This is a genomic window from Paenibacillus sp. HB172176, assembly GCF_011947265.1.
GTDB lineage: Bacteria > Bacillota > Bacilli > Paenibacillales > Paenibacillaceae > Pristimantibacillus.
Map to the genome: position 1 here is coordinate 1 of NZ_JAATHD010000008.1, position 115,343 is coordinate 115,343.

A 115,343-nucleotide genomic window follows, 5' to 3' on the forward strand; every position below is an offset into this window, starting at 1 on the left:
AGTCTTGACGAATTTGAGAACATGGAAACCACATGCCATGCAATAGCAGTTATTTTCATACATTGGGGTGACGGAGCGGCGTCATGAATGTTTTATCGCCAAATGAATTTTCAGTTTAAGTATCCCGAAAACTTATAAATTCTGGCGCTATTGTGATGAGAAGAAACGCGTCGTCCTAATAAGAGGACGACGCGTTTCTCGCAACATACAGAGAAAGTCTGAGCAAATTTATATACTCTCCTATAATAATTCTATTTATTGAATCGAAGGAGCCTAACGAAGACTCATAACGTTAGACGCCTGAATCTCAGGCCTACGTGAATCTAACGAAGAGTGGTATCGTTATTTCATCCGAACGAGCATGATTGCTGCCCGAAACCATGAAATAAGACGATAGATCTTCGTTAGATTTGAATCGGATCCCTTTTTATGCTCATAACGCTATCAAGTTTCGTTAGAGCTCCGTTTGTCTCCGCTTGTCTTCGCCTGTCTCCACGCCTGTCGCCTGTCGCTCGTCTCCACATCTGTCTCCATCAAAGCCACATTTTATCGCTTTTTGAGTGCTTTCTGTAATGTTCGAACTGCGGCTTTGCTGAGCAAAGCAAATTCAGCTTATCGGCGCTTGACGAATTATGCCAGCGATACAGCGAATTCCGCGGCATCAACCGTATGCTTCAGCAGCGTGGCGATCGTCACCGGACCGACCCCGGCGGGAACGGGCGTAATGGCGAAAGCTCTGCGGATACAGGCGTCGTAGTCCACATCGCCGATATTTCCTTCGTTATAGCCGGCATCCAGCACTACGGCTCCCTCCTTGATCCAATCGCCTTGCACGAAGCTCGGTTTCCCCACCGCCGCGACGACGATATCGGCCAGCCTGACGATATCCGGCAGATTCTCCGTTCGCGAATGACAGGTTGTAACCGTGGCGTTACGATTCAGCAGCATCGCCGACACCGGCTTGCCCAGAATAGGGCTTCTTCCGATCACTACCGCATGCTTGCCCTCGATGGGCAGCTTGTAAGCATCCAGAATCGCCAGGATCGCCGCCGGCGTGCAGGAGGGAAATCTTGCCGTTCCGAACGCCGTTCGCGCATAACCAAGCGTAGTGACACCGTCCACATCCTTGTCGATCGCAATCGCGTCAAAGGCCGCTCTCTCGTCAATGGCATGCGGAACGGGATGCTGCAGCAGAATGCCGTGCACGGCCGGATCCGCATTCAGCCTGTTAATCTCGGCAATGAGCTCGCCGGTTGTCGTCGATGCGGGCAATGCCACGCGAAGCGACTCAATGCCAAGCCTCTTGCACGCGTTGCCCTTCATTCGCACATAAGTCGCGGAAGCCGGATCATCTCCAACCAGTATAGTCGCAAGACAAGGGACGATCCCCTCCTCCGCCAGCCGCGCTATCCGGGGCTCAAGCGCTTCCTTCATGCTCCCGGATACCTTCTTGCCATCCAGAATCAACTTCTCTTCCTGCATGTTCATCAGCTCCTTTTTGGAATGAAAAAAGAGGCAAGGCGAACTTCGCGAGTTCCCTTCCCTCTGCCCAGGCGTACGGCTGTATGAATATGTGCTCCCTCGTGGTCATCCACGCTCCGCCAGTTACACATACGTTAATTATATCAACGGAGGAAACGCTTGTGAACATTTATTACGCAAGCTTCTCTCCACTTGACTCTCTTACATCTGCCGAGGCGCTTCGATTCCGATTAACCGCAGCCCGTTCTCCAGCGTAATAGCGGCAGCCTGCACAAGAGCAAGCCGTGCCCTTTGCAGCGCCTTGTCCTCGGAGAGCACCTTCGACGCATGGTAGAAATGATTGAAGGCTTGCGCCAGATCGACCGCATATCTGGCGATCATGGACGGCTCCAGCTTGCGCATGGCTTGCTCGACGCGCTCCTCGAAGAGATACAGCGCTTTGACCACGCGCATTTCTTCCTCGGTGGACAAGAGGGACGCATCGAAGGCGGCCAATTCCTCTGGATGAGCCGCTTCTCCCGCTTTGCCAAGCACGCTGCACGCCCTTGCATGCGTATATTGCACGTAGGGTCCCGTCTCTCCCTCGAAGCTCAGCGCATTCTCCCAGTTGAAGTCGATATCCTTGATCCGATTATTGCTAAGATCATTGAAGATGACCGCGCCGACCCCAACCTGACGCGCAACCTCCTCCTTGTTCGGCAGATGGGGATTTCTCTCTTCGATAATCTCCCTGATTTTGCCGATCGTCTGGGTCAGCAGCTCCTCGAGCTTGATCACGTTGCCCTTCCGCGTCGACAAGCCCTTCCCTTCAATGCTGACGCGGCCGAATGCCACATGTGAAAGCTCGTCCGCCCACTCGTAACCCATCAGCTCCACAACCTTGAACCATTGTTTAAAATGAAGATTTTGCGCATAGTCGGTCACATAGATGACTTTGTCGAATTGATAATGCCGCTTCCGGTACAGAGCCGCCGCCACGTCCCGCGTATGATAGAGTGAGCTGCCGTCCTGCTTCAGCATCAGAGCGGGAGGCATGTCATAGGCATCCAGCCGGACAAGCCATGCGCCCTCGTCCTGCTCCAGCAGCCCTTTCGAGCGAAGCTCCTCTATCGCCTCGGGCAGCTTGTCGTTATAGAAGCTCTCACCAGCATAGGAGTCGAAGGAGACCTTCAGTAGCTCGTAAATCTTCTGAAACTCCGCAAGGCTGATATCGACGAACCATCTCCATAGCTTGAGAGCCTCAGGGTCCCCTTGCTCCAGCTTCGCGAACCAGGCGCGGGCTTCCTGCTCCAGAGCAGGCTCCTTCTCCGCCGCCTCATGAAAGGCTACATACAAGCGAAGCAATTCATCGATGCCGCGCTCCGTAATTGCGGCTGCTTCGCCCCAGCGCTTGTAAGCGACGATCAGCTTGCCGAATTGCGTGCCCCAATCGCCCAGATGATTCACGCCTACGCAGCGATAGCCCAGAAAGCTGTGAATGCGGTTGAGCGCGTGGCCGATTACCGTGGATCTCAGATGCGCGACATGGAACGGCTTGGCGATATTGGGAGAGGAATAATCGATTACGACCGTCTTCCCTTCGCCGATCCGCTGCGAGCCATACTGTTCGCCAGCCTTTAGAACCTCTTGAACCACCTCTTCGGCAAAGCGGGCTCGATGGAAATATAAATTCAAATAGCCGGATTGGGATTCCGCTCTCGCAAGCTCATCGTCCGCCAGGGCTTCCTTTAACTCATCGGCAATCAGCCCAGGCGCCTTCTTAAGCTGCTTGCTCAGTCTGAAGCAGGGCAACGCCAGATCCCCAAGCTTCGCATCCTGGGGATATTCCATAAGCGCGGCAATGTCTTCGGCGGGCATTCCGAGTCTGTTTGCTATTTTGGCCGCGTAATAAGCTTTATACTGAATCATCTTCTTCCCCTTCTCTCCACGAAACAAAAATACAGCTCCGCCTCTCCTTAAGAGACGAGAACTGTATCCCGCTCGTTCCGTTAACTGTCTGAATCCATTAAAGAAGTTATACAGAATTCGCGGCGAATTGTCAAACTATTGGGCCACTTCATCTATTCCGACATTCCAGCGTTTCCTTTAGCGCCTCCGTCCAACATCGCAGCCTGGCGTTTGAAATGATCCTCGAGCACAAGGCAAGCCATCGCCTCGATTACGGGAACAATTCGCGGACAGATGCACGGATCATGCCTCCCAATCGTCTGTATGCTTCGCTCCTCGCCGGCAACGGAAATCGTCTGCTGCTCCACCGAGATCGAGGAGGTCGGCTTGACCGCAACACGGAAAATAATTTCCTGACCCGTGCTGATGCCTCCCGTGATGCCTCCTCCGTGGTTGCTGAGAAAGCCTTCCTTGCTCATGCCGTCGTTATGCTCGCTGCCGAGCATCGCAGCAGCCGCGAAGCCTTCGCCGAATTCAATGCCCTTCACCGCGCCGATCGACAGCATCGCCTTCGCAAGCTCCGCGTCCAGCTTATCGAATACCGGCTCGCCAAGACCCGCCGGAGCCCCGCTGATGCGGCATTCCACAATGCCGCCGCAGCTATCTCCCGCTTCGGCCAAGCTTTCAATTCTCTTCACCATCTCGGCCGCGGCCTCCGAATCGCAGGCTCGGACCGGATTTTGCTCGATAACGGTCTTGTCGAAGACGCGACAAGCAATGCCTCCCACAGCCCATGTATAGGCCGTTACCTCCACGCCCCGGCGTTCAAGCAGCTTTCTCGCCACCGCGCCTCCCGCCACTCGCCCCGCCGTCTCTCTGCCAGAGGCTCTGCCGCTGCCCCGATGATCCCGAATGCCGTATTTCTGCAAGTAGGTGTAATCGGCATGCCCCGGCCGGAACGCATGCTGAATATCGCTGTACGCCTCCGGCCTCATATCCTGATTATGCAGCATAATGAACAGCGGCGTGCCTGTCGTCTTGCCCTCGAACAGCCCGGACAGGATATGAATCGTATCCGATTCCTTCCGCGGCGTCGTAACGGAGGATTGTCCCGGCTTCCTGCGGTTCATCTGCGCTTGCACATAGGCTTCGTCAAGCTCCACGCCCGGCGTTACGCCGTCGACAATAACGCCCACCGCTTCGCCGTGCGATTCTCCGAAGGTCGTAATTCGGAAGGTCTCTCCGAATGTATTTCCTGCCATTTGCTTCCCCTCCTATGTCTCGTAAATCATCTAATCCTCTTCAACCAATTCATCCTCGTAAACCATCGTAAAGCCCAGCTCTCGCAACCGTTCGAAATAATCCGGACATGTCTTGGACACGCAGCCTGGATCAATCAGACGGATGCCGGACACTCTTGCAGATAAAAGCGACAACGCCATCGCCATTCGATGATCATCATGCGTGTCGAGCGAGGCAGCCTGCGGCGTGCCGGGATATACCGTCACCCCGTCCTGATGCTCATCCGCCCGGATGCCTAGCTTCGTCAATTCCGCGCATATGGCCGCGATCCGGTCGCATTCATGCATGCGGATATGAGCCGCATCCGTTAAGGTAATCGGCGCATCCGCGAACACGGCCATCACGGCAACCGTAAGCAATTGATCCGAGCATGCCCGCATGCTGTGAACGAAGCCTCCCTTGAGCTTGCCCGTTCCCCGCACCTCGACGAAGGAGTCGCCGCGAACGACTGTGCAGCCCATCCTCTCCAAAATAGCAAGAAGTTCCTTATCCGGCTGTCTCGTGCTTCCGATAGCAAGGCCGTCGATTGTTATTCGGCCGTTCGTCAAAGCCGCCAATGCCCAGAAATAGCCGCAGGTCGAAATGTCCGGCTCTAGTTGAAGCCTCCGGCCTTGATAGCTGCCCTGCGGAACTTCGATCCCGGCAATCGCGTTTCCCTGAATAGAAAGCTTGGGAACGATGCCGAAGGCTTCCATCATGTCGATGGTCATTCTGACATATTCCTGCTGCACGAGCTCATCCTCCAGCCGGATCGTTAGCGGCTTCTTGGCATAAGGAGCCGCCATAAGCAGTCCGCTCAGAAACTGGCTGGACGTCGAGCCGGGTATACTTACCTCTCCGCCTCGTAAACCGTTAGCCGTGAGCTTGAAAGGCAGGCTATTCGGGAGACCCGAATAGTCGAAGGTCGCTCCAAGGCTTGATAGTGCGCCCAACAGCGGCGCCATCGGCCGCTCCTGCAGACGCATGCTTCCTGATATCAACCATTCACCTTCTCCGGCAGCCAGTGAAGGAGGCAGGAATCTGGCTGCTGTTCCGGCCGCTCCCACATAAAACGAGCCCTTGCGATTCGGCCATCTGCCTCCGCAGCCTTCAAGCTGTACGGAATCGCCGTCGAGCTTTATTGGGATGCCAAGCCTGGTCAGACAATCGATGCACCAGTACGAATCATCGCTTCGCAGAATGCCGTCGAGTTTTGTGATTCCTTCGGCCATGGCAGCCATGATCAACGCGCGATTGGTCAAGCTTTTGCTGCCGGGAATTCGTATCGCATGATGGAACGGCTTTGCGCGGTCGTATTCGATTGCGACTGCTTTTCGTTGCCGGGAAGCCCATGGCGAGCGTGCTTGTTTATCCGGAATGGATGGTTTGAAATGCAACTCTGTCACCTCATCTCATTGAATGTAGCGTATATTCACATTATAATGAGGAGGATGGAATAAGTGAAATCATGATTTCAGATAACTGTCATAGAGGTGGTCTATATCAAAAACATTCATTTGGAATGGTACCGCATCTTTCTGCATACCGCTCAAGAGCGAAATTTGACAAAGGCCGCGCAAAAGCTGCATATTACGCAGCCCTCCGTCAGCTATGCCATTAAGCAAATTGAGGAAGCGCTGGGCGTCGTATTGTTTCAAAGGCTGTCCAAAGGAGTGGAGCTGACGGACGAGGGCCGCTCGCTGCTCGCCTATGTCGAGCAGTCCTTCGCGCTGCTTCATGCCGCCGAGAGGCATGCGGAGGATCTGAAGTCCTTGACGGACGGGGAGCTGCGCATTGGCGCAAGCGATTCGCTCATTAAGCATTTGCTGCTGCCTTACTTGAATCGCTATCATCAGCAGTATCCCGGCATTCGAATCCGGCTTTCGCATGGCAAGACGCCCGATCTGACCGCTCGTCTCAAGGAAGGCCTGATTGATTGCGCCATCATTCATCTGCCAGTCGAAGAGCCGCAGTTAATCGTGAAAGCACTCGTCAGTCTGCAGGATTGCTTCGTTGTCGGAGAAGCGTTGCGCCGGGCTGGCGACTCTCCTCTGTCAGCGGGCGAGCTGAACAAGCTGCCGCTGTTGCTCCTCTCTGCGGGAAGCAGCACGCGGCAGTTCGTCGAGCGATGGATGGCCGGTCATGGCCTGGAGGTGAAGCCGGATATGGAGCTGGGGAGCGTTGAGTTGCTTGCGGAGTTTGCCGAGCTTGGCTATGGCGCGGCGTTCATCACCCGCTCCTTCGTGGAAGAGAAGGTCAGGGACGGCAAGCTGTTCGAGCTTCGTCTGCAGGATGAGCTGCCTCCGCGAAGCATCGGCTATGCCGTTCGTAAGGAGCGGAAGCTCTCGCTTGCGGCCGAGCAATTCGTGGCTATGCTGGGCGAGCCGGGCAGGGGTTAGCGCTCCAACTTAAAGCAACCTCAACTTCATCCATCTTTAGCAACTGCAGCAATTTCGACAACTTCAACTTCATCCATCTTTAGCAACTACAGCAACTTCGGCATCTTCAACAATTTCAACATCTTCAGCATTTGCAGCATGTGGTCGACCGACCCCCGTCATGCAGCAAAGCACCGAGTGCTGGGAGCTGCACGAGGTGCGTAAATTCGGCATCTCCAGCAATTTCAAGTACTTCAACTGCTCCATCTGCTTCAGCAATTTCAGTAGCTTCCGTCGCAACTCGACGGTTCTATTTGAATCTACTGGAATTTCTCCTGTTTATTTTTTGTTTTTGGAGATGATTATCGTATATGCTGGAAAACCTCCAGCATAAATTTCGGTTTTCGCCCCATTGGCCTGTACTTGAAGGAATAAGCTGGAGAAATTCCAGTACAAGTCGAAATTCATGCTTTAGTAGCAACATATAGGGTAGAAAATCCCGTTTCATCCTGATGGAGGGATTGATGGCTGCCTATTCGCCACCAATAGTCTCTTGACAAAAACGATGTATATCCGGAGTTAGAAAACTTCTCAAAAAAAGATCAACGAATCCTGTCACAGATTCACACCATTCTCCATCTTAGATTATGAAAGACTAAATGGCGAAGGAAGGTATGGTGGATGAAACAATTTGATGTGGCAGTCCTTGGTGGAGGGATTGCAGGCTTGGTGGCAGCAATTGAGTTGGCTCGGGCGGGTAAGTCTGTTGTCCTTATGGAGAAGGCGAGCCAGCTTGGTGGTCGGGCAATATCTGTCAAGAAAAACGGGGCCAGTTTCAATCTTGGCCCTCATGCCATTGTCAAGGGAGGGGCAGCGGATGAAATCTTTCAAGCTTTAGGGATAAGAATTGAAGGGGGATCTCCCTCGGCAAACCTATCAGTTCTATGGAACAATAAGGTCACCCCTATGCTTAAATTTATTTTCTCTCAAAACTTGAGCTGGTCAGGTAAAATGGAGTTGTTAAAGTTTTTTGCCAAGTTTGTAAAAATCGATGCCGATTCAGTGCCGGTTATCAGTCTGAGGAGTTGGATTGAACAAGAGCTTCACGATCCGATGGTTCGTCATATCGTCTACGCAATGCTCAGGGTAGGATCGTTCACACAAGACCCGGATCACCAATTGGCCGGTCCCGTCCTAGGTCATGTAGCTCGCACATCTAGAATCAATAGCATCGTCTATGTACAGGGAGGCTGGCAAACCATCGTTGATCAGCTTTACGCACAGGCAGATCGGGCAGGCGTCTCCATGATGACAGGAACAAACGTAACCGAAATTGAGCATGATGGGGCTGTTCGTAAAATAAGGTTTGCTGACGGCAAGGAGATGGACATCACGCATGTGATTTCCGCCACCCCGCCTGCAGTAACCTCTCGGCTCTTGGGAGATGCGGGATGCAAATCAGTTTTGCGTTGGAAAGAACAGGCTCGTGTAATCGTGGCGGCTTGTTTGGATCTTTCTTTGAAGCGGCTTCCAGTACCAAATCGATTTGCAGTTTTGGGTGTGGATCAACCCGTATACTTCAGTAATCAATCGAAATTTACTCGATTAAGCGAAGCTGGCACTCCGGTGGTGAGCATTATTAAATATAATGGCACTGGTGGAACGGATGCAAAAGCCGACGAACGATTCCTCGAACAGATGATGGACTTGATCCAACCAGGCTGGAAGAAGGAAGTTCTCGCAAGGCAGTATCTCCCCAATATGGTTGTAGCCCACGACTATATGCACGCAGGCAGGGAAGATCGATTTCCGGGTCCAGCCGTACCTGAAATTGCAGGGCTTTATGTGGCGGGAGAGTGGGCCAGCCACGGAGAGCTGCTGTCCGATGCTGCGGCGGCAAGCGGAAGACGTGCGGCGCGGTGTGTGTTAAAGGATATGGAGGAGGCGGGCCGCAAGTCTGACAGGGAATCCATTGTAGTGTGAGTAACAGGAAGAAAGCAGGTGTCATTCATCTTGGAAAACATCGAAACAGAACAATTATATTCCGAGTACAAACCACTGTTGTTCTCCCTTGCTTACCGTATGCTGGGCAGTGTTATGGATGCGGAAGATATTGTCCAGGAAACCTTTTTGACAGTATATAAATCTGGTTTAGACCACATTCAAAATATGAAAGCATACATGTGCAAAATCGTAACGAACCGCTGTCTCGAACTGCTTCGTTCTACGAGCAAACAGCGGGGAGTCTATATCGGAACCTGGCTTCCTGAACCGCTCGTGACAGATGCGAGTGATGAAACGGATCCGATGCAATCCTACTTGCAGAAGGAAGCGATATCGACCGCTTACTTGCTGTTGTTGCAGCAATTATCTTATGTGGAGCGGGCCGTATTCTTGCTGCGCGAGGCAATGCAATACGATTATGAAGAAATTGCCGACATCGTCGGCAAGAGCAGTGCTAACTGTCGGCAAATATTTCATCGAGCTAGACGCAGTCTTAGTGTAAAGCATGATCCGGATCATTTGGAACACTCAGATCGTGAGCAAACCGCCAGCTTGGTAGAGCAATTCATGTCTGCTCTTACTTCAGGTGACGCAGCGCAAATCATGAAATGCCTATCGACTGACGCAGTACTCTTCACAGATGGGGGCGGCAAAGTAAAAGTGCTGCCGCAGCCCCTTCATGGACATCTACGAATTTCCAGCATTATGGCGGTTTATTTCAAAAAATTCCCTTGGAGCTTTACTTACCGTAACACTCTCGTAAATGGCCTGCCTGGAATCGTCGTATATATAGATGAAAAAAAGTTGACTGTCATTTCATTCAAGGTTCTGGTCGGCAAAATCGTTAATCTCTACATTGTTGCAAATCCTGATAAATTGACACATGTGCATTAGTGAGCATGAATGCCTTGACACAGAAACAGAAGGTATCATTTATTATACGAATCAAACTTGAAAATGGAGGACAGCCTTATGAACCTCGCACTGTGGATCGCAACCGGATTGCTCGCCGTAGTCGCTTTGGCCGGCGGTATCATCAAGACATCCATCCCCAAGTGGAAACTGGCCGAGCAATATGGCGGAGGGTGGGTTAAAAACGTTAGCGTCGGGTTCGTCAAGACGATTGGAGTACTCGAAATTCTGGCTGCGGCAGGCCTGATTCTTCCCGCCGTAGTCGACACTGCGCCGATCCTAGTTCCAGTGACTGCTGTCTGCTGGATGGTGGTGATGATTGGCGCGATTATCACCCACCTCCGCCTCGGCGAAGGCAAACTAGTAGCGGTGAACCTGATCTATCTCGCGCTGGCAGCATTCATAGCGTGGGGCCGCTTCGGACCCGAGTCCTTCATCCTCTGACCGATCTCAAAGCAAGATACTCTGTGACGCTCTCAGTCTGCTCTCCGCCGGCACGATGAGAACAGATGAAGACGCCGTCTTGCAATACACTGTCCTTTGCAGAACGGCCTGGCTTCCTTGTCGATGCATGTATGCAACATCCTTATCAAAATAACCGCATCAGCGTTCATTTTGTTGCACATTCGCAGCATTGCTCCATGCTACTCTTCTATGGTCAAAAAGCCGCCCCGCAAGCAGCAATATCTGCTCGAAGGGCGGCTTTCGTCCGTAATGGACACTTCATCTTATTCATCTTATTCAACTTTGCTCAATAAGCTCGATCCATTCATTGAACTCCGTTTGAAGCTTCGAATATTCGACAGACAGCTTCCGATGCACATCGAGCAAATCCGCATGCTCCTCGGATAAGCGGGACGAGATTCTTGTCGCTTCGTCGCGCTCATGCTGCAAATTGTTCATTTGCTCTCTCCACTGCGTCTCATCGACCGTTGTCGCCGCAGCTTCTTGCAGCGCCAGCTCCATCTTCTCGCGAAGACTTGCTTCCAGCTCTTCATGCTCGGCCTGCATTCGGCGATACTGTAGAGCCTCTTCTTCCGCTTCGAGCAATGCATTCTTCAGCTCTTGCAGCTCGTTCTCCAGCTTCTCCTGCGCTTGTAGCAACTCTTGAAGCTGCCCGACGGCAATTCGTTCGCGGGCAGCCGTCCATTCGAATTGCTGCGACAATTCGTATTCTTCATCCTTTTGGGCTTGAAGACGCTTCTCCAACTCCTGCTCCTTCGCATGCCCCTCTTCGAGCTGCGCTTCAAGCTCGGCAGTTTTCTCCTGCGCCTCTGCCAATTGAGCCGCGAAGCCAGATTCCTTCGCTTCGCTATCATTCAACAAGAATGTCAGCTCGCCTTCCCGCTGCGAGGAAGCTTCGAGCTTCTCTTGCAGCTCACGTTCCTTCGCTCGCCGCTCATCCAGTTCGCTGACGAGCTCTAGCTCCTTCGACTGGAGCGAATCCAGCCTCTCCTCCAGCTCTTGCTCCTTGAACCTGTACGAATCCAACTGCTTCACTAATTCCCGCTCACTCGATTGCAGCTCGTCCAACTGCTCCACTAGCTGCCGCTCTCTCGCCTGAAGTTCATCCAGTTGCTTCACTTGCTCTTGCTCTCGGGCGGTCTGATTCGCCAGTTGCTTCTTCCAAGCTTCTTCTTCAGCAAGCTGCGCTTCAACCTGCTCGGTCAGCTCCAACTGCGCCATCAATTGCTCCTCTAGCAAATGCTCAAGCTCCAGCACCTTCGACTGTCTGGTCTCAAGCTGCTTCGACAGCTCTTGCGCGGATGAGCGCTCGGAATCTAGCTCCTTTGAAAGCTCTCGTGCGGATGAACGCTCAGACTCTAGCTCCTTTGAAAGCTCTCGTGCGGATGAACGCTCAGACTCTAGCTCCTTGGACAGCTCGCGCAAGGATAAACGCTCGGAATCCAGCTGCTCCGACAAGCTCTTCGAGCTTGCTTGCTCAGCGTCTAGCTGCTCCAGAAGCTCTTCGGCTGTTGTCCGCTCGGCTTCAAGCTGTCTGGTCAGCTCCTGAGCTCTTGTCTGCTCGGCTTCAAGCCGCTCCAACAGCTCCAGAGACGTTGCCTGCTCGGAGGCCAGCTTCTCCGATAGCTCCCTGACGTTTGTCCGTTCAGCTTCAAGCTGTCGTTCAAGCTCCTGGCCGCCTTTTTCGAGTCTGATTCGTTGCTCCTGCCACTCTTTCTCTTGTCCGCGAAGCTTCTCCAGTTCTTCCGTCAATTCGAGCTCTGTCATCAGCCCGTCTTCCACTTGCTTCTCAAGCTCTTGCTCCTTAGCCCTTTGACTGGAGAGCTGCTCCGTCAGCTCGCGCACCTTCGACCGCAGAGCTTCAAGCTGCTTCGCAAGCTCCTGACCATTTGACCGCTGAGACTCTAGTTGCCTGACCCGTTCTTCCTCTTCAAGCTTCCGCTGCTCCAGCATCTCCCGCAGCTCGTTCTCCAGGCCGGTTTGAAGCTCCAGTCTCTGCTCCAGCTCGCTTTCCTTGACCAACTGATGCTCCAGCAGTTCGGATAATTCGCCTTCCTTGACCGTCATGGACGCAAGCTTTTCTTTAAGCTCCCGTTCATTCGCAGCCAGCAGCTCCAACTGATCCGCATAGCTTTGCTCAGCCCGCTTTGCCGCATCCATCCGGGCTTGAAGCGACTGCAGTCGCGCATTCAACTCCTCCTGAATCTTCTTATGCTCATGAGCGAGCAGATGCTTGCTCTCCTCCATTGCCGCTTCTTGCTTCTTCAGCTCTTCCGTATGTTCATCATTTAACGACTTGACGACAACAGCATGCTCCTCATTCAACTGATTCAGCTCAAAATAATGCTCATCCAGCTTGCCCTTCATCTCCTCGGCATGGGCTGCTCGCAATTTCTCCAGCTCTGCCGCATGCTCGGCGGCTTGCTTCTGCATCGACTCCTGATAAGTCGTCTTCCGCCTGTTCAGATCATCAGACAGCTCCTTGGCGAATTGCTGCGCCTCCTCCAGCTTCCCGCCATAATCCATATTCTCTTGCTGCAGCTGCGACAATTCATTACGCAACGACTCGTCCTGCTCAAGCGCTTGCAGAATCTGTTCATCCGCAGCCGCCAGTCGCAGCTCCATCGCTTCCTTATCGGCCTGCTGCTGATTTCTTGACTCTTCCAGCTGCGACAACAGCTTCGTCCGTTCCTCCAGCCAGCCGTTCCGGCGTCGTTCGAGATCGGCCCGCCCCGCTTCCTCAAGCTTTTTGAGCTCAGCTTGCCAATACGCTTCCCGCTCTCCGAGCTGAGATTTGCTCTTCTCCTCAAGCTCCGCCTTCATAGCGGCGAGTTCCTGCTCCTTGGCGCTCGACAGCTCCTCCAACGCTTTCCCGCTCTCCAGCCGCAACGCTTCAAGCTGCCGCTCCTGCTCCTGCGTAAGATTCGAAATCGCTTGCTCTTTCTCCGTCTTAAGCCGGCTCTCGATTTGTTCCTTCTCCGTGGTTAAGCTAGCGACCACACGCTCCATCTGCTCGGTTAGTTCGGCAACCTCTTGCTCCTTCTCTCCGATCAGATTGGCAACGGCCTGTTCCCTCTCTTCCACAAGCTCGGCAACTGCCAGCTCCTTCTCTTCCGTCAACCTCGCCGCGATTTGATTCTTCTCGCGAGTAAGCACATCCGCAATCTGATTTTTCTCCGTGGTCAGCTTCTCTACCGCCTGCTTCTTCTCCTCCTGAAGCGCGGCAATGACAGCATCCTTCTCGCTGCCCTGCGCGGCGAGCGCCGCTTCCATCTTGGCCGTGAGACTCTCCCTGAACCTAGCCAGGTCCTCCTCATGCTTCCGCTTCGAATCGGCCAAGCTTTGCGCGTGGGCAGCGCTCGCCTCGGCAGCGGCCGCTTGCTCCGCCTGCTTCTGCTCGTCCAATAACGCCAGCAATTCCGCAAGCTCCTTCTCGGATGCCGCCTTCAGCTCCTCCATCCTTTGCCGGGACGCTTGATGATTTTGCTCGAGCTCGGACTTCAGCTTCTCCGTCCGCTGCTCCTCCTGCTCCAGCTTGCTTTTGATCAGGATGAGCTTCGCTTCTTCCTCGAGCAGTCGCGAATTCTCGCGCCGCAGCCCGAATACCTCCTCCGTCACCTGCATCGCGCAGAGCACGGCAACCTTATGATAATCCAGCTGTGGATAGCTCTTCGCCAGCTTCTTCATGCTTTCATCGAGCGAGCTTGCCACTTTCTTCATATATTCTACATTTGAATCGCCTTTTAGCTTGTATTGAACCCCATATATATCAACAGTTACCACAACTTGTTCAGCGTCCATGAAGTGTTATCCTCCCATCGTTTCCATGTCGATTCCTACTTTTTCCCTATAGAAAAAGCTGCATCGACGTTCACAAGGAACTAATTCGATGCGGCTTAGGAGGTTTCCTGCTTATTTGCGCAATTCCGCGCCAAAAGAATGTTCTAATTTTTGCACCACGGCAGCATGCAGCGAAGTGACCTCTTCATCGGTCAATGTACGCTCCCCATGGCGGTACACGAACGACATCGCAATGCTCTTCTTGCCTGCCTCCATCCGGTCTCCCGTATACACGTCGAATACCTGCAGCGATTCGAGAAGCTCACCGGCTGTGCTTCTTGCAGCATCAGTTAAGCTTGCTGCCGCGACCTCGCTGTCCACGACAACCGCCAGATCCCGTTCGATCGCCGGATATTTCGGAAGCACGCGGTATTCGATATCGAAATCCGCTGCCTCGTAGCATTCATCCAGCTCGACTTCAATGACATACGTATCTCCGAGATCCGATTCCAGCTGAAGCGTCGGATGAAGCTGACCGACATAACCGATTACTTTAGGCCCATCGACGCCTCCAATCGATACTGCAGCCGTTCTTCCCGGATGGAAATGCTCGGGCTGAGCGGGAGCATAGGATATTTTCGAAGTAAGACCCAGCACCGCGAACACATTCTCCAGAATTCCTTTCGCATCGTAAAAATCATACGCCTCAGCCTTCACATTCCACCCAGCCTCCAGCCTGTTGCCGGTCAGCAGCACCGCGAAGCGATGCTTCTCCTGCGGCAATTGCGTCAAAGTCTCCTCATGCGTATGGAACACGCTGCCAATCTCGAACAATCCCGCGGAAGGCGACTTCCGATTGCGGTTATAGACAGCCGCTTCGAGCAGCTGCGCGACAAGCGAAGTGCGAAGCACGCTGCGGTCCTCGCTCATCGGCATCGCCAGGCGAACAGCCTTCAAGCTGGATGACAGCTCTTTGAACAACGCCGTTCTGGCAGGACTTGTGAAGGAGTAGCTGATTACCTCATGCAGTCCCCAATCCGTCAGCCGCTTGCGCAGCTCGCGGCGAATCGCCTGCGGCTTCGTGAGCGCGCCGGGAATCACCTCGCCATGAATATGCGTCGTAGGGATATTGTCGTAGCCATGCAGACGCGCCACCTCTTCGATCAGATCGACCGCGCGCGTAATATCGCCTCTGCGAGTCGGCACATCGACTTGGAACAGATCTTCTCCCGCTACGGAATAGGGAAACTTCAATCTTTCGAAAATCGTCCGGACTTCCACTCTCGACAGCTCCGTGCCCAGATAATCGTTGATTTTCTGCAGCGATACCGAAACCTGCTTCGCCTCGGGAGCATCGGATTGAACCTCGACGATACCGTCCGTTACCAAGCCTTCAGCCAGCTCCGCAATAAGAGCGGCTGCGCGATTGAGCGCCGGAATGACGTTCGATGGATCCACTTCCTTCTCGAAGCGGATGCTCGATTCCGAGCGCAGTCCAAGCTGTCTGGAAGTTTTGCGAACCGTTCCCCCGTCAAAGCGAGCCGATTCCAGCAAAATATTCACCGTACCCGCCGTCACCTCCGTGCTCGCTCCGCCCATCACGCCGGCCAGCGCGATCGGCTCGCTGCCGTCGGTAATGACGAGCATATGCGGCTCGAGGCGACGCTCCTGATCGTCAAGCGTCATCATCGTTTCGCCGTCCTTCGCCATGCGAACGGCGATTTTGCCGCTGCCGACCCGGTCGGCGTCGAACGCATGAAGCGGCTGTCCGAATTCCAGCATCACGAAATTCGTTACATCGACCACATTGTTAATCGGTCTGATGCCCGCCGCCATCAATCGATTCTGCAGCCATTGCGGCGAAGGGCCGATCTTCACGTCTTTAATATAGCGCGCCGAATAATGCGGACAGGCTTCCTTCGCTTCCACCTCGACGGCGACCAAATCAGCCGTTTTTACCGATGCTCCGTTTACGTCCAGATCCGGCAGCTTCACCTCGCGGCCGGTCAACGCGCCTATCTCGTAGGCAACGCCGAGCATACTCAGGCAGTCGGAACGATTCGGCGTCAAATCCAGCTCAAGCACCTCATCGTTAATAGCAAGCACATCGCCGATTGGCGTGCCGATCTTCGTCGATGATGGCAACACCAGAATGCCTTCCTGCTGCTCCTTCGACAGCAGCTTGTCGTTCAAGCCAAGCTCCTTCGCCGAGCAGATCATGCCTTGCGACTCCACGCCGCGCAGCTTCGCGCGCTTAATCTTGAAGTCGCCGGGCAATACCGCGCCGATCACCGCAACAGGGACAAGCTGTCCCGCATCGACGTTCTTCGCGCCGCATACGATTTGCAGCTCCTCGCCCGTGCCGACATCGACCTTGCATACGTTCAGCTTATCCGCGTCGGGATGCTTCTCCTTCGATACGACATGACCAACGACGACGCCAGTCACACCCTTGTTCCTAGACTCCACGCCGTCGATTTCGATGCCGCCGCGCGTCATTTTCTCAGCGAGCTCTTCGCCTGTCAATCCGTTCAAATCGATATATTCGTTCAACCATGCATAGGATACCTTCATCTCACATCTTCCCTTCTCTCTTGAATCACATTCTCGCGAACTGGCCCAGGAACCTTAGATCATTCGTGTAGAAATGGCGGATATCGTCAATGCCGTATTTCAGCAAAGCGATTCGCTCGACGCCCATGCCGAATGCGAAGCCGCTCACTTCCTCCGGATCGTAGCCTCCCATCTCCAGCACGCTCGGATGCACCATGCCGCAGCCGAGAATTTCCAGCCAGCCGGTGCCCTTGCACATCCGGCAGCCATGGCCGCCGCATTGCACGCAGGTCACGTCCACCTCGGCGCTCGGCTCCGTGAACGGGAAGAAGCTTGGACGCAAACGGATCTGCGCCTGCGCGCCGAACATCTGCTGAACGAAATGCAGAAGCGTGCCTTTCAGATCGCTCATGCGAATGCCTTTGCCGATAACGAGACCCTCGATCTGATTGAACTGGAAGCTATGAGTCGCATCGTCGTCGTCGCGGCGATACACCTTGCCCGGGCAGATGACCTTGACCGGCGTTGCGCCGCCCTTCGCCTGCATCGTGCGAACCTGCACCGGAGAAGTATGCGTGCGCATCAGAATCTCGTCCGTAATATAGAAGGAATCCTGCATATCGCGGGCAGGATGGTTTTTCGGCAGATTAAGCGCCTCGAAATTGAAATAATCCGTCTCCACCTCGGGCCCCTCTGCAATCGAGAAGCCCAGTCCAAGGAACACATCCTCAATCTCCTGCGCCGTCTTGTTCAGCGGATGCACTGCCGCTCTCGGCAGCGCTCGGCCCGGCAGCGTCACATCGATCGTTTCCTTGCGAAGCCTGTTATTCGTCTCCTCCTGCTGGAACGCTTCCTGCTTTTCATTAATGACGCCTTCAATTGCGGACCGCACCGCGTTCGCTACTTCTCCGATAACGGGACGCTCCTCCGCGCTAAGTCCTCCCATGCCGCGCAAGATTTCCGTTAGAGCGCCCTTCTTGCCCAAATACTTCACTCGCAGCTCGCCAAGCGCAGCCGCCGACTCCACCGTCTGCAGCTCTTGCAGCGCGCTGACGCGAAGCTCCTCCAGCCTTTCTTTCATCGATATCGCCTCCTGAATGTGTGAACCTGTTCCTGCCTTTTGCACCACTTGCTAACAAAGCAGCCTGCTGCAAATGCAACCTGCAACAAAGCAGCCTACTGCAGATGCAACATGCCGCAAAAGCAACCTGCAACAAAAAAAGGCCCCTCCTCCCCGAAGGGACGGAAGAACCGTGTTACCACCCTAATTCGAAATGACCGATTGCATGCTGCGCGCCTCCCAGGATGTAAACCATTCTGTCGATAGGCGAGCCTGCTCCTTCGGCATTTCCTCTAGCACCCGATAACGGCGGAAACCGTAACTCCCTACTTCAGCCGCAGAACCGGAGTTCAGCGTGTTCAGGAGCATGCTCCGGAGCGAACTTCGGCAGCCTGATTTCACAAGAACGCTCTCAATCTTCGGCGTCCTCTCCCTGTCTGAAGGCACTGCTTACTCTTCTCCATCTCGGCATTTCATTATGCAAAACATTAATCTTTATTATATGCAAATGGCTCTGCGGTTGCAACAGCTCGATTGGATTAAATCACTATCTGGCTCGTTTGCTTGGCTTTTGATGTTCGCGATATGGAGAAATAGAATGTGATCGAATGAGCAGCGAGATCGGATGAGCTTCGAATGGCATATAATGGAATCAAACGGCCTGTCAAATTCGTTTCTAACGAAAACTGGTAACGCTATTTGCGACTTTCGACACTTTCCGGAAATCTAACGAAAATCTGTAACCTTATTTAGCATTTCCGATTCCTTTCGACTCCCTTTTTGGAGCAATAGCGATATAGATCTTCGTTAAATTTCAGAAATGGCTGAGGTCGGCAAAATAACGTTATGAATCTTCCTTACAGCCTTTCCACCTCAGTCTAAGCTAGCTTGTGAACCCTATTGGATTAGGAAGAACTCGTTAAAATAAGCCTATTAGCACTCTTTTATACGAACATATATTCTGGTATAATTATCCTTGCAGCACGTTGGCTATAAGGGCGGTCGGCTAATCTCCCGGAAGGGAGGTGATGCCTGTGGAGGTGTACCAAGCAATGACGCTGATGATTTCATTCGCGACGCTGGTTGTGTTGATCCTTTCATTCCACAAAAAGAAATAGACCGCCCTGTAGGAAGGTTAACGGTCTAATTCTATAGCCTATTTCCTAAGCCACCGCCCTTAAAAGCGGCAGTTGCACTGGAGTCGTGTTAGCGCACGGCTCCTTTCAATATCCTAATCATAACACGCTTCAATTATTCCCGCAATCCGCTAGAAGTCAATCTACTGTAAATCATGATTACAAATCTTAGAGGCGCTCTCGACACTAAATGCAGTCATAATAACAAAAGAACGATAGATGCGAATAACTTTAAGTTCAATTTACACGTATAATATATACGTGTTATCATTAGAATAGAGAGGATGATAATGTGAAGAACATCACTTCCCGCGAACTTATTAGATTAATTGAAAAAATGGTTGGAAATTAGTTGCCGTTGTGGGAAGTCATCATCAGTACAAACATCCAATCAAACCGGGAAAAGTCACCATCCCGCATCCAAAGAGGGAATTAGCACCAAAGACGATTAAAACCATACTTAAACAGGCAGGACTTTAATAAGGAGACTTATTTTAAGGAGGCAATAGTAAATGGCTAAATATATATTTCCAGCAATCTTCGACCCGAACGAGAATGGGGGCTATACAATCACGTTCCCTGACCTTCCAGGCTGTATTACCGAAGGGAGTGATTTGGAAGAAGCCGTTCTCATGGCAGCTGAGGCTATGGCACTGCACCTATACGGTATGGAGCGTGACGGAGATGCCATTCCATTACCATCAAAGCCAAATGAAGTATCAATGGAGGATACAGAGACCGGCGCGTTCGTGTCGCTTATCCAGTCCAGAACTGAACCCATTCGAGATGAATTGCAAAATCGAGCCGTAAAAAAGACCCTGACTATTCCGCAATGGCTAAACGACGAGGCCGAAGGAGCCGGACTTAATTTTTCTCAGACATTGCAATTTGCCTTGAAAGAAAAACTTGGTATAACTGAGAAACGGCCTTAAGAGCCGCTTTTCATTCTTAATAGGACAAATTGGGAAAGAGAGGAAAGTAGATTGATTGAGGATGCGTTTTAGGGGATAGAAGCCCGCTCGCGATTTAAATCAGCGGGCTTCTCTTTTACTTTAATCGATTAAGCACTACTGCCAATTCTTCTCGTGTCACCTTGTTACCGGGCTTGAACTTTTCATCGGGATAGCCCTCCATCCAACCTTTATCTGCAACTGCCTTAATCGCAGCCTCCGACCAGCGACCAGCCTCCACATCGCTAAAGGGCGTCTTCTTCTCTGATATAGGTGCCATCGCAATTCTCACCCTCTCTACAAACTGATGCCAACCTGTCCAACTGCCGTTGTCATACATTAATCGAGGACAATTCTTCCGATAGCCATCAGCTCGCGGCCAATCATAATGTCGACGCAGCCGCTCTACTCCCCAGCCGCGCTCCTGGAGCATGCTGGCAACCAGCTCGACAGCACGCTCAAGAGTATGCTGATAATCTCCGCTTTCACAGATTTCGATATGAATGGAAGTTCGATTGCCTTCCCCATTCGTTCCATCACCCGCGGCCCAAGCATTCTCATCCAGGGGCAAGCACTCAATCGTTTCTTTGTCATCCAACACAATATGATAGCTCGCCGTCACTTCGTTGGTTGGATTGGTAAGCCAGTTACGTTCATTTCGGGCTGTGCTAGTCGGGTTGCCCGTATTGTGAATGGTCAAAGTTGTTGCCTTCAATGCATGACCGGCACGGCGGTTATGCGGCGTACTTGTCGGAATATGATCAACAATATACGTCGGCAATAGCTTATCGGGATCGAATTGAATGGCAATCGCATGATGCACAACCTTTTCTTGATAATCAAGACTCATGTCCGCAACATGAAATTGCCGCTTTTTGTTGGCCTTGTCAATCTCCAGCGCGTCCAGCAGTTGACGGTTATTGGTAGCGAAGGTAGCCGATTCGCCTCCGTCCAGGTTAACGGTGGTCTCGTAACCGTATTTTGTCGCCATGATTCCAGCTTCTTTCGTGGTTAACCCCTTGTCATATGCGCCTCGACCGTCCACGGTAATCATGCCAAGAGTGCCATCAGATTTGATGCCTACAATCATTCGCGATTTCGTTTCAAGCTCGTTTGAAGGTGTTTTCTCAGCAGCATGCGGCGGATCAATCGACTTTCCATCTTCACTTAGCGTTGGCACACCGCAGACAGCCATCTTGACACCATCTGGCCTCGTCTGACGACCTATCCCAAACCGTCCATTCTTGTAATAGAAATGTGGCCTTCCCTCCGTCATGCCGAGCACATCTTGATAGATTTCTTCACCATCGCGATAAGTCAAGCCAAGCAGATCGCCGTTTTCCTCATTAAAATGCGAAGCATTAAAACAGAGCCAATTGCCGCCATGTTGCGAAACCAGTTCGGATAGGATTTGGCTCACCGTCTTGCCTTTCTCTGTAACAAGCTCGACGCGCTGAATCGAATCAAGCGGCACATCCACCACTCGAATATCGGTCCAACCTTCGGACTTCGAATAAGGGCCGCTGCGCGCATACGTCAACGGCCCTTCCTCTACCAGGTTATTAGTGATTCGAATTCTCTTATGATTGATCATTGTTTGCCGCTGCCCTTCACATGCGAATTATAATCGAGAACCGCTTTTTCAATTGCTGCTTTTATACTGTTACTATTGATCTTGATGCCTATCTCTTCGACATGTTGAAGCACATACGCATAAGCAGCTTCCAGCTTCTGCGGACCGCCTGCTTGCTCGTATATTGACTCCGCAAAGGCCATTCCCTCTCCGGCCAGCTTTGTTAGAATTTCACGTTGCTGTACGCTTGTCTTCGTGGTCAGCCATGTCTCAATCTTGCTTTTGAGTACAGCAAGCAGTCCTAAAATCGCTGTTACCAGCAGTCCAACTAGAGCTGTCACAATAGCATCTATAAAAGGTTGCAGATTCTCCATCATCCAGTCCCCTCCAATTTATCAATGCGCTTATGCGCCGACTTAATCGATTCATCCATACGAATTGCCATCTCCGCCAAAGCATCATATCGTTGGGCGTGAATGTCCATCTTGACTCGCATGTCATCAATGCCACGCTTGAGATAAGCCATATCCGCCTGCAGCGTAGCATCCTTTGTTGCTTCGGAAACCGTATCCTGCTTAATCGTTCTAGCACGCCCCGCCCACCCAACCGCAATCCCGCTTACAGTCCCACCGATCGCTATGAGCGTCGGAACCATTTCTGTATCCATGAAATCACCTCATTCTTCAATAGAAAAGGCTCCGCTTATGCGGAGCCCTCAGCCGGAGCAATGTCCGGACGCTTCGTATAAATCTCAGCAAGCACAGGGTTGCTATTATCTTGCGACATGCCATAACCAGCGACAATGTCTATAATCTCTCGCTCGCCGTAATATTAGCATGTGATGCATGAATTTGCGATAATTCTGATTTGATAAATTGGCTTTGCCATCCCTATACACCTCCTCCTGTGAATAGATCAGCGAGGGAGAGTTCTGCGTCCGCGAGACGCTGCTATTGAATCGCAAGTTGCTCTGATAAAGTCTGTTGATAGACAAGTGCCGCTTCCGACTCCTCTCCTTTACTCATATGCGTTCCATACTATATTAGAAAAATTCCCTGTGACCAATGCATAAGCAGAATTGTTCAACAACCAAACCTTTGTGTTGGATGCTGTTGGTGAAACAGATGTTTTTAATATTTCGGTATGCGCTCTACCGTTTGTTCCACTACCATCCCAATCGTTGTAATGATTTGTCGTACCATTTATTAACGCTAACCAATCATAAATATATCTGAACGAGACGCAAATAAGGGATGGAACAAATGAAAGTCCTGTTATTTCCACATATGCTGTTTTCCCACCTGTTTCTAAAGTTACAGGCAATGTCGTACCACTAGCGAACTTCTTACCTCGTACAAGTGCACCCTGTAATCCGAACAAATTAATATCTTCTGGTATATTGGCAGCGATAAAGTCAGCATCCGTCAGCGTCACATAATCATTCGATCCATCCCGATAGCCTGCTGAAGCTCGAAGCCTCAACGTTGTGTCGCTAACGGCGCTGGAGACTGCTGCGGTGTCGCCGGATCGGTCGGGCATGGAGCCAGTGACAAGCGAACCGTTCACATACGCTTTTCGCCCACTCAAAATTTGAGAAGCAGAAGCTGGTACTGAACCCTCGGTCGTGTCCACAACCTCAGATTTACCTGCAACGCCAAATATACTAGCTCCTGCCTTAATATTGCCCGTGACAAGATCAGCATCACCCGTTACAGTCCCGGAACCATTGTGGTAACCCGCCGCGATTGTCTGAGCAGCTGCGCCGGGAGTAATAGATACCGCTCCACGATTCGGCATTGAACCAACCTGTCCTGGGCCCGAATCATTACTGAAGGTTTTGGTTGCGAGTACGTCTGCTGCAGTCGCATTCCCGCTGCTCAGTTCAATATCCCCGATATTGTCAGCCATTGTTGCAAAGGTGTCTGTCGCCTCCGTATCTACTCCTTTGTCAGTAATCGCGGAGGCGATCAAGGCTTTACCGTCACTGACAGAGGACTTTAAACTGTTAATTTCAGCTTGAACCGTTGTTCCTCCTGTAGCAGATATCGCACTTGCAGCATGAGCACCAGAAGATGCAGCGACATGCGCATCAAACTCCGTTTTGGTCGCTTGCTTGGCATTGTCCACATTATTTAAGCCCACATCAGCCTTAGCCAAGGTGACAGCCCCAGTCTTGCCCGCAACACTGGTAACGGTGTTCACCTGAGCCCCCGTCGCGATCCCGTTGAGCTTCACTTTATCCGCCGCCGACATCCGGCCCGCTTCTGTCGCGCTGGCAAGCTTCGCCACTTCAGTATCCAAAACATCCGCATTATCGTTAAAATCATCGATATTGACGTTATCCTCGTTCCCAGGCTTCTTCAAATTCAAATTAGGTGTTAATTCCATCTTTTATCCTCCTTCGTATATGCGTAGTTGACTCCACGTTTTGGCGCTGGCCTCCTGCCAGGTCAGCTCCGATACCATATCCCAAGTCGTATAGGTGAAAAGGAATGAATACGACAAATGCGCGGGCTTGATCTGATCCAGCATGGCAATAAATCCCGCCATATTGGCCGGAACGCCAAGCACCCCGATAAACCGAATGACAAAGCGATACTCACCGGGGTATTCCAGCACATCGACCTCACCGCCGCTGAAGGAGGCGGCCACGCCGATCAGCATTTGCCTGGTCACTGTGCCGTGACCGCGCAGCTTGGCCAGCACGATTTCTCGCCGCCATTCATAAGACATGGAGGGATCGGTCGTTAATCCGAATTCCCGCTCCCATTGCGTCAGCCCCCAAGTCGCCGTCGACACGTAAAACTGATCCGCAAGATCGGCTGCCGCCGACAATGTGAGGCCAAGCTCCTCCGCAAGCGTCGTCTGCAGCTCGACCATATCGCGTATGCTGTGCCAATAGGATGGCAAATAGCCCATCAAGTCAGGCGGCGTCGCATCAGGCGTTATTCCATTGTCGGCAGAATCGCCAAATAAAAGCGCGCCGTACAGACCGTCTCCATAAGCCATCAAGCATCACCTCGCAATTGGCCCCAAGTGACGCTGGGAGACAGCTTGCTTGCCGCCAGATCATACGCAGCCTTGACCGCGCTCGGCGTAGCCGCCTGCGCCGTACTGCTGCTGTCAATCGCACCATTTAGCTGCACAATGCCTGCCGCGCTTGTACTCGCAGACGGTAGCCGCGCGACTGCAACGGTGCCCGAGATAATGTCTGCGCCGCTATGCTGATGAGCAGCGGGAGCAAACGATGCCGGCTTCCCCGTGACACCAGCCCATGGCACGCTGTCAGCCGCTTCAGCCTGATCGACCTTGCCGTTATCATTGGCATCATAAACGCTCTTCAGCATATCCCCGCCGCCTACATTGGCTAATCGGGAATTGATGGCCTGTGCTGTCCGCAGGGGCGTCATATATTTGGCTGAGCTCGTTCCCGTCTCGGCCTCGGCCTGTGTGGCAACCGCATAGTTGTCAAGATTACCCAGACCAACATCGCTTTTCGAAATCGTGACGGCTCCCGTTCTCCCTGCAACGCTTGAAACAGCATTCACTTGAGCGCCTTCCGCAATACCGTCCAGCTTCCCTTTATCTCCTGCCGACATAAGTCCGTCTGCAGAATCCGTAGCAGGATCCGCTGACGCCTTCCCATTCCAGGCAGCCTTCTCTGCATCGGTTACAAAGCGATTGCCAGCATCCTGAGCAATAATGGACGGCGGATGATTGACCGGATGCGTATAAAGATTAGCGCCCGCCTCGATTCCGGCCAGCTTCGTTTTCTCAGTCGTTGAATAATCTTCCGTTGACAGCTCTTTGCCCGCAATCTTGTCCACCTTGCCGGCTAGCTGCGTAGTCATCGTTGCCGCGAAATCGGGTTCGTTATTCAGCGCAACCGCAATCTCCTGCAAGGTATCCAGCGCCTCCGGCGCCGTTCCGATAATCTCGTTGATTCGTTGATCGGTCTCCATCTTCGTGTACGTGCTGAATTTATCCGATTTCAACAGCAGCTGCGAATCAACGTAGGTCTGTTGGGCTTTGCCGGATTCTACTTCAGCCATTTGTCCGGTTAATGCCGTTACAGCCGTATCATTCTCCAGCTTGTAGCGATCCACCTCAGTCTGCGCAGCGGTAACGGCTTCCTGCAGCAGGTTGATATCCCCGGCATCCACCTGGTCGCCAGGCGTCTGATAGGTCACATACACCTTCGCGGCATTAGTGAAAACACGAATGCTTCGTCGCCAAGGCGCAGCGGCAGGAATCGAGACGGTAAAGCTTGTCACTTCATCGCCGGTCAAATTCGGTCCTGTGTAGACGCTCACGGTGCTATTAGCAATGTTGTCATGCGCAAGCACGCCTTCATACTTGCCATCCGTAATCAGCAGCTCTTCCTGTACCGTATACGCCGATCCGTCAGCCCGCTTGTTCAGCTTCGCGGGAAATACATCGATTTCATCCGGATACGGCATGGCCTACACCTCCAATTCCACGCTGGCCAGCGCCGGGATCTCTTCATCATCGAGCGCCACATTGCCCGTCCCGCCGTTCAGCGTCAAGCCCGAATAGTCAAGTACGCCGGGAACCGAAAGCAGCAAGACGCCAACCCCGGCAATGCTGACATAAGATGCTGAGAATGCGATTGAGCGAAAATACTTCGACAACGCCGCTTCGAAAGCATCGCTCACCGCCTGAAGCGTATAGCCGGCCGCCAAGACGACCATGGCAGCGACATTAATTGAGGCGGCTGTCGCGGATACTACCGTCACTTCTGCGCCAATCGGACGAACCGTCTCCATATAGTTTGCGGTCTCCGTCACCAATGTAGCGCTGGCAGGCTCCTTGTCGCTGTCCACGATAACGACCTTCACTGTTCCGGGACCACTCCATAGCGGATACACCTTAGCTCCGCCGACGCCTGCGACGCTCATTGCCCAATCGCGATAATCCGCCGCATTGCCGCCGCTGGACGGATTGCGCACGCGATGCAGATAGCGGGCCCGGAGAGAATCATCCGATTCGGTATCTTCTCCCGGCACCAGCACATCCGCCACCTCCGCTCGCACAAGCCCCGCCACATAATCAATAGGCAGTATCGCGCCAAAATAACGATTACCCGCCGTGCCGGCCGTTTCGCATTGAAGCAGAAACTCACCGTCAGTCAGCTTTTCAACTACCGCATAATTTAAATCCTCGGCGCTATAGCGACTGCCGATCGGCACATCCAGCGGCGTATTGTCATTGCCGTAGAACAGTCCTTTGCGCTGCGCCGGCGCAGCGGGCTGGCGGGATATTCCATAATCATTCGTGCGCAAATCCAGGTAATCTCCGCTGCTCGTCGTACCGAAAGCGAGCGTCAACTGCGCATCGAGCGTAATATATAATTGCGCCAGCTCCGCCGCAGCAGGCGCGCACGCATCATAGATGACGCTGCCCTCCCGCTTGTCAATGCTGTACGGCACCCGATCCAGCATCCGGTTCAAGATAAAGTCATAGGTCATATTTTCATACAAAGGCGTTCACCTCCCGTTCATAATCAATGGCGCCCAGCTCGGTCAGCACGGTAAAAGAAATAAGCGCCCTGTCGGCAGCATTCACAATTTGCAAGTCCGAAATGTCTCCAATGCGATCATCCTGCGTCAACGCTTCCCGAATAACCCGTGCCGCTTCGGAGCGCAGGAAGAGCGGGCTCATGCCGATCAATCGACTGAGCTCATTGCCGTAATTGAAGCTGTAGATCAAATACGAATAACGCTGCGTCTGAAGGATCTGATCGATCGTCTGCTTGATGGCTTCCATGCCGTCCAGCTTGCCGACGACTCTCCCTCGTTCGAAATCCAATTTCCATGTCAGCGAAGGCTGCCGCTCATCGGCAACCGACGCCTTGCCAAGCACGCCCCCTGCAGGAATCATTGGCTCACCACCTTGTCTGCTACAACATATTTATGCCCGCCCTGCATGCGAAGCAGGATAACCTTGTCGTCAACCTGCAAGCCTTCCCGAACAACATACTCGGCGCCGCCTAACGTCACCTTCCATTCCCTGGTTGCTTCCGTCAGAATCAAAAAATCCGCTGTCAGATTAAAACGTTGATCAACGTTAACCTTGAGCGGATTTACAGAGGTTACGACTCCGAATAAAACGATAACGGGATTTGTTGCGTCTACTGCGTCTTTGGCCGCCTGTTTAATGACCGGCAACAAGCTCATATAATCACCTTCAGTTCTAGCTGCATTGTATGATCACTCCCGCTAAATCGATGGGTGCAGTCCTCCACGATAAACGGCTGCTTAATGTCGTATTCCTCAATCGTAACGGGAACATAGCATCCGGCTCTGACGTTGATATCGCCAAGCGCATTCAGCTTCAGCGTTCGGGACTCCCGGTTTTTAATCGTTGACAATTGGGTGAGCATTTCATTGATTTGAGCCGTATTCATATTCTCATTTACGGATTGATAGAGCTGAAGCGTGCCCCATTTCGCCATATTGACGCTGTCCTTCGCAATAAACACCTCGCGTTTGCCCGTATCCTTATTGTCCTTGTAGAGCTTGAAGAAATTATAGGTATCCTTATCGATACTGGTGTCAAGCTGATAATCGGTCATCAGACTATCGTCGCCGATAATGAATTCGAGAAGCAAGCTCTCAATGTTTCTGATTTCGAGACTGCCGAAATTATCGTACAGCACATAGTTCCGATTCGCGTTAATCAAGGTCAGGTCGAGCGCTTTCGTAACGATGTCGAGCAGGGTTTGACCGTCCTCGCTCATCGTCGGAATGAGGTAGCCCGTGTCGTCAATGTAACCGGTTTGCAGGTTGAAGTCGGCTGCGATCAATCGCAATACGTCGGATGCTTTCACATTTTCGAAGACGTAAGTGTCCTTGTTCAAGAGATAGCGGATCTGATCATAGCATTTGACGCTCACCTTCTCCTCTCTCCCGCCTCCAATGCCGAAAATATATCCTTTGAACACATTCCGGCCATCCTTGCGAAACGTAACAATATCGCCGTTGCTGTAGGTGAAGGCTTGCTCTTGATACAGAGCATTCTTGATCAACGTGAAATCCAGACTCCCCGGCTTGCCGAAGCGGCTTGTTTTCCAGGTGATATCCGCTGCGATTTCCGAAACATCCCAGACATTTCCGTTTTTGTTGTCAATCATCATCTCCAGCATCATGATCCTCCCGGCAGCTTCAGCACGGTGCCGATTGCCAATGTCTTGACCCCGGCATCCGTAATCTTGTTCAAGGCCTGAATTTCCGTCCATCTTGCTCCATTGTCGAGCATGCGCTTCGCAATCGACCACAAGCTGTCTCCGGCGACTACTGTGTAGGTTTCAGGCGTTTTCTTGTCACTCGCCCTTGCGGGAGAAGCCTTGACCAGCAAGTCTCCATTCGTTGCCGATTGCTTGATTCGACGGGCAGAATAGAATACATATTTCTTCAGCTTCAGCGAATACTCAATATTTCCAATCGACCCCGACGCTTCCTTCCAATCAAAGGAATCAATGCTTACCGCTTCGTTAATATCGAAGCTCTCTCCGGTGAACACGAAGCGGATTGGCCGCTTGCTGTCCATCCATTTGAGAATGCGATCCACGTACCACCGGGGTTCGAACAAGTAAGGAGTCGCCGTGAAAGGATAGTCTCTCGCAGGCAGCAAGCTGTTGAAGCTATATTGCGTCAGACTTCTGGCCTTGATCACGTTAATTTCTCCCAACGCGGGAATATCGTAGGACTGTCCCTTGCTGCCATCGCTCATATCGATGCTTGCCGGATTAATGGGCAATTGAAAGCCCTCCTCCTGATTGTTGAATGAAAGATAGATGCCGTAATCAGCCATGACCATACACCCCCTTGGCGCTGGATACGATTTCCTGGTTCATTCGCTCGGTTATATTCGCGATAATCTCGTCGACGGACCGACCGTCCTGCCTCACATGGGTATCGCCGAAGGAAAGCTGCGGACTCACCGACATGAAGTTCTGAACATTGTTCATTTCCGCAAGCTCCCTCATGAGCTTAATATCCTCGCTGCTGATATCGACAGTATCCCGAACCTTTCCGACCTCTCCAACCTTGCCGATACTATCCAGGGCATTCGATGATTGGGAAGCTCCTGGAGTGAATACGCCATCCTCGCCGCTGCCTTTCTTGCCAAATAACGAGCCCATCATATCGCCCGCCTTGCCTGCCAATCCCTGCAAGCCGTCCGAAGCCCAATGACTGGCCTTTTCACCAAGCTCCTGTCCTTTGTTGAAGGCGTCGCCATAATCCAATTGCTCAAATTTCGTTAATTGGATAACATCCTCTTTACTCTTCAGATTATCCCGCTCTCTCTCAAGCTGATTTAAGAGATTGTCCATACTGCCTGTCATATTGACGTGTATACCGGGAATCTTATTAATTATCCCTTCTATTCCACTCGCCAGATTATCCAAATATTTCAGAGCATCAATAACCAAATCATAGAAAAGCTTCTTTGTAGCGTACATAGGATCTTTCCACACATTGACGAAAAATTCAGCAACCGAAAGAATCATATTCGCAAAAAGCGCAAATTTATTCCAGAACCAAGCAAAGAGCGTGCCAAAAATCCCGCCAATATACCCAACAACCTTTGCCGTCGCGTCCTCCCATTGATAGAGACTGAAAATCAGGAAGCCGATGGCGGCGCCAATTAATAGAATAGGCCAATTGAGTATTAACCAACTGGCTGCAGCTGCTAAAATAGGCTCAATCATGAGCCACAATTGGATGCATAATCTATTAATTTGAGTCATTAACAACGGAAGCTGCGTTAAGCTCCAAAACGCAAAAGCGCCAATAATGCCGGCTAATACAGGCTGCGCAACAGGCCAAATGCTCTCAATAGCGCCGCCTATCCACATAATGCCATCAACCAAACCTCCCACCGCTTCTGTAGCAAGGGTAATGGAATTGATGATGCCATTCACCAACGCATCGCCAATCGGACTGTTGAGCCAATCGTTCACCTTCTGCAAAAGGGGCCCAATTGATTGCGACAGCTTATTGGAGATTGCGTTGCCGATATCGCCGAATGTGACCGGCAATTCTTCAAACTTACTATTAATATCACCGGATGCCGCGAACATCGCGCCTTTAATGATATCGGCAGAAATTGCGCCTTCAGCCGACATCGTCTTCAAATCTTCTATCGACTTTCCTGTGAACTTTGAAATCGCCTGGGCAATGAGGGGAGCCGTCTTCGCAATCTCGCTGAAATCGTCTCCCCCTAATTTTCCTGATGCCATTGCCTTTGTTAATATAGCCGATCCGGATTTCTGCTCCTCCGGAGATGCGCCTCCGACACGCAGCGACTTCTGCATGAGTTCGGAGAAGCCGACAAGCTCTTCATTCGATTGAAAGGCTTTTTTCGCGCCCACGCCCAATTGGACGACTGAAGCCGCCATGGCGCTGTAGCTTCCACGCGATCTTTCCGCCGCTGCGTAAATACGCTTCTGCAGCTCTTCCGTCGTCATCAATCCATCGTTAACCCGATTCAGCTGCGCCAAATTGTTCATATAGGCATCCGATGCCGAAGCTAGCTCCTTCAAGCTGTCTACCGATATTGCTTTTTTGAGCTTGCCTGCAATGCCCAGCTTGCCAATCACCTTGGAAAACATGGAAGCCGGCTTCGCCTTGCCTCCATCACTCGCTTGCTGCTGCGCGACATCGAAAGCGCCTTGAGGGGCTGGCAGCCCTAGTGCGGAACCTCCGCCCATGCTCAATGTATTTTGCAACTGATCAGCGGATTCGACAAGCTCATGATGGGATTGGACAACGCCCCTCGTATACGTTCCCATCCTCATCATGACGGCTGCCATCATTTTATAGCTTCCCAGGGAACTCTCCGCAGCGGCGAATATAAAATACTGAAGCTTGGCCGTTGTCCCCAATTCATCATTGATGCGTTCAATTAAGGTAAAGCTCTTCATGTAGCTTCTCATTGTTGTAGAAAGCTCTTTTCTGTTGTCGAGCACGACCAAGCTATTGGACTGACTGGCGTCAGCTGCCATTATGCTCACGGTTGAAGCAAGTGTGGCCATCCTTCATCGCCTCCTTTCTGGCCGTCATCGCTTAGCCTTTTTAGCTGCTTTGTTTTCCGCTTTAATTTTGATCTGAATCGACGCTATGACGAAAGCCTTCTCTTCTCTCGGCATATTCGCGAACGCAGCCGGGAGAATATTCAACTTATGGAGGGCGTAGTAAGCATAGTTAGCCTCGCTGTCGCCCTCCTCGATCAGTTTTTTGCCTCTTCGACCAGATCGGACAGATCCTGCTCAAATCCGCTTAGCTTCTGAATTTGCTGGGACAGCTCCGCAATCTCGCCGGCAAGCAGCACCTTTGTCAAATATTGCTCAGGCGCCGTGCAGCCCATCGCCTTGATGCTGTCCGCGTTACGAAAGTCGGGGTCAAGCGTATTATTGATGACGATGGACTCGTTGAACGCCATCACATTGAATTCAACGTTCTTCTTGCCTTTTTTGAAATCCATTTGGGTCGCGCGTTTTCGGATTTCATCGAACTCGTCATTGGTCATCGCCTTGATCTTGAATTTCAGCAGCTTGCCGGCTTTATCCTTGAAGCGGTCCGAAATCGCGATTTCCGCAGTTAAATTATCAATGGGATTGCTATTAAGAAACTCTTGTAATGTGCTCATAATTCCCTCCAGAGAAGGCGTCTGAATAGACGCCTGTATTGGTATTGAGTAGTCAATATTGGGTTGTCAGTTTTGGTAGATTAGTTGCCCGAAATGGTGTTGAATGAATCCAGCAGATCGTAATCATTGAACGTGAACGGCATTTCCTCTTCCAGCATGTCGTCGCTTGTGGAATCGAAGCGCGCCGCAATGACGCTGTCGATATTGCATTCCCTCAATAATGCGGTTTGCTTGCCAGTGCTGGAGCCGGGCTGCTCGTTAATGACCTGAATGTCGAACCAGAAATCCCGTCCGGTTTTGATATAATCCAGCATCAACTGCCGGAACACGGAGGTTACGTAATAGATGGTCATCGTGCCCGTGCCGCTCCAGCCCGCGGAACGCTTGGGCGTGTTGGTTTTGCCCAGAATAGGCACATCCACCTTGTTCTTCTCAATCGTGGATTCGAGCGAGCGGGCGTAGAACAGCTCCTCCACGCGACCATTAATTGTTGCGAATGCTTTCGCCTGCTTGCCGCTGATTGCATCTGTTTCGCGCATATATGTCATTACAGAGCACCTCCGATTTCAACTTGCATATAGATTTTTTCCATGCTGTCGACTGGCTGAATATTCGTATGAATCACAATAGAATCCGACTCTCCCGCGATCGCCGACACCGTGATGTCGGACTGCGAGTCGAAGTTTTGAATCGCCTCAATCGCTTGAAGCTGATCCAGATAGTTAATGCACTCGCCCTTCAATAGATTGCGACCTTCCCCGTTGTTATTTACCTTGCCAATATAATAATCCGAGAAAATGCGGACAAAATCGTTATTCATGCCATCCAACACGCGAATGACTCGATTCTTGCCAAATGCCTTGCCCTTGGCTGGCGTTGTGCCCGTGAACGTATTGATATCTTGCTCGACAAGCGCCTTCTGATTGCTTTGCGTGAACACGAATTCGCCTGCCTGCAAAGCCGCAATAATCTGGCTGTTCGTATAGCGCGGCGACACATCAACTGCGCCGTCGTAGGCCGAATAAGTGAGCGATTCATTGACAGCGGCCCCGGCGGTTGCTCCCGCTACCCAGGCAACGGACTGCGCGGCAGTGAGCGTCGTGCCGTCTGCAAGTACAACGCCGTTTTTCACGCTAATGACGCCCTCGTAATCGGCGCTCGGATAGTTTTCCACCACAACCTGAATCTTCTTGCCTTCGTCATCCCGAAGTCGCTGCGCGAAGCTTGTTAAGGCTCCTTTGAGCGTATCGTCTGTGCCGGTGTAGGCCAGTGTATTGAAATCATAGATTTCAATCTCGGTCAAATAATCGGTATAGTCGGTATTCGTGACCGTGCCGTCAGCGCCGCCGGTTAAGGGGATGCCGGCCGATGCCGCGAGAGCACCTGTACCGGTGAAGGTCACCCAAGCATTCGAAGAGAGTCCCGCGATATCCGCAACATTGAGCTGTTCGTCAACGATAACTCCTTCAACCAACGTCGTTACATCGAAATGATCGGTATTGTCGACATTCTCCGCAATCACGACAGAGATGTCATTCCCTCTCACGCCGCCGTATCTGGCCGTAATCGTAAGATTTCCGCCATCGGAGCCCGTCGCTTCCGTCCCGCTATTCAGACGATAGAGAAGCAAGGTGCGGGCTCTTTTGAGAGACTCTCTTACGAGAAGCATCTTCGGATCCGTCAGTGAATAACCAAGCGCCGGATAAGTATCCTCCCCCGCTTCAATGACCACAACCTCCTTCGCCTTGCCCCAGCTCATCACCAGCGGCATTGCCACAATGCCTCGCTCGCCTGCGGCGCCGACCGGCTGCGCCTCCGTATTGAAATTAACATACACACCAGGACGAACCTTGTTCATCGTTGTAAAAGTTCCAGCTGCCATCTATTTGGCCTCCTTATTCAAATAGTCGTTCAATTTTTGTTTTGCTTCATCAATCGTATAAGCCTCGTGGTCATCCAGAAGCGCGGCAAGCACATCCTTCTGAATCGATGTGAATTGCTTGGATGACAGCAGCTTTTCCTTCGGAAACCTGATCATAGCCGTCATGTCTCGACCCCTTCCTCTTGTACGAGCGACTGCATCTTCGTCTCCTGGGGCAACTGCTCCCACAGCAGCATCGAATACGTAACATAGACATGCAGTACCTCGTCGATAATCCCAAACTTGATGGCATTGCCGGGGCATTGTGCCCCGCCGACTTCAATCCGCCTCAGCGCAGCCATTGCTTGCTCCGCAATGTCGTATCGCTGGTCATCCCCTTGCTCCTGACTGTAATAGCGGACGTCAAACGGAAATTCGCAGCGATAGCGCCTGCCCAGCTCTTGCGTATAGACGGGCTCAAGCAGCCTAACGTAAAAATACGGCGATTCCAGTCCCGCATTCGTCTCCGTATCGGAAATCGGAATGTCTGGCATTTCGGCTGCAAGAGCTGCCTCGACAGCATTGCGAACATCATTGACCGTCACTTGTTGCACGGCATCACCTCCTTTCCATCTGTTTGATAGCCGCATCATCTTGCTCCCGGCTGGCATGGTCGATTTACAGCGGCATCACCTCCTTAATTGAATCATCTAATGTAGATTCATATCGCTAACGCCTTAGCCTGTACCGTTTTCGAGGTTGCAGCGCTGATTATCAGCGCTAGAGCGCCCGATGATCCGGCGTCCGAGACTGCAGCGCTGATTATCAGCGCTGCAGCCCTTTCGAATCCACAGCTATACTTTCGATTGAACTCCGTGCTACAGATGCCAATCGAAAAAAGCCGCCCCCGTTGGGACGACTCCAAAAGACATAGCGATAGCGGGAAGAGGTATGACGTTTGCATGACATCCGCATGACATGCTCCTTACTACTAACTGCTAACTGCTTCCTACTAGCTGCTAACGGATAACTACTTTCTACTATTTACTATTTAATACCTACTCGCTACTTCAACATTTCCAGTTGCACCTTATCCTTCGCACGGCGGCAGAACGTTTGCACGCTCGATCTCGAGATGCTTAATTTGACAGCTATCTCATCATAAGTCATTCCTTGCGCCATATGAAGGAGAAAGCAGGTACGTTCGCGCTCCGTCAGCAGGAGCAGCACATAGACCAGCTTGCTTCGAACCGCCTCGTCGTCTTGTAAGGGTCTAAGCTCCTCCAGCAGCTCGCGTTGCCGATAAATATCCGTTCGTTCGGCTCCACGGCGATTGCCGGGACGCCTGCCGCGCTTCATCCACTCCAGCGCATACCGCATATCGGATAACATGCCGGAAACGAGCTTTGCATCCTCCTGCTCCACCGGACTGCCCTCTCCAAGCTTCAGTCGAAGCTTGTCCAATTGATCGGCCCCGGCAGTGTACTCGCTTATTAATTTTGTAATGGAACTCATCTCGAGCGCTCCTCTCGTCGATACTATTCTAATTTTTTATTTTCTAGCAATCGTAACGACCTCACACCGCAAAGGCATGCTTCACGCGCCTTACATTCTGCCAACTCGCGAACTCCAGGCAAATCATCCGTTCTTCCTGTGTCAAATCCAACCATACCCGACCTGTTACGTTCAATTTCCTCACCCCCATTACATACGACAAATCGTAAATCCTGAATTCAATATATACGATAAATCGTAATATGTCAATTGATTTTTCGAATTATTTTACTACTCGTCGTAATAATTATTTACTTTAAGGAAAATATATACTATGATGAGTAAGAAGTTACGAATAATCGTAACTCTAATAGGAGGAATCAATCGTGTTGAGCAGAGGCGAACACTTATCTAAAATCATGCACGAGAAGGGCTTTACCGTAATGAGCCTGTCGAAAGCCACAGGCGTGGCCTATACAACCATTAGATCGATGATAGAGCGCAATCTGGCGAATGCCTCCATTGATAATGTAATCAAAATTTGCGATGCTCTGCACATTACGACAGAAACGCTATATCATTCGGGGCTTACAGTGAAAGAAGAGAAGGATATTGCCGCCGACCTTGAGCGTATGATTGGCGATCTGGAGTCCAATGAGGCGCTGGCCTTTCACGGCGAGGCTATGGATGAGGAAACGAAGGAATTAATGCGAATATCGCTGGAAAATTCATTGCGACTGGCAAAGCAAATGGCCAAACAAAAATTCAATCCTAACAAAAACAAATAAGGGGCGTCCTGAATGACGATTAAACGAATTGTCAGTCTGCTGATTCGCAGACATGGAACGAACAACCCTTTCCATATTGCAGCTCAGAAAAACATCATCGTCTTGTTCGAACCATTAGGTCATATGATGGGTTATTTCAATACCTACAAACGAATTCCAATGATTCATATCAATTCATGCATGGATGAGCATGATCAGCATTACACTTGCGCTCATGAGCTCGGACACGCGATTCAGCATCGAAGAGTCAACACGCCTTTTCTACACCGTCACACGCTTCAGTCCATTGCCAAGATCGAACGCGAAGCAAACGAATTTGCCGTTGAGCTGCTCATTCCGGACGAGTTGCTTCTGGGCGGATCCACCATCTACGAAGCGGCCAAGGTCTGCGGAGTTCCAGAGGAGATTGCCCATCTCAAGCAAGCGCCAAAAACAAATTTCTGGCGCGACGAGCAATCCTTTTTCAAGTTATAATACAGAAAACGCCAATATGCGTTCGCTCAAAGAGCGAGCCATATTGGCGTTTTCTCTAAGAATCAATCTTCATAATCATTTCCTCAAGCAAGCGAATTCTTGCGAAGGAGGCGCGGAGCAGTCCAATTCCAATTTCCGGATAGAGTCGAACCAGTCTGGATACATCGTCTCCAGCGAGCTTCAGCACCTGCACATCGCCGAATAAGGATTGAGCGGTAACGGTGGAAGGCGTACCGTCAAGCGCCGAGGTCACCCCGCAAACATCGCCGGGACTGAGCACGCCGATTGTCCCTTCCCAGCCAGCCGCTGATACGCTGATGAGCTCCACATTCCCTTCGACCACGACGAACATCGCTGGATTCGGCTCTCCGCGTACAAGCAATTGCTCTTCATCCGTTCGAATCTGCACTTCGGCTATTTGGGAAATTAAGCCAAGCTCCTCCAGAGACAAGTCGGAGAAATAAGGCACCTGCTTCAGGAACACGACCTTATTTAACCGGCTCATCACCACTTCCTCCTGATTTTCTGTATCATTCTTATCAGACGCTTGCTCGCTCATCGCCGCAACCTCCTTCCTGCCCGTGAGATGATGGCCTGTTTCCATAAGCGCGGCATCCGCCATCTCCATCCACCAATCATCTTTGCTAAGCCTAGCTTCTTCCAATATCGCAACTGCCTCAGCGGCTTCAAAGGACTGTTCCTTGGATCCGTCACGATCTAATATCGCTGCCAGCAATTGCGCCAAGCGCCGATCGCCGAAGCCTTCCGCCAATACTTCCTTGGCGTTATCCCGAATTTCTTCATCCGAATCCCCAACCGCCGTCTGAATAATCTCCGCAGCTTGTTTGTCGCCAAGCTTCGAGAGTATCGCCCATACGCCCTTCATAATCGATGCCTGCACTTCATTCCAACGCATGATCGAGAGCTGGGACAGTTTCTCTTGCTCCAGTGCCGCAAGCGCCGGTGCGATCTTCGCCGTATGCTCCAGCGTTTGAAGCCGCTGTACCGCATCTTCGACCAGCAAACTGCGCACTTCCGCTTCCGGCATTATTTCAGCCAAAGCCGATACAATCGCATACCAGGGCTTGGGAGAAGCTTCTGACAATTTGTCAAGCAACGGCTCAACAGCCGCCTCGCCCATATGAATGAAGCTCTCAATCGTCGTCCGGAGCATCTCTTGATCCATTCTTGGCAACATGGACAACAATTGCGGCACCAAGGCCGCATAACCAAGCCTGCCCAAGCATTCAATCGCCGCCACACGGGCAGCGGGATGCTTCTCTCCTACCAATCTTTCAATCTTAGGAATAAAATCCCCCAGCTGCAAGTCCGCAATCGTCCTGCACATGTAGACCGAGAATTCGCCGCCTTCATCAAGAATGCGGTCAATAACCTCCTTGCACGCTTCATAGCTGTACGCACGATGGAAATTGTACATCGCTTTGACCGCTTCCGCCACGACGGCGGGATGGCTGTCCAGCAGCTTCTGCCTGAGGAAGAAGAACGCCTGCTCCTCCATATGCTTCATCCGGGCAATCGCCCGAACGCCTTCCGTTCTCATCTCGACATCGGGATCCTCCAGGAAGGAGGCTACCTTCACCATCGCTGTCAAATCCGCAGCTTCCAAATTCATCGCCCGAACAGCCGCCGTTCGAATTTTGGGATTTGCGCTGTCGACAAGCGAAAGCAGCTCTGGCAGATCTCCTCCATCCTGAATTCTGCCTATAATGTCGAGCGCAATTTCCTTGGCCGAATCGGAAGGATGCCGCAGCAGGCTCCTCACCTCATTCAGAGCCGCTTCATCTCTGCTAATCTCCTCGAAGGATTCCGAAATATCCTGCAATCCCATCGTCTGCACGCTGCGGACGAGCTCTCTGCGATACAAGATGCGTCCGTACCAAGCCAGCGCCAGCAAAGCCAACGCGCCGCCTAATCCGATGATCGATAGGACCGTCCAGTTAACGCCGAAGCCGGAATGAAGAAACTGGATGCCCGCGCCGATCAGAATGCCCGCAGATGCCGCAATACCTTGCGCGGCATATCGATAACTGTCACGTTTATCCAGCGGCAGTGTCTTGAAGTAAAGTTGATAGGACGGTTCGGCGGAATAATAGAGCAGCAGGTAGGTCAACATATAGCCCGTCGAGATAATCGGCAACGCCGCGGAGCCCGCAATGCCAATCGCCGCCCCTCCGAATGACAGTACGAATACGGCTGCAATCATGGTCAATATCTGGCTTGCGCCGAATCTGGTCATTAGCTTGCCCGAGACAAGCTGAAGCAGAAACGCCAGAACGAATAATATGGTCGTAATCGTCCCGAAGTAGGAGCTGAACGCTTGCTCGTCCGGATACGAAATTCTCGTTATGCTCAGAAATTGATATTCCATGAGAAAGTAGAGAGCCGGCATCAACGTCATTAGCAAAATAACCGTTAACAAGAAAGGCGATCGCAGCGCCTGTTTGAATACGGCGCCTGACGATATCTCCGCTTCCTCTTGCATTGAAGCTTCCGATCTCAACGACAGCGGCACCAGATAATTCGTAATGACTTTATTGTAATTGCCAAAGATGAGCAACAGCAAGACTGCGCCAGCCGCATAGATCATCTCCGGACCGAAGGCGATCGATATGAGCTGCACGAGCAAGCCTGCCGCTACGCCTCCAAGCGTCGCCGATCCGACGAACACAGGCATAAGCCGCTTGGCCTGCTGCGTAGAGCAAAGATCCACCGCAAGGCTCCACAGGAGCAGCGTCTGCTGCCTCACGACAAAGCTGGATGTAATGAACAAGAACGGATAAAACCATCTAAGCTCCAAATGAAAGCTGTTCAGAACCAGCAAAACGATTGTATTTATTACAACAATGCCCAGCATAATGCCGAACATAACCCTCATCAGCTTCGGTTTTGGAAGACGTGCCGCGAGCCATGACATCAGCCAGGCTTCCAACGGCAGTATGACAGCCTCCGCCGCATACACATACGGCAAATACTCGCTTCCGAAGCGTTGGTTGAACAAGGTCATAAACCCGTTGTAATTCAGCATCTCCGCAATGCCGCAGATCAAAAAAACAGGCGCCATCATGAGCAGCTTTCGCTGATCCTCCGGACGGGCGCCGATGAAACGTAATAATCCAGTTGCGTTCTTCATCTTCTAATCCAGCTTTCGATAATAGATTAATCGATCTTCCCCATCGAAATAGTAGTCCGGGCATCTGCCGACCAATTGGAACCCGTTGCGCAGAAATAACCTTTGAATGGATGAATACTCCGGCAGGTCGCAGGTGTAGGTTACCAAATAGCGAGCTCGGGCTTGCTCCAGGAATCGAAACATCTCTTCGATAAAGCCTGCGGCCAGACCGCTCTTGCGATAATTCTGATGCACGACTATGTAGTCCCAATTGTAACCGCCAGTCTTCTGCTCGTTCTCTGCGATGCAATTAATGCCGATAATCTCATTCCGCTCGTTCCGGGCATACCAGAACACAATGTCGCCCGATAACCCGCGATAGGGCAGCTCGCGAAAATGCTCCAGCTCTCCCGGCGTATATCTCGTATCGTCGAATGAATAATCGGATAAGAAAAAGTCGACAATTCGGTCTGCTTCTTCCTCCGTTGTTAACCGGTTGATTTGAAATTGCTTGACAAGCATAATCTCTTCCCCCCTGTTCTTCTTATACAGCCAAAGCCCCATTCCAGCCTTCCGAGGAGCCCTTCTGATAATATTCGTCACAAAGGTAGAAATACAGCTTGGCAGCCTTGTCCGTGCGGTTTGCTTTGATGACCTCTATAAACGTCTCCCGGGCATCGAAGAAACGCCCTTCCTGACAGAGCAAGATGCCCTTCTCAAACATCGCCTTCGTCCGATCCTTGAGTTGGCGCTCCGCATCGGAATCGCCTTCGTACACATCGATTAATTCCAGAAACTCATCCTTGCTTTCAATCTGGATGCGGCCCAGCTTCCGATGCCGGAAACGCTCGGGCGAACGCAGTTGGTCGAATACGGTTCTTGTGACTATGATAGAAGCGCCCATCGTATCCGACATTCTCTCGAGAGCGGTTGTCACATTCACATCATCGGAGATGACATTGCCTTCCATGCGTTGCTCTTCGCCGACAATACCCAGCATCAGCGGTCCCTTATGCATCGCCATACCCATATCCACAGGCCGCAGGCCCGAAGCCTTCAGGCTTTCGTTAAAGCTCGACAACTCCCTGCGTATAGCAACGGCAGCCCGCAGCGCATCTTCCGCCCGTCGCGGGAACAGGGCAAGGAAACCGGCGCCCAGATATTTGCTGATCAGACCTTCCTCCTCGCGAACGAACGGACTGAACCGCTTCAGGAACGCATTCATAAGATCGAAATTCTGCTTCGGACTTAGCTGCTTCGATAAGTGGTTGAAGCCGCGGATATTGGCGACCATAACGGACATATTATGCTGCACCTGATCTCCAAGATTCACTTCCGTAATGCCGTTCTTGCCCAAATATTTGAAGATTTGCTGCGGCACGAACCGATGCGATGCCTCGCTGAAGGAAGTAATATCCTTAATATAGTTGCGAATATGCTTCGCCATCAGATTGAATTGCTCCCCGAGATCACCGACCTCGTCCTGCGTACGCACCTTTACACGAACATCCCAATTGCCGTTTGCCATGGCCATCACGCTCTTGCGCAAGGATCTGAGCGAGGACAACAGATAATACGTAACCGCAAGCACAACTGCAATAAGAGCCAGACTGATCAGGCCGATATTCCGCAAAATGTTCTTATAGATGGTTTGATTTGCATGATACAGCACATTAAGATCGCTGCCCGTTTCATAGACGCCGACCACGTTGCCGGCGGAATCATAGACGGGACCGATCGCGTACAGCCACTTACCCGTCGCGTCCTCCCATCGGTCGGAATATACCTCGCCGTTGTCCAGAACGAGCTTGTTCTCATCGCTGAGCGGGAACGGCTTGAACATATTCACTCCGTCGTCATCGTCCATAATGATATAGAGCTTGCCGTCCTCATATTTGTAGAGCGTGCTGTACAATCCCTTTCGAATGGATGGATCCTCGCTGTCGAACAGGAATGTCATATTATCGTACAACGCCTGATAATCTTCATTCCTGTAATCATCCGGCGATTCGAGACGATTCAGTTGATCCCCGTCAATAATGCTTTGCCCGTTGCGTGCTAGAAGAGTCAGCTCTCGCTGCATCTCGCTCTCCATGCGATTCGAGAAGCTGTCATAGATGAAATTGGAGAGCAGCAGCATGGCGATCATCAGAATGGGTACAATCGCGAACACTTGCTTGAAGAAAAGCGACACTCTGCGGCCCAGCGCCTGTGCGTAGAAGAAACGAAGAAACAGAAGGAAGACAACAAGCAAGAGCACCGATCCGCCCCATATTTGCTGCACATCCGTAATTCCGCCCTTTCCGTAAGAAACGTTATATATTTCTCTACCCGGTTCTCCGTTAAGCGGATGGACAATCATGCGGTCATCAAGCAAGACTATCAGATTTCCGTTGTGATCCAGAGAGATATCCGCGATTTCCATATCCGTCGTGTTTGGAAACTTCGCATTCATATCCTCTTGAGACAGCTCGGTGCGAAGATCGGACGGGTTAGCCGCATCCATGCTCGTTACGGCATTCACAAGCCTGTCGATAAAATATATTCTGCCCGAATCGTCCAGTTGAAGCGACTCCGGGAAATTGCGATTTGTCCGGTCCGTCTCCGAAAGCGGGTAGATTCGTTCGCTTACTCCGCTCTCCTGAACATGGTAGATGGCTCCGCGTTTCGTTGAATAGTAGATTTGACCTGCCTGGTAACCGGCGATTTCCGATAAATAACGATTCTCAGGAAGCGAGAATTGATAGCTCTCTTCGAGACTGCCATTGTCGGCGTTCATCTGATAAAGCTGAATGCTGGAATCCCTGTCAATGTAGAAGTGAACGGTATCTCCCTCAACCTGAAGCCCCTTCACCTGTCCGACCCGCTTGTCGCTGCCGTCGCCCGCTAGCGAATAGAGAACACGGCTCGCGCTCTCTCCGGGCAAATAACTTAGAATGCGCTCCTCCTGCACATATAGTCCGTATTCATCCAGAACCGTATCCAGTGCAATAATTCTGCCATCTGATGTTGATCCCACATCGGTGAAATCGTGCCGCCTGCCGTCGCCGTTCGATTGCGTGATAGCATTAAGCAGCCTGCCGTCGCCGGACAAATCCACAATCTCTTGCCTGGAATCGCCGATTACAATCAAGCCGTTGCCTGCATCCGCCGCGGCCCGGGACAAATAATGAAGGGTTCTGTCTTGTTTGAGCGGTGAAGATTGAAGCTCTCCGATATGAGGATACAACCATATGCCGAGACCTACGGCTATAATGAACAGGAGCACTGACATCGAATACCTTCTCATGAACACACTCTCTTTCCCGATTGCTTTTTTCTTCTAATTACTATAGTACTATATGTTCATAGCTTTGGCACGTATTTCCTAGTTGAAATTTAGCGAAAAACAGCAAGATTAGCAGGTTTATGTTGAAGCCTGCAAGGGGCGTATAGTACTATGAATAGTAGAGTAAATAAATGGTTGAGAGAGCGGCTGCGAATGGACAGTCAGCTCGCGGAAAGGATTATTATGGGACAACTCGTATGCGGCGGAGCATCACTGACATGCTCGTTCGGGGCTGCGCCGGGGACGCTTAATGTGCTCCCGGCCAATCGCGTCACGACATCAATGCCGATCGCCAATATAATGGACAACAAGCCTTTGGTTAACATTATGCCTTTTGGCATGTGCTCTTCACCAGCCAACCCCATGGTCGCCTCTGCTACGGCCGCGGCGCTCGGCGTTTTAACGCCTATGCCTTGCATCCCCGTAACCGCGGCTCCTTGGGTGCCCGGCTCGCCGACCGTTCTGGTCGGGAACATGCCCGCACTTAACGCCTCTTCGAAATGCATGTGCAATTGGGGCGGAATGATCCAACCCGCTTTCCCAGGTCAAATGACGATACAGGTGCCCTGACGATGATTGAACAACTGCTCAAACCCATATTCAAGCCGATTAAAAAGCTCGTTATCAGGCCCCTGAAAAAATTCAAAAAACTGCCTAAATTACTGCTGAAGGTCATTCGCAAATTTCTTGTTACCGCGCTGTTCGGGCCGCTTCGCTCGCTCGAGAACTATTTGCGCATTGGAAGCTATCTTATCGCCAAGAAGCTCATCGCGATTATCGTCGTAATCGGGCTGCTCATTGCATTCTTCGGATTCATCAGCCCTCCGAAATTCGTGAACAAATGGTTCGGCCGCACGCCGCAGATTGAAGCGGCAGCAGCAGAGGGCAGCGGCTTCAACGGCTTCGCCCAGGTGAAGAATGCAGATGGAGGCCTGTTATATGAAGGCGACTTGGCCGACGGCTTGTACACGGGTACCGGCAAGCTGTTCTACCCGAACGGTCAGCTTCGCTATCGCGGCGATTTCGACAAAGGCTTTATGGCTGGCACAGGCGAATATTATGATGAAGAAGGCACGCTTCTCTATCGGGGCGCCTTCGCAGGCGACCAATACAGCGGCGTCGGGACCCAATTCTATCCTGACGGCTCCGTGCAATACGAAGGCGCTTTTGCAGGCGGACTATTCGATGGAGAAGGCACGGAATATAACCAGGACGGCAGTACAATCTACTCCGGCTTCTATTCGCTGGGCTTGTACAACGGAGAAGGCAAGCTCTTTGGAGACAACGGCAAGCCGCAATATGAAGGCCAGTTCAAAGCCGGTGTCATCGAAGGCTACGGCAAGCTGTATAATCCGGATGAATCCCTGGCATTCGAGGGACATTTCGTGGCCAGCAAAAAATCCGGTACTGGTCAGGAGCTGTATCCCGGAGGCATTGTGAAGTATAACGGCGAATATCTGCAGGATGTGTATCAAGGCGCCGGCACCCTCAACTATGAGAACGGTCAGCCGCATTTTGTCGGCAATTTCTCGGGGGGCCTGCTGAATGGCAAAGGACAGGCATTCAACGAAGCGGGCATCGTTGTGTTCGACGGTCAATTCGCGAACGGCAACTATGAAGGTCTCGGTACTTTGTTCGACGCGGACGGTGCTCCGATCTTCAAGGGCTTCTTCCGAGAAGGCTTGATTTACGCCGAGGACTTTATCAATCTGTCGCTGGCAAAGCTGCAAGAAACGCTTGGTGAGGCTGATCCTCCTCTTGCCGCGGATGAAGAAGCTCCTGTTGAAGCTTCAGGTGGAGAAGAGGGCTCAGCTTCGGACGGCTCCGAAGTGACAGCCTTATCGCCGAATTCGGGGAACGGCTCGTCAGGAGATCCAACTGTCACGGACAGTACTTATGTAGGCCCGGATGGAGAGGCAGACGGCGGCGATTCAGGAGTAATAATCTCTACTTCCCTGCAGCAAGTATATGGTTCGCTTCAGCTTTCGCTCGAGCTGGATCCCGATCCCGACAATCCTGAGGCTTATTATGTACACAAATTCGTAACGTGGAACGGGGTTACGATGGCGCAAATCTATCAACGCTTGCTGGATTCCAAAGCTGCGTCCTTAACAACCCAGCTCGACAACGGAAGAACGAATGTACAGTATATATCCGGGGGCACGCTAGTCACCTTTACAATGAAGCAGGACAAGCCGGTGAGACTGGAGATTACGGCTCTGGAGGAATGATTCAGCAACAACCTATTGTCAACAGAAAAACCGCAATTCACAAGCCATTGTTGCTTGTAAGAATTGCGGTTTTTTATTTGAATCGCTCCTAGTCGATTTTATCGACTTGCAACACAACTCGGACACTCTTCCACTGCTCCTAGTCGATTTTATCGACTTGCAACGCAACTCGGACACTCTTCCACCGCTCCTAGTCGATTTTATCGACTTACAAAGCAACTCGGACACTCTTCCACTGCTCCTAGTCGATTTTATCGACTTGCAACGCATCTCGGACACTCTTCCACTGCTCCTAGGCGATTTAATCGACTTGCAACGCATCTCGGGTACACTTCCACCGCTCCTAGTCGATTTTTTCGACTTGCAACGCAACTCGGACACTCTTCCACCGCTCCTAGTCGATTTTTTCGACTTGCAACGCAACTCGGACACTCTTCCACCGCTCCTAGTCGATTTTTTCGACTTGCAACGCATCTCGGGTACACTTCCACCGCTCCTAGTCGATTTTTTCGACTTGCAACGCAACTCGGACACTCTTCCACCGCTCCTAGTCGATTTTATCGCCTCACTGGTTGTGTTAATCCTGTCCTTCCACAAAAAGAAATAGACCGCCCCCCGGTAGGTAACGGTCTATTCGGTCAAGCCTGCTATAGCCACCGCCCTTAAAAGCGGCTGGTGTCACCCCGTCCAATCTGCTACGCTATAAGTTATTTATAGAAAATTACATTTGCCAATACGCATCATATATAATACACTACTAAATAAATAAGTTACACTAAAGGAGATGGAGCCACATGAAACTCGAAAGAGAACTAGCCCTCGAAATTGTCAGAGTAACGGAATTAGCCGCAATTGCTTCCGCTCCATGGATGGGACTTGGCGAGAAGAACAGCGCCGACAACGATGCGACCGAGGCGATGCGCGCTATGTTCGAAACGGTAAGCATGCAAGGCACGGTCGTCATCGGCGAAGGAGAAATGGATGAGGCGCCCATGCTGTATATCGGCGAGAAGGTCGGCAACGGCTCAGGCCTTGAAGTCGATGTCGCCGTAGATCCGCTCGAGGGGACAGAGCTCGTAGCTATGGGACTCAATAATGCCATGTCGGTTGTCGCTGTAGCCAACAAAGGCAATATGCTGCATGCTCCGGACATGTACATGGAGAAGCTGGCCGTCGGCCCGCTGCTCAAAGGCAAGCTGTCCATCACCGATGAAATTGAAGATACCTTAACGAAAGCGGCCGACATACTGAATAAACCATTAAACGAAGTAACTGTCATGATTCTTGACCGCAAGCGTCACGCCGAGCTTATCGCAAGACTTCGCAAGCTTGGCGTTCGCATCAAATTTCTGGCTGCCGGAGATGTCGCAGGCGCTATCGCTCCCTCCTTTCCCGAGACGGGAATCGACCTCTACCTTGGATCGGGCGGCGCGCCGGAGGGCGTCCTTGCCGCAGCGGCTCTGCAATGCCTGGGGGGCGAGCTTCAAGGCCGACTCATGCCGGAGGATGATGAGCAAGAGCAGCGCTGTTTGTCTATGGGCCTCACCAATCCAAGAGCCGTGCTCTCCATGACCGATATGATCGGGACCGACGATGTCATTTTCGCAGCTACGGGTGTAACGCCAGGAGAATTCCTTGGCGGAGTTCGTTATCTGTCCGAACAGCGCGCCGAGACGCATTCGATTGTAATGCGAGCCAAGACGCGCACGATTCGCTTTATCAAATCGATTCATGATTTGACAGTCAAGCCCTATTTTCAGAAAAACGGCTCTTAAATAATTGTCCGAGCAAGAAACATCATCTAATAGTGGGAGTGATAAATATGGAACAGACCTTCGTGATGATTAAACCAGACGGAGTCAGCAGAAAGCTTATTGGTAAAATTGTGGAGAGATTCGAAGACAAGGGACTTGCATTAATCGAAGCCAACCTATGCCGCATGTCCGAAACGCATGCCGAGCAGCATTATGAAGCGCTCAAAGATAAACCGTTCTTTCCCGACATGATTGCATTCATCACTTCTGGCAGTGTGTTCGCCATGATTTGGGAGGGAGAGAATGCAGTCAGGATTGCACGTACGCTCATTGGGTCGACGAATCCGGTAGAGGCCGCTCCTGGAACGATTAGAGGCGATTATGCGAAAACGATTGAAAGCAACATTATTCATGCTTCCGACTCTATTGAGAATGCTGCTCGGGAGATTGCCCTGTTCTTCCCAGCCGGGAAAATTGCCGTTTAGGGCGTGTTTGCAAACCCGCCCTGGCGCATTTAGCAGATATTTATTTAGCAACCCTACATAAGCATGCTATAATCGACCTATAGATTTCCGATTGCAAGGAGGCAATTCTCATTCAACTGACTCATCGACAATTAGAGATTATCGAGATCGTGAAAGCGCAGTTTCCTATCACGAGCGATCAAATAGCGGAGTTGCTCAAAGTAAATCGCGCCACTCTCCGATCGGATCTCTCCATACTTGTCATGCTTGGTTTCCTGGACGCGAAGCCGAAGGTCGGATATTTCCCAGGCAATCAAACGCCGAGCCAAAGCAATCCGTTCTCCAAGTTGGACAGCCTTAAAGTGAAGGATGTGCAGAGCGTTCCAATCGCGCTGTCGATCAGCGCCACCGTGCAAGAAGCTGTCGTCGAGCTCTTCCTTGAGAACGTCGGCAGTCTGTTCGTCACGGATCAACGCGGTGCTCTTGCGGGCATGGTTTCACGCAAGGATCTATTGAAGGTAACCTTGGGCAATCAATCTGCAGGAAGCATGCCCATCGCCCTCGTCATGACTCGGACGCCGCATCTTGTCACCATTTCACCGGAGGAATCCGTCCTTGCAGCCGCCTCCAAGCTTATTGCGAGCGAGGTAGGCGCCCTGCCCGTCGTCAAGACGGTCAAGGATGAGCATGGAGCAGACATGCTCGAGCCTGTTGGGCGCATCTCGAAAACGACGATGACTGAAATTCTGTTAAAGCTTGCATGGGATCAATCATAGGAAGAAGGCAGCGCCAGATATGAATAGTCAAAACCACGTTATCTATATTTGCTCCGACTCCGTCGGCGAAACCGCCGAAGCCGTCGCCCGCGCCACAATGAAGCAGTTCGAAGCGGACACCGTCACCTTGAAGCGCGCGGCTCATATTCAAACCGAAGATGAAATTCGGGAAATCGTGCAGAAGGCGGCCGAACAGCAAGCCTTGATTCTGTACACGCTCGTCCAGCCCGAGCTGATGCTTATGATGAAGCAAGAAGCCGTCAAGCATGATCTGATCGCGGTTGACATCATGGGGCCGCCTATGCAAGCCTTTATCAATACCTTTCATCAAACGCCTAACCGCAAGCCCGGCATGCTGCACACGATGGATCAGGACTATTACAATCGTATCGAAGCGATTGAATTCACCGTAAGAACCGACGACGGCAAGAACACATCGGAAATCGGGAATGCGGACATCGTCATTATCGGCGTCTCCCGCACCTCGAAGACGCCGCTTAGCTTGTACTTGGCACACAAGGGGTACAAGGTGGCCAACATTCCGATCGTTCCCGAATTAAAGCCGGCGGAAATGCTGGTCAGCATGTCGGCGAAACGAATCTTTGGCCTTACCATTCATCCCAATCAATTGCTGCAAATCCGAAGAGCAAGACTTCATGCGCTTGGCCTTCAGCATGACGCAAGTTATGCAACCGAAGAAAGAATCGCCATGGAGCTAGACTACGCGCATTCCATCATGGAGAAGCTGGAATGCCCGATTATTGATGTGTCAAACCGAGGAATTGAGGAGACGGCGGGGTTGATTTTGGAGTATGTATAGTGGATTGAGACTTTTGATAGAATCCACAATGAGTAGAATAAAGACCGTCTCCTTTTTGCAGGTGGCGGTTTTTTTGTATTAAGGGAAAAAAACTCCCCGCCAAAGTATAAATTCCACATTTTCTTTCTTCGGTAAATAGTTTGCTTTTAGTTCTTCATAAGGAGTTCTACGTAACAACATTTGGTGAATAATTTGAAGCATGAGGTGAGCTAATGCCATATTACTTTTTTCGGTCCTCGTCGTTTAAAAAGCCGATAATAAAATGCAGATAATCTTTCATTTTGGTCTTCGTTGCCGCCTACGCCGTTCGACACAAGATCGATACTCTCAACCTTAACCTTCAATATCAGCAACTTTGTATTTTATCCGTAATACTCAGCGATCTTGAGGAGATCATACTCCCGCGAATAAAGAAAGCCTACATAAAAAATGATTGCAAATCGGAGTTAAATCATTTATTATGGATAACGCGGATCCATAATATTTATTCAAGAAGGGAGGAGGAAACTTGCAGTTCTCAAAAGCACGGATTATGCCCTACACGCTTTAATTCATCTGGGACACTTGGAGCGTTGCAACAACGTCGGGATCAAAGCGATTCAATCGGTATTGGATGTGGCATTCAAACGTTGCATCCACGAGGTATTAAAGAAGTGACGCATTTCTTGCATTCTAATTATGGATATTATAGGTCTATTTAGATTACAGTTAATAATGAAAAAAATTTTCAATATCTCAATTATTGGCGGCAGACCGGTCGTGCTGAACGCCAATAATGGGCTGACTACAGAGGGGAGAAAAAGATGAGTAATTTAAACAATATCACACGCGGTCCGATCATGTTTGCCCTTATTATTGGCCTGTTCGTCGCCGCTTTGAACGAAACTTTGATGGGGAATGCCCTTCCTGAATTGATGAAATCATTTGATGTGTCTGCGGCGACGGCCCAATGGCTTTCCACCGCCTTCATGCTCGTTGTTGGCGTACTTGTTCCGGTGACGGCTGTTTTGCAGCAATGGTTCACGACCCGAAAAATTTTTCTTTCCGCGATGGGGCTGTTCTTTGTTGGTACAGTAATTGCAGCGATGTCGCCGACATTCGGCGTGCTGCTAATCGGACGGATTATTCAGGCGGTTGGAACCGGCATGCTGTTGCCGCTTGTCATGAACGTCATCATGACCATTTATCCGCCGGAAAAACGCGGTGGAGCAATGGGGATGTTAGGGCTCGTCGTCATGTTCGCGCCGGCGATTGGCCCGACCGTATCGGGTTTAATCGTTGATGGGCTTTCGTGGCGCTGGCTGTTTTACCTTGTAACACCGTTTGCTCTGCTCTCTGTTTTAATCGGAGCCGCTGTGTTGAAGAATGTATCGGAAGTTACCAAACCGCGCGTGGATTTCTTATCCATCGTGTTGTCGACGATCGGCTTTGGCGGAATCGTCTATGGGTTCAGCAGTGCCGGAGAACACGGCTGGTCGCAGCCGGAGGTCATCTGGACAATTGCGGCTGGTGGTATTACGTTGTTGCTGTTCGTCTGGAGACAGCTAATATTGAAGCAGCCAGTCATGGATTTACGTGCATTTAAATATCCGACATTTGCACTTGTCGCGGTGCTGCTGTTTGTGCTTATGATGACCTTTTTCTCATCGGCCATCATGCTTCCCATGTTTATGCAAGGCGTGCTCTTGGTAACGGCATTCAAGTCCGGTTTGATCCTTCTTCCGGGAGGTATTATCAATGGATTCATGGCTCCAGTCTCAGGCAAGCTGTTTGACAGGTTTGGGCCGCGCATTCTGGTCATCCCTGGATTGGTCATAGCTGTTATCTCACTTTGGCAATTCACCCGATTCGACGAAACAACGAGCACCGGCTTCATCGTGACCATTCACATCGCGCTGATGATTGGCATCGCGCTAGTCATGATGCCGGCACAGACGGCAGGACTTAACCAACTGCCAAACCACCTGCATCCCCACGGGACAGCTATCTTGAACACACTGCAACAGGTGTCCGGCGCAATCGGCACTGCCCTATATATCAGTATTATGTCGAGCGGGCAGAAGCAGTATTTGAGCAGTTCAAACGATCCGCAGGCTCCGACAGCAATCGCTAAAGGGCTCGCATCAGGCATTAACAACGCATTCTGGTTCGGAGTCATCATCGCTCTCGTTGCGCTCGTGCTCGGTCTCTTTATCCGTAAAGGGAAATTGCCGGAGCATGAACAGTCGGCTGGATGAATCAGACCAATATTGGAGTGAATTCCATCCGCTTATCCTAAAAATAACGCCCTTAGAAAACCAATGTCGAAGCACTGTTGTTCTCTAAGGACGTTTCTATTCATTCTATTCTATAACTCATGCTACTCCTCTTCCATCCCCGAAGCGGCTTCCGCCATTGCGGCGGCAATGCCCGCCTCGGCAGCTCCGTCCGACAAGCCGCCCAAGCTCTTGAACGCCCACCAGCGGACGGCGATGACGGAGGCTGTGGATTCGGAGTCGCCCTGCAGCTTCATGCCGATGCGGAAGCTGCCCTTCTCCGGATAGACGATGGTGCCGAGAGAAACCTTCGGGATATCCTGCTCATACTCGGTTCCCTTAAACACGTCGCTCTGACCGTAGTACACCTTCTTCTTCGCGCTGGAGCCCGAAGCCGTCTCATCCGTTTCTTCAAAGCCGACAATGACGGTCACATGCCCGTCGCCCAGGCCATGCTTGATTTCGTCGGACACGTAGTTCTTCTTGCCTCTGGAGAAGAAGGAGCCGCCCGTTTTGCTGATCGATTCAAGCGCAACCTCCAGCCGGCCTGTAGCGATCTCGTCCTTGAGATGCTGGGGACGCGGAATGCCGAGCTTGAAGTCGAACTCGTTGCGCTCCGGATGATAATCGACCTGAAGCGACGGCTTGGCGTCATATTCCAGATCCTGCGCCTCGGCGTTGGTGAAAAACTTATGCAGCGCAGCGCCTTGCGAGGATTGCGATAATCGCTGCTGCAGCGACAGGCTGTCGATATATTGCTCGAAGGGCACTTGATCGACCTTCTCGATCATATACGTAGGCCCCATCTGCATCAAGCTGATCTTCGCGAGACAGATGCTCTGATCGGCCGATCCGTCAACCGCGGTTTCCAGACTGCGGTTATGCCAATCCTTGAGCACTCGACTGGCAATGTCCTCGTCCAGCACCTCGATTCGATGCTTCACGCTGTTGTCGATCGGAGTAACCGCATCGCCAATGACCAGCTTCGCTGCGCTGCCGGAAACGGACAGTTCCGCGAAGCTCCCTGCCTCGAGCGGAGCCTTCACCTGGTAGGTCAAGGTGTATTCCGTATCCTGCCCATCGCCAGGCTCGGCGAAGGATATTGTATGCCCCTTCATGCCGACCGGCTGGAAGCCAGAAGCTTGGAAATCGTACTCGAACGCGATGCGCGGGGTTTGCAAGGTTTTCTCCACAACCAGCTTGACCTCGACGACCTCGCCTGCTTGCACATATTTCGGCATGCGCTGCGTGATGCGTACACCGCCCCTCTCGTAAAGCGTGACGACATCCTCGAAGTACCGAACGAATTCGAACGCAGATGGCTCTGGCGCCTCTTCGTCAATGAACAGACGATAGGATTCCAGCACGCGATTGTATTCGCTGACTTCATCCGATCGGACGGCGGAATTGCCGATGGAATGAACGGGCTCCTTGCCCTTCTCGTCATAGGCGACATTCAAATAAACGTTCTTCTTGTATTCATTGTTGGTGAAGCCTTCGATCATCGACAGCTTAAGCGTAACTGGCGCCGGAATGACGACCTCGCGCCCGCTGTTGTCAATTGCGACGCCCATCTCGACGGAGATCGTTTTGTCGTCAACCGCGACGACCTGCATGCCGGACAACACGCCGCTGCCGAACAGCAGACGATTCAGCAGTCTGCGTTTGTCATTGAAATATTTTTGCTCGGACTCGAAATCCCGTACGGTTAGCAGCTTTCCATAGAAGTAGCGATTTCTCTCAAAAGGATACAGTCTTGACTTCTTCACTATTCTCCACTCCTTCGCGTTAATCTCTTAATCCAGCTCTGAATCCAGCTCCAGGCGGGTATGAACATCCATCCGCTTCTCCATTCCGACATCGACGATCAAGGTATCGTTAGGCATGCTTCGCTCCGGATTCAGCTTGAACAGCGAAGGCTCGGACAAGGCGGTGTTGATGCCTAGATAGGTATGCATGTCGAGATACATCCAAGGCTGGAGCATGACGAGCTTCGCCTCCGTGTAAGCCGGCTTCTGTTCCTCCAGCAACTGCTCAATAACAGCGCGCTCCTTCTCAGTCGGCGCTTGCTCTGGCCGTAACAGCACTGTGAAGGTATAAGGATCATCGCCGTACAGCCCCTCGGACAGACTCCTCAGCTCCGCATGATCCCGCATACCCTTCGTTTGATAATATTCTACGATGAACGGCCTTTGGCCGGAGTAAATTTCTATTGTCTTCAGGAGGCCTTCTCTCGTTCCGCGATAACGGTACAGCTCAGGAGAAGCTTGGATAAAAGCCTGGACCTGCTCATCCTTCCAATTATCGTCCGTCTCCAGTCCGACCCATGTAGCCAGCCAGCGCAGATGCTCGCCGGCAGCGCGCCGCGGATCGATATATTGGGAGAAATCGTCGATTTGTTCCTCCAAATCGGAGAATAGCGTGCCGAACAGCGAGAGATACCGTTCGAGGAAATCCCGGCTTTCGTCATCCTCCTGATAGACGGCGGGCAGATACGAGAGATAGGTTTCCCTTGGATAGTAGATCCGCAGCTTCTCGAGAAGGGGCGTATACCTCTCCGTGCCCAGCCATTCGAGCTTGAGCCACAGATAGCGTCCCTTCGCCTTCTTGATCATCATATCCTTGGGATTAATCTCGGTCTGGGACCAGAACGTCGCAAGCCCGGCCATTCTCTGTCTATAGGAAAGGGCTTCATCGCTGATGAAATCATCGATCTTGCGATAGACGCCGTCGATCCACGCATGCTCGTCATTGTGGCTGAAGCAGGAAATTTTGAGCTGCGAGCCGTCCGGTATAAAGCCCTCTAACGCAATTTTGTGCCAGACGGTATCGATCTCGGCACTGTCGAAGGAGCGGGACAGCCAGATACCCTCTGGAACTCCCGTCTCCGGCATTGGCAACGTCTGAGGCTGCAAATCCATGAAAGTAAAGGTCTCAAGCTCGCCGCTCCAGATATACATCTGATCCGCCCCGTCCATCAGGAGTTGATCGCATTTGCCGCGATAGCTTGTAATCGCTGCGGCATGCTCGCCCTCGGCATCCAGCCTCATGATGTAACGATCATCCTCGCCCTCGAGACTCGCTTGCCGGGCGTCTCCGACATAGATCATTCCACTGCTGTCCGCGCAAATCCCGCCGTAGTGTTGCTCAGGCAATTCCTTTCGATAGGCGAGAGCTCCGTTTGCTCCGAATGCGAGCAGCCTGGCGAATAACGTATCGAACACATACAGGAGACCTTGAGGCGATGCTGTTGCAAAATAATTCTTCTTCACATGCTTCAGCTTTGTTCGGACCCGTTGTCTCAGACGTTCATCGCTCCAGGCTTCGATGAGCGAGCCTCCATGCGTGAATTTCAGAAGGGCAAGCTTCCCTCCCTCCGGAATCGCCGGTTCTTCTCCGCTCTCATCCAGCTCGGAAGGCGTCAGCACGTAGACAAACGATTTGTCGGATGCGATGGCCAGAGGACGAAGAAGATGTCCGTCCGCATAATGGCCCTGACGCGACCATACGGTCTGCCCATTCCCGATATGATAAGCGGCGAGCGCCCGGTCATCCGACCCATCCGCCGTAAACAGCAGATCGCCGGATACGGCTATACGGCTTTCCGCGCTGAATAATCCGTGACCTTGCGGAAATACGCGTTTGTGATCGTTATTGCGACGGTCGAACTGCCATAGATCCGCCCGATCGTCGAGCAGATAGAGCTCCTCATGATCGCCGACCGCGAATTCCCGCAATTGGCCAATGCCTTCCAAATGACTAATCTTCAGAGTTCCTGCGATTCCGTATTTCTCGCTTCGTCTAATCCCGAAGCCCGCCGGTTGATGAGTCAAATTATAGGCGGTTCCGTTCTGCCAATCCCGCTCTTTGTTAATAGAGAAAAACCGAGCCTGCGTATCCAGATCCTTCCCCTCCTTCCTCTAACCTTTATACTTGCTTACAGATGGGCGCGGCTTATAAGTTCGATCTCATGTTTGCCTGAGTAGACGAGACCTTGCGGCGGCAAGATCAGATCGCCGCCCGCGCTCTTCTTGACCTGCTTGCCGTCACCGTCCAGCCACAGCTCCTGAATGAACACAACACCGCTAATCTGACTGAGCGAATGATAGATATCTCCCTTGTACACCGTTCTGCCGAAGCTCCAGCCCTTCTCTCCGTCTTCTCCGTCCAGGGGACGAAGAAGGCGGTTCAGTTGCTCCGTCATGCGATACGCCTCATCCATGAATTGCGGCTCCACCACAACGACCGCGTGTACCGTTACTTGGATATACAGCGGAGGAATGACATGAAGCTCCGTTGTGATCAATCGCCGCTGATCCATATATTGCTTTACCGTTCTCAGAAATCCAGGGCTGGGCAGAGGCGTTTCGCTTAAACCGTGCGGCACGATAACAAGCGAAATTTGACCATGCGCTTTCTCTCTCGGATAATCCGCGAGACCTGGCCGGAACAGCGGAATCGCCTTCACTCTCGCCACCGCGGCGCCAGGCGTCGTGCATGCGATTCGTTCATAATCCTCGTTCGTAACGGCGCGATAGGGCTGCTTTAATTCCGCCTGCGCTCTTTGCAGCGTCTCGGACAGCGTCTCCGCGTCCGCCCCGCCCGATGCATAGAACGGATTATGCGCCTTGAGTCCAAGAGCTCTCTGTTCCTCGCTCACCCAATGCTCCAGCAGGCCGGGCTTGATATTGCCGCGCTCTCCGCCTCCGCCAACGCAGTGGACAATGCAGATATTAGCTTCACTGCTGGCTGGCGGAATTGCGCCTTGCTCGCCATTGCCGAAGGTAAGCAGACGCGTGGCCGGATCGTACATATAGTGAAGATCCTCGCCCGTCGAATGGTCAAAGCTGTCTACCGCCTGCCAATCCTCCCAGAGCATGACGCCGTTAGGCGTCGGATAGCCGATCTGAATACCGAGCGCATCGCTCCTCTTGCACGGAATGTCGTACAGCTCATACGATTGACCCGGCAGTCCCTTGCTTCTACCAATTATTCGGAATCGCTGAAACGAATACTCGCTCGCAATGACCCTCACTCTTGTCGGCAGCGAAGGCAGTTCGCTGACCGAGTCTCCCGCCTCGTTACCCGGCGAATCCCCAGCAAGGTTCAGCTTGATCGCGACACTGCCGTCTCCCTCATCCTTCCGAAGCGTAAATGTTCGCTCCATCGCAGCGTCTCCGGCTTGCTCATGCTCCGCGGCACTCCGCTGCCAGTAGCGCCAGCGACCGTCCTCCTCTTGAACCTGAAGCTGTATGTCGCCGTACAATGCCAGGTACGAGCGGAAAATCAATTCGTCTTGCGCTCGCTCCCCCTGGGGCAGAATCTGCTCTAACCGTTCGCATAACGTATCCCTCTGTCCGACAGGCACGGCGTTTAGAAGCATTCGGCTAACACGCGGAGGCAGCTCGTAGCCAGCCTCCTCCAGCGTGCAGCAAATCCAGTAGCGCGTTCTATCGCTGGCAGGATGGACCGTCACGGGATTCATACGCGACTTCAGAGAGAAGGACAACATCCCGCTTCTCGTAAAATGAATCGTTCCGTCGGCAATAACGTCGACGGGCATCCACCTGTCCTTGCCTAGCTGCTCATCCCAACAATAAGCCTTCCATGACAGCTTGGAGGAAGGAGAAGGAATGAACTCATGCTGCGGCCAGAGGGACAGATTGCTCCGATTCACATACTCGTCCAGGTCCTGCAGCTTGAAGGCGATCGAGATTTCTTCGCCCGGCTCCAGGGCCCGGTCGAAGGCCATGTAGAGCTTCGCTCCCGCCTTGGCGTCGATGCCGAAGGGATAGAATGCGATCGGAGTCTGCTCGATCGTCGCCGTTACGTCATTCGCTTCCAGCTCCGTTCGAACGACGATTCGCTCCAGCTCCAGTGGAGTAAGCGATAGTGAAGCATCTGTCTCGAACATTTGGTCCTCTGCCATCAGCTTTGAACCGCAAGGAATCGTGATCGGCTCCTTCACGCCCGAGAAATAAGCCAGCGTATGCGCCGAAGCCGTCTTATGAGGCGTTACGCCCAGCATTTCCAGAAACTTCAATCTATGTTTATCCGGCACTCGGCTCGCATAATAACGCTGCAGCTCCGTAAGCCAAGCGAACAGTTCAATGAAGGTTATGCCGGGATCATGCGCGTTCTCGTCCGTCCACTGCGGCACTTGCTTGGGAATCAATCTTCGCGCGTGCTGCACGATCTCCGCATAGCTTCGATCGTCTAATGGCAGCTTGGGCAGCATCGTTATTCCTCCTCTCTTCGGCTGATAGGCTTGTTCAAACCAATTGAAATTCCTCGCCCTTACTGGTCAGAAGCGACAATTGCGGTTACCTTGTGACTGCCGCTCATGACAACGCCGTGAATAATCTCCTTCATCCGCGCAGGATCGCACTCCGTGCGAAAGCCGTTCTCAATGCGCACGACATGCACATAAAGCCGATCAATGTAGAGCAGCGGCTTTACGGCATGCAGCTGAGAATAGAGCAATGAGATATGAAGCGTCTCTCCAATATCCCAGCCCGATCCCGTCGTGTTGCCTTTGTCCGAATCTAGAAATTGTTGCAGCTTGGCCGCGCAGGCCATCTCGAGCGGAACCAAATCCTCGATTGAATGCGTCGCAACCGTCGCATGCACCGAAATCTCGAGATATGCGGGCTCGATAACCTTGATTGCCCCTCCGAGGGTGACAATGTTCGAAGCGCTTTGCAGCAGCTCCGCTTCAACCGTCCTGCGCAGCTCCGGGAATTGCGCGATATTCGAGTAACCGCCTTCCGGCGACGCGACGACCACCAGCGATCCAGGCGAGCGCTCCAGCGCGCCATTGCGGTTAGACAGACATTTCACCTTGGACATCTGCGGATAAGCCTCGCGGGCAATCCATTCCACATCTCTCGACGTGACGGCCCGGCCGCGATGCTTCAGCTTTTGCGGCCCTCTTCTCAGCACCTGCGATATCGTCTCCGTATTGCCCCCGCCAATGGACGGCTTCATATTGCTTACGCTGTCCACATACGCTACCGGCAGCTGCAGGCTCTTTATTTCTCCCGCATCGACCTGCCCCACGGCGCCGAAGGTTGACTTGAACGTCACCTTCGCCGTATTATCCTGATTCGGAGACGGCGACTTGCCCTTCAGACCGTCTCCGAACTGAAGCGCGCCTGCAGCGTAATCCGGCGTATAATGTCGATCGTCAGGGCCTGATTCCGCAAGAGAAGCAACGCCCTTCCACTTCACCCAGAATCGCAAAATATTCCCTTCGCCATCCCGCTGCGCAACGTATTGCTCAGGCTCGTTCTCGAGCAGAGCCGCTTGCTCCGCCGCCGAGAAATTCAACATTTCATCGAGCCATACCTCTTCCTCGATAATCGCCGCCGGATGCACGACGGCAAAGCCATCGGCAGGTATCGCAACCAGTCTCTCGTGGCTAACCTGCTGTCTTACCGGAACGGCGTTGAGATACAAGCCTTCCGCAATCGGATGCCGGGGATAAGCCTCGCCGAGACTCTTGTCACGATTCACCGCTCTGATCCAGTAGCGTTCGCAGCCGAACAGCCTCGCCTGTGCCATCGAAGGCGGTCCCGCCCATTGCCAGCCTCCGCTGACGGTGAAGCCTTCCGTTCCGTCGCTTACCTTCAGCGGCGTCCATATCAGACGCCCGTTCTCCATGCACAACGCTTCCCATTCCAGCCACGGCGGAGCATGGTGCGCCGTGTATCGCTGCTGCAATTCAATATGCATATGCAGCGGACCTTTGAGCGGCGGCGTCAGGAAGCTCAAATAGACAGCAGGCGCAAGTGACGGTATCGCTTCGAACAGCTTGTAAGCTTCTCCGCCGTTCCTTGCAGACAACGTATGCTCCTGATTGTCGATATTATTTCGTATGTACAGCTGCTGAGGCATGAATTGCACCTGCGTGCCTTGCGAATACGTCAATCTCGGCTTCGACAGCCAAGGCGACATGTATTGCACGATATGGGACAGAATCGGATCGACTTGAATCACGCGGGCCCGAATCCAATACTGCAGCTTGCCGTTGACATAGGAGGGCTCCAGATTATCCGGACAGAGAAATTTCAGTGTGAAGCTCTTCTCCTCTCCCTCGGGCAATTCCTCGAAGAAGCTTCCATAATTCTCTTCTCCGGATAATCGATCCCAGTTCGTCCCGTTCCAGTACTCCCAGAGTACTTGCTTGATTCGAACGCGGGGAGGCGTCTTCTCCTCCAGTTCGGCGGTACGCATAATAAATTTCCACTTGATCTCCGGATCCTGCGCCATTCGCAGTTGATTCGGAATGGCCGTAGCCGAGAACGTCAGCTCAAGGCGGCTGCTTCGCTTCGTGAAAGCCTCCTCGCAGGACAGATAGAACATGGACGCATTTCCGAATTGCTCCCCGAACGGATAGAAGCCGTCCTCGATCAGCTCAAGCTCGTTCGCATAGAGCTCATTCGGCTTAATGCCCTCAGGATCTCCAACGTGGTCGTGAGAAGCGCGAATGCGCAGCTTATCCATCTCGTATTGCTTCTTCAGAAGCGGAGAAGCCTGTCCCGGCCGCTGCTTCAAGACGCATTTGATCCATCTGCCGATCTCGCCTTGATGCTCCGTCTCCTCGATTCGTCCCCCTTGCTTCTTAAGCAGAATAATCATATTGCCTGCCGAGGTTGCTTCATCAAAGCTCCTCCACTCTCCGTCGCAAGGGTACTGCCACAGTACATGCTCAGAGGCAAGCGATGCGGCGAGCTCCGGCTCGGAGTATTGCTTCTCGCTCACCTGCACGGTGAAATAGAAGCGATTGGGCCGGTCGACGAGGAAGAGATCGTCATGCCTGACGAACAAAGCATGCTCTTGCTCATTCGGACGCGACACCGTTTCGAACAGCGAGAGCTCCTCCGCTAATCCGAGTGTTTGGCTATTGCTGTAATCCTTCGCCGCCGTAACGATCTCGTCGCGTTCGGGATTTACGTTAATGATCTCCATCAGCTTGGCCGGCGTAGCCGTTATCGCCCGCTCCGTCTCGAAGATCAGCGGATCGCCTCCGTCCGGATTCGCCGCGTTAAGCAGCAATCCCGCCGGCAGATGCACCGGATCGACGGCCCCCTCGCTAAGCTTGAACAGAACATTGGATTTCGCCGGCCGCGGCGGATTCAGCTTCACTTCAATAAGATCCAGGAAGGACAGAAAGTGATTAAGAGGAGCCTGATTCAAACGCTGAACGGTTTCCTCAAGCATCTCGGACACGATATAAGCAAGTCCCGTTCCCGCGTCGGGATCCTCCAGCGACAATCGCCATTCCGGGGTATAATAGGGGGCCATTTCCTTGAGCCTCGCCATAAAGTCTTGACGTGTATTCAGATTAATTTTCGGTGGACGATTGTCACCGCCCCTGGTTCCTGCCTGATTCATTGCTTTCGCTCGCTCTCGTTATTTGGTGCCTTCCTCCAAGTAGAAAGGATAGACCTGGTTGAACAGATTATTCGTCGACCTCACCACATATTTGACCTCCAGCAACACGCGTCCGTTCTGCTCCCCATCACTGGACGCGTTCACCTCGACATCCTTCACCCTTGGCTCCCAATTGCGGATAGCCTCCAATATATCGCTGGCAATCAGTCTCATCGTCATATCATCCGTTGATTCGAATACGAAGTTCCGCAAGCCGCAGCCAAAATCCGGTCTCATCAGACGTTCTCCCTTGGAGGTTCGGATAATGATTCGAATCGCTTCCTCAATATCTTCATCGCCCTCCGACATCCGGATGCGGCCTGTCGTCTTATCGACCTGGACGGGGAATTTCCATCCCTTGCCCAAGAATGGGGCTGACATAAGCAGTGACCTCCTTGCTTCGCCTGAATATAGCAGTTGTTCGAAAACTTCCGCTTTTGATTGGAACAGTCCATTTAATTAATCTTCACCATGGAGCCTTTCAGCGTAAGCATGCCGCTTGAGCTTATCTCCAGCATGCCGCTGGCTTGCATCTTCAGAGACGCGTCGGCTTTAATCTCCATCTGCGTCGCGTGCAGGGACATGCTTTTGGAGCCTTTAATCGTTACGTCTCCTTGACTTGTCATCGCGATCGATGCTCCGGAACCGCATTTAAGATCCACCTTATGACCCGAGCTGTCCAGACTCAAGGCATATTGCTTGTCCTGCGTCTGAATCGATATCGCCTTATCCTTATCCGACATTTCGATGGTATGACCTTTATTGGTTTTAATCACGACGCTCTCATTGCCCGATTTGTCGTTGAATTCAATCTCATGGCCGCTCCGCGTTTTAATTTTGCGAATATCGTTGTTTTCGCCGCCTGCAGGGGGCTTGTCCTTGTCGTTCCAGAGTGATCCGATCACAACAGGCTGATCCATTCTGCCCATCATGAACGCGATAAGCACTTCGTCATTCACTTCCGGGATGAACAGCGTTCCCATATCTTTCCCGCCCATCATGCTGGCCACCCTTATCCAGTCTGTCTCGAGCTCGCCTTCGCGAAGCGGGAATTTCACCTTCACGCGGCCAAGCTTCTCGGGATCCTTGTTGTTCGTAACATGCGCGTTCCAAACGCCCGACAGCTGATCGGGCTGCATCGATCGTTGCTGATCGAATAATCCGGTGAACATTCCATTCATACGGCATTGCCCTCCACTTCAAAATACGCGATATAGCCGGCATCCGAGTCCAAGCGATGCGTCACCTTCGTTAACAGGAACTTCGTCGGCGTTGTGAAGCCCAGCCCGGTTATCTTGATCATTTGTCCCGGCTTGATTTCCGGAACGCCTACGCAGGAGCCGTTTCCCTTCACGAACTCCCGAGACTGCCTTGCCAGTATCGCTTTTGCGAATTGATTGGCTTCTTCGGTTGAAGACGCCTGTGTATAGTAAGTTTCGCTTTTTTTCGTACTTAGCAGCCCCGCATATGTCGGTCCGGTTTTGCTGCCGTCTCCGATCTTTTCGACCGAGCTTGATGTTCCGACAACTTCCTTCTTCTGCTTCACATCGTAGCCTCGCACCGTAACCTTCGAAGTTTGCCCCGTTACATCGACATGAAGGTTGAAATGCAGCAGATCGAGCCCATACTTTAACTCAAGGATCGGTTCGGAGGAGAAGCTGTGTTTTTTGAAATACAGGTTCTTCTCACTAATATAGAAGAGATAATCCAATTCTTCCGCCAAGCTTCGCAAAAAATGGTAGTCGCTGACGCCGATTTGTTCGATCGTGGCTCTCTGGGTTGTCGTCGCGTCAACGCTCGGCGATAGAGAGTACTCGCCGGCGATTTGCGACACAACATCGCTTATTTTCATGTTCGACCACATTTTGGAATGGGAGGTTCTCATCATAAGAAGGGAACGATCCATTGCCGTTACGATAATATTCACATTGGCATTCGTCGTATACTCGAGCGAATAGCCCGTAATAATGCCATCGAACACACTGCTCTTCTTATCGTGATACCCCATCTTGATAACAAGCTTCTTCCCCACAGCAATTGTCGTGCCAATCCAGTTCAGCTCGGTGGGGTTCCACACATATCCGTTCACAATGCAGAATCTCGCGACATCGGCTTCCGGGCCCGTTGTTTGCTCCACTTCTACCCAACTGAGAGCCATATCGGGCGTGCTGACCTGTTGTCCGTCGATCAAGATATCCGCGTCAGGAGCGTTGAAGTCAAGATATTTGTTCGTAAGCGTATCGTAGGAATAGGTTGCCACGGCTATCACTCCAATCTTGGAATCGTGAGATTGGTGCCCGCCTTCAGAAACCTCGGATTATCAATGCCGTTCGCCTCCGCGATATGTCTCCATGCGCCTGGATCTTCATACTCCTCGGCCGCTATCGTCCATAGCTGATCGCCCTGCCTGACGGTCTTGCGCTTGGTGCGATCCGCTGATTGCCTGGGCACCTCCTGGTATTGCTCCTTCATCGTTTGCGTGCTGCTCATCTCAATATCGAGCGTCGCTCTTACCGGAACTCCCGTTTCCAGGAACATGGTATACTTCTGATTAATGCTTGTTATGATGCCTTTGAAGTCAAGAGATCCCCAGATAAAACGACAGGAAGGAGGCGCATGCAAATCCGAATCCACGTCCAGAATTCCGACAATCTTGGAGGTATGCGTCCGGACATCCACTCCCGCTTCGAACGTATCGAAGAATAGAGGCAGCTTGAGAATCGTCGCGTCTCCGCCCATGAACTGCGTGATTGGATTTTGCAGACCGGGCACCTCGTTCTCGGCATATTGGTTGCCGGCCTGCATCTCGTATTGCGTAGGATTAAACAGCACATCGACAACATCGGTCGAATTGCTGCGATAGATCCAGAATTGCGCTTTGCTTAATGCCATCTTTCCTGCCTCCATCTCCGCTCAAACGCTAGTCGCCAGCATCGCTTCTATTTATAGCCCTCTGCGCCTTTGCTCCAGCTTCATCTTCTTCTCAAGCGCCTTGTATACTCTGTCGGCGATGACCTCCGGCTGCAGCTGCGGCATCTTCATAATCATCGACTGCAGCTTTTCGGGATCATATTCCTTCGGCGCCTCAATCTTCACTTGCTTGGCTTGCTCCACCACCGGCTCTGATTTCGATTGCATATACGATAATTGAACGGGAGCCGGAAGCTTTCGGCTTTCCATTCCTGAGCCGCGTTCGATGGAAGCGTCGCGTTTCTGCTGCAAGGATCTTCCGGCATTCGCAACGGTAAGTGATGCGATGCTCCTTCCCGATGGGATACTCCTCGAATCCGCACCTCCGCTGACTGTATCCTGGCGAAAATCCTGATTGACAACAGTGAGCGGTGAAAAGCTTGAGCGAGTATTTTGAATCCTATTTGAATTATTGCTTTGATTTTCGCGTTGATTGTTGCTTGAATTGATGTTTTTGTTTCTGTTTTGACTTTTGTTTTGCTTGCTGTTTTGCATTTGCATAGTGTTTTGCTTGCTGTTTTGATTTCTGTCTTGACCTTTGCTTTGCTTGCTGTTTTGACTTTTGTTTTGATTACTGCTTGGATTGCTGCTTGGCTTGCTCATTTCCTTATTGTTTTGCATATTGTTATAAATCTTGCTTTGCAACTTGCTTTGCAACTTGCTTTGCAACTTGCTTTGCGACTTGCTTTGCGACTTGCTTTGTAACTTGCTTTGTATCTCCGCTTGGCGTTTCCCCTGATTGTTGCTTTCATTCTTGTTTATTATTGTTTTTTGCAGTTCCTTTTGCAGCTTACTTTGGATCATACCGGAATTCAAAGCGGAGTCATTGCTTTTCGGTCTTTGTATTAATCTGCCGACCTTCCTTTGAACAATGTTGCTGCTCGAATGACTAGTCTCGCGAGAAAGCCCCCTGTTATTAAATTTGCTAATCAGCCTTGTTTGGGTTCTATTCCCTGCATTGCTATTCGTACTCTTTAAGAAACTGATGCTTCTATTGGTACTGGTACTACTATTGATGAGGCTATTGGTGCTGGCACTACTATTGATGATACTATTGGTATCGCTATCCTTACTGTGCAATACGCTATGGTTACTCCTTCTATTCGCTGGATGGACAGCAGCATTCTTCATTGTGTTCCTTGCAGCGTTCTTCGCGCCGCTTTGCAAGCTGTGCGTTCTTGTCCTTTCTGCCTTTCGCAATAGCGGAGTCATCGCAGACAGCCTTCTATTGCGAGGTTTTAAGGTTTTGCTAACCTGCGCGCTTTTAATGGTTCTGTCGCCTTGGACAGTTTTTGCTTTACTCCTGAATACCGCGCTATTTCGGGCAGCGCCTGATTCTACGCGAGATTCAGGCCTCGCTTTCTTCTTCTCCCGTTCCTTCTTATTCATTAACGGAGTCAGAGAGTCAGGGTCATGAACATGCCCGAATGCAGCCGCAGCATGAACCTTGCCGGCCATATGGCTTTGGACGACAGTTGGGCGATCCCCCTCGAGATTCCGGGCGCTTTTGCGCTGCGCAGCCCTTTGAACAGTTAGGCCAATAGGAGCCGAATCCTTCCTCATCTGATCGACAGAGCTCATTCTTGAATAGAGTCGATAGAGTCTATCCGGCTTTTGCAGCCTGATTGAACGGATAGATTTCGACCGTTCCGCTTTTGCTTCCACGTTTCTCGAAAACCTCGTGATCATGGCAGCAAAATGTTTGTTTACCGTAACTTGCAATTGCGATTGCCGTTTCTCGCGACTTTCTGCTTCGGAAGAATCGCTTCCTTCATACAATTGTGTGCTTTGGATTTGCTTAGTTCTATGTAAAGTAGGTTGATTATCATATGCTGTCCATGTCAAATCCGTTTTTTCGCTAGATTTTAAACGCTCTCTCGACACTTTGACGGCATTCGCGCGATCACTAATTTTCGAACGTTCGCCGCCGTTCGCAGCCAGAGTCGAGTCTGCTCCTGCCGTCGCCCGGGCAACAACGATCATTGGCGCACCCGCCTGATTTTTTGGTTTGTTCCATCGCACTAGCTTGGAAGCCGAACTGATAGCCGGTCCAGCAGTAGACTGACGCATCGCTTTCCCATAAACCTGCTTCTTCCGTTCTTTCATTGGAGCAGTCCTTACAACCGCTTGATTCTCTTGCATCGCAATCAAATCCTCAGCATCCCGGACAATTCTTCGTTTGAGCTTCCCCAAGGATTGGCTGACCTGCAGCGGCTTGAGGGAGGACAAATGCTCCATGACAGCCTTCCGTCTCTTCTGTTCATCGATGGCGGTTCGCAATTGTCGTACTTGTCTGCTTCCGAACGCGAGCTTGCTTGCGGGAATGTTGCCCTGCTCTTTCGCGAGTTCTCCCGTTCGTTTGACCGCAACGTCATCGTTTTGACTTTGCATATTATGTTCTGAATTCAAGCCGGGAGCTTCCCGATCCGGCAGCTTCCGCTTGGAGAACGGAGTGACGTTTAGCTTTGTTCGCTTCGTCTCGGACTCTATCATGACAAGACTTGCTTCCGGCTGCTTGATCAACCCGGCTTCGTTGCCAACATGCTCTCCCTTCCTTTGGGAAAGAGTGACTGGCGCACTGACTGGCGTATCAGGACGGTGTATGATGCTTTGATTTTGCAAGATGCCCGCATTTTGATCAGAGCCTGTTTCCTTGCTCCGCTGCTTGCCATTCCGTGTCGCGGCTGGACTTGTATTGCTCCGATCGTTTTGCTTCCTATCAGCTTCCTCGTTTCGCCCAGATATGCCGTTCCTTTGCATCGCTTGCGCCGGCATTGCTGCCCCGCGTCTTGCATTCGTCAATTGAAGGGGCTTCATGCGCTTTGATTTTGTGACTTCTCTCGGCTGCAAAACAAGTTTGCCTGACGTCATCGATTTCCTATCGTTATTTCTATTTTCAAGGAAGGCTTGCTCCCTCTGTCTATCGTCTATTCCTGAAATCTCATATTTTCGTTTTTCGGTTTGTACTTCCTCATGCGCATTGCTTGCTTGTTCAAATCGCTCATTCTTATTGCTTTTTCGCGCATTTCTATTTTTAGTTCTATTTTTATTTCTATTCTCTTGATTCCTTGCATCATTATTTCTTGAGTTTTGATGTTTAGCAGTTTGATTCCTGACCTCTTGTTTGCTGATCTCTTGGTTTCTTGCGCCGCTGTCAGGTGCGCCGCCGGCTTTAGCCGGGAGAGTTCGATTCGCCGGCAATGCTTCTCCAGACCTGGAAACAGTCGCTTCGCTATGATTCGTATGAACGACACTATTAACGAGCCGACCGCCGGCTTTCCGCTGAAGCGTATGAATGATGATGGGATGCCTCAGCTGCTCTTGCAGCTTTTGTATATAATCAATTCGCTTCCAATTCTGTTCCTGAAGAACAGAAGCCTCGGTATGCGTAATTGATAATTTTCTTTGTTTAATTGGCACTGGATTGTTTGAAAGATCAACAATCTGTTTATTAGTAGATAAAACATGTATTTCTGGCCGCTGTTCCATCTGTTTGGAAGAGGAATCTGCATCGAGCCGAACAGGCTGCGTTATCGCCAGCTCTCTTGCCCATCTCTGTTTTTCGATGACATGCACGACATCTCTAATAATGATTTTCTCTTTCTCGATTCTGATTTCTTTCTGAATAACTTTATCTTTCGCGGTCGAACTGGACGAGCGCTCCGCCTTCTGCCCTGTTGCAGGAGCGGGCTTGCCGGCTTTAGGCTCCGACTTCGGCGCGTTAATTTTGACATGAATATGATTCTGAACAACGGAGGCCTCCGCATTCTTCTTCGCATGAAGCATTTGCAGTCTCCCTGCGGAATTGCGATTGCCGCCTCTCGAACGATACTTGCTCATAATGTCATGGGCGAATGGAGTTGCAGCAAGCGCTGCTGCCTTCCGGATTTCTATGTTGTTCTTATTAAGCTTCATCCGGCAAGACCTCCTCGCATTTGCAATTGCATCTATGAGCTAAAGCTTCCATACAGCCCGGAATGGGCAATTTCCACCGATTCGAACGCGACATCGCTAGTCGCGGCATTGAGCTGCGGTCCGGACCACTTCACTGGATACGCGTCATAAAAATTCCAACGCCCAAACTCCGTTCCATCTGGATTCTGCAGCACGATGGCTCCCGATTTTCGGGTCAGCTTGCCGTCTATCGAGCTCTCGTACCAATTCCATAAAGCCGGCGATTTGGTCAACCCTCGTTTCAGCACAAGATTGGGGAATTTCACGCCTTTGGGCAGCTTGTGAACATAACCGTTCACTCCGCCTTCCCGATATTCGTCAAATTCGGTCTCCGCTTCCAATCCCGACACTTCAGAGAAGCCCGCAACCAATATTCCGTCCAGCTCCACCCAGAAATGATAGGCGCTGGCGACATCATTGTATTTGCTTCTATCCTGACTTTTCATGGCAGCCAAGCCTTAAGTCACCTCTTCCCGAACACATCGAACACATTCGGTTTCTCATTGTCATCGTTCATCTTGCGATTAATCTTCGAGATCTCCTCGCACCAACGGCGGCGTTCGCTATGCTCCATATTCATAATATCGTCATGAGGCCAATGGAAGTAATAAGCGACGAAGCCGACCTCCTCGTATAGCCGATCGACCGGATAGGCTAGGAGAGGGCTTCCGTTAAGGACAAAAAATCGATCGCGACCTCATGCTCATGATCGCATTTCGGACAGGTTGCCAGCACCGAAGGAGCTTCCAGATCATTAACTTGTCGATACAAATTTTGCAAGTAGGCAAGATCCGCAGTGAACAGCTTCTCTATCAATCTCGTATCGATATGCTTCAAATCGCCAAGCTTGGTCACAACCCGCGCCATTAATATAATGGTCAGATAGCTTGGATTCGATTGAACGCGAGGATCCTTCATCGGCAAAATCTCATCTGCGGCGGTCGCGAGCCTCATCGTTCCCCGGCGATGAAGATTGCCATGGTCATCCACGTAGCCCCGCGGTAATTCAAATTCATATTCTGTCTGGAACGCCATAGCTTCATCTCCTCGTTTCTCATGCGCGCCACATAAGCATAGGCCCGTCCTTCTACTCTGACTCAGGTATGCGGACGGGCCCGCTCGCGCGGCTTATTATTGCGTTCTTGTCAATCCTTCATGAGCAAATTCGATAAATTCCAGTGCAACCTCTGTGCCGACGCCGTTGAAGGTCGGAGCGGAGTATTTGACCGGCCAGGATTCAATGACTTGCCAAGTCGCGACATCGGAGCCTTCTTCGTCAAGAGCGATGATGGTAATCGTCTTGCGCTCAATGGTTCCTTCAACGCATTCCTGCAGCCATTCGTACAGCTCCATGGACTCCGTCGTGCCCCATTTCAACGTAATATTGCCGTACTTCACCAATCCTGGAAGCTTGCGAGGCGTAATCAATTCGTCTCCCTCGCGATATTCAATCACATCGAACGTAGCTTCAAAGCCGGAAACTTCGCTAAATCCAGCTTGCTCGAGACCCTCAACCTCAACGCGAAATCTAAAATTACGATATGGATCAATACGATCGCCTGTCATGGGTATCCCCTTCCGTTATTCGTTATCCGGGTCTATTCCGAGCCGGTCTTCTGTGTAATGCGGAACACGACAAATTCAGCAGGCTTCACCGGCGCAACGCCGATTACGCAAATCAATCTGCCATTGTCGATATCGTCTTGCGTCATCGTCGAACGTCCGATCTCGACATAGAAGGCTTCCGATGCGCTGGATCCGGCCAATGCTCCGTCGCGCCATACACGAGTCAGGAACGCGTCGATCGTCCGTTGAACGCGCGCCCACAGCTGCTCGGTATTCGGTTCGAAAACAACCCAACTGGATCCGTTCAGAATCGAGCCTTCCAGGAAGATGAACAGCCGTCTTACGTTAATATATTTCCACAGCGTGTTGGAGGAGCAAGTGCGAGCGCCCCATACGCGAATGCCTTGTCCCGTGAACGAACGAATCAGGTTGACTCCGGCAGGGTTCAAAATGTCTTGCTCGCCGTTGTTGTATTGCACGTCAAGTCCGACTACGCCGCGAAGCGTCTCGTTTGCAGGCGCCTTCTCCACGCCGCGCGTATTATCCGAGCGCGAATATACGCCCGCAATCGAACCGGATGGCGGAATGAAGATGTTGCGCTTGTCGAGCGGGTCGAATACTTGAAGCCATGGATTGTAAAGCGCGCAATAGCTCGAATCGAACAAATCGCGATGAGCAAGCACGTCCTGCACCTTCGTCGCTTCTCGAGGAAGATCCAGAATCGCAAAGCGGCTTCCCAAGTTCTCGCAATGCGCAACCAGTGATAACTGCACGTTCGGATCGGTCACGCCCGGAATGGCCATAATGCTGACAACATCGTTGTCGATAAACGCTTGAATGCCCGTTCTGCGGCCTGGACCCAAATCTTCGCCGATGAAATCCGCAGGAGAGATGCTCTCCGCCGATCCGTCGCTTCCGCCGGACAAGCCGAATTCGAATGCCTTTGCTTCCTCTCCAGCGATTTGCAGGAACGGCGTTTGACCGGCTTCTTGAGCGCCGACGACAGTCAGATCGATCAGACCCGAACGGCCCGTAAGCTTCTCGATATAGTTAGGCGCTTCCGGATTAAGCGAAGCCTTCTCGTAGGTTTCCGCTTCCGTGCCGTTAATGACTTGCAAGGTGAATTCGCTCGTTTGCAGCGTCTTCGTTGGAACAAGAGCGGTATCCACGACATCGCCGCTCAGCGCTTCGGCAAGCTCGATTACCCCGTCATTAACCGCAACAACAGCATTCACTTGTTCCTCGGAACCATTCTGGAACACAACGACATCGCCCGGATAGAAGCCGGATGCGTTCTTCACGCGATAACGGTTGCCGTCCAATGCTTCAAGAATCGGCGTTTTCGCTTTGCTCGCCGGCAGCAACGCAATCTTGATTTGATTGCCCCATGCTCCGGGATTTTTGGCTGTAACGGACAGCACGGATTGCTGTTCTCCGCTTGCAGCCGCTTTTGCGTCGGAAGGAGCAACGCGCATGACATAGCAGCGGGAACCTCCGTTTAAGAAAAATTGATTAACCGCGTAAGCCAAATAGCGATACGGACCGAAAGCATTCTCGGAAAGGTAGGACCCGTAAATTCTTCCGAAATCTGCGGGACCCGTAATAAGTTGCGGCAAGCCGGCAGCAGGTCCACGGGCAGCGAGACCGATAAAACCTGCAGTGCTTGTGCTGACTCCGTCAAGCGGTTTGGCGCCGCTCTCGAATTCCTCGACATAGACGCCAGGCGATAAATACTCAGCCATGTGTGATCTCCTCTCTGGAACAATATATGTATTAGGTGACAGCAGAGAGGAAGTCCTCTCTCAACCCCAAAACCATTGCTATGCGCAGCATGAACGGTCAGCTCTGCCGCGGTGAAACGCCAATTCCGTATGTAATAGATTCTTGATGCGGGACCATAAACTCATAAATCTCATTTTCTTGCAAAAAAAAAAGAGGCAGAACCTATAAATAGTATAGCTGTTCTGCGTCTCTCTGACTAGAATATTCTATCTGTTTTTGTCATTTTTTTTGATTCTATCAAACATTATGTCGAAAACCGGACTTTTCACCGCGTTGTCTGCTGCGAAAACGATTTTCCGAAGGGGTTAGCCGCTGCCGCTATCTTCGCATCAGGCATAGAACCGCGATGTCGTCGGATTGCGGAGCGCCGTCGGCGAACATGAACACATCCATGAGAAGCGCGTCGATGATCTCCGCGCTGGAATATTGGGAGGCAAGTCCCAGAAAACGCTCCAATCGATCAACAGAATATTGCTCCTGCTGGGCATTCTCCGCCTCGGTTATGCCGTCCGTATAAAGCACGAAGCGATCACCTTGCTCAAGCAAAACGGTTTCGTTCGTATAGGTGAATTCCGGAAACGCGCCAAGCGGTATGCCCTTCGTTAACTTGACCGGGAGCACGGCGCCGTTCGCCTTCACGATAAAAGGCGTGCAATGGCCGCCGTCGCTCAGAGTCACCTCGCCAGTCGCGATATTGAGTACGCCGCATACGATCGTCGCGAACAATTGCGCGTTATTGTTGCACAGCTCGTCATTGACGTTCTCCAGCAGTTCTCCCGGCGTAAGCTTCGCGTTCATGTTTCCTTTGAGAAGCGAAAGCGTCATCGCCATGAACAGCGCCGCCGGTATGCCTTTGTCGGATACATCGCCAAGCGTGAAGAACAAATGCTCTTCATCGATTTTGTAGAAATTATAGAAATCTCCGCCCACTTCCTTCGCCGACTTCAGCAAAGCGCACACATCGAACGGCTCGTTTGCCGAGGGCATCGTCGTCGGCAGAAAGCTGAGCTGAATGCTCCCCGCAATCTGCAGCTCGCTCTCGAGTCTCTCCTTCATCGCGGTAGCTGATTGAAGCTCGTGGACGGATTGCTCCAGGGACTCATACATACGAGCGTTGTCGAGAGCAAGCGCCACAGGAGCAGTGAAGCTGTGAAGCAACTCGACATCCTCCTTACGGAAGGAGGAATGAGTATTGGTATTGACGGCTTGCAAGAGTCCCAGCTCGCGGCCTCGCGCCTTCATTTGCATGATTACGCTTCGTCCGTCGACAGTCGCCGCGCCCGGCATGCCGTCCGCCGAAAGCTCGCTGGATGCCGCAATTTCTCCCGGCACGAAGGAGAGCATAACCTGATCCGAACGCACGAGCTGCTTCGCCGCTTGCTCCGCCTTCCGCAGAAGCTCCTCTTCGCTTCGGACGGCATGAACCTCGTTGCTGAGCCGGAACAGCTTATCCGCGCGTTCGAGCCTTTCGGTCAATTTGCGGTTTCGATACGCCATATAGGCCGCCGCCCCCAGTCCTGCGACAGCAAGGACGATATACATTTCATTCAAGAGCAGAACCGCCTTTCCAACTTAATCTGCGCGAACATTCAATGGGCTGCTCCCAGTTTTTCCAGCGCTTCTTCCTTCGTAGCGGCCATCTCCAGTATATTCGTGAAGCCCGACATCTCGAATACATCGTAGACCTGCTCGCCCAGACACGCGCACACCATGCGGCCCTTGCTCGCTCTGAGCTTCTTCGCCGCCACCAGCACAACGCGCAGACCCGCGCTGCTTATGTATTGCAATTCGCTGAAGTCGAAGATGAACTGCTGCTTTCCCTCTGCCAGCAGTTGCAGGAATGCCTGCTCCGCGGTCGTCGCGTTGTTGCCGTCCAATCTGCCTTCCAGCGGAAATACCGTAACGCCTTTCCATTCATGCGCTTCCAAATTCATTCTCGCATCCCCCTGTCATTTAGCCAATCTGATTCTTGCTCATCAAGATGCAGTTCTTGCCGTCGTCGTATTCATAGCTGACGGCATCCATTAACCGTTTCACGAAAAAAATGCCCAATCCGCCGATCGGACGTTCGTCCACATCCATATCAAGCTGGGAAAGCGGATCCGCCTCCTGCAGCGGATTAAAGGGAACCCCGTCGTCTCGAATGCTGATTCGCACGCTCTCCGGCGAAGCCTGGACTCCGATCTCGATTTCATGCTCGCCTCCTCCGGGAAAGCCGTAATTGATAATATTCACTACGATTTCTTCGCAAGCGAGCGACAAATCCAGAATGGATCGTTCGGACCAGCCTGCCGATGCGCCTATCTCTTCCAACTGTTCATTCAATTGTTGAAGAGCATCCAAACGGTTATCAAGCTTAATCAATCTATCGATCTCAACTCGCTTCTCGTTCGACATTCACAGCCCCCTCCATTCATCCGACATTCCGCGGCTTCAAGCATTTTCCCTTCTTACAACAAGAATTTCTACATGGAGACGACTTATCCTGCCGAGGAGGTCGAAAAAATGCCGCTTTTGTCGAAATTCCACAGTTGCCCGCTCCGCCTTATGAGGGCGTGTCTGAATACTCCGCCCTAATCTGTATCAAAAACTTTGCCGGAAATTCGAACCAGCGTTCCTTGCTTCTCTGCTCGATCGACACCAACCCTCCAGCCTCGCTCCTGCGCCCTTTCCTCCATCATTTTCAGGCCGTAGGCTCCCTTCTTCCGCTTTCTCTCGTCAGTTATGCCGATGCCGTCGTCTTCGATGCTGCACTCGAAAAGCGTTTGCTCCTCATCGACAAACCTGGCCTCAATCCGGACATGACTCGCTTCCGCATGCTTCTGCACGTTCATAAGCGCCTCCTGCATAATGGCGAGCAGTTCAATCTTCTCCTTCGAAGTGAACATAGCATCCGGCAATTGCCAATTCACTTCGGCAATAATGCCTCCGCTATGCTCCAGCTCCTCCGTCCAACGGTGAATGCTCTGCAGCCAAGCCGAGTTCGTCGGCTGTGGAGCCGTATGCAAATTGGCGATCGATTGCCTCACATCATCGTTCACATGCCGTACGGTTTTGCGAATCACTTCCAATGTTTCAGACGCATCCGTCTCGTTCTTCGCACGGCCGAGCTTGTCCAGCTTCACCGACAGCATGAACAACGATTGCGAAATTCCGTCATGAAGCTCTCTGGCCAGCTGCTCACGCTCCTCGAAGGCGGCTTTCAGCACCCTCTGCCTGTTCAACGATTCCTGCATATGCTCCAGCCTCGCGAACAAAGCTCTAAGCAAGGTCAGCGTAACGAGAAACACAAATACGGGAGCCAGGTAGTTGCCCAGCTTCATCGAGATATAAGGAAGAAGAAAGACATGTCGAACATATTCCCACACGCCAATCACAATGGTAGGAATCCATAGAATAAACCATTTCAGCCATTTGTAAGACATCTCGACTCACACCTTAATTACCGATTATCGAACGGAACCTCTCTGGCGATCGACTCGCCGTCTTTTGTCGTAATCACAATTTCCGCCAGCCAATCTCCGACGGAATCCAAATCCACTCCCGTTGCCCGATAGTTCGTTTCCGTAAAGCCGGGAAAGGCGAATTCCGCCTCCAAATCCAGCTTCTTCAATTCGACCTGAACGGACTGCTTGCCGGTCTTTCCCTGTTCTTGCAGCAGAAGCTCGACCGATTGAGGCTCGCCTGACGCTTCGGGAAGCCATACGGTGAAGGTAACGGTATTGGGACCTATGGCATTCGGTTCCACAGACAAGGTATAATGCAGCTTCTCGCCCATTTGATGATACTTGAACGGCTCGCTGTACGGCTCAGGGCTCAAGGTCGTGAATACGCCTGCCGCAATCAGCACAGCGGCGAGAAGAACGCCGTCCAGCTTCAGCAGACTTCCCTTCGGCAGCTCGCGCCGTTTCACTCTGAGGCGAAGCAGGAAGCCGACGACAACGATGACGAGCACGAAGGCGGATTTCGCAATCAGAAAGCCGCCCCATGCGGTATGGAACAGATATCTCCAAGACGGCAGGATCGCCCATGTCATGAAGCTCCCGCTGACAATCAATACGAGCAGCGAAAGCCAAACGATTGAAGCGAACCGTTCGGCAAATCTGCCTGTTTCTTTGCGATCCTTGAACCACAGCAGCAAGAGCAGTACAATGCCTGCCGTCCATACCGAAGCGCAGATCAGGTGGATGAAGTCGGCGGCAATCGCATAGGTTCGCTCATTCGCCGCAGCGGGATGTCCATTGAAGCTCTCCGCCCCGAGCAGCAGCAGAGACCATAACAGCTTTGCAGCGCTTGGCAGCTTTAACACAAGAAAACCCGCCAGCGACAAAATCAGCACGGCCGCCCACGAACGGCCCGAGGTCGTTTCTGTCAGAACGGAACTCCACTGCTCCGCTCCGCCGCCGAGCTCGGTAACCAAATCGTTTATCTGCAGGAAAACATGCGCGATTGCTGTCAGCATAAACCCTCTTATCGCGTAAAGCTGCCATTTGTTCAGCATCTCCTGTTGTACGGCAGAACGATTGATGAAGGTCAAATTGGCATGCAGAAACAGCCCCGAAGCCGCGAGCAGCATGAAATAATAGACGATTCTAACCGCATAGCGCAGAAATTCTTCCGCGGAAAGGCCGCTTTCCATGCCCTCATGCTCCATACCGGGCATATCCGGCATATCCTCCATGCCTTCCATGCCTGACAGCGCTCCACTGCCGGACATCCCCTCCATTCCCTGCATAGTGGACGCGGCTTCCGCATGTATATGCGAAAATGGGACGCAGCCGATTAATACAATGATTCCCAACAGCATTGCAAGTCCTAATGATAATGAACGCTTCCTGTCCCTTCTACCCAGCAACTCTTTCCCACTTCCTTTGCGCAACCGTTCCGCTAGTATCGGCGGTCTTATTCTGTTCACCATCATAACATAATAAAGCCGAAGCATGCGCGGCTCGCCCTATTTCAATTCAATCGGTTTGTTATGTTACAATGACAGGAAGCTTCATGAAATTTGTTCTGAAGGAGGATGTACACGAATGGCAAGCCAGACAGGTGACATTGTACAACAATCATTGGATACGTTAATGGAGGAACCATCCTTTCTGCCGCAGGTGCAAGAGGAGCAGCGGAAGCAAGTATTCCAGTCGCTAGCCGCAATTCTTTCAACTCCGAACAAAATTAATAAAGCGTTTCTTCGCGTAGCTCTCTGCGACGGCAAGGTGCTTCGCATTCCTGCCTTTCGCGTTCAGCATAATGACACATTAGGGCCCTACAAAGGCGGCATTCGATTCCATGAATCCGTGAATGAAGACGAGGTAATCAACCTTGCGGCGCTCATGACCTTGAAGAACGCGCTGCATGATGTGCCGTTCGGCGGAGGAAAGGGCGGCGTCGTCCTTAATCCTCGCAGCTATCCCGAGAAGGATCTCTACCAAATCTGCAAGAAATATGTGCAATATTTCACCGATGTGCTCGGACCGGACAAGGATATTCCCGCGCCAGACGTCGGCACGAGCGAGCGCGAAATGGATTGGATGATGGCCGAATATAAGAGCATTCATCCGGGCAAGCCTTATTTGGGAAGCTTCACAGGCAAGAGCGTCGTCAGCGGCGGCTCGCTCGGAAGAAGAGAAGCGACGGGCAAAGGCGTATACTTCACCTTTCGTTATCTGCTTCACGACTTCATCAAGGATAACCAGAGCTGGCTCTCCAGCGGTGACAATGTGTTCGCCCACACCGCGCTTGACCATATGGACAAACATCTGACCATCGCAGTGCAGGGCTTCGGCAATGTTGGCTCCGTCGCTGCGCTCGAAGCCTACAAATGCTCGTTCCTACATAATAAAGTCGTCGCCGTCAGCGATCGGAATGTCACCTTGTACAGCGAAGAGGGGCTCGATATTCCTTCGCTCATCGACTATATCAGCTCTCATCGGGGAGATCTGCCGACGACTGACGAGCAGCTGCAGGCGCTTGGCATCAGCGCCGTCATCAAGAGCCGCGAAGAAGTGCTTACGATGGACGTTGATGTACTTATTCTTGCCGCGCTGGAGGATCAACTGCATAAGGATAATGCGGATCAGGTCAAGGCAAGAATTATTGTGGAAGGCGCGAATGCCCCGATCACAGGCGAGGCGGATCAGCTGCTTTCGAAGAAGGGCGTCGTCATCATCCCGGATATTCTCGCGAACGCAGGCGGCGTAATCGTATCCTATTTCGAATGGCTTCAGGATCGCGAGACGATCTTCTATATGGAAGATGAGGTATACAAGCAATTGTTTGCCAAAATGCAAAAAACGATGGTTAGCATTCTGCCGGCTTATTTCGCAGATCCGCTGCCGCTCAGACAGAATTGCTACGTGCATGCTGTAAGGAAGCTTTCCGCATCTCTGTATCGGCAAGGAAAGCTGTACTAATTCCCATCAGGTTGAACACACGGAGGAGAAGCAAGGATGGAAATGGAGAGTATCCCTTTAAAAGCGTTGGAAATCACGTATGGCTCCTATGACTTTGCCCCTATAAGCTTTCAGAAGGCGGAGCTTGTCATCGTGACCGATTACGGCGACAAACTCTGGTATATCGAAATCGACGGAGTCGCGGAGAGCGAGCTGCTTCGGTCGTTCAGCTTGAGAGAGGATATCGAGGTGGTCGTCACCGCTGTGCTTGCAAGCGGCAGCAGCCTTCGAGGCAAGGGCTATTTCCACGCGAATGAACCGCATCAGGCAGCCGCCATTCGGGGAGACGGCGAGCTGATTCGCCTGTAGGGGAAACGACAAGAAAAACGCCTGACGGTGTCCTACTCAAAGGTAATCAGCTCGAATGCGCGGTACCGTGCTTTATGAGAAGCTGTAACACTGGTCACCGGTGCTGGAGAGCGAAAAACAGTTCGAGATAGGACTGCAACGCTGCACCGACGCTGGAGAGCGGAAAACAGTTCGGCATGGGACTGCAACGCTGCACCGACGCTGGAGAGCGGAAAACAGTTCGGCATGGGACTGCAACGCTGGTCATCAACGCTTCAGTTCGGATTACTGCCTGGGATCTTGTTGAAACGTTCGTAATCAGCTCCAGACGGAAGACCCCTACCCGAAATTTTATAAATTATTATAAGAAAAACGCCTGATGGCGTCCTTTGAAAGCAGCGACCTGTTCTAACGGACTTTTTGTCCTCTTAGACGCCGTTTTCCACACTCGCTTGCTCTAACGGACTTTTTGTCCTCTTAGCCAACCAAACGAGCGAAAAAACAACGGGATTAACCCGCTAAGAGGCGAAAATGTCCGTTAAAAATCTGCGCTGGCTAAAAAGAGCTTCTAAGGGTCGAAAAAGTCCGTTACAGTTGCAGGAATTACTCCCAAACCCCATACTTTCGGCCTTTCAGAGTCGGCGACCTAAAGCTTTGCAGTTCAAAGCAGCCTCGTACGCACATTACGATTTTATTTGTCATTTCCTATGACCCGAAATCTTATAAATTCTATAATTATGAGAAATCCTCTCTCGAGGCCTTTCAGAGATGAGCGACCTAAAGCTTTGCGGAGCAAAGCAGCTTCGTAAGCATGAGGATTTATTGCCAAATATGATTTCCGTTTTCGAATGCTCGAAAACTTATAATTTCTATTGTGGTAAGAAAGAGCCCTGCGACGTTTCGAAAACGTTGCAGGGCTCCCTCTGTTCATATAAGTATATCTTCTGTTCTTCCTTAAGCTTTCGAGACCTCGGGAGTCGTCAAACGGTCGTAGAATTCAACCGCTTTGTCCTTGTCTTCCGTTCCGCGAAGCGCCATGGCCGAACGCGGATGCTCGTCGAGAATGCCTGTAATCATGTAAGGAATAATATAGCCCCACTCTTCCTGCTCGCGAAGAGGAATCATATGCTTCTCGATCATGTCGAGCACGGGACGAACATTGTATTTCGCCTGCTTCAGCTCCGTGACGAGCAGCTCGGTATTGCAATTGCCCGCCGCGCGGCCCATGCCGTACACGGATGCGTCAAGCAATTCGACTCCCTTGCCGGCCGCAAGCAGCGTATTGGCGAAGGCCAGTTGAAGATTGTTGTGCGCATGCACGCCAAGGCGCTTGTTCGGCAGATGCTGCTGGAACTTGTCCACGAGATAGCTGACATCATCCGGCTTCAGGCTGCCGTAGGAATCCACGATGTACACCACGTCGACGACGCTTTCGTTAATTTGTTGGAAAGCTTCAATCAGCTGATTCTCCATCACATTCGATAATGCCATAATGTTCAACGTCGTTTCATAACCGCGATCATGGAATAATTGCACAAGCTCCAAAGCCTTGTCCACATCCTGAATATAACAGGCCACACGAATCAGATCCAGCAAGCTCTCGCTGCGGGGCAGAATATCCGCTTCGTCGACACGTCCGATATCGACAAGCGCGGACAGCTTCGTATTGCCCTTGTTCGGAATGACCTTCCGAAGGAAATCGTCGTTCAGGAAACGCCAAGGCCCCGCATCCTCCGCGCCTTTCAGCAGCTTGGGTGAGTTCTTGTAGCCGATTTCCATATAATCCACGCCGGCCTCGTTAAGACTATTATAAAGGTGCTGCACGAACTCAATGCTGAAATCCCAGTTGTTCACGAGTCCGCCATCCCGTACCGTACAGTCGACAATCTTGCAATGACTTGTTTTCGAATGCATGTTATTGCTCCTTTGATCTGAACCACAGTTCATTTTTAACTATCATCATACTTGAAATACTGCCCGAGCGCAAACAAAAAGAGAGGCACGTCCGCCTCTCTCTGGTTGCAACCCCAAGCTTGCGTATCGTCATTATACGGTCTCCGCCAGCACCTTTTCCTGTTCCTTCTTAATCGCCGGTCTTGCTTCCTCCATCTTGACGACGGCTGGAGCGGGAGCCTCTCCTGTCAATCCATGCGGCAAGCATAGCGGCTTGCCCGTTCTTGGATTCGGAATAACATCCGCTTCAATCGCGAATACGTCGCGCAGCATTTCGCTGGTTACGACCTCTTCGGCGCTTCCTTCATAGAGCACGTTGCCCGATTTGATCGCCACGATATGATGAGCGAATTGGGTGGCATGATTCAGATCATGCACCACCATGACGATCGTCCGTTTCTCGTCGCGATGGAGCCGTTCCAGCAAATTCAGCACCTCGAGCTGATGGGCCATATCGAGAAAGGTCGTAGGCTCATCCAGGAACAGGATATCCGTTCCTTGCGCGAGCGCCATGGCGATCCAGGCCCGTTGCCGCTGTCCGCCCGACATCTGCTCGATCGGCCGATCGGCGAGCTCGGTCATGCCGGTAACGTCGATCGCCCAGGCAATCATTTCTTTGTCCTGCGCTTGCAGGGAGCCAAGCCCGCTCTGATGCGGGAATCGGCCGTAAGACACCAGTTCGCTTACGGTCAGCCCCTCGGGAGAGACCGGATTCTGCGGCAGTATCGCAAGCTGCTTGGCTACCTCCTTCGTAGCCATCTTATGTATCGACTTCCCGTCGAGGAATACAGCGCCCCTCGAAGGCTTCACGATTCTGGCCATCGTCTTCAATATCGTGGATTTCCCCGAACCGTTCGCTCCGACCAAAGCCGTAATCTCTCCGGAAGGAATTCGCAGATCCATTCCGTTCACAATGATCTTATCTCCGTATGCAATCGTCAAGCTTTCTGCGAATAACCGAGACATGCTGTCATCTCCTTGCCTTTCATGATAACGATTCTCACTTTCACTATTTTCAATGATAATGGTTATCACTGTAATTGTCAACCTCTTTCGCAGCATTCGCCGCCCTCTTCATTGACAGCAAACTCATTTTCTCTTATTCTAAAGAGAATGAATGATAATGGTTATCATTATTGTACTGGACGGAGTGAATGAAATGAACGCGAACACCTGCGGGGATCTCAAGCTTGAAATTGACTTCTCCCTTTTGCGAGCTTACTTTAATGTTTCTCCCGCAGGCTTGGAGCAGCCGTCGATGACCTTGCCCGCCCGCGAGCTATTGAAGGCAGACGCTTTGAATGTCGTCTTCGAGCAATCCGGAACCGTTCTGCGCGCGACCTCCAAGGAGCTTCCTGCATCGGTGCTCGGACTTTCCCTGTACGGCCTGGCCGCGTCGCAGCTCATCGTATTGGCGCAATACAGCATGTGGGTGGATTTGACCGTCGACAATCTCGAATTTCAGCTTCAGCCGCATGAAACCTATGTTACACCCGGCTACAGAATCCGCCGCTTGAAGTTCGACAGCGTGCCTGACGGCAATTTCCGCGAAGCCTTTCTGGAGGAAGCTTGGCGAAATTTCTTCACCTTGACCGTTGTGCCGCTTGTCGGCAGAATCGCCGCCTTTGCCGGTGTGAAGCCCCAGTTGATCTGGAATCAATTCGCCGGCCGCCAAAGCCAGCTTCGCGATTATATCCATGAGAACGAAGAGAGGGAGGAGATCCTTGGAAACTTTGAGCGGGAGGACACGCTGCTGTCCGGACTTGCTCCCGAATGGTTCGGATTAAGGCGGAATCCTTTCGTGCATAAGCCGAAATACATTGAAAACCCTTATCAGGAAGGCAAAAAGATGATGATCAGATCCTCTTGCTGCTTGTATGATAAACGCGAGAATGGCAAGAAATGCTATAATTGTCCCAGGCTGACCGAGCAAGAAAGACTTGAGCAATGGAATCAAATGAAGACGGGGTCCTCCTGAATCCGGGAAGGCTTCATGAAGTTTGGATTTACAAATAGACATTTTAAAGTTAAAATATTATGTAAACAACAACGCTGAATTTTCAGTTCTTTGAAAAGCGGGGGAACCACGGCGAACAATGCGAGCAAGCTATGCGCTCCTTTATTCGCGAGGGGTGAATCCGGGGATTTGTGCCCCCGGTAGGGTCTACTCTCTAGCCCGAATCCGACAGCTAACCTCGTAAGCGGATAAAGGAGAGATGTGCCTTTGTTATCGGTAACGCTTAACGATTCTCAATTTCCGTCGGACGGTCCCGGGCATCTAGCGATTACGCGCATTGAAGTGTTCGTCATCCCCGCATTGGCCATAGACGCGAACGGATACCGTGTATGCCTTCGTCTCACAACTGATTTTGGCATCGGGTGGAATGAACAGTTTGTGTGTGAAAATGATTCAAGCTTTGATCTCGAAGCATGGCGTGCCCCGCTTCAATCCTTTGTTGGAAGGTTCCCGCTCTCCTCCCTCACAGATCGATTAACGGAACGCATTACCGGATGTGCAGATCAACTCGATAACCGTGCCCTCGAGATGTTCGTAGCCGCTCTTGATCAGCTCAGGTTTAAAGAGGCTGCCATCAGCACCATCACAACGAATTCCGGCAACATAGAGGAATCAGTCCTTCAACAACGCGCAAAGGCGTATCTATCGTTAGACTAATCCTGTTTTCAGGACAATAAGCCCGAAATCTTCTGTACGGAAGCTTTCGGGCTTATTTGTGCTATGCGATCCTCTCGCATGCTCCCAGCTATGAGCCGGTCGAACGGTAATGCTTCACGCCGAATTGCCACACAAGGAGACAAAACAACAGAAACATGCTGCCGCCGAACGGGATGAGCATGGGAAGCATCAGACCTCCCTCCTTCTTCCCCAGCAGATACAGCATGGGCAAATACGAAACAACGCCGAACGGGATGACAAAGGTGAAAAAGCGAGTTACCCATTTGCTGTATATCGTAAGCGGATATTGCGCCATTTCCCTGCCTCCGTCGGTGAAAATATTCGCCACTTCGATCGCCTGAATCGTCCAGAAGCAGAAGGTCGCCGCCAGGATGAAGATGCCGGTGAAGATCATGACGCCGTTAAACACCATAAAGACAAGGATGAGAAGCTTCGTCAGGCTCCACACCTGAGGCAAATGCGACAGGGACCAGGCCAAAACAAGCAGGGATTGCAGCAATCTTCCGATTCTCGTGAATTCGAATTTCGATCCCAGCACCTGCAGCACCGTGCTGCGGGGACGAACGAGAAGCCGGTCGAAATCTCCGCTGGCGGCCAGACTGGAGAAGGCGTCAAAACCGCGCGCGAAGCATTCGCTGAGCGAGAAGGAGAGGTGAATGACAGCATAACAGAGCGCCACCTCGAAGAAGCTCCATTCCTGAAGCTGGCCGAAGCGCTGGAACATGAAATACAACCCTCCGAACACCATGAACGGAATGAAGAACTGCCCGATGCTGAGCAGCGCGAACGAGGTTCGATACTGAAGCTGCGATTTGAAATGAATATTCATGTATTGAAAATATAATCGGATCATCTGCGCTCAACCTCCTTGCACGATAACGTTCCGCAATGCTTTGCGCATCAGCCATAAGCCTAGCGCCGCCAGCGCAACGATCCATGCCAACTGTATACCGACGCCCCAAAGCGCCTCGCCCTGCCCGATATTGCCGGAATAGACCCGGAACGGGAAATCGGTCGTCCATCTGAACGGCAGCACGTATGCGATGTTTTGAAGCCAACTCGGCATAAGCGGCACCGGGATAACCATGCCCGCCAGAAACTCGCCCGCTACGGACACCATCAGAATGGAGCCTATCGGATTCAACGTCCAGAAGACGGAAATATAGATGAGCATCGAGATGGCGACGACCATGAACAAGCCCAGGATCAGAGCTACCGCAAAAAGCAGAAAGGCAGAGAAGCTTGGGGGAGCGCTCATCCGGTAGGGTCCCGGCATGAGGAAGATGACGAGCAGAATCGGAAAGCAGCGCAGCACCGCGCTCGACACTCTCTGTGCCAGAAGCTTGGCGAACCAGAACGGATAGAGCTGCATCGGTCTGCATAATTCATAGGCGATGTTGCCGCCGGCAATCATGGCGAACAGCTCATTGTCGCGAAACCAAAGCATGATGAAGGAAAGGAAAACTTGCTGAAGCCATACATAGGTGATAAGATCCTGCAGCGAGATGGGAGCGTCCGCCCCTTGGCCTTCGTAGAATGCGGAGAAAATCATGATAAAAACAAAGCCGAAGAATAATTGCGTCGCCATGCCGGCAAACGCTGCGGTACGATATTGCATACCGTTAATGAATCGGAGACGCCAGACGGATGCGTAAGCTCTCATATGCGATGCTCCTCGTAGAGCTGTGCGATAATCTCGTCAATGTCTTTCACGTCCACCGCGATATCGACAATCTCGAGGGACTGCGACAGCTGCGCGATCACATCGGCGAGCACGATATGCTCCATGTCGTAGCTGTAGACGGCGCGTTCCGGCGTCCAGGACAGTCGCGTCGCGCCTTTGATGCCAATCGGCTCCTGATGCTCGCGATAATCGACCGTTACCGTGCGGCTCGATCCGAATCTCCCCCTCAGCTTTTCAAGCGAACCATCGTAGAGCAGCTCGCCCTTGCCGATCATAATAATGCGGTCCGCCAGCGCTTCAATATCGCTCATATCATGCGTCGTCAGGATAACCGTAACGCCCCGCTCCTTATTGATTCTCTTGATGAAGCGCCTGACAGCCAGCTTACTGATCGCGTCGAGACCTATCGTAGGCTCATCAAGGAAGAGCAGCTTCGGACTGTGCAGCAGCGAAGCCGCGATCTCGCAGCGCATCCGCTGCCCCAGGCTGAGCTGCCTGACCGGCGTTTGAAGAATTTCCTCTAGCGCAAGCATGTCCGTGAGCTCCGCCAAATTGGTCCGATACAGCTCCTGCGATATGCCATAGATATCGCGCAGCAGCTCCATCGAATCGATAACCGGCACATCCCACCAGAGCTGGGAGCGCTGTCCGAACACGACGCCGATATGCTTCACATACGCGGCTCGCTCCTTCCAAGGCGTATAGCCCATAATGGAGCATTGTCCGGCATCCGGCACGAGAATGCCGCACATTACCTTGATCGTGGTCGACTTGCCAGCGCCGTTCGGTCCGATATAGCCCACAATTTCTCCTTGCTTGATGGAGAAGGAAATATCCTTCAGCGCCTCCACTCGCGTGTGCTTCCGAACGAACAGCGCTTTCATCGCTTGCCTGAGTCCTGCCGTTCGCTGCGCCACAAGAAAGGCTTTGTTGATTCCGTTCACGTGAATCATACTGTCGGTCATTCGTTAATCCTCCTGAAAGTTTTGGAAGAATACTATAGCGCAATTGAACGAGAATGTATAGCAAAACTTTCAAAAGAACCGCCCGACGCCATCCTTGGAAAGCAGCAGCCTGCTTTATCGGACCATTCTTCCTTTTCGGCAGCTTTCTTAAGTGTCCGTGTGCTCGCTTACTCAAATGGACATTTCCTGGAGGCTGCCAATCCGCTTTGGGTCACCTTTCGCGCCCCCACCCTTTCAAGCAATGTACTGGATTTTCTCCAGTATATTTCTTTAACTACAAACCATTTTGCAATTATACTGGAAATCCTCCCGTATATTTGGTGAATCCATCGCTATTTCTGTGTACAACGGGTATTATCGTGGAGCTTTTCCAGCTTATTCGGTTTTATATAGAAAAATCGATCTGGTGTAAGGGAATTATTCCTGTTTATCCGTACATGCATCCACCGTCGTCCGTTGTTCCTCGCCTAGTCGAACATCCACCATCAACCGTTCCACGCGGAATCGAGCCGGAAGAGAAACAGCATCATCTCGAAATTTTATTAGGTTCAAAAAGCCCCGACAAGGCGCGCTTGTCGGGGCAATTTTGCTGAGTCTATGTCATCATAAATCTAGCGAACGAGCCAACCGCCGTCTACGGCGAGAATATGGCCGTTCATGTAATCGGATGCACCGGATGCCAAGAACACGGCAGGGCCGATCAAATCCTCGGAGGTGCCCCAGCGTCCTGCCGGAATGCGCTCCAGAATCGACTTGCTGCGAACCGGATCGTCGCGCAGAGCTTCCGTGTTGTCCGTGCTCATGTAGCCCGGCGCGATTGCGTTCACCTGAAGGCCCTTCGACGCCCATTCGTTCGCGAGCGCCTTCGTGAGCCCGGCAACCGCATGCTTGCTGGACGTATAGCCCGGCACCGTGATGCCGCCTTGATACGACAGCATGGAAGCAATGTTGATGATTTTGCCCGAGCCGCGTTCAATCATATGTCTGCCGGCAAGCTGGCACAGCACGAACACCGAGTTAAGATTCACATCGATTACATCCTGCCAATCCTCGTAGCTGTGGTCGGCAGCCGGCTTGCGGCGAATAATGCCCGCGTTGTTCACCAGAATATCGATGCCGCCAAGCTCGGAGATCGTCGTCTCGATAATGCCCGGCAGCTTGTCCCGATCGCTCACGTCGGCCTGAATCGTAATCGCTTTACGACCAAGCTCCTTAATGCGAGCCGCTGTCTTGTCTGCCGGCGTGCGATTCGTTACCAAAGCTACATCAGCTCCAGCTTCAGCAAGACCGATTGCGATCGCCTCGCCAAGTCCGCGTCCCGCGCCGGTGACAATCGCTGTTTTGCCCTGTAAATCGAATAAACTCATCTCTTATCCCTTCCCTTTCATCCGCTTTCCGCTGACCCCAAGCTCCGCTCTCATGATTTGCAAGCCGCGCGCTTCATATCTGGCCGCAACCTCGGGAGCAATGCCATCATCGGTAATGATTGTTTGAACATCCTCCAAAGCCGCGTACGTAATCAACGCGCCTTTGTCGAATTTGCTGTGATCCGCCAGACAATAAACGGTCTTCGCATTATCCATGTACAGCTTCTTCAGCTTCGCCATTTCCTCGGTGAAAATCGTAAGACCGTATTCCATATGAACGCCGGTCGTGGATAGAAACAGCTTATGAATGTTCAGCCGAGAAATCCATTCCTGCGATTCGCCGCCGATCAGCATGTTGTTCTGTCGATAGCCGCCAGGCACGACCAGCCTGATGTCCTCTTTTGCCGTCAGCTCGCGTATAATCAGCAAATCATTGGTAATGACGGTCAAAGCCATATTCGGAAGCAGCTTCGCAAGCTCGAGCGTCGAGCTCCCCGCGTCGAAGGCGACAATATCATTCGGCTCGATGCAGGAGAGCGCCAGCTCGGCAATCGCAGCTTTCTCCCGCTGATGCTTGCTGTTCGGAATTTGCAGCGGGAGCAGACTGTCTTCGCCGCCCGAATCCAGAACCGCCCCGCCGTGAATGCGGCGAAGCAGTCCCTTCTCCTCCAGCTTCTCGAGATCCTCCCGCACAGTCTTCTCCGTTACCCCGAAGCGTTCGCTAAGCTCGGATACCTTGACCGCGCTGCTTGATTCCAGCAATTCGATGATAACGCGATGTCTCTCTGCCGCAAGCATAGAAACGCCTCCTGTCTTCCGGATGAAGCTGCTCTATTTCAACTCGCTCGCCTGAACAACATCCATATCGGTAAAGGTATAATTCTCGCCGGCCATCGACCAGCAGAACGTATAGTTGCTTGTGCCCGCGCCGGAGTGGATCGACCATGGCGGGGAAATAATCGCTTGCTCGTTCGCGACAACCAGATGTCTGGTTTCGGCAGGCTCGCCCATCATATGGAAGATGCGAGTCTCTTCCGCCATATCGAAGTACAGATAAGCCTCCATGCGGCGATCATGCACATGAGAAGGCATCGTGTTCCAGATGCTTCCGGTTTGCAGACTCGTAACGCCAAGCATCAGCTGGCAGCTTTGGATGCCGTCCGCGTGAATGTATTTGTACAGAATGCGCTCGTTGGAAGTTTCTTGCGAGCCAAGATGCGTCGGATTCGCTTCCTCCATCGTCATCTTGCGCGTAGGGATCTCCTTGTGCGCCAGCGCGGAACAGAAATACAGCTTGGTCGGGTTGGCCGAATCCTTGCTCGCCAGCTTCACCTCGCGCTTGCCTTTGCCCACGTAGAGTACATCCAGCTTGTCCAGTTCATAGGATTCTCCATCAACGGTAATGACGGCAGGTCCGCCAATATTGAGGAAGCCCACTTCTCTGCGCTCCAGGAAATATTCAGTCTTCAATGTGTCGGGAGCTTCGAGCGTCAACGTTTCCTTCACAGGCAAAGCTCCGCCGACCACCATGCGGTCATAATGCGTGTAGACCGATTTCACTTGATCCTGCTCGAACAGACTTTCGATCAGGAACTCCTTGCGAAGACGCTCGGTATCATACTGTTTAACATCGGTCGGGTTTGTCGTGTGACGAATTTCCATGAATAATAGCCTCCTTATAATGGGATTCGCAGCTGCGAATCGGTTTGTTTATGTTCGTTTCTATATTATCACACATTTCCGAACAAAAACAGTACTTTCGAGAGCTCGTTCACCTTGGCGCAGCGTAAGCCTCCCAACCTTGCGTTCAACAATTTCATTGTACATGCAAGCTGGACTAAACACGAAATACAGAAAGCTCCCCCTATCTATGGAGAGCCTCCTGCTTCGGATATTGCTTTTCTTGTGTCAACCGAATGAATGGTTTCCGTTGCCGTCTACTTCCTCAATCGTGATAACCTGCGGAGGCTTCCTGAATATGCCCATACGCCCAATGGCTTGCCGGCACATCGCTCCACCTCTGCTCCGCTCCGGTCAACGGATCTCTGCCCTGCAGCTTGTTCAGGATCGTCACCGCCTGCGCGCGGGTCAGCGTCTCGTCCGGACGGAACGTTCCGTCCTCATAGCCGTTAATTATCCCTGCCGCCTTCGCTTGCGTAATCGCTTCCTCCGCCCAGTGGCCGCTAGTATCAAGGAAGCTGCCTTTGCCGCTCGCGCCCGGGCTCTTGTTTCCGCCCCTCGCCGTCAGCGTCCCGTTCAGCAGATTAGCAGCAATGCTCGCCATCTCCGCCCGGGTTATCGTCCGCTCCGGCCTGAAGCTGCCGTCCGGATACCCTTGCATCAAGCCCAGCGCCGCTACTGCTCCGATCGCGTCCTTCGCCCAGTGCCCCGCAGCTACATCGGTATACGCTATGCTTCCTTGCTCCGCATCCGCTCCGTATATCCGAGCCAGCATCGCCGCCATTTCCGCGCGGCTAACCGCCTTGTCCGGGCCGAACGTCCCGTCTTCGTATCCGGAGATATACGCTGTGTGCAAGGCCGCCGGCTCGTCTCCGTTCGAAGAGCCTTGCTGCCATCCATCCGCATGCACAATCGTAAACGTACTGAAGTGGGTGACGGTGAACTTGATGCCGCGCTTGCCGCTATCGCCATACGCGAAGATCTCGCCCCTCACCAGTTCCTTCTCGCCGTCGCTATGCTCGATGAACACGCCCAGCTCCCCAAGCTGCTCTTCGCTTAACGTCTCGTCGGCGAGCGGCAGCACAATCTCGACGCGGCGGCTCTGCATATTCGTCTCGATCGTCATCGGTTGGCCGACCACTTCCATTTGCTCCGCCTGTTCATTGCCTACAGCCAGTCGCACGACCGTCTCCGTACGCGCCCGCTGCTCCGCTTCCTCGCGTTCGTTTTCCGTCTTGAGCGGCACGATGCGGAAGTAGTAGTCTTCGTTCGCATCCGCCAACGTCTCTTGCGGGATCGTAATCGTTGCGTTATCCGTATAGATCTCCAACGACAATTCTTCCTCGACTACCGCTTGCAGCGCTTCGGCTGGCAGTTCGATGCGCACCTCCGATACCTCGTCCTCTGCATCGGGGATAACAACGCGAACTTTGTCCGACCCCGCCTCCCTCGTCCTCTCCGCCGCTTCCTTCGCTTTGTCGGCGGACAAGGCGACGAGATCCCGTTTCGTTCCGTCAGGCAGCGTTGTCCGCTTAATCTCGGTCTGCGTGACGGTTCCCGCTCCGCTTGCCTCTACATCCACCTGGATCGTTTCGGCGCCGCCGGATGACGAGTCATCGGATGAATCTGATCCGGCATGAGACCCGCCGCCGTTATTGCTGTCCGAGCCTGAAGCCTTGGCCAGAACGATCACTTCGAACGTTCTCGTCTCCTCGGCTTCTCCCTTGCGAATCGTCGCCGTCAACGTCACGATGACGTCGCCGACTCTAGATGCCGGACGCGTTACGTTGCCTTCGCTATCGACGACTTCCGGCTTGTCCGACGACCAGCTAATCGTCGTACCGTTCGTTCCGCCCTCCGTCAGATAGACGGATTGCGTGACGCTCGTTGCGCTATTCTCTCCGGCGAATGCAATAACCAGCGCGGCTTTGTCCTGCGCTACCGCTTCCGCATCGGTTTGCGCCAGCCTTTTCACGATCACCTCGAACGTCTGCGTCTCCTCGACTTCGCCCTTGCGAATCGTCGCCGTCAGCGTGACCGCCGCATCTCCCTCTTCGAAGCCTGGACGCGTTACGTTGCCTTCGCTATCGATGACTTCCGGCTTGTCCGACAACCAGCTGATCGCCGTACCGTTCGTTCCGCCCTCCGTCAGATAGACGGATTGCGTGACGCTCGTTGCGCTATTCTCTGCGGCGAATGCAATAACCAACGCGGCTTTGTCCTGCGCTACCGCTTCCGCATCGGTCATCGCCCACTTCGCGTACAGCGTCGTTCCATCTACCGGAACCGTGTCGCTCTCGAAGTCCCACACGCTGGTCATTTCGGAATCCTTGTACCAACCGCCGAAAGCATAGCCTTCCCTTGTCGGTTCTGCCGGTTCGTTAATCGTCGTACCGTAATCCCCCCTTACATCCGATACCGCGCTTCCTTCATTGCTCTCGAAGCTGATCTTATACTCGTTAACCAACCACTTCGCATACAACGTCACATCGTCCGTCCCCATCATGAACGTCTCATCTGCCAAGTAAGAGTCCCCTGTTCCGTCATCCGCCGTATTCCAGCCGCCGAACATATAGCCGAACTTGACTAGATTCTCCGTATTGTCCATAACCGATACGATTGCTTCCTCTGCATAAGCATGACTGTCCGTCGGCACGCTTCCTCCGTCATGGCCGTTGCCGTCATACATCACGCTATAGGTCGGTACAACCGTCACCTTCCCGCTCGTTAACGCTTTGCCCATTTCCAGACCCGACAGATCGGTGAAGGTGAAGAATTGCGGATCGTTCGCATCCGTCACCGACAGCGACACATCTCCCGAATCGACATCCGATTGAATCAAGAACGTAATCGTATAGATCGCTTGATCTGCCGCAATCGAATGGTCGCCGCCTTCCGCGTCCGCCCATGCCGTCTTCAGCCAGCCTTCACTATTGTCGTAATTGGATAGAAACAGGTCGCCAGTGTTCCCGGAGATATCCGTCACTGCCAGCACCCTCGGATCGAAAACCATTTGCATGCCGAACGCTCCGATGGCTGCGGAAGGATTGCTTACGGACACCGGCACTTGCACGCTCTCCCCGGCATTACCGCTGACGCTTCCGATCATCACATCAACCGTTCCGGCCACGCTTACCCGACCCGATGTGATGAACGATGCTTCAATCGGAGCCCCTTCCGTATCAACGGTATAGGAAGCATTGTTCACCGTAACGCTTGAATCGCCAGGTGCCGCAGAATCTTTTATTTTGAAATGAAGGGTAAGTGCCTTTGTTTTCTCTTCCATGAAGCTTAGAAAACTCGCATCTGCAACACGAATGATACCTTCTGTCGATGTGTCCAGATCAAAAATTACGGCTCCCGCTTCGTCTGTCACCGGAGTTTCGCCCGCAAGCTCAAGCACGCTCGCATCATAGGCAATATCCATCGCATACTGCCAGAAAGATTGATCTCCCGGATTCAAGAACACCGGAACATCGACGTTATCCCCCGGCGCTCCCAATGCTTGGCCGACCTCCATCGTTACCGGGATTGCCCACTGCGCATACAGGGTCACATCTTCCTCGCCCATTGTCAACAGATCGCCTGCCCCGTATGCGACTCCGCTTCCGTCCGCCGCCGTGTTCCAACCAGCGAATATAAATCCTTCTTTGGCAAGGTTCCCGCTGTTGGTCATCGCAGTTACCGACATTCCCTCCGAATACGTATTGCTGTCACTCGGTACACTTCCGCCGACGCTGCCATTTCCATCATAGGTTACGTTATAGGCAGCAGCCAGCTTCATCAACGTGGCTTTATTGGCGTTTCCGCCATCCTGATAGACAACATAAGGTGTGTCGCTGCCATCCAGCGCGATGGCGACATAGGAAACATCTGCAACTGAAAAACCTGCGCTGCCTGCTTCCTCCCAGCTGCTCCCATTAAATTTCATCACTGTCGCTTTACTGGAGTTCCCAAAATCCCTATAGGCAACATAGGGCGTGTCGCCGCTGTCCAGCACAATCGACGTATATTCGGCCGATCCTGCTGAAAATCCTGCGTTCCCTACCTCCTCCCAGACGCTCCCGTTGTATTTCATCACTGTCGCTTTATTGGCGTTTCCAGCATCCCTATAGGCAACATAGGGCGTGTCGCCGCTGTCCAGCACAATAGACGTATATTCGGCCGTTCCTGCTGAAAATCCTGCGTTTCCTACTTCCTCCCAGACGCTCCCGTTGTATTTCATCACTGTCGCTTTATTGGAGTTCCCAGCATCCTTATAGACAACATAGGGTGTGTCGTTGCTGTCAAGCACGATGGATATGTAATCGGCCGCTCCTGCCGAGAAGCCTGCATCCCCTACTTCCTCCCAGTTGCTCCCATCGTACCTCATCACGGTAGCTTTACTTATATTCCCTTCATCTTTATAGACCACATAAGGCGTGTCGCCGCTGTCCAGCACAATGGAAGTATAATAATTATCGCCTGCCGAAAAACCTGCATTGCCCACAGTCTCCCAACTGCTTCCATTATATTTCATCACTGTTGCTTTTTTTGAATTCGCAATATCCCTGTAAACGACATACGGCGTGCCGCTGCCATCCAATGCGAGGGAAGGAAAACTAACCTTGCCGGCTGAAAAACCTGCATTGCCTACAGCCTCCCAACTGCTCCCATTGTATTTCATTGCCGTTGCTTTACCCGAATTGCCCTGATCGTTATAGACCACAAAGGGCGTACCGTTGCTGTCAATCGCTATGGAATTATAGTAAGCGGCACCTTCTGAAAATCCTTCGTCCCCTACAGGTTGCCACTCCGTTACGGCTGCTGAAACATACGATTGGCCAGGGATTAGGAAAGCAAACAACAACATGCCTATTACCGCCAAGCTTAATCTTGCTCCGAATAATTTCATGATAAATCAAACCTCCGCTTCGATCGTACTCGCCACGTATCAAACATTACCTCTATCAAAACCCGTCAACGATATTATCTGAATCCAAGATAATATTGAAGCACAAGGGTCGCGTCAGACATATCAACCTTATTATCGTTATTCATATCCAGTATGCTCCGTTGTTCTTCCGACAGATTAAGCTTGCCATTGACATACCCGGAGATGAGCAGCGCGTCGGCAGGCGTTATCTGTCCGTCGCCATTGCCGTCGCCTGGCGCAGCCATTCGTTTGATCGTCAACACATATATCCGCGTTGTTGAACGGTCTGCAGCCGTTATCGCTAACGTTATCGTGTTGCTTCCTACGGTCAAATGGATTTCACCCGATGCCTCTCCGCTTATTGCCGCCTCGCCGTTCACCGTTATCGCCGCGCTGCTGTCCGCTGCAGTCGGGGTGATCGAAATCGATGTCACGCTATTGTCCAAGATTGCCGAATACGCCAATGTAGCGCTATCGAACACCGGATCAAGCGTGCCGCTCGACAGCGTCAAACTGCCAAGATTCGCATTGGCCTTCCACTTCGCATACAATTGCACAGACTCGATAATCGCCGTATTGAAATCAAACGGATCGGACAACAGTTCATCCGTATACCACCCGTCAAATAGATAACCCGTCTTCGCCGGCTCCGCTGGTTCATCTGCGGTTCCCCTATAAGGGATCGACTGGCTGTCCACCGCCGCTCCTCCGTTGCTCTCGAAGCTTACGGTGTAGCTTTCGATTTCCCACTTTGCGAATAACGCCACATTGGACGCGCCCATGCTGAAGGATATTGGATCGCCTTCGCCGGCATAATTCGTTCCATTGCCGTCCGACTGCGTGTTCCAGCCGGCAAACACATATCCTTCTTTAAACAGATTCCCGCTATTATTCTGAACTGTAACGGACTCGCCCTCCGCATACGTATTGCTGTCGCCAGGTACGCTTCCGCCGTCGCTGACATTATCGTCATAGGTTACGGAGAAGACGGGCGGCAGCTTCATGACCGTCGCTTTCTTTGAATTTCCTTCATCCTGAAAAACGATGTAAGGCGTATCTTGGCCGTCCAGTACGATGGAAGTAAAGAAAACCTCTCCTGTTGAAAAGCCGGCGGAGCCCGCTTCCTCCCAGCTGCTTCCATTGAATTTCATGACCGTCGCTTTATTCGAATTCCCTCCATCCACATAGGCAACGTATGGAGTACCGCTGCTATCTATAGCGATGGAAGTATAAGAAGCTTCTCCTGCCGAGAAACCGGCGCTGCCTACTGGCTCCCAACTGCTGCCATTGTATTTCATTACCGTTGCTTTATTGGCGCTCCCGGCATCCTTATAGACAACATAGGGCATGTCGCGGCTGTCCAGCTCAATTGAGGTATAGAAAGCGTAACTTGCCGAAAAACCGGCATTGCCCACCAGCTCCCATTGACTGCTCGTAACGTCATATTTCATTACGGTTGCTTTAGAGGAATTGCCGATATCTTGAAATGCTACATAGGGAACATCTCCGCTATCCAGCATAATGGAGATACTGGCAATCATGTCTGCTGAAAATCCGGCGACACCTACTTCTTGCCAACTATTCCCGTTGTATTTCATCACCGTGGCTTTTTTTGAATGTCCGGAATCGTTGTATACGACATAAGGCGTATCGTGGCTGTCCAGCACGATGGATGTTTGAGATACCGAACCCGCCGAAAATCCAGCGCTGCCTACGACCTCCCAATTGCCCGTATCGTCATTGTACTTCATTACCGTCGCTTTATAAGAATTGCCGCTGTCCTGATAGACTACATAAGGCGTGTCGCTGCTATCCAGAGCGATCGAAGCATCAAGTGCCTTCGCAGTTGAAAACCCGGCAGCGCCAACTAACTCCCAGTTGCTCCCGTTGTATTTCATCACCGTTGCTCCACCCGAGTTTTCGTCATCCATGTAGACAATATACGGGTTGTCATGGCTATCCATCGCTATGGAGGTGTACCTCGCCTCCCCTGCCGAAGCTCCCGCACCGCCTAAGGTCAGCCAATCCGTTTCGGCAGCAGACACTGTCGCGTTATAAGGAATAAGAAGAATCAGCATAAACGCACACACCAAAAAGAATCCTCTTGCTCTGAAACCATTCACCGCAGACCTCTCCTCTCTTGTCATTCCGTTTTCCTTGCCCTATTGCAATTCGACGCTCTCCACTCCATCCTTCGGCGCAAAATCGGACAAAAATTAACAAATTTCGAGCCACATGTCGTATAATAACTAATACATCATTTCAGTATCATTTCAGCGTCCTTTCCCTATCCTATTACGAGGTGTTCTTCATGCCTGAAATTCGCTTTAACGGAATACGCGTCCGATACGAATATCTCCCGGCTTTGACTAGACCGAAGGGGAATATTGTTTTGCTTCACGATATCAGTTTGAATATGCATGATGCCGATCCCATCATTCCGTTTCTTCAACTTAACTTTAATGTGCTGCGGTATGATTTGCCCGGACATGGCCAATCCGAGCTTCCGCAAGAGGACTATCAACCACTCGATCTGACGGTGAATCAATTGGCTTTTATGTCTCGTCATTTTTTCCGCAAACCCTTTTATATCGTCGCCAATAACGGTTACGGATTCACAGCCTCCCGATTTTGCCGCAGCCACGGTTCGCTGGTCGCCGGACTCATTGTGATTTCACCGCAGCCTGTATATCTTTCCGGAAAGGAAAAGGAAGGACTAGTCAATCAGATTCTGGAGAAATCAGCCGTTAGCTACGATCATTACAAGCAATTCATTCTTTCCAATCTGACGGTAAAGAAGGACGCCGCCTCCATGGCCAAGCTGAAATCGCTATTCGACCAGACTAGCAAACAATCGCATTTTAAAGTCATAAATGCCATCATTACCGAAGATTACATAGAGGATTTTAAGCATATCGACGTACCGCTCCTCGTGCTGGCCGGCTCGGAAGACCGTTTGTTCCCGCCATCTCTCAATGGAGTTTCGGCCCATATAATGGGGGCGCAATTCCGCATTATACCGGGCGCATCCCATCTTGCAGCTTTTGACAATCCGGAAGCTGCAGCCTCCGAAATCCATCGCTTTATAGCCGATACCGAAAGAGGGAATACCGACGAAGCGGGGCTACAATTAAACAATCAGGAAATAACTGCGGCGCTCTATCGAGGGTTTGAACATATGAATACGACTCAGCGGCTGTCCGTTCATCTCATGCATACCTTTCGCGTACAAATCGGAGAGCTGGAAGTAACAAAAGGATGGAATCATCGCAAAATAAAAAGCTTGCTTCTTTACCTTCTGTTTCACCGAACAGTCTCCCGTGAAGAACTAATGGATAAGCTATGGCCGGATTTGGTTTTGAATAAGGCCCGCAACCAATTACGAATGAACCTGCATTATCTATCAACGGTTCTCCGTACAGAAGAAGGCTTCGAATATTTGCATAGGGACCGTGAGCATGTTTTTTTGCAAGGCGATATTTGGTGCGATGCTACATCCTATTTGCAAGAATTGAAGGAAGCCTGCTCGCAAGCGTTAATAGGAGATCTGGATTTAAACCGGGGCAAACATATTGTAGAAATTTTCCCGCATAAGATGCTTACGCATCTTTATGAGGATTGGTATCTTGAAATGCGCGAATCCATGGAGACGCAGTATTGTTCTTTGTGCAGCTGGATTGCATGCAAGCTTCGTGATTTGCATCAAGAGGATGCCGCTGCGGCATATGAACGGAAAGCCATGCAATTGTTGGAATGACAAGGCCGATGTTCCTCCCTTCCGAGCATCATTATGCGCAAGCCAGCCCCCTTTGATTCACCCCGCTGATCGCCCCATCCTTTTGCCTCTTGTATCTGTATAAAAAGGAGTGTATATTTATACTCTACAATGAATATTTATACATTGATATGAATGGAGGCTTGATCATATGAAGCAAATCGTTAAGGAGCCTGCTCAAGAGGCCATGCAAGCTGCGCCCGAAAACGTATTGCTTGGCGCTGGCAAGAAACTACTGTTCACAACCAAACGCCCATCCGTCATTATGGAAAGCGGAACGGGCATGTATATAAGTGATACAGAAGGACGCGAGTACCTCGACTTCGTCGGCGGCTGGGCCGTCAACGCCCTCGGCCATTCGCCGGTCGCCTTGCAGAAGGCGCTCGCCGAGCAGGCGTCGAAGCTTGTGCTTGCGAGTCCCGCTTACTATAACAAGCCGCAGCTGGAATTCGCCGAGCTTCTGACCCATATAAGCGGTATGGACAAGGTCTTCTTCGCCAGCAGCGGAGCGGAAGCGAATGAATGTGCGGTGAAGCTGGCAAGAAAGCATGGCGCGCTCCATTTGGACGGAGCTTGCGAAATCATTACGATGAAGCAAGGGTTCCATGGACGAACTCTTGCCATGATGTCCGCGACCGGCAAGCCGGCGTGGAAGGAGCTGTTCGAGCCCAAGGCGGGAGGGTTTATTCACGTCCCCTTCCATGACCTCGACGCCTGCTTCGCCGCAGTCACGAATCGTACCTGCGCAATTATGCTGGAGCTTATTCAGGGAGAAGGCGGCGTGAATGAAGTCGATGAAGCCTATCTGTACGGACTCCGCAAAATATGCGATATGTACGGCATAGCGCTTATCTTCGATGAGGTGCAAACCGGGCTTGGCCGCACGGGCAAGCTGTTCGCTTACGAGCATTACGGCATCAAGCCGGATATCCTGACACTGGGCAAAGGAATCGGGGGCGGCTTCCCGCTTTCGGCCATGCTGACGACCGAGCCATTCGATCTCTTCAATGCCGGGGATCAAGGCGGCACGCACAGCGGACAGCCGCTGGCGATGGCTGCAGGTCATGCTGTCGTGGGGGAGATATTGCGTCTGAATTTGGCCGACAACGCCGAACGGCAAGGGCGAGCGATTTTGCAGGGACTTGGCGAGCTTGCGAATCAAGGCTTGCTGGCCCGCCCAAGAGGCAGAGGCCTCCTGATCGCCTTCGATGTGTCGGAAGGCTCCGCAGCTCCGCTAGCGGAGGCATGCATGCGAAACGGCCTGCTCATCAATGTGACGAACCCTGCCACCATCCGTCTCATGCCCGCTTTGATCGTAGAGAAGGCGCATATCGAGGAGATGCTGCGTAAGCTGGAGCTCTCGCTTCGTGAAGCCATAGTCATGGCGGAATAGCCTTTCTGCATACGTTAGTTACGGTGATAACAAGCGAAGAAGCAGGAGGAAGTTCATGTGAGAATCAGACCGAACGCCCGGTTGCGGGAGCCTTTCGCAGTCTATGTAGTGCCCGCTTGGAAATGGAAGCAATTTATCGCTTTCGAGCTTCTGGGCGGGATTGCCTTCTATCTCATAAGCAAGGTGCTAATTTCAACAGAATGGTTCTGCATTGCGGCGAATATGGCAGGGCCTCAGATGCTGAAGCATGCGGTCAACCCGTTTCGGCCGAGCTGATCTATTCCCTGTATGTACGGAAAAGCAAAAAGGAACGCCCCTCTCCGACTGCCGTTAACGGCAAGCTCCGGAAAGAACGTTCCTTTTCATCCTTATGAAGACTAGAATCCGAAATATTGCTTCGCGTTCCCATATGAAATGTTCTTCGCGTAGGCGCCGAGCAGCTCCATATCCTGAGGCGCTTCGCCGCTCTCCGCCCATTCCCCGAGCAAATTGCAGAGAAGTCTGCGGAAATATTCATGCCGCGTATAAGACAAGAAGCTTCTCGAATCGGTCAGCATCCCGACAAAGCGGCTTAGCAAGCCAAGATTTGCTAGCGAGTTCATCTGCTCCAGCATGCCGTTCTTCGTATCGTTGAACCACCAGGCCGAGCCGAGCTGAAGCTTGCCCGCTATGCCTCCGCCCTGGAAGCTGCCCATCAATGCCGCCAACACCTCATTGTCTCTTGCGTTCAGCGAATAGAGGATCGTCTTCGGCAAGGAATCGGTGCCGTCCAGTTCGTCGAGCAGACGAGTCAGCGGATAAGCGACCAGGCTGTCGTTGATCGAATCAAAGCCCGTATCCGGACCCAGCTTGTTGAACATCCTGGTATTGTTGTTGCGCGATGCGTTAATGTGAAGCTGCATCACCCAGCCCAGTTCGGCGTACAATCTGCCCATGAAGAGGAAGGTATACGTTTTGTAGGTTTTCTCTTCTTCAAGCGTAACCGCCTCTCCGCGAAGCGCCTTCTCGAAGATCAGCGCCGCTTCGTCCTTCGATGCCGGCGCGTATGGCACATAATCGAAGGCGTGATCGGATACCTTGCAGCCGACCTCGTCGAAGAAGCGAATTCGCGATTCAAGCGCGGCAAGAAGGCCGTCATAATCGTTGATTGCCCCGCCGGCCGCATCGCCAAGCTTGCCGATCCATTCTACGAAGGTCGGGCGATTGATTTCAAGCGCCTTGTCCGGCCGATAGGAAGGCAGCACCTTCGTCTCGAAGCCCTCGAGCTCTTTGATCTTCTTATGATACTCGAGCGAATCCGCCGGATCATCGGTTGTGCAGATCACTTCCACGTTCGACATCTTGATCAGATCTCTCGCTTTGAAATTCCCCGAAGCAAGCTTGGCGTTCACCTGCTCCCAGATCTTCGGCGCATTGCTCTCGTTAATAAGCTCATAGACTCCGAAGAAGCGCTGCAGTTCGAGATGCGACCACTGATAGAGAGGATTGCCGAGCGTTTGAGGAACGGTCTTCGCCCAAGCCAGGAATCGGTCGTAATCCGACACGCCCTCTCCGCCTGTCACGAGCGACTCCTCCGCCCCGTTGGCTCGCATCGCGCGCCACTTATAATGATCACCGTACAGCCATGCCTCCGTCAGATTGGAGAATGAGGTATTCTCGTAAATCTGCTGCGGGCTCAAATGGCAGTGATAATCGATAATCGGCATGTCCTTCGCGAATTCATGATACAGCTTAACGGCAGTGTCATTCGATAATAGAAAGTTGTCATCCATAAACGCTTTCATCTCTCTCGTACCACCTCGCCTAATTTTAGTATGTGTTCAATATACCTCTTTAAGTGCGTGTTCAAAAAGACCGGTTTTCAGCACCAAGAAGCTTGTATGAAGCTAGAAACTGAGTAGCTAAAACGTTTCGTGAGAAACGCACTTCGAAAGCATCCGCTTGTAGTGGATACTACGTGAGCAATTGAAATGTTTCCGGAGGAAACATCGCTTCGTAAGCATATGCTTGTTTCGGCTGAATGCAAGATTCGACGTCGAATAGGCTTCTTGATATACTACGTGATCAAAATTGGACTTTTTGAACAACCTCTTTAAGAATGAAATTGCACCAGTTGATCGACCTCTACCGCTTTGCCTGTCTGAATGGATTTGTTGGCCGCGATTCCCGTCAGGATCGAGCGGGCTCCGTCATTATGATCCGCCGCGCGATTAAAGGGATCATGCACCGGCTCTCCAAATATATCGTTAAGCAGCACAGGATCGCCGCCGCCATGTCCGCCTTTTCCTTCTTCAACCTGAACGGTATACGGTTCTCCGAACATCGGGAACACGTTCATCGTCTTGCCCTTCAGCGCGCCTTCAAGCGCCTTGTCGCCGCCGGAATTCACATAGGATTGCTCCACAATGCTCATTTCGATCCGCCCCTTGGTGCCGTTGAATGCGATTCGATAGCCCTCCCATGGCATATAAGCGTTCAACGAATACGTAAGAATGGCATTATTTTTGTATTTCACAAGCACGCCCATCGTGTCCTCGATATTGATGCCGTCCCCGAATACGCTTTGATCCCTGCGATAGCCGTCCTCGTGCTCGGCGTCGAGATACATGCCCTTTAAATGTTCATTTTCGTCCAAATGCAGCGCGAACGGATCGTCCTTGGCATTAGGATTACCTGTCGCGCGCTCGTAGAAGGAGGTCACGCCTCTGTTCTCCGCGTTTTCGCGGCCGTAGAACATAAGATCGCCGTAAGCGAACACAGACTCGGGCTGCGAGCCGATCCAGAAGTTGACGAGATCGAAGTGATGCGTCGATTTGTGAACGAGCAGGCCGCCGCTGTTATTCTTGTTGCGATGCCATCTGCGGAAGTAATCCGCGCCATGCTGCGTATTAAGCAGCCATTCGAAGTGAACGGAAGTGACCTTGCCGATTACGCCGTCCTGAATAAGCTCTCTCGCCTTCGTATGATGGGGAGCGTACCGGTAATTAAACGTCACGCGCACCTTGCGTCCCGTACGCTCAACAGCGTCCACGATCTCCTGACATTTCTTCTCGTCAACCGTCATCGGCTTCTCCGTAATCACGTCGCAGCCAAGCTCCATGGCGCGAATAATATACGTATGATGCGTGCGGTCAACTGTCGTGACGATTACCGCATCGGGCTTTTCTGTTTCGATCATTTGATCGAATTGATCGGCTTTATAAGTACGAATCGCTGCATGGTCGTACTTCTCTTGAAGCATTTTATTCGCATACGCCATTCTGGTTTCATTAATATCGCAGAAAGCCACCAGCTCGGAGGTTTCCCGGAACTGACTTGCAATCGCACCATAAAAAAACTCGGCTCTACCGCCGCTTCCTACCAATACGTATTTCTTCTTGGACATAACCATTTCCTCCCGCTGACTGTGGTTTTATTTCTCCGCTTCATCATAGCGCATAAAAATGCTATAATAAACCCGATTTCATGCGAAATTTTCTATGTACTACGCTTATATTGCGAAATCCAATGAACAAGGAGAATCAGCTATGCAGCAGCCCCCGAGCAGTCTCAGCTTTGGTGAAACATCCCAATTTTACATTGAATATATGAAGCGGTCCGAGCCGTACAACATGACGAGCGAGCACTATCATTCCTACTATGAAATCTACTACTTGCTTTCGGGAAAACGCGTCTATTTCATACGCGACCGCTCCTATTCCGTTGAAGCGGGAGATCTCGTCTTCATTAACAAGCATGATGTTCACAAAACGATGCAGCTCGGCGACCCATCGCATGAGCGTCTCATCATACACGCGAATGATCATTGGATACGCAAATGGTACGGCGAGCATGCAGAGCTGCTGCTTTCGCCTTTTCAGCAGACCTGCCCGGTGCTGCGGCTGCCTCATCGCGAGCAAGTCGATATTCAGACTTCGGCGCGAACCTTATTGAAGGAGCTGCGCGGCAAGGAGCCGGGCTTCGACTTGATGGCGAGGCAAGCTTGCATCGACATTATGCTTATTTCAGCGCGTTATCTTCTTCATCATGAGCCTACTCCGTTTACGCATGTTTCCCCTCTGCATGCCAAAATATCGGACATCGTTCACCATATTAACGGACATTTCCGGGAGCCCATCCGTTTGAACGAGCTCGCCGAACGCTTTTTTATTTCGCCTTATTATTTGAGCCGCATGTTCAAGGAGGTGACGGGCTTCTCCTTCTCCGACTACATTACGTTGACGCGGGTGAAGGAAGCACAGCGTCTTCTAAGCGAAACAACGCTCAGCATTACGGAAATCGCCGGACAGGTTGGATTTGATAATTTCTCTCATTTTGGGAAAACCTTCAAGAGAGTTACTTCGATGTCTCCTCGTCATTATCGCAATAACATGTCGTAATTTCACATATAAAATGGTCGTTAATTTACACTTAAAATGGGGATGAAAGTGTGGTAAATTTAATTTGTTGTCATAAATTTATATATTATTAGAGTTAAATCCAAGGAGGTACCAGCATGATTCGCATTGGTAAAATCAGCTACTGGCATGTGCATGCGTGGGAATACACGAATGAAGCGCTAAACCATCCGAATACCGAAATTGCCGCCGTATGGGATGAAATCGAGGAAAGAGGTCAAGCATCGGCTGAGAAGCTGGGGGTTCCCTTCTATGCGAACCTGGACGACATGCTTGCTCGCGATGATATCGACGCCGTCATCGTCGATGCTCCAACGAACCGGCACAGAGAGGTTATGGTTGCCGCTGCAAAGGCGGGCAAGCATATCTTCACGGAGAAGGTTGTCGCAACAACGCTCGAAGATACATTAGCCATATTAGACGAAGTCGAGAAAGCCGGCGTGAAGCTCACCGTCTCCCTTCCCCGATTGAACGCCGGCTACACGCTTGCCATTAGAGAGCTGCTGGAGCAGAAAGCTCTTGGCGAGGTTACGCTTGTTCGAGTCCGCTTGTCTCATAACGGGGCGCTGGCTGGCTGGCTGCCCGAGCATTTCTACAGCCTGGAGCAATGCGGCGGTGGCGCGCTGATCGACCTGGGCTGCCATCCGATGTACTTGACCAATCTGTTTCTTGGCGAGCTTCCCGTTACGATTGCAACCCAGTACGGCTATGTCAGCGGACGCGAGGTTGAAGACAATGCGGTTGCGACTGTGGAGACCAAGAGCGGTGCGGTCGGAATCGTCGAAGCGGGCTTTGTGAATCCGCATTCGCCTTTCTGCATCGAGGTTCACGGCACAGAGGGTACGCTGATGTACGGAACGCCCGAAGAGAAGCTTCTCATTCGCAGCAATGTCGGAAAATTCGCGAATGCGGAAGGCTGGACCGAGGTTCCTCTTCCAGCAAGCAGAATGAATGCCTTCGGCCAATGGGTCGAGCATATCGAGAACGATACGGCCGCAACGGAGAACATTCAGCGCGCGCTTAATCTAAGCAAGCTGATGGATGCGGCGACAAGATCGAACAAAGAAAACCGCAAGGTTTCCTTAAGCGAGCTCGACTGATTCGGACCGTGAATTCGACTCCGCGTCGCATTTAACCGAGCCGCACATTATGCTACAATCGAGGAGGAGACGAGGTGGCGGTCAGCAACTCCTTCGAGCCTATGCTGGAGCGTCCCGACGAGCTCGAGAAGCTTGATCTTCGCGTGCAGTGGGGGCCCTATGATATCCATGTAATGCGCTTTCATTATGTAAGGTTTCAACCGGGCCATACGATTTCGTTCCATAAGCACGCGGAATATGAATTTCATTTCATTCCGCGGGGCAAAGGCCTCGTAAGCTTCGGCGAGGAGCCCTTTGCGCTGAAGTCCGGACAATATTACCTGACCGGTCCCGAAGTGATGCATTATCAGGAATCGGATCTCCACGAGCCAATGGAAGAGCTGTGTCTTCATGTCGATATTACGGATCGCTTCGACGCGCAGCCGGAAGCCTCTCTACCCGCTCCCGAAGACTGGGAGTGGCAGGAAGCGCGCTCCTGCATTAGAAAGCTGAGTCAATTGCCGCTTTCCCCAACTCAGGATTTGCATAATGCGATGGGCTGCTTCCTCCAAGCCTATGAAGCCTGCAGAGCGAATTATGCGGGCAGCTATACGACCATCAAGCAGAATGTGATCCAGATTTTGCTGCGCGCGGTGAGAGGCTACGAAACGGTGAATGAGGAGAAGAAGCTTCCAACGAAGGATATGAAGCTCTATCGCTATCACTTAGCTCTGGAGTTCATGCAGGCCAATTATGGCGGCGCTCTGTCGCTTGAAGAGGTAGCCGAGAAGCTGCGATGCAGCTCCAGGCAGCTTCAACGCTTGTTCAAGGAGCTTCATGGAGGCTCTTCGTTTAGCCAAATTCTTGAAGACATTCGCTTGACGCATGTATGCAAATCGCTGCGAGAGAGCGCGCAATCCATTGAACAAATCGCCAAGAACGCCGGCTTCTCCAGCGGCAATTATCTGCATGCCGTATTCCGCAAGCGTTACGGCATGACACCATCCGAATATCGGAGCAACCATTAGGAGGAAACCAACATGTCCAAAGTGTACAAAATTGCGATTATTGGCTGCGGAGGAATTGCGAACGGCAAGCATATGCCAAGCCTGAAGCCGATTCAGAACGTTGAAATGGTAGCTTTCTGCGATATCGTGGAACAACGCGCGATCGACGCGGCGGCTGCATACGGCGCTGAAGGCGCCAAAGTTTATACGGATTATAAGGAAGTGCTGAAGGATTCATCGATTGACATTGTTCATGTCTGCACGCCGAATGATTCCCATGCCGATATTGCGATTGCTGCATTGGAAGCGGACAAGCATGTTATGACCGAGAAGCCTATGGCGAAGACTGCTGCAGATGCCCAGCGCATGGTGGAAGCCGCTAAGCGCTCCGGCAAGAAGCTGACTGTCGGCTATAACAACCGCTTCCGTCCGGACAGCCAGCACCTCAAGAAAGTATGCGAATCCGGCGAGCTGGGCGAAATCTACTACGCGAAGGCTCATGCGATCCGCCGCCGCGCGGTTCCAACTTGGGGCGTATTCCTCGATGAAGAGAAGCAAGGCGGAGGACCGCTCATCGATATCGGCACGCATGCGCTTGATCTGACGCTTTGGATGATGGACAACTACAAGCCGAAGGTCGTTCTGGGACGCTCGTACCACAAGCTGTCGCAGCGCGAGAATTCCGCTAATGCATGGGGACCCTGGGATCCCGCCAAGTTCACTGTTGAAGATTCCGCATTCGGCATGATTGTCATGGAGAACGGCGCTTCCATCGTACTGGAGTCGAGCTGGGCGCTTAACTCCCTCGACATCGACGAGGCGAAATGCACGCTTTGCGGAACGGAAGGCGGAGCGGACATGAAGGGCGGCCTTCGCATTAACGGCGAAGAGCACAGCCGCTTGTTCACGAAGGAAGTCGATTTGAAAGCCGGCGGCGTCGCCTTCTTCGAAGGCAACAACTCCGCGAAGGATTCCGATCTGGAGATGAGAATGTGGATCAAAGCGATTGAGGATGATACCGTGCCAATCGTTACGCCGGAGCAAGCCTTTGTTGTTTCGCAAATTTTGGAGGCCATCTATACATCTGCCAGAACCGGCGAAGCGGTCTATCTATAAACGTTCTAAACGCCTATTGGGCAATGAAACGTGCAAAGGGCAAGGGAATGCCAAACGGCTTTCGCCTTGCCCTTTGTCCGCGTTCGCGAGGCTGCGCAGAGCATGTTCACGGCCTTGCTTGCCTATGTCGCGATTGCGACAATGTCCAATCAGCTGCCTATCTGCGCCGTCCAGCTCACGCATTCACGCAGCAGCTGCATGACCGTCTGCTCGCGCATCGCCTCTTCCTTGTGGGCAGGCGTCAAGCAGCATACTCGCCCGCTTCCAATCTCATGTCTCCAGCCCGCTATCGATTCCCCGTCTTCCGAATAAGAGCGCAGGAACACCTCGGTGTCCCGCTCATCGCAATTTATCATATAATGCTCGTCAAGCAATTCGAACGGCATCATCGTCGACCATTTCCCGACTCCTTCATAGCGAACAGACTTTAACGGCGGGTGCATGACGAAATATCCCCGCAGAAGCCGAACATAAGGACTACTCTCCGGGTAAGAGGCCATTCCCGCATGCCATGCCAAGAAGCCTCCGCCCTCCTCCGCATAACGAGCAATCTTCTCCGCATGGCTCTCATTCATCCACATCAGCCCGGGTTCGCTTTGCGGCGCAATCTTGTTGATCGCATACAGAACCGCCGCATGTGGCTTGTCCGACAATCGACGCATGAACTCATCGATACTCTCCGCGACAATTAGCTCTAGCTCTCCATTCTCGGTTTCGGGTTGGACCGCTTCTCTTAACACGGCCTCGATCGGCTCCCTTGGATGATAATAATCACCCAGATACGCTAAAATTTTCTTCATTTCGTCTCCATTCCTCCCTCTCCTCGCTCCGGTCGCGTCCATGAAAGGAGCTCCTTCATTCCGAACGAACGGATACAAGGAGCCCTGATTGAATCTCACTATTCGATTATAGCATACGCCTAGCCTTCAATTTGAACCGCATCTCGCTGCGCCACCAGGCAAAGCTCCGCCGCTTTGAACGCATGCTCCTGCGTCATCGCGTTTTCGGTTCCGTTCAAGCAATCGAGAATAAGCTCGCCGAAGAAAGGATAACCGACCTTGCCCTTCAGACTCATATGCTTCGTGCCCTCCGCATTGACGAGATACAATTGATCTCCCTCGTTATCGCGGCCTACATCAATGTATTTGCGAAGCTCGATGTAGCCTTCCGTTCCCATAATAATCGTTCTACCGTCGCCCCAGGTTGCAAGTCCGTCAGGCGTCAGCCAATCTACACGGAAGTAACCTGTAGCTCCGTTCTCTCCGACAACCGTTATGTCGCCGAAATCCTCCAGCTCCGGATATTGCTTGTTGGCATAGTTGGCAACTTTGCTGCTTGTAATCTTCGCTTCCGAATTTCCCGTAAAATAAAGGAACTGCTCCAATTGATGCGAGCCGATATCGCATAGAATGCCGCCGTACTTCTCATGCTCGAAAAACCATGCGGGTCTTGAAGGCGCGTTGAGCCGATGAGGTCCCCAGCCCATCACTTGGACGACACGTCCGATCGCGCCCTCTTGAATAAGCTGGCCGGCGAAAATCGCGCTTTCGACATGCAGCCTCTCGCTGTAATAGACCGCATATTTCTTCCCGGTTTCCGCATAAGCGGCGCGAGCTTCTTCAAGCTGCTCGAGCGTCGTGAACGGCGTTTTGTCCGTGAAATAATGCTTCCCGCTGCGCATAACCCTCACGCCAAGCGGTCCTCTCAGAGACGGAATGGCTGCAGCTGCAACGAGCTGCACCTCCGCGTCCTCCAAAATTTGCTCGAGCGATTCAGCTGCCTTCGTCCCCGGATGCCGGTTAATAAAATCGTCGACTTTTGCCGAGTCGGCGTCATATACCCATTTCACAACAGCGCCCGCTTCGACCAGGCCGTTGCACATGCCGTAAATATGTCCATGGTCAAGGCTCGTTGCCGCGAATACGAACTGCCCCGGCTCCACCACGCGGTTCGGCTTGCCCTTCGGCGCATAATTCATTCCGTCGTTATTGCTCATTTGGCTTAAACCCCTTTCTTCGGCGAAGCAGCAATTTTCTCGTTCAAATGCGAGAGATAGAGCTCTTCATCGATCGGCAAGTCGACCCAATTATCCGTCCAGGTTGAGAGCAGCATCGCATTGGACAGCATCAAGCCTTTAATGCCCTCAGCCCCGGGGGCAATCAGCTCTTCGCCATGCAAAATCGCATTCACCCAGTTTTGCATAATGCCTTTATGATCCGGATTCTCACCATGCACGGGCACTTCGCATTTCCAGCATTCCGGAGAACCGAAGCCGCCTTTAAAATTCGCATTGAATTCGCGCTCCGATTGGCGCAGTCTATAGAAGGTCAGCGTATTATTCTCGATGACCACTTTGCCGTTGTCGCCGCTGATTTCCAATCGATTCGTTCCCGGAGCTTCGCCTGTGGAGGTCACGAATACGCCCGTTGCGCCGTTCTCATATTCCACGAATGCTGTAACATCGTCTTCCACTTCGATATTGCGATGCTTGCCGAAGTAGCAGAACGCTCTTACGCGCGTCGGCATCATGCCGATCGTCCATTGCCATAGATCAAGCTGATGCGGATCCTGATTCAACAGCACGCCGCCGCCCTCTCCCGCCCAGGTCGCTCTCCATGTGCCCGAATCATAGTAGCTTTGCGAACGGTACCAATTGGTAATAATCCAGTTCGTTCTTCTGATTTCGCCGAGATCGCCGTTGACGACAAGATCCTTCAGCTTCTTGTAGATCGGATTGGTCCGCTGATTGTACATCATGCTGAATTTCACGTCGGTCTTCGCCGCCGCGTCATTCATTTCCCTTACTTGCTTCGTGTATACGCCAGCCGGCTTTTCGCACAGCACATGCAGGTTTTTCTCGAAAGCGGCTATCGCAAGCTCTGGATGAGAATAGTGCGGAGTCGCAATAAGAACGCCGTCGATTTCACCGGAGCTCATCATATCTCCAGGTTCCGTGTACACTAGCACTTCATCGCTCAAGTTTTCCTTCGCCCACTCCAAGCCCTGCGGCGCGCTGTCGCAAACTGCTGCAAGCTTGACACCCTTCACTTCTCCATTGAGAATATATCGAATATGGCCCTTTCCCATGTTGCCCAGACCAATAACGCCCAATCGCATAACCTGCATCGCTTAATCGCTCCTTATCATTGGTAATCTCTATTAGAATTTTGCAATTCGATTACTGCTTTAATCTTACCAAGACAGCGCTGTCAAAACTTCATTCCCATTAATCGAATTCCACTTTAATTTGACTCTGGTTGGTGTATAATTGAGCTAGGAACAGGGAGGCGAATCCATGGCAACAAAGACGCAGATGTCAATGCCGTTCACACTCGGAACATCCTTCAACTATATCGACGAAATTCCGTATCACACGCATTCCCATTATGAAATCTATTATTTCCGCAGCGGGAAAGCCAATTATATTATTAACGACAAAATTTATGTGCTCGAGCCGAACGATTTGCTGCTCATGCATGGCATGACGCTGCACAAGGCTTATATGGATCCAAGCGTCGCTTATCATCGAACCACGCTGCATTTCGATCCCTACTACTTCAAACAGCATATTCAGCCCTCCTATGCGGAGGATTTGCTCGCGCCGTTTCAGAAGCTTCAGAATGTAAGAATCCCTCTGGGGGGCAAGGCGAAGGACGAGATTGAAGATGCGCTGGACAAAATGGAAGAGTTGCTCAATTCGGGGACGCCCTCCGGATTTCAACGCTTTCAAGCCCGCTTTGCCGATCTGCTTATTCAGATCAATGAGCTCTGCAAAGCGCCGATGAATTCCATTGTAGCTTTCCCGACCTCCAAGGAAAAGCATGTGCAAGCGATTATCTCTTACGTGGAGAGCAACTTTCGGGAGGACATCACGCTCGAAGCGATTCAGAACGAGCTGCATTTGAACAAATATTATCTCGCGAAAACCTTCAAAGAGGTTACTGGAATGACCATCTTTCAATTTTTGATGCATCGCAGAATCTATCAGGCCAAGCTTGAGCTGATTGGGGAAGAACGCAGCATTACGGAAATTTGCTACGATGTGGGCTTTAAGCATCCGTCCCATTTCAGCCGCTCGTTCAAGGAGCATACCGCCATTACGCCGGAGCAATACCGCAAGAAGCATCATCTCCATTAACTTGCCAGTTTACGGGAACGCCAAAAGCTGCCGTCTATGTCAGGGACACAGACGGCAGCTTTTTTGGTTGCAATAATAGCTGCGGCGTTAACCTAAGTATAAACTAGCCGTTAAGCAGAAGCTGCTCCGGATCCTCCAGCAGCTCTTTGACCGTTACGAGGAAACGAACCGCTTCGCTTCCGTCAACGATACGATGGTCGTACGACAAGGCGAGATACATCATCGGACGGTTTTCCATGCGCTCGTCGTCGATCGCGACAGGACGAACCTGAATTTTATGCATGCCGAGAATACCAACCTGAGGCGTGTTCAGAATCGGAGTCGACAGCAGGGAGCCGAAGACGCCGCCATTGGTAATGGTGAAGCTTCCGCCTTGCAGATCGCTTAGCGCAAGTGTATTCGCGCGCGCTTTCTTCGCCAGGTCCCCAATGCTCTTCTCGATCTCGGCGAAGCCCAGACGATCGGCGTCCCGAACAACTGGAACGACAAGACCTTCCTTGGCCGATACGGCAATGCCGATATCATAGAATTGCTTGATGACAATATCGTCGCCGTCAATCTCGGCATTAAGCAGCGGGAATTTCTTCAACGCGCCGACAACGGCTTTCGTGAAGAAGGACATGAAGCCCAGATTGACTTCGTTCTTCTCGAAGAACGCTTGCTTGCGGCGTTTGCGCAGATCAAGAATAGCCGTCATGTCAACTTCGTTGAACGTCGTCAGCATAGCAGCGGTATGCTGAGCTTCCACGAGACGATTCGCAATCGTCATGCGGCGGCGCGACATGCGCTTGCGCTCAACCGGCTTGCCGTTTGCGCTGCTGCTTGCTGCTGGAGCCGGCGCGGCAGGCTCGGCCTTCGGTGCGGCGGGAGCTTGTCCGCTTGCACGCACAGCATCGGAAGTGATGCGGCCTTGCGCTTGCGAGAGATCAATGCCTTGCTCGCGGGCAAGCTTGCGCACTGCGGGCGAAGCCTGCACCGCAGAGGAAGCAGGGGATGCAGCCGCAGCCGAAGGAGCTGCCGGAGGCGCTGTAGCCACCGCCGCAGCCTTCTCCGGCGCTGCGACCTCAGCCGATTTCTCGGGTGCCGCCGGAGCAGGAGCAGGAGCCGGCGCTGCGGCTCCCGATGAAGCGCCGATGGAACCAATCGCTTCCCCTACTTGCACGACATCGCCGTCTCCTCTGGCAATGCTGGCAACAACACCGCTGCTGTCAGCGGAGATTTCGATATTTACTTTGTCTGTTTCAAGTTCAAGAAGCACGTCGCCTTGGTTAACGGTGTCGCCTTCCTTCACGAACCATTTCGTAATCGTTCCTTCGGAAATGGACTCTCCCAATTCTGGTACAATAATTTCTGCCATTATGTTGTTACCCCCTTACCAAACTCGCTTCGATAGACTGGCCATTCAAAGCGGATGAAAGTATTGCTTGCTGTTCAGCGGCATGAACTTCCTGATGTCCGCTTGCTGTACTCGCGCGTTCCTGGCGGCCGATATAGCTTACGGCAACCTTGGCTGGCGCCAGCGCGCGAAGACGCGGCTCCATGTAGAACCATGAACCCATATTCTTCGGCTCTTCTTGAATCCATACGATCTCTTCGAGCTTAGGGAACTGCCCAATGATTCTCTCCAGCTCCGCTTGAGGAAGCGGATAGAGCTGCTCGACATGAGCTACGCGGAGCCAATCGAACTCATTCTGCCCTGCGGAAGACATTGCTTCCTGAACATCGATCATAACCTTGCCGGTGCCAAGCAGCAATCTCTTCACTTTATCCTTGGCTGCCTTGGCCTCGGTCAAGCTGAACTGCGGCAGCACCGGCTTGAAGGAGCCTTCGCTGAATTCCTCGCCATGCGACGCAACTCGCGGATTCCGAATCAAGCTTTTCGGCGCCATCATGACAAGCGGACGAACATTGTCGCTGCCAAGCATTGCGGCTTGCTTGCGCAGAAGATGGAAGTACTGCGCCGACGTTGTCAAATTCGCTACAGTCCAGTTATTGTCTGCAGACAGTTGAAGGAAACGCTCCAGACGCGCGCTGGAATGCTCGGGACCCTGACCCTCATAGCCATGAGGCAGCAGAATGACGATACCCGATTTCTGCGACCATTTCGCACGGCCTGCCGAGATGAATTGATCAAAAATCGTTTGCGCCACGTTGGCGAAATCGCCGTATTGCGCTTCCCATATGACGAAGGTTTCCGGCGCGAATACATTGTAGCCGTACTCGAATCCGAGAACCGCCGTCTCCGAGAGCGGACTGTTGTGAACCGCGAAGGAAGCTTTGGCCTGCGGCAAAATATGCAGCGGCGAAAATTTCTTGCCGGTCTCATGATCATTGAGCATAATATGGCGATGGGCGAACGTCCCACGCTCCGAATCCTGTCCGCTGAGGCGAATCGGCTTGCCGTCCGCCAGAATGGTCGCGAACGCCAAGGTTTCCGCATGCGCCCAGTCCACCTTCTCGCCGTCATTGAGCGCGGACGCGCGACGCTGAAGGATACGCTGCAGCTTCGTATATTCGGTGAAGCCTTCCGGACGGTTAAGGAGTTCGAGATTAATCTCTCTCAGCTCTTCGAGCGGTACCGCCGTTTTCACGTCTTCAGGCACAACATCGCCCTTGTCTTGCACAACCTGAACCTGCGTTTTGCCTTGAGCCGATTTCATCTTCTCATAAGCTTCCTGCAAAGCGTCGAGCGTTTGCTGCTTGAGCTGCTCAACCTGTTCCGCTGTCATCGCCTGCTCGGACTCCAGCTGCTTGCTGTACAATGTAGCAACCGTATCATGCTTGCGAACCTTCTCATACATGAGCGGCTGCGTCACTTCCGGGTCATCCATCTCGTTATGTCCGTACCGACGATAGCCGATAAGGTCAATGACGAAGCCTTTGTTGAAGCGGAGTCGATATTCGCAAGCAAGACGAACCGCCGCCAGACAAGCTTCAGGCTCGTCGGCGTTGACGTGAACAATCGGAATATCAAAGCCTTTGGCCAGGTCGCTGGCATAATAAGTCGAGCGCGAATCCTTGCTGTTCGTCGTAAAGCCCAGACGATTGTTCGCAATGATATGAAGGGTGCCGCCGTTATGATAGCCGTCCAAATTGTTGAAATTCAACGTTTCCGCCACAATGCCTTCTCCAATGAATGCCGCATCGCCGTGGATGCAGATCGTTACCGCTTCGTGAATGTCCTGCTGCGGGAAGCCCGGCTGCGTTCTATTCTCTTGCGCGGCGCGAGTGAAGCCTTCGACGACCGGATTGACGAATTCGAGATGACTCGGATTGTTCGCAAGCGTCAGATTCGTCCGAACCGTCTCGCCTTCGATGACCGCGCGGTCGGCGCCAAGATGGTATTTCACATCCCCGGTCCAGCCGTAGTTAATGCCCATCGAGCCTTCCGAAGGAATAAGCTCTTTGTTCGGAGAATGATGGAATTCGGAAAAGATTTTCTCATAGGGCTTGCCGAGAACATGCGTCAGCACGTTCAAGCGTCCGCGATGCGCCATGCCCATTAGAATATGATGCGCGCCGTCATGCGCAACCGCCTTGACAATCTCGTCAAGCACGGGAACGAGCATATCCACGCCTTCAATAGAGAAGCGCTTCTGACCGACAAAGGTGCGGTGCAGAAAGCTTTCGAATTGCTCGACCTGAAGCAGCCGCTTCAGAAGCTCCTCCTTCTCCCTGGCGGACAGAGGCGCGGGGAACGTGCCGGATTCGGCTTGCTTGTGCAGCCAGTTCCGCTCATTCTCATCATGAATATGCGTAAATTCATAAGCTGCCGAACGGGAATAAATTTCTTTCAATCGAACGATCGCATCCCAGCCGCTTACAAGCTCCGCAGGTGCGTTTTCCCAAATCAGCGAAGCCGGGATCGCGGCGAGATCTTCTTTCGTCAGATTGAACGTTTGCGGATCGAGCAGGGACGTGTCGGCCGATTGGCTTAAACCCAGCGGATCGATATCCGCATCTAAATGGCCGTATCTGCGAATGTTCAGCATAAGCTGATGAGCAGCGACGACCTTTTTCACCATATTTTTGTCAATTGTTCCATTAGAACCCGCTCCAGATTGCACGGCTGCGGATTGCAGGGTGCCGGCCGTCTTAGCAGCTCCCGGCGCTGCCGCCGCTTCTTCGGTCGGAGGCGCTCCCCATTGCAAGAACATTTCGCGAACCGATGCGTCTACGGCGTTCGGATCATCCAGGAACCGTTCGTATTGCTCCTGAACATAACCAAGATTGGGACCATAATAGCTTTTCCAAGGAGAAGAGTTGCGCTCATCATGGATGCTCATAGCAGAAAATTCCACCCTCTCTATTCATAACCATCCTATTATTTTCATCAGCGGCCATAATCATGCATATTCCGCTTCTAAATGCAACAAGAAGTTGCTTAGCTTCTTCATATTTTAGTACAATAACCGCTTGCCAACCATAATCATCTTGGCATTGAAATCATCGCTTTCTAGCATCAATGGATGCTCTAACGCAATGACAGCTCAGCCAGTGTTCTTACCATTACGCCGGTCGCTCCTTTTGGTTCCCACTTTCTCCCCGAATGAAGCCAAGCGGTAGCTGCGATATCGAGATGCACCCAAGGGAGTCCCTCGGTGAAATGGCCGATGAACAACCCCGCTGTTATCGCTCCTGCATATCTGCCGCCGCTATTTTTCAGATCCGCGGCATCGCTCCTGATCAGCTTTTTGTATTCCGGATAGGAGGGCAGCTCCCAGATTCTCTCTCCAGTGCGGTTGGATGCCTCCAGCATTTCCTTCATGAAAGCATCGTCGTTGCCGATTGCTCCTGACGCTTCATGACCCAGGGCGGAGACGACAGCGCCCGTAAGTGTAGCCACATCTACCAGCCGGGTAGCGCCTCTGCGGATTGCGGCGGTAACGGCATCGGCCAGCACCAACCTGCCTTCCGCATCCGTATTGACAACCTCGACCGTGTATCCGCTCATCGTACGAATAACATCGCCTGGCTTCAGCGCGCGATCTGACGGCATATTCTCCGCTGCGGGAATGACCGCCACGATATTGCGCTTCGCCTTCAACCCGGCAATCGCCTTCACAGCGCCAAGCACGGCCGCAGCGCCGCTCATATCGCTGATCATCTCCTCCATGCCGGCCGCGCGTTTCAGCGAAATGCCTCCCGTGTCGAAGGTGATGCCTTTGCCAATCAGTCCAAGCACTTCAGAGGAGTCCGGATCGCCATTGTAATGAATGACG

92 protein-coding genes, 3 pseudogenes and 2 riboswitches (1 of these 97 running past the window's edge) are annotated in these 115,343 nt (G+C 52.0%); of the genes and pseudogenes, 29 read left to right on the forward strand and 66 right to left on the reverse strand.

The features are described from left to right. Positions 1 to 630: 630 nt before the first annotated feature. The 4 genes from HFP08_RS12500 to aroA form a co-directional block, all read right to left on the reverse strand. Positions 631 to 1,482 carry a bifunctional 5,10-methylenetetrahydrofolate dehydrogenase/5,10-methenyltetrahydrofolate cyclohydrolase gene (locus HFP08_RS12500; protein WP_168120945.1) on the reverse strand — a complete coding sequence of 284 codons (852 nt, stop codon included), beginning with the start codon at positions 1,480 to 1,482 and terminating at the stop codon, positions 631 to 633. 58 nt (positions 1,483 to 1,540) lie between these two features. Further along, positions 1,541 to 1,619: riboswitch (ZMP/ZTP riboswitch) on the reverse strand. A gap of 64 nt (positions 1,620 to 1,683) precedes the next feature. Next, the gene (argS, locus tag HFP08_RS12505; RefSeq protein WP_168121126.1) at positions 1,684 to 3,387 is read right to left on the reverse strand and encodes an arginine--tRNA ligase; all 1,704 of its coding nucleotides are present in this window, start codon (positions 3,385 to 3,387) and stop codon (positions 1,684 to 1,686) included. 155 nt (positions 3,388 to 3,542) lie between these two features. Further along, positions 3,543 to 4,631: a chorismate synthase gene (gene aroC / locus HFP08_RS12510; protein ID WP_168120946.1), complete on the reverse strand. Its 1,089-nt coding sequence runs from the start codon at positions 4,629 to 4,631 to the stop codon at positions 3,543 to 3,545. A 30-nt stretch (positions 4,632 to 4,661) separates the two neighbouring features. Then, positions 4,662 to 6,047 carry a 3-phosphoshikimate 1-carboxyvinyltransferase gene (aroA, locus tag HFP08_RS12515; protein ID WP_240941332.1) on the reverse strand — a complete coding sequence of 462 codons (1,386 nt, stop codon included), beginning with the start codon at positions 6,045 to 6,047 and terminating at the stop codon, positions 4,662 to 4,664. A gap of 96 nt (positions 6,048 to 6,143) precedes the next feature. Here aroA and HFP08_RS12520 point away from each other — a divergent pair, with 96 nt between their 5' ends. Then, positions 6,144 to 7,049 (forward strand): LysR family transcriptional regulator, encoded by a 906-nt coding sequence (locus HFP08_RS12520; protein WP_240941333.1) that lies wholly within the window; start codon positions 6,144 to 6,146, stop codon positions 7,047 to 7,049. Between the two features lie 69 nt (positions 7,050 to 7,118). Here HFP08_RS12520 and HFP08_RS12525 read toward each other — a convergent pair whose 3' ends face one another. After that, positions 7,119 to 7,307 carry a hypothetical protein gene (locus tag HFP08_RS12525; RefSeq protein ID WP_168120947.1) on the reverse strand — a complete coding sequence of 63 codons (189 nt, stop codon included), beginning with the start codon at positions 7,305 to 7,307 and terminating at the stop codon, positions 7,119 to 7,121. Positions 7,308 to 7,709: 402 nt separating this feature from the next. On the opposite strand from HFP08_RS12525, the gene HFP08_RS12530 reads away from it, so the two are divergent. From HFP08_RS12530 to HFP08_RS12540, 3 genes are all read left to right on the forward strand, one after another. Next, the gene (locus HFP08_RS12530) at positions 7,710 to 9,011 is read left to right on the forward strand and encodes a phytoene desaturase family protein (protein ID WP_168120948.1); all 1,302 of its coding nucleotides are present in this window, start codon (positions 7,710 to 7,712) and stop codon (positions 9,009 to 9,011) included. A 30-nt stretch (positions 9,012 to 9,041) separates the two neighbouring features. Beyond that, positions 9,042 to 9,926, forward strand: a complete 885-nt coding sequence (locus HFP08_RS12535; RefSeq protein WP_481856568.1) for an RNA polymerase sigma-70 factor — start codon at positions 9,042 to 9,044, stop codon at positions 9,924 to 9,926. Between the two features lie 78 nt (positions 9,927 to 10,004). Then, positions 10,005 to 10,388 carry a DoxX family protein gene (locus tag HFP08_RS12540; protein WP_168120949.1) on the forward strand — a complete coding sequence of 128 codons (384 nt, stop codon included), beginning with the start codon at positions 10,005 to 10,007 and terminating at the stop codon, positions 10,386 to 10,388. A 297-nt stretch (positions 10,389 to 10,685) separates the two neighbouring features. Here the strand turns inward: HFP08_RS12540 and zapA are convergent, their stop codons facing one another. The 3 genes from zapA to pheS all read right to left on the reverse strand — a co-directional run bounded on the left by zapA (position 10,686) and on the right by pheS (position 17,823). Further along, on the reverse strand, positions 10,686 to 14,210 hold the full coding sequence (zapA, locus tag HFP08_RS12545) for a cell division protein ZapA (protein WP_168120950.1): 3,525 nt from the start codon (positions 14,208 to 14,210) through the stop codon (positions 10,686 to 10,688). Positions 14,211 to 14,321: 111 nt separating this feature from the next. After that, the gene (pheT, locus tag HFP08_RS12550) at positions 14,322 to 16,763 is read right to left on the reverse strand and encodes a phenylalanine--tRNA ligase subunit beta (protein WP_168120951.1); all 2,442 of its coding nucleotides are present in this window, start codon (positions 16,761 to 16,763) and stop codon (positions 14,322 to 14,324) included. A gap of 25 nt (positions 16,764 to 16,788) precedes the next feature. After that, a complete protein-coding gene (gene pheS, locus HFP08_RS12555) occupies positions 16,789 to 17,823 on the reverse strand; it encodes a phenylalanine--tRNA ligase subunit alpha (protein ID WP_168120952.1) in 1,035 nt (344 codons plus the stop codon). Between the two features lie 1,007 nt (positions 17,824 to 18,830). Here pheS and HFP08_RS29700 point away from each other — a divergent pair. From HFP08_RS29700 to HFP08_RS12565, 3 genes and pseudogenes are all read left to right on the forward strand, one after another. Then, positions 18,831 to 18,920: a putative holin-like toxin gene (locus HFP08_RS29700; RefSeq protein WP_481856569.1), complete on the forward strand. Its 90-nt coding sequence runs from the start codon at positions 18,831 to 18,833 to the stop codon at positions 18,918 to 18,920. Between the two features lie 310 nt (positions 18,921 to 19,230). After that, a pseudogene (locus HFP08_RS12560) lies at positions 19,231 to 19,418 on the forward strand (type II toxin-antitoxin system HicA family toxin). Between the two features lie 32 nt (positions 19,419 to 19,450). Then, positions 19,451 to 19,870: a type II toxin-antitoxin system HicB family antitoxin gene (locus HFP08_RS12565; protein WP_168120953.1), complete on the forward strand. Its 420-nt coding sequence runs from the start codon at positions 19,451 to 19,453 to the stop codon at positions 19,868 to 19,870. 115 nt (positions 19,871 to 19,985) lie between these two features. Here the strand turns inward: HFP08_RS12565 and HFP08_RS12570 are convergent, their stop codons facing one another. From HFP08_RS12570 to HFP08_RS12660, 18 genes are all read right to left on the reverse strand, one after another. Then, positions 19,986 to 21,482, reverse strand: a complete 1,497-nt coding sequence (locus tag HFP08_RS12570; protein ID WP_168120954.1) for a phosphodiester glycosidase family protein — start codon at positions 21,480 to 21,482, stop codon at positions 19,986 to 19,988. Further along, positions 21,479 to 21,838, reverse strand: a complete 360-nt coding sequence (locus HFP08_RS12575; RefSeq protein WP_168120955.1) for a phage holin, LLH family — start codon at positions 21,836 to 21,838, stop codon at positions 21,479 to 21,481. The genes HFP08_RS12570 and HFP08_RS12575 overlap by 4 nt, the downstream gene beginning before the upstream one ends. Then, a complete protein-coding gene (locus HFP08_RS12580; protein ID WP_240941335.1) occupies positions 21,835 to 22,128 on the reverse strand; it encodes a hypothetical protein in 294 nt (97 codons plus the stop codon). The genes HFP08_RS12575 and HFP08_RS12580 overlap by 4 nt, the downstream gene beginning before the upstream one ends. 350 nt (positions 22,129 to 22,478) lie before the next feature. Beyond that, positions 22,479 to 23,849 carry a hypothetical protein gene (locus HFP08_RS12585; protein WP_168120956.1) on the reverse strand — a complete coding sequence of 457 codons (1,371 nt, stop codon included), beginning with the start codon at positions 23,847 to 23,849 and terminating at the stop codon, positions 22,479 to 22,481. 3 nt (positions 23,850 to 23,852) lie between these two features. Beyond that, entirely contained in the window at positions 23,853 to 24,470 is a 618-nt protein-coding gene (locus HFP08_RS12590) for a putative phage tail protein (RefSeq protein ID WP_168120957.1), read from the reverse strand. Then, positions 24,470 to 25,921, reverse strand: coding sequence for a phage tail protein (locus HFP08_RS29285; protein ID WP_240941337.1), 1,452 nt, complete (start codon positions 25,919 to 25,921; stop codon positions 24,470 to 24,472). The genes HFP08_RS12590 and HFP08_RS29285 overlap by 1 nt, the downstream gene beginning before the upstream one ends. 3 nt (positions 25,922 to 25,924) lie before the next feature. After that, positions 25,925 to 26,962, reverse strand: a complete 1,038-nt coding sequence (locus tag HFP08_RS12605; protein WP_168120958.1) for a baseplate J/gp47 family protein — start codon at positions 26,960 to 26,962, stop codon at positions 25,925 to 25,927. Continuing rightward, the gene (locus tag HFP08_RS12610) at positions 26,955 to 27,362 is read right to left on the reverse strand and encodes a DUF2634 domain-containing protein (protein ID WP_168120959.1); all 408 of its coding nucleotides are present in this window, start codon (positions 27,360 to 27,362) and stop codon (positions 26,955 to 26,957) included. The genes HFP08_RS12605 and HFP08_RS12610 overlap by 8 nt, the downstream gene beginning before the upstream one ends. Next, a complete protein-coding gene (locus tag HFP08_RS12615; RefSeq protein ID WP_168120960.1) occupies positions 27,359 to 27,658 on the reverse strand; it encodes a DUF2577 domain-containing protein in 300 nt (99 codons plus the stop codon). The genes HFP08_RS12610 and HFP08_RS12615 overlap by 4 nt, the downstream gene beginning before the upstream one ends. After that, positions 27,655 to 28,629 carry an XkdQ/YqbQ family protein gene (locus HFP08_RS12620; protein WP_346768731.1) on the reverse strand — a complete coding sequence of 325 codons (975 nt, stop codon included), beginning with the start codon at positions 28,627 to 28,629 and terminating at the stop codon, positions 27,655 to 27,657. Before HFP08_RS12620 ends, HFP08_RS12615 begins: the two co-directional genes overlap by 4 nt. Continuing rightward, a complete protein-coding gene (locus HFP08_RS12625; protein ID WP_168120961.1) occupies positions 28,626 to 29,294 on the reverse strand; it encodes a LysM peptidoglycan-binding domain-containing protein in 669 nt (222 codons plus the stop codon). The genes HFP08_RS12620 and HFP08_RS12625 overlap by 4 nt, the downstream gene beginning before the upstream one ends. Continuing rightward, positions 29,287 to 31,521, reverse strand: coding sequence for a tape measure protein (locus HFP08_RS12630; RefSeq protein WP_168120962.1), 2,235 nt, complete (start codon positions 31,519 to 31,521; stop codon positions 29,287 to 29,289). The genes HFP08_RS12625 and HFP08_RS12630 overlap by 8 nt, the downstream gene beginning before the upstream one ends. Before the next feature lie 194 nt (positions 31,522 to 31,715). Continuing rightward, on the reverse strand, positions 31,716 to 32,135 hold the full coding sequence (locus tag HFP08_RS12635; RefSeq protein ID WP_168120963.1) for a phage tail assembly chaperone: 420 nt from the start codon (positions 32,133 to 32,135) through the stop codon (positions 31,716 to 31,718). An 80-nt stretch (positions 32,136 to 32,215) separates the two neighbouring features. After that, positions 32,216 to 32,683, reverse strand: a complete 468-nt coding sequence (locus HFP08_RS12640) for a phage tail tube protein (RefSeq protein WP_168120964.1) — start codon at positions 32,681 to 32,683, stop codon at positions 32,216 to 32,218. Beyond that, a complete protein-coding gene (locus tag HFP08_RS12645) occupies positions 32,683 to 34,017 on the reverse strand; it encodes a phage tail sheath family protein (RefSeq protein WP_168120965.1) in 1,335 nt (444 codons plus the stop codon). Before HFP08_RS12645 ends, HFP08_RS12640 begins: the two co-directional genes overlap by 1 nt. Continuing rightward, a complete protein-coding gene (locus HFP08_RS12650; protein ID WP_168120966.1) occupies positions 34,018 to 34,182 on the reverse strand; it encodes a YqzN/YkzM domain-containing protein in 165 nt (54 codons plus the stop codon). Beyond that, entirely contained in the window at positions 34,179 to 34,610 is a 432-nt protein-coding gene (locus HFP08_RS12655; RefSeq protein ID WP_240941339.1) for a phage tail terminator family protein, read from the reverse strand. Before HFP08_RS12655 ends, HFP08_RS12650 begins: the two co-directional genes overlap by 4 nt. A 451-nt stretch (positions 34,611 to 35,061) precedes the next feature. Beyond that, positions 35,062 to 35,511 (reverse strand): sigma factor-like helix-turn-helix DNA-binding protein, encoded by a 450-nt coding sequence (locus HFP08_RS12660; RefSeq protein ID WP_168120968.1) that lies wholly within the window; start codon positions 35,509 to 35,511, stop codon positions 35,062 to 35,064. Between the two features lie 365 nt (positions 35,512 to 35,876). Here HFP08_RS12660 and HFP08_RS12665 point away from each other — a divergent pair, with 365 nt between their 5' ends. Both HFP08_RS12665 and HFP08_RS12670 read left to right on the forward strand, forming a co-directional pair. Further along, complete coding sequence (locus HFP08_RS12665) at positions 35,877 to 36,278, forward strand: helix-turn-helix domain-containing protein (RefSeq protein ID WP_206109239.1); 402 nt, start codon at positions 35,877 to 35,879, stop codon at positions 36,276 to 36,278. A gap of 12 nt (positions 36,279 to 36,290) precedes the next feature. Further along, a complete protein-coding gene (locus HFP08_RS12670) occupies positions 36,291 to 36,752 on the forward strand; it encodes an ImmA/IrrE family metallo-endopeptidase (RefSeq protein ID WP_168120969.1) in 462 nt (153 codons plus the stop codon). A gap of 55 nt (positions 36,753 to 36,807) precedes the next feature. Here HFP08_RS12670 and HFP08_RS12675 read toward each other — a convergent pair whose 3' ends face one another. From HFP08_RS12675 to HFP08_RS12685, 3 genes are read right to left on the reverse strand one after another with little or no spacing between them, the layout of a single operon-like run. Further along, positions 36,808 to 39,903, reverse strand: coding sequence for an Npt1/Npt2 family nucleotide transporter (locus HFP08_RS12675; RefSeq protein ID WP_168120970.1), 3,096 nt, complete (start codon positions 39,901 to 39,903; stop codon positions 36,808 to 36,810). 3 nt (positions 39,904 to 39,906) lie between these two features. Next, the gene (locus HFP08_RS12680; protein WP_168120971.1) at positions 39,907 to 40,404 is read right to left on the reverse strand and encodes a GNAT family N-acetyltransferase; all 498 of its coding nucleotides are present in this window, start codon (positions 40,402 to 40,404) and stop codon (positions 39,907 to 39,909) included. Positions 40,405 to 40,426: 22 nt separating this feature from the next. Continuing rightward, the gene (locus tag HFP08_RS12685) at positions 40,427 to 43,171 is read right to left on the reverse strand and encodes an adenylate/guanylate cyclase domain-containing protein (protein ID WP_168120972.1); all 2,745 of its coding nucleotides are present in this window, start codon (positions 43,169 to 43,171) and stop codon (positions 40,427 to 40,429) included. Positions 43,172 to 43,321: 150 nt separating this feature from the next. On the opposite strand from HFP08_RS12685, the gene HFP08_RS12690 reads away from it, so the two are divergent. From HFP08_RS12690 to HFP08_RS12720, 8 genes and pseudogenes are all read left to right on the forward strand, one after another. Next, entirely contained in the window at positions 43,322 to 43,780 is a 459-nt protein-coding gene (locus tag HFP08_RS12690) for a DUF4280 domain-containing protein (protein ID WP_240941340.1), read from the forward strand. Between the two features lie 2 nt (positions 43,781 to 43,782). After that, entirely contained in the window at positions 43,783 to 45,441 is a 1,659-nt protein-coding gene (locus tag HFP08_RS12695) for an MORN repeat-containing protein (protein ID WP_168120973.1), read from the forward strand. A gap of 794 nt (positions 45,442 to 46,235) precedes the next feature. Next, positions 46,236 to 47,216, forward strand: coding sequence for a class II fructose-bisphosphatase (glpX, locus tag HFP08_RS12700; RefSeq protein ID WP_168120974.1), 981 nt, complete (start codon positions 46,236 to 46,238; stop codon positions 47,214 to 47,216). 47 nt (positions 47,217 to 47,263) lie between these two features. Then, the gene (ndk, locus tag HFP08_RS12705; RefSeq protein ID WP_168120975.1) at positions 47,264 to 47,680 is read left to right on the forward strand and encodes a nucleoside-diphosphate kinase; all 417 of its coding nucleotides are present in this window, start codon (positions 47,264 to 47,266) and stop codon (positions 47,678 to 47,680) included. A gap of 137 nt (positions 47,681 to 47,817) precedes the next feature. Beyond that, a complete protein-coding gene (locus HFP08_RS12710; RefSeq protein ID WP_346768736.1) occupies positions 47,818 to 48,435 on the forward strand; it encodes a helix-turn-helix transcriptional regulator in 618 nt (205 codons plus the stop codon). A 19-nt stretch (positions 48,436 to 48,454) separates the two neighbouring features. Further along, a complete protein-coding gene (locus HFP08_RS12715) occupies positions 48,455 to 49,255 on the forward strand; it encodes a pyruvate, water dikinase regulatory protein (RefSeq protein ID WP_168120976.1) in 801 nt (266 codons plus the stop codon). A 486-nt stretch (positions 49,256 to 49,741) separates the two neighbouring features. Then, positions 49,742 to 49,876 (forward strand): annotated as a pseudogene (locus tag HFP08_RS29705) (transcriptional regulator); the annotation flags it as partial. 182 nt (positions 49,877 to 50,058) lie between these two features. After that, positions 50,059 to 51,492: an MDR family MFS transporter gene (locus HFP08_RS12720; protein WP_168120977.1), complete on the forward strand. Its 1,434-nt coding sequence runs from the start codon at positions 50,059 to 50,061 to the stop codon at positions 51,490 to 51,492. A 122-nt stretch (positions 51,493 to 51,614) separates the two neighbouring features. On the opposite strand, the gene HFP08_RS12725 is transcribed toward HFP08_RS12720, so the two are convergent. The 19 genes and pseudogenes from HFP08_RS12725 to HFP08_RS12815 all read right to left on the reverse strand — a co-directional run bounded on the left by HFP08_RS12725 (position 51,615) and on the right by HFP08_RS12815 (position 75,952). Next, positions 51,615 to 53,279 carry a hypothetical protein gene (locus HFP08_RS12725; RefSeq protein ID WP_168120978.1) on the reverse strand — a complete coding sequence of 555 codons (1,665 nt, stop codon included), beginning with the start codon at positions 53,277 to 53,279 and terminating at the stop codon, positions 51,615 to 51,617. 27 nt (positions 53,280 to 53,306) lie between these two features. Continuing rightward, complete coding sequence (locus HFP08_RS12730) at positions 53,307 to 55,343, reverse strand: phage tail protein (RefSeq protein ID WP_168120979.1); 2,037 nt, start codon at positions 55,341 to 55,343, stop codon at positions 53,307 to 53,309. 104 nt (positions 55,344 to 55,447) lie between these two features. Next, positions 55,448 to 57,748 carry a putative baseplate assembly protein gene (locus HFP08_RS12735; RefSeq protein WP_168120980.1) on the reverse strand — a complete coding sequence of 767 codons (2,301 nt, stop codon included), beginning with the start codon at positions 57,746 to 57,748 and terminating at the stop codon, positions 55,448 to 55,450. 59 nt (positions 57,749 to 57,807) lie between these two features. Beyond that, the gene (locus HFP08_RS12740; protein ID WP_168120981.1) at positions 57,808 to 60,906 is read right to left on the reverse strand and encodes a baseplate J/gp47 family protein; all 3,099 of its coding nucleotides are present in this window, start codon (positions 60,904 to 60,906) and stop codon (positions 57,808 to 57,810) included. 18 nt (positions 60,907 to 60,924) lie between these two features. Beyond that, on the reverse strand, positions 60,925 to 61,326 hold the full coding sequence (locus HFP08_RS12745) for a GPW/gp25 family protein (protein ID WP_168120982.1): 402 nt from the start codon (positions 61,324 to 61,326) through the stop codon (positions 60,925 to 60,927). 74 nt (positions 61,327 to 61,400) lie between these two features. Next, positions 61,401 to 62,126 carry a phage baseplate assembly protein V gene (locus HFP08_RS12750; protein ID WP_168120983.1) on the reverse strand — a complete coding sequence of 242 codons (726 nt, stop codon included), beginning with the start codon at positions 62,124 to 62,126 and terminating at the stop codon, positions 61,401 to 61,403. Next, positions 62,123 to 63,205: a phage late control D family protein gene (locus HFP08_RS12755; protein ID WP_168120984.1), complete on the reverse strand. Its 1,083-nt coding sequence runs from the start codon at positions 63,203 to 63,205 to the stop codon at positions 62,123 to 62,125. Before HFP08_RS12755 ends, HFP08_RS12750 begins: the two co-directional genes overlap by 4 nt. A 5-nt stretch (positions 63,206 to 63,210) precedes the next feature. Then, the gene (locus tag HFP08_RS12760) at positions 63,211 to 63,837 is read right to left on the reverse strand and encodes a CIS tube protein (protein ID WP_168120985.1); all 627 of its coding nucleotides are present in this window, start codon (positions 63,835 to 63,837) and stop codon (positions 63,211 to 63,213) included. A 51-nt stretch (positions 63,838 to 63,888) separates the two neighbouring features. After that, positions 63,889 to 67,830, reverse strand: a complete 3,942-nt coding sequence (locus HFP08_RS12765) for a hypothetical protein (RefSeq protein WP_168120986.1) — start codon at positions 67,828 to 67,830, stop codon at positions 63,889 to 63,891. Positions 67,831 to 67,862: 32 nt separating this feature from the next. Continuing rightward, positions 67,863 to 68,315, reverse strand: coding sequence for a phage tail protein (locus HFP08_RS12770; protein ID WP_168121136.1), 453 nt, complete (start codon positions 68,313 to 68,315; stop codon positions 67,863 to 67,865). A gap of 17 nt (positions 68,316 to 68,332) precedes the next feature. After that, a pseudogene (locus tag HFP08_RS29595) lies at positions 68,333 to 68,500 on the reverse strand (DUF6760 family protein); the annotation flags it as partial. Between the two features lie 23 nt (positions 68,501 to 68,523). Continuing rightward, positions 68,524 to 68,904 (reverse strand): phage tail assembly protein, encoded by a 381-nt coding sequence (locus tag HFP08_RS12780; RefSeq protein ID WP_168120987.1) that lies wholly within the window; start codon positions 68,902 to 68,904, stop codon positions 68,524 to 68,526. A 96-nt stretch (positions 68,905 to 69,000) separates the two neighbouring features. Further along, the gene (locus HFP08_RS12785) at positions 69,001 to 69,435 is read right to left on the reverse strand and encodes a phage tail protein (protein ID WP_168120988.1); all 435 of its coding nucleotides are present in this window, start codon (positions 69,433 to 69,435) and stop codon (positions 69,001 to 69,003) included. A 32-nt stretch (positions 69,436 to 69,467) separates the two neighbouring features. Next, positions 69,468 to 71,177, reverse strand: coding sequence for a phage tail sheath family protein (locus HFP08_RS12790; protein WP_168120989.1), 1,710 nt, complete (start codon positions 71,175 to 71,177; stop codon positions 69,468 to 69,470). Between the two features lie 358 nt (positions 71,178 to 71,535). Further along, on the reverse strand, positions 71,536 to 72,759 hold the full coding sequence (locus HFP08_RS12795; RefSeq protein WP_240941369.1) for a PP2C family protein-serine/threonine phosphatase: 1,224 nt from the start codon (positions 72,757 to 72,759) through the stop codon (positions 71,536 to 71,538). A 47-nt stretch (positions 72,760 to 72,806) separates the two neighbouring features. Continuing rightward, complete coding sequence (locus tag HFP08_RS12800; RefSeq protein ID WP_168120991.1) at positions 72,807 to 73,151, reverse strand: STAS domain-containing protein; 345 nt, start codon at positions 73,149 to 73,151, stop codon at positions 72,807 to 72,809. Between the two features lie 19 nt (positions 73,152 to 73,170). Continuing rightward, on the reverse strand, positions 73,171 to 73,614 hold the full coding sequence (locus HFP08_RS12805; protein WP_168120992.1) for an ATP-binding protein: 444 nt from the start codon (positions 73,612 to 73,614) through the stop codon (positions 73,171 to 73,173). A 176-nt stretch (positions 73,615 to 73,790) separates the two neighbouring features. Then, entirely contained in the window at positions 73,791 to 74,642 is an 852-nt protein-coding gene (locus tag HFP08_RS12810) for a sensor histidine kinase (protein ID WP_168120993.1), read from the reverse strand. Between the two features lie 17 nt (positions 74,643 to 74,659). Beyond that, positions 74,660 to 75,952, reverse strand: a complete 1,293-nt coding sequence (locus tag HFP08_RS12815; protein WP_168120994.1) for a copper resistance D family protein — start codon at positions 75,950 to 75,952, stop codon at positions 74,660 to 74,662. Positions 75,953 to 76,250: 298 nt separating this feature from the next. On the opposite strand from HFP08_RS12815, the gene HFP08_RS12820 reads away from it, so the two are divergent. Continuing rightward, positions 76,251 to 77,630 (forward strand): Glu/Leu/Phe/Val family dehydrogenase, encoded by a 1,380-nt coding sequence (locus HFP08_RS12820; protein WP_168120995.1) that lies wholly within the window; start codon positions 76,251 to 76,253, stop codon positions 77,628 to 77,630. Positions 77,631 to 77,666: 36 nt separating this feature from the next. Continuing rightward, entirely contained in the window at positions 77,667 to 77,978 is a 312-nt protein-coding gene (locus tag HFP08_RS12825) for a hypothetical protein (RefSeq protein ID WP_240941345.1), read from the forward strand. 933 nt (positions 77,979 to 78,911) lie between these two features. Here HFP08_RS12825 and HFP08_RS12830 read toward each other — a convergent pair. Together HFP08_RS12830 and HFP08_RS12835 are read right to left on the reverse strand one after the other, a co-directional pair. Continuing rightward, positions 78,912 to 79,871 carry an aldolase catalytic domain-containing protein gene (locus tag HFP08_RS12830; RefSeq protein WP_168120996.1) on the reverse strand — a complete coding sequence of 320 codons (960 nt, stop codon included), beginning with the start codon at positions 79,869 to 79,871 and terminating at the stop codon, positions 78,912 to 78,914. Positions 79,872 to 80,003: 132 nt separating this feature from the next. Further along, the gene (locus HFP08_RS12835) at positions 80,004 to 80,876 is read right to left on the reverse strand and encodes an ABC transporter ATP-binding protein (protein ID WP_168120997.1); all 873 of its coding nucleotides are present in this window, start codon (positions 80,874 to 80,876) and stop codon (positions 80,004 to 80,006) included. Between the two features lie 157 nt (positions 80,877 to 81,033). Between HFP08_RS12835 and HFP08_RS12840 the strand changes: the two genes are divergently transcribed. Then, positions 81,034 to 81,888 carry a (2Fe-2S)-binding protein gene (locus tag HFP08_RS12840; protein WP_168120998.1) on the forward strand — a complete coding sequence of 285 codons (855 nt, stop codon included), beginning with the start codon at positions 81,034 to 81,036 and terminating at the stop codon, positions 81,886 to 81,888. 62 nt (positions 81,889 to 81,950) lie between these two features. After that, a riboswitch (cyclic di-AMP (ydaO/yuaA leader) is annotated at positions 81,951 to 82,129 on the forward strand. Positions 82,130 to 82,134: 5 nt separating this feature from the next. Continuing rightward, positions 82,135 to 82,584 carry a hypothetical protein gene (locus tag HFP08_RS12845; RefSeq protein WP_168120999.1) on the forward strand — a complete coding sequence of 150 codons (450 nt, stop codon included), beginning with the start codon at positions 82,135 to 82,137 and terminating at the stop codon, positions 82,582 to 82,584. Positions 82,585 to 82,672: 88 nt separating this feature from the next. On the opposite strand, the gene HFP08_RS12850 is transcribed toward HFP08_RS12845, so the two are convergent. The 8 genes from HFP08_RS12850 to HFP08_RS12885 form a co-directional block, all read right to left on the reverse strand. Beyond that, positions 82,673 to 83,455, reverse strand: coding sequence for an ABC transporter permease (locus HFP08_RS12850; RefSeq protein WP_206109245.1), 783 nt, complete (start codon positions 83,453 to 83,455; stop codon positions 82,673 to 82,675). Between the two features lie 9 nt (positions 83,456 to 83,464). Next, on the reverse strand, positions 83,465 to 84,268 hold the full coding sequence (locus HFP08_RS12855) for an ABC transporter permease (protein WP_168121001.1): 804 nt from the start codon (positions 84,266 to 84,268) through the stop codon (positions 83,465 to 83,467). Next, positions 84,265 to 85,254, reverse strand: a complete 990-nt coding sequence (locus tag HFP08_RS12860; protein ID WP_240941348.1) for an ABC transporter ATP-binding protein — start codon at positions 85,252 to 85,254, stop codon at positions 84,265 to 84,267. The genes HFP08_RS12855 and HFP08_RS12860 overlap by 4 nt, the downstream gene beginning before the upstream one ends. Positions 85,255 to 85,865: 611 nt before the next feature. Further along, positions 85,866 to 86,621: a 2-dehydro-3-deoxy-D-gluconate 5-dehydrogenase KduD gene (gene kduD, locus HFP08_RS12865; protein ID WP_168121002.1), complete on the reverse strand. Its 756-nt coding sequence runs from the start codon at positions 86,619 to 86,621 to the stop codon at positions 85,866 to 85,868. A 3-nt stretch (positions 86,622 to 86,624) separates the two neighbouring features. Continuing rightward, the gene (locus HFP08_RS12870; RefSeq protein ID WP_168121003.1) at positions 86,625 to 87,419 is read right to left on the reverse strand and encodes a DeoR/GlpR family DNA-binding transcription regulator; all 795 of its coding nucleotides are present in this window, start codon (positions 87,417 to 87,419) and stop codon (positions 86,625 to 86,627) included. 33 nt (positions 87,420 to 87,452) lie between these two features. Beyond that, positions 87,453 to 88,283, reverse strand: a complete 831-nt coding sequence (gene kduI / locus HFP08_RS12875) for a 5-dehydro-4-deoxy-D-glucuronate isomerase (RefSeq protein WP_168121004.1) — start codon at positions 88,281 to 88,283, stop codon at positions 87,453 to 87,455. A gap of 283 nt (positions 88,284 to 88,566) precedes the next feature. After that, a complete protein-coding gene (locus tag HFP08_RS12880) occupies positions 88,567 to 93,195 on the reverse strand; it encodes an immunoglobulin-like domain-containing protein (RefSeq protein WP_168121005.1) in 4,629 nt (1,542 codons plus the stop codon). 74 nt (positions 93,196 to 93,269) lie between these two features. Then, entirely contained in the window at positions 93,270 to 95,339 is a 2,070-nt protein-coding gene (locus HFP08_RS12885; protein WP_168121006.1) for an InlB B-repeat-containing protein, read from the reverse strand. 188 nt (positions 95,340 to 95,527) lie between these two features. Here HFP08_RS12885 and HFP08_RS12890 point away from each other — a divergent pair, with 188 nt between their 5' ends. From HFP08_RS12890 to HFP08_RS12900, 3 genes are all read left to right on the forward strand, one after another. Beyond that, positions 95,528 to 96,973, forward strand: coding sequence for an alpha/beta hydrolase (locus HFP08_RS12890; protein ID WP_168121007.1), 1,446 nt, complete (start codon positions 95,528 to 95,530; stop codon positions 96,971 to 96,973). Positions 96,974 to 97,142: 169 nt separating this feature from the next. Continuing rightward, positions 97,143 to 98,384, forward strand: a complete 1,242-nt coding sequence (locus HFP08_RS12895) for an aspartate aminotransferase family protein (protein ID WP_240941354.1) — start codon at positions 97,143 to 97,145, stop codon at positions 98,382 to 98,384. A 57-nt stretch (positions 98,385 to 98,441) separates the two neighbouring features. Further along, positions 98,442 to 98,660 carry a hypothetical protein gene (locus HFP08_RS12900; RefSeq protein WP_168121008.1) on the forward strand — a complete coding sequence of 73 codons (219 nt, stop codon included), beginning with the start codon at positions 98,442 to 98,444 and terminating at the stop codon, positions 98,658 to 98,660. Positions 98,661 to 98,761: 101 nt separating this feature from the next. On the opposite strand, the gene uxaC is transcribed toward HFP08_RS12900, so the two are convergent. Together uxaC and HFP08_RS12910 are read right to left on the reverse strand one after the other, a co-directional pair. Then, positions 98,762 to 100,168, reverse strand: coding sequence for a glucuronate isomerase (gene uxaC / locus HFP08_RS12905; RefSeq protein ID WP_168121009.1), 1,407 nt, complete (start codon positions 100,166 to 100,168; stop codon positions 98,762 to 98,764). Positions 100,169 to 100,476: 308 nt separating this feature from the next. After that, positions 100,477 to 101,769 carry a Gfo/Idh/MocA family oxidoreductase gene (locus tag HFP08_RS12910; RefSeq protein WP_481856570.1) on the reverse strand — a complete coding sequence of 431 codons (1,293 nt, stop codon included), beginning with the start codon at positions 101,767 to 101,769 and terminating at the stop codon, positions 100,477 to 100,479. Positions 101,770 to 101,911: 142 nt separating this feature from the next. Here HFP08_RS12910 and HFP08_RS12915 point away from each other — a divergent pair, with 142 nt between their 5' ends. The 4 genes from HFP08_RS12915 (at position 101,912) to HFP08_RS12930 (ending at position 105,983) form a co-directional block, all read left to right on the forward strand. Then, a complete protein-coding gene (locus tag HFP08_RS12915) occupies positions 101,912 to 102,763 on the forward strand; it encodes a helix-turn-helix domain-containing protein (protein ID WP_168121011.1) in 852 nt (283 codons plus the stop codon). 116 nt (positions 102,764 to 102,879) lie between these two features. Continuing rightward, complete coding sequence (locus HFP08_RS12920; protein ID WP_168121012.1) at positions 102,880 to 103,881, forward strand: Gfo/Idh/MocA family protein; 1,002 nt, start codon at positions 102,880 to 102,882, stop codon at positions 103,879 to 103,881. Positions 103,882 to 103,955: 74 nt separating this feature from the next. Beyond that, positions 103,956 to 104,888: an AraC family transcriptional regulator gene (locus tag HFP08_RS12925; RefSeq protein WP_346768732.1), complete on the forward strand. Its 933-nt coding sequence runs from the start codon at positions 103,956 to 103,958 to the stop codon at positions 104,886 to 104,888. 12 nt (positions 104,889 to 104,900) lie between these two features. Further along, positions 104,901 to 105,983, forward strand: a complete 1,083-nt coding sequence (locus tag HFP08_RS12930) for a Gfo/Idh/MocA family protein (protein ID WP_168121013.1) — start codon at positions 104,901 to 104,903, stop codon at positions 105,981 to 105,983. Positions 105,984 to 106,132: 149 nt separating this feature from the next. Here HFP08_RS12930 and HFP08_RS12935 read toward each other — a convergent pair whose 3' ends face one another. The 3 genes from HFP08_RS12935 to HFP08_RS12945 all read right to left on the reverse strand — a co-directional run bounded on the left by HFP08_RS12935 (position 106,133) and on the right by HFP08_RS12945 (position 109,109). Further along, positions 106,133 to 106,783: a ThuA domain-containing protein gene (locus tag HFP08_RS12935; protein ID WP_168121014.1), complete on the reverse strand. Its 651-nt coding sequence runs from the start codon at positions 106,781 to 106,783 to the stop codon at positions 106,133 to 106,135. 119 nt (positions 106,784 to 106,902) lie between these two features. Then, on the reverse strand, positions 106,903 to 107,979 hold the full coding sequence (locus HFP08_RS12940) for a Gfo/Idh/MocA family protein (RefSeq protein ID WP_168121015.1): 1,077 nt from the start codon (positions 107,977 to 107,979) through the stop codon (positions 106,903 to 106,905). Positions 107,980 to 107,984: 5 nt separating this feature from the next. Beyond that, a complete protein-coding gene (locus tag HFP08_RS12945) occupies positions 107,985 to 109,109 on the reverse strand; it encodes a Gfo/Idh/MocA family protein (RefSeq protein ID WP_168121016.1) in 1,125 nt (374 codons plus the stop codon). Between the two features lie 169 nt (positions 109,110 to 109,278). Between HFP08_RS12945 and HFP08_RS12950 the strand changes: the two genes are divergently transcribed. Next, positions 109,279 to 110,121 carry a helix-turn-helix transcriptional regulator gene (locus HFP08_RS12950; RefSeq protein ID WP_168121017.1) on the forward strand — a complete coding sequence of 281 codons (843 nt, stop codon included), beginning with the start codon at positions 109,279 to 109,281 and terminating at the stop codon, positions 110,119 to 110,121. Positions 110,122 to 110,224: 103 nt separating this feature from the next. On the opposite strand, the gene odhB is transcribed toward HFP08_RS12950, so the two are convergent. From odhB to HFP08_RS12965, 3 genes are all read right to left on the reverse strand, one after another. Continuing rightward, entirely contained in the window at positions 110,225 to 111,478 is a 1,254-nt protein-coding gene (gene odhB / locus HFP08_RS12955) for a 2-oxoglutarate dehydrogenase complex dihydrolipoyllysine-residue succinyltransferase (RefSeq protein ID WP_168121018.1), read from the reverse strand. A gap of 7 nt (positions 111,479 to 111,485) precedes the next feature. Then, the gene (locus HFP08_RS12960) at positions 111,486 to 114,407 is read right to left on the reverse strand and encodes a 2-oxoglutarate dehydrogenase E1 component (protein ID WP_168121019.1); all 2,922 of its coding nucleotides are present in this window, start codon (positions 114,405 to 114,407) and stop codon (positions 111,486 to 111,488) included. A gap of 188 nt (positions 114,408 to 114,595) precedes the next feature. Continuing rightward, positions 114,596 to 115,343: the final stretch of a leucyl aminopeptidase gene (locus HFP08_RS12965; protein ID WP_168121020.1), read on the reverse strand. Its footprint extends 773 nt past the window's final position; 748 of the gene's 1,521 nt are visible here — the last part of the coding sequence; its start codon lies off the right edge, out of view — the gene reads right to left on this strand; it ends in the stop codon at positions 114,596 to 114,598.

Coding starts and splice junctions, on each gene's coding strand:
- HFP08_RS12940 (WP_168121015.1), bottom strand. CDS start 107,979: ATGAGCAATAACGACGGAATGAATTATGCGCCGAAGGGCAAGCCGAAC.
- HFP08_RS12645 (WP_168120965.1), bottom strand. CDS start 34,017: ATGGCAGCTGGAACTTTTACAACGATGAACAAGGTTCGTCCTGGTGTG.
- HFP08_RS12770 (WP_168121136.1), bottom strand. CDS start 68,315: ATGAAAAGTCAGGATAGAAGCAAATACAATGATGTCGCCAGCGCCTAT.
- HFP08_RS12920 (WP_168121012.1), top strand. CDS start 102,880: ATGATTCGCATTGGTAAAATCAGCTACTGGCATGTGCATGCGTGGGAA.
- HFP08_RS12570 (WP_168120954.1), bottom strand. CDS start 21,482: ATGATCAATCATAAGAGAATTCGAATCACTAATAACCTGGTAGAGGAA.
- HFP08_RS12750 (WP_168120983.1), bottom strand. CDS start 62,126: ATGAATGGAATGTTCACCGGATTATTCGATCAGCAACGATCGATGCAG.
- HFP08_RS12590 (WP_168120957.1), bottom strand. CDS start 24,470: ATGGCTTATGGAGACGGTCTGTACGGCGCGCTTTTATTTGGCGATTCT.
- HFP08_RS12960 (WP_168121019.1), bottom strand. CDS start 114,407: ATGAGCATCCATGATGAGCGCAACTCTTCTCCTTGGAAAAGCTATTAT.
- HFP08_RS12945 (WP_168121016.1), bottom strand. CDS start 109,109: ATGCAGGTTATGCGATTGGGCGTTATTGGTCTGGGCAACATGGGAAAG.
- HFP08_RS12585 (WP_168120956.1), bottom strand. CDS start 23,849: ATGGAATTAACACCTAATTTGAATTTGAAGAAGCCTGGGAACGAGGAT.
- HFP08_RS12530 (WP_168120948.1), top strand. CDS start 7,710: ATGAAACAATTTGATGTGGCAGTCCTTGGTGGAGGGATTGCAGGCTTG.
- HFP08_RS12870 (WP_168121003.1), bottom strand. CDS start 87,419: ATGCTTGCGGCAGAGAGACATCGCGTTATCATCGAATTGCTGGAATCA.
- HFP08_RS12715 (WP_168120976.1), top strand. CDS start 48,455: ATGAATAGTCAAAACCACGTTATCTATATTTGCTCCGACTCCGTCGGC.
- HFP08_RS12675 (WP_168120970.1), bottom strand. CDS start 39,903: ATGAAGAACGCAACTGGATTATTACGTTTCATCGGCGCCCGTCCGGAG.
- HFP08_RS12580 (WP_240941335.1), bottom strand. CDS start 22,128: ATGGATACAGAAATGGTTCCGACGCTCATAGCGATCGGTGGGACTGTA.
- HFP08_RS12930 (WP_168121013.1), top strand. CDS start 104,901: ATGTCCAAAGTGTACAAAATTGCGATTATTGGCTGCGGAGGAATTGCG.
- HFP08_RS12650 (WP_168120966.1), bottom strand. CDS start 34,182: ATGACGGCTATGATCAGGTTTCCGAAGGAAAAGCTGCTGTCATCCAAG.
- HFP08_RS12720 (WP_168120977.1), top strand. CDS start 50,059: ATGAGTAATTTAAACAATATCACACGCGGTCCGATCATGTTTGCCCTT.
- HFP08_RS12575 (WP_168120955.1), bottom strand. CDS start 21,838: ATGATGGAGAATCTGCAACCTTTTATAGATGCTATTGTGACAGCTCTA.
- HFP08_RS12890 (WP_168121007.1), top strand. CDS start 95,528: ATGCCTGAAATTCGCTTTAACGGAATACGCGTCCGATACGAATATCTC.
- HFP08_RS12860 (WP_240941348.1), bottom strand. CDS start 85,254: ATGACCGACAGTATGATTCACGTGAACGGAATCAACAAAGCCTTTCTT.
- HFP08_RS12620 (WP_346768731.1), bottom strand. CDS start 28,629: ATGATGCTGGAGATGATGATTGACAACAAAAACGGAAATGTCTGGGAT.
- HFP08_RS12685 (WP_168120972.1), bottom strand. CDS start 43,171: ATGAGAAGGTATTCGATGTCAGTGCTCCTGTTCATTATAGCCGTAGGT.
- HFP08_RS12630 (WP_168120962.1), bottom strand. CDS start 31,521: ATGGCCACACTTGCTTCAACCGTGAGCATAATGGCAGCTGACGCCAGT.
- HFP08_RS12840 (WP_168120998.1), top strand. CDS start 81,034: ATGGTTATCATTATTGTACTGGACGGAGTGAATGAAATGAACGCGAAC.
- HFP08_RS12805 (WP_168120992.1), bottom strand. CDS start 73,614: ATGTCGAACGAGAAGCGAGTTGAGATCGATAGATTGATTAAGCTTGAT.
- HFP08_RS12810 (WP_168120993.1), bottom strand. CDS start 74,642: ATGTCTTACAAATGGCTGAAATGGTTTATTCTATGGATTCCTACCATT.
- HFP08_RS12780 (WP_168120987.1), bottom strand. CDS start 68,904: ATGGCGTTCCAGACAGAATATGAATTTGAATTACCGCGGGGCTACGTG.
- HFP08_RS12795 (WP_240941369.1), bottom strand. CDS start 72,759: ATGTATATCGTCCTTGCTGTCGCAGGACTGGGGGCGGCGGCCTATATG.
- aroC (WP_168120946.1), bottom strand. CDS start 4,631: ATGGCAGGAAATACATTCGGAGAGACCTTCCGAATTACGACCTTCGGA.
- HFP08_RS12660 (WP_168120968.1), bottom strand. CDS start 35,511: ATGAGTTCCATTACAAAATTAATAAGCGAGTACACTGCCGGGGCCGAT.
- HFP08_RS12615 (WP_168120960.1), bottom strand. CDS start 27,658: ATGAGCTTGTTGCCGGTCATTAAACAGGCGGCCAAAGACGCAGTAGAC.
- HFP08_RS29700 (WP_481856569.1), top strand. CDS start 18,831: ATGCCTGTGGAGGTGTACCAAGCAATGACGCTGATGATTTCATTCGCG.
- pheS (WP_168120952.1), bottom strand. CDS start 17,823: ATGAAAGAAAGGCTGGAGGAGCTTCGCGTCAGCGCGCTGCAAGAGCTG.
- kduD (WP_168121002.1), bottom strand. CDS start 86,621: ATGAGTTTATTCGATTTACAGGGCAAAACAGCGATTGTCACCGGCGCG.
- HFP08_RS12950 (WP_168121017.1), top strand. CDS start 109,279: ATGGCAACAAAGACGCAGATGTCAATGCCGTTCACACTCGGAACATCC.
- ndk (WP_168120975.1), top strand. CDS start 47,264: ATGGAACAGACCTTCGTGATGATTAAACCAGACGGAGTCAGCAGAAAG.
- HFP08_RS12820 (WP_168120995.1), top strand. CDS start 76,251: ATGGCAAGCCAGACAGGTGACATTGTACAACAATCATTGGATACGTTA.
- HFP08_RS12830 (WP_168120996.1), bottom strand. CDS start 79,871: ATGCATTCGAAAACAAGTCATTGCAAGATTGTCGACTGTACGGTACGG.
- HFP08_RS12815 (WP_168120994.1), bottom strand. CDS start 75,952: ATGCAGGGAATGGAGGGGATGTCCGGCAGTGGAGCGCTGTCAGGCATG.
- HFP08_RS12760 (WP_168120985.1), bottom strand. CDS start 63,837: ATGGCATTAAGCAAAGCGCAATTCTGGATCTATCGCAGCAATTCGACC.
- odhB (WP_168121018.1), bottom strand. CDS start 111,478: ATGGCAGAAATTATTGTACCAGAATTGGGAGAGTCCATTTCCGAAGGA.
- HFP08_RS12765 (WP_168120986.1), bottom strand. CDS start 67,830: ATGAAGCTTAATAAGAACAACATAGAAATCCGGAAGGCAGCAGCGCTT.
- HFP08_RS12540 (WP_168120949.1), top strand. CDS start 10,005: ATGAACCTCGCACTGTGGATCGCAACCGGATTGCTCGCCGTAGTCGCT.
- HFP08_RS12610 (WP_168120959.1), bottom strand. CDS start 27,362: ATGATTCCTGCAGGGGGCGTGCTTGGCAAGGCGTCGGTTGCCGATGAG.
- HFP08_RS12790 (WP_168120989.1), bottom strand. CDS start 71,177: ATGGCTGAGTATTTATCGCCTGGCGTCTATGTCGAGGAATTCGAGAGC.
- HFP08_RS12915 (WP_168121011.1), top strand. CDS start 101,912: ATGCAGCAGCCCCCGAGCAGTCTCAGCTTTGGTGAAACATCCCAATTT.
- HFP08_RS12690 (WP_240941340.1), top strand. CDS start 43,322: ATGAATAGTAGAGTAAATAAATGGTTGAGAGAGCGGCTGCGAATGGAC.
- HFP08_RS12640 (WP_168120964.1), bottom strand. CDS start 32,683: ATGACATATATGCGCGAAACAGATGCAATCAGCGGCAAGCAGGCGAAA.
- pheT (WP_168120951.1), bottom strand. CDS start 16,763: ATGAAGGTATCCTATGCATGGTTGAACGAATATATCGATTTGAACGGA.
- HFP08_RS12500 (WP_168120945.1), bottom strand. CDS start 1,482: ATGCAGGAAGAGAAGTTGATTCTGGATGGCAAGAAGGTATCCGGGAGC.
- HFP08_RS12565 (WP_168120953.1), top strand. CDS start 19,451: ATGGCTAAATATATATTTCCAGCAATCTTCGACCCGAACGAGAATGGG.
- uxaC (WP_168121009.1), bottom strand. CDS start 100,168: ATGAAAGCGTTTATGGATGACAACTTTCTATTATCGAATGACACTGCC.
- zapA (WP_168120950.1), bottom strand. CDS start 14,210: ATGGACGCTGAACAAGTTGTGGTAACTGTTGATATATATGGGGTTCAA.
- HFP08_RS12695 (WP_168120973.1), top strand. CDS start 43,783: ATGATTGAACAACTGCTCAAACCCATATTCAAGCCGATTAAAAAGCTC.
- HFP08_RS12635 (WP_168120963.1), bottom strand. CDS start 32,135: ATGAGCACATTACAAGAGTTTCTTAATAGCAATCCCATTGATAATTTA.
- HFP08_RS12835 (WP_168120997.1), bottom strand. CDS start 80,876: ATGTCTCGGTTATTCGCAGAAAGCTTGACGATTGCATACGGAGATAAG.
- HFP08_RS12825 (WP_240941345.1), top strand. CDS start 77,667: ATGGAAATGGAGAGTATCCCTTTAAAAGCGTTGGAAATCACGTATGGC.
- HFP08_RS12745 (WP_168120982.1), bottom strand. CDS start 61,326: ATGTCAGCCCCATTCTTGGGCAAGGGATGGAAATTCCCCGTCCAGGTC.
- HFP08_RS12740 (WP_168120981.1), bottom strand. CDS start 60,906: ATGAATCAGGCAGGAACCAGGGGCGGTGACAATCGTCCACCGAAAATT.
- HFP08_RS12670 (WP_168120969.1), top strand. CDS start 36,291: ATGACGATTAAACGAATTGTCAGTCTGCTGATTCGCAGACATGGAACG.
- HFP08_RS12910 (WP_481856570.1), bottom strand. CDS start 101,769: ATGTCCAAGAAGAAATACGTATTGGTAGGAAGCGGCGGTAGAGCCGAG.
- HFP08_RS12935 (WP_168121014.1), bottom strand. CDS start 106,783: ATGAAGAAAATTTTAGCGTATCTGGGTGATTATTATCATCCAAGGGAG.
- HFP08_RS12895 (WP_240941354.1), top strand. CDS start 97,143: ATGAAGCAAATCGTTAAGGAGCCTGCTCAAGAGGCCATGCAAGCTGCG.
- HFP08_RS12625 (WP_168120961.1), bottom strand. CDS start 29,294: ATGGCTGATTACGGCATCTATCTTTCATTCAACAATCAGGAGGAGGGC.
- HFP08_RS12800 (WP_168120991.1), bottom strand. CDS start 73,151: ATGAATTTGGAAGCGCATGAATGGAAAGGCGTTACGGTATTTCCGCTG.
- HFP08_RS12855 (WP_168121001.1), bottom strand. CDS start 84,268: ATGAGAGCTTACGCATCCGTCTGGCGTCTCCGATTCATTAACGGTATG.
- glpX (WP_168120974.1), top strand. CDS start 46,236: ATGAAACTCGAAAGAGAACTAGCCCTCGAAATTGTCAGAGTAACGGAA.
- HFP08_RS12680 (WP_168120971.1), bottom strand. CDS start 40,404: ATGCTTGTCAAGCAATTTCAAATCAACCGGTTAACAACGGAGGAAGAA.
- HFP08_RS12735 (WP_168120980.1), bottom strand. CDS start 57,748: ATGCTGCCCAAGCTGCCATTAGACGATCGAAGCTATGCGGAGATCGTG.
- kduI (WP_168121004.1), bottom strand. CDS start 88,283: ATGGAAATTCGTCACACGACAAACCCGACCGATGTTAAACAGTATGAT.
- HFP08_RS29285 (WP_240941337.1), bottom strand. CDS start 25,921: ATGCCGTATCCGGATGAAATCGATGTATTTCCCGCGAAGCTGAACAAG.
- HFP08_RS12880 (WP_168121005.1), bottom strand. CDS start 93,195: ATGAAATTATTCGGAGCAAGATTAAGCTTGGCGGTAATAGGCATGTTG.
- HFP08_RS12785 (WP_168120988.1), bottom strand. CDS start 69,435: ATGACAGGCGATCGTATTGATCCATATCGTAATTTTAGATTTCGCGTT.